Source organism: Sphingomonas populi, assembly GCF_004208535.1.
Lineage (GTDB): Bacteria > Pseudomonadota > Alphaproteobacteria > Sphingomonadales > Sphingomonadaceae > Sphingomonas > Sphingomonas populi.
The window spans coordinates 39,196-147,875 of record NZ_SGIS01000005.1 but is presented as its reverse complement, the minus strand read 5'-3'; the positions used below and the strand labels follow the sequence as shown (position 1 = coordinate 147,875).

The 108,680-nt window shown below is 66.6% G+C and carries 119 protein-coding genes (1 of these 119 running past the window's edge); 49 read left to right on the top strand and 70 right to left on the bottom strand.

The window, feature by feature from the left end:
- From EWE75_RS05090 to EWE75_RS05025, 15 genes are all read right to left on the bottom strand, one after another.
- On the bottom strand, positions 1–315 hold the start of the coding sequence (locus EWE75_RS05090; protein WP_130155603.1) for a hemolysin family protein. 627 nt of this gene lie to the left of the window's left edge; 315 of the gene's 942 nt are visible here — the first part of the coding sequence; it begins with the start codon at positions 313–315; its stop codon lies beyond the left edge, outside the window.
- Between the two features lie 10 nt (positions 316–325).
- Positions 326–835, bottom strand: coding sequence for an rRNA maturation RNase YbeY (ybeY, locus tag EWE75_RS05085; RefSeq protein ID WP_130155602.1), 510 nt, complete (start codon positions 833–835; stop codon positions 326–328).
- Complete coding sequence (locus EWE75_RS05080; protein ID WP_130155601.1) at positions 835–1,233, bottom strand: type II toxin-antitoxin system VapC family toxin; 399 nt, start codon at positions 1,231–1,233, stop codon at positions 835–837. Before EWE75_RS05080 ends, ybeY begins: the two co-directional genes overlap by 1 nt.
- Positions 1,230–1,490, bottom strand: a complete 261-nt coding sequence (locus tag EWE75_RS05075) for a type II toxin-antitoxin system VapB family antitoxin (RefSeq protein WP_130155600.1) — start codon at positions 1,488–1,490, stop codon at positions 1,230–1,232. Before EWE75_RS05075 ends, EWE75_RS05080 begins: the two co-directional genes overlap by 4 nt.
- A 48-nt stretch (positions 1,491–1,538) precedes the next feature.
- On the bottom strand, positions 1,539–2,540 hold the full coding sequence (locus EWE75_RS05070) for a PhoH family protein (protein ID WP_130155599.1): 1,002 nt from the start codon (positions 2,538–2,540) through the stop codon (positions 1,539–1,541).
- A gap of 193 nt (positions 2,541–2,733) precedes the next feature.
- Positions 2,734–2,910, bottom strand: coding sequence for a hypothetical protein (locus tag EWE75_RS24915; RefSeq protein WP_165388268.1), 177 nt, complete (start codon positions 2,908–2,910; stop codon positions 2,734–2,736).
- A complete protein-coding gene (gene miaB / locus EWE75_RS05065; RefSeq protein ID WP_130155598.1) occupies positions 2,870–4,234 on the bottom strand; it encodes a tRNA (N6-isopentenyl adenosine(37)-C2)-methylthiotransferase MiaB in 1,365 nt (454 codons plus the stop codon). The genes EWE75_RS24915 and miaB overlap by 41 nt, the downstream gene beginning before the upstream one ends.
- A gap of 39 nt (positions 4,235–4,273) precedes the next feature.
- Entirely contained in the window at positions 4,274–5,101 is an 828-nt protein-coding gene (locus EWE75_RS05060) for a lysophospholipid acyltransferase family protein (protein WP_427915768.1), read from the bottom strand.
- Positions 5,102–5,151: 50 nt separating this feature from the next.
- A complete protein-coding gene (locus EWE75_RS05055; protein WP_069203560.1) occupies positions 5,152–5,574 on the bottom strand; it encodes a Fur family transcriptional regulator in 423 nt (140 codons plus the stop codon).
- A gap of 110 nt (positions 5,575–5,684) precedes the next feature.
- Positions 5,685–6,107 (bottom strand): Ros/MucR family transcriptional regulator, encoded by a 423-nt coding sequence (locus tag EWE75_RS05050; protein ID WP_130155597.1) that lies wholly within the window; start codon positions 6,105–6,107, stop codon positions 5,685–5,687.
- 103 nt (positions 6,108–6,210) lie between these two features.
- Positions 6,211–6,690, bottom strand: coding sequence for a GNAT family N-acetyltransferase (locus EWE75_RS05045; RefSeq protein WP_130155596.1), 480 nt, complete (start codon positions 6,688–6,690; stop codon positions 6,211–6,213).
- Positions 6,687–7,304 carry a tRNA (adenosine(37)-N6)-threonylcarbamoyltransferase complex dimerization subunit type 1 TsaB gene (gene tsaB / locus EWE75_RS05040; protein WP_130155595.1) on the bottom strand — a complete coding sequence of 206 codons (618 nt, stop codon included), beginning with the start codon at positions 7,302–7,304 and terminating at the stop codon, positions 6,687–6,689. The genes EWE75_RS05045 and tsaB overlap by 4 nt, the downstream gene beginning before the upstream one ends.
- A gap of 7 nt (positions 7,305–7,311) precedes the next feature.
- Positions 7,312–7,911 (bottom strand): malonic semialdehyde reductase, encoded by a 600-nt coding sequence (locus EWE75_RS05035; protein ID WP_130155594.1) that lies wholly within the window; start codon positions 7,909–7,911, stop codon positions 7,312–7,314.
- Between the two features lie 48 nt (positions 7,912–7,959).
- Complete coding sequence (locus tag EWE75_RS05030; protein ID WP_130155648.1) at positions 7,960–8,532, bottom strand: NifU family protein; 573 nt, start codon at positions 8,530–8,532, stop codon at positions 7,960–7,962.
- A gap of 83 nt (positions 8,533–8,615) precedes the next feature.
- Complete coding sequence (locus EWE75_RS05025) at positions 8,616–9,557, bottom strand: aspartyl/asparaginyl beta-hydroxylase domain-containing protein (protein ID WP_231708216.1); 942 nt, start codon at positions 9,555–9,557, stop codon at positions 8,616–8,618.
- A gap of 74 nt (positions 9,558–9,631) precedes the next feature.
- Between EWE75_RS05025 and EWE75_RS05020 the strand changes: the two genes are divergently transcribed.
- From EWE75_RS05020 to EWE75_RS04980, 9 genes are all read left to right on the top strand, one after another.
- Positions 9,632–12,541, top strand: a complete 2,910-nt coding sequence (locus tag EWE75_RS05020) for a M16 family metallopeptidase (protein ID WP_130155593.1) — start codon at positions 9,632–9,634, stop codon at positions 12,539–12,541.
- Between the two features lie 96 nt (positions 12,542–12,637).
- On the top strand, positions 12,638–13,150 hold the full coding sequence (locus tag EWE75_RS05015) for an SUF system Fe-S cluster assembly regulator (protein WP_130155592.1): 513 nt from the start codon (positions 12,638–12,640) through the stop codon (positions 13,148–13,150).
- Positions 13,150–14,622, top strand: a complete 1,473-nt coding sequence (gene sufB, locus EWE75_RS05010) for a Fe-S cluster assembly protein SufB (protein WP_130155591.1) — start codon at positions 13,150–13,152, stop codon at positions 14,620–14,622. Before EWE75_RS05015 ends, sufB begins: the two co-directional genes overlap by 1 nt.
- An 11-nt stretch (positions 14,623–14,633) precedes the next feature.
- Entirely contained in the window at positions 14,634–14,918 is a 285-nt protein-coding gene (locus EWE75_RS05005) for a hypothetical protein (RefSeq protein WP_130155590.1), read from the top strand.
- Positions 14,905–15,648, top strand: a complete 744-nt coding sequence (sufC, locus tag EWE75_RS05000; RefSeq protein ID WP_130155589.1) for a Fe-S cluster assembly ATPase SufC — start codon at positions 14,905–14,907, stop codon at positions 15,646–15,648. Before EWE75_RS05005 ends, sufC begins: the two co-directional genes overlap by 14 nt.
- 145 nt (positions 15,649–15,793) lie before the next feature.
- A complete protein-coding gene (locus tag EWE75_RS04995) occupies positions 15,794–16,540 on the top strand; it encodes a SufD family Fe-S cluster assembly protein (RefSeq protein WP_206364685.1) in 747 nt (248 codons plus the stop codon).
- Between the two features lie 2 nt (positions 16,541–16,542).
- Positions 16,543–17,748, top strand: coding sequence for a cysteine desulfurase (locus EWE75_RS04990; RefSeq protein ID WP_427915771.1), 1,206 nt, complete (start codon positions 16,543–16,545; stop codon positions 17,746–17,748).
- On the top strand, positions 17,745–18,206 hold the full coding sequence (locus tag EWE75_RS04985; protein ID WP_130155587.1) for an SUF system Fe-S cluster assembly protein: 462 nt from the start codon (positions 17,745–17,747) through the stop codon (positions 18,204–18,206). Before EWE75_RS04990 ends, EWE75_RS04985 begins: the two co-directional genes overlap by 4 nt.
- Positions 18,206–18,553, top strand: a complete 348-nt coding sequence (locus tag EWE75_RS04980) for a HesB/IscA family protein (protein ID WP_130155586.1) — start codon at positions 18,206–18,208, stop codon at positions 18,551–18,553. Before EWE75_RS04985 ends, EWE75_RS04980 begins: the two co-directional genes overlap by 1 nt.
- A 97-nt stretch (positions 18,554–18,650) precedes the next feature.
- Here the strand turns inward: EWE75_RS04980 and EWE75_RS04975 are convergent, their stop codons facing one another.
- Positions 18,651–19,508, bottom strand: a complete 858-nt coding sequence (locus tag EWE75_RS04975) for a helix-turn-helix domain-containing protein (protein ID WP_130155585.1) — start codon at positions 19,506–19,508, stop codon at positions 18,651–18,653.
- A gap of 282 nt (positions 19,509–19,790) precedes the next feature.
- Here EWE75_RS04975 and EWE75_RS04970 point away from each other — a divergent pair, with 282 nt between their 5' ends.
- From EWE75_RS04970 to EWE75_RS04955, 4 genes are all read left to right on the top strand, one after another.
- Entirely contained in the window at positions 19,791–20,840 is a 1,050-nt protein-coding gene (locus EWE75_RS04970; protein WP_130155584.1) for a quinone-dependent dihydroorotate dehydrogenase, read from the top strand.
- A 67-nt stretch (positions 20,841–20,907) separates the two neighbouring features.
- Positions 20,908–22,638 (top strand): gamma-glutamyltransferase, encoded by a 1,731-nt coding sequence (gene ggt / locus EWE75_RS04965; protein WP_130155583.1) that lies wholly within the window; start codon positions 20,908–20,910, stop codon positions 22,636–22,638.
- Between the two features lie 75 nt (positions 22,639–22,713).
- A complete protein-coding gene (locus tag EWE75_RS04960; protein WP_130155582.1) occupies positions 22,714–24,498 on the top strand; it encodes an AMP-dependent synthetase/ligase in 1,785 nt (594 codons plus the stop codon).
- Between the two features lie 243 nt (positions 24,499–24,741).
- Positions 24,742–24,930, top strand: coding sequence for a hypothetical protein (locus EWE75_RS04955; RefSeq protein ID WP_130155581.1), 189 nt, complete (start codon positions 24,742–24,744; stop codon positions 24,928–24,930).
- Between the two features lie 164 nt (positions 24,931–25,094).
- Here the strand turns inward: EWE75_RS04955 and EWE75_RS04950 are convergent, their stop codons facing one another.
- Genes EWE75_RS04950 through EWE75_RS04940 form a run of 3 tightly spaced genes read right to left on the bottom strand, consistent with a single transcriptional unit; the run spans position 25,095 to position 27,599 of the window.
- A complete protein-coding gene (locus EWE75_RS04950) occupies positions 25,095–26,066 on the bottom strand; it encodes a quinone oxidoreductase family protein (RefSeq protein ID WP_206364684.1) in 972 nt (323 codons plus the stop codon).
- Positions 26,066–26,692 (bottom strand): nucleotidyltransferase family protein, encoded by a 627-nt coding sequence (locus EWE75_RS04945; protein ID WP_130155579.1) that lies wholly within the window; start codon positions 26,690–26,692, stop codon positions 26,066–26,068. Before EWE75_RS04945 ends, EWE75_RS04950 begins: the two co-directional genes overlap by 1 nt.
- Positions 26,679–27,599 carry an XdhC family protein gene (locus EWE75_RS04940; RefSeq protein WP_130155578.1) on the bottom strand — a complete coding sequence of 307 codons (921 nt, stop codon included), beginning with the start codon at positions 27,597–27,599 and terminating at the stop codon, positions 26,679–26,681. The genes EWE75_RS04945 and EWE75_RS04940 overlap by 14 nt, the downstream gene beginning before the upstream one ends.
- A 110-nt stretch (positions 27,600–27,709) precedes the next feature.
- Between EWE75_RS04940 and EWE75_RS04935 the strand changes: the two genes are divergently transcribed.
- Entirely contained in the window at positions 27,710–28,822 is a 1,113-nt protein-coding gene (locus tag EWE75_RS04935) for a glycerophosphodiester phosphodiesterase (protein WP_231708223.1), read from the top strand.
- A 9-nt stretch (positions 28,823–28,831) separates the two neighbouring features.
- The gene (locus tag EWE75_RS04930; RefSeq protein WP_130155577.1) at positions 28,832–29,080 is read left to right on the top strand and encodes a hypothetical protein; all 249 of its coding nucleotides are present in this window, start codon (positions 28,832–28,834) and stop codon (positions 29,078–29,080) included.
- A 32-nt stretch (positions 29,081–29,112) separates the two neighbouring features.
- Here the strand turns inward: EWE75_RS04930 and EWE75_RS04925 are convergent, their stop codons facing one another.
- Genes EWE75_RS04925 through EWE75_RS04910 form a run of 4 tightly spaced genes read right to left on the bottom strand, consistent with a single transcriptional unit; the run spans position 29,113 to position 31,835 of the window.
- Positions 29,113–29,559 carry a hypothetical protein gene (locus EWE75_RS04925; RefSeq protein ID WP_130155576.1) on the bottom strand — a complete coding sequence of 149 codons (447 nt, stop codon included), beginning with the start codon at positions 29,557–29,559 and terminating at the stop codon, positions 29,113–29,115.
- A complete protein-coding gene (locus tag EWE75_RS04920) occupies positions 29,556–29,933 on the bottom strand; it encodes a PaaI family thioesterase (protein WP_130155575.1) in 378 nt (125 codons plus the stop codon). Before EWE75_RS04920 ends, EWE75_RS04925 begins: the two co-directional genes overlap by 4 nt.
- Entirely contained in the window at positions 29,933–30,364 is a 432-nt protein-coding gene (locus EWE75_RS04915; RefSeq protein ID WP_130155574.1) for a PaaI family thioesterase, read from the bottom strand. Before EWE75_RS04915 ends, EWE75_RS04920 begins: the two co-directional genes overlap by 1 nt.
- 58 nt (positions 30,365–30,422) lie before the next feature.
- Positions 30,423–31,835: a DEAD/DEAH box helicase gene (locus EWE75_RS04910; protein WP_130155573.1), complete on the bottom strand. Its 1,413-nt coding sequence runs from the start codon at positions 31,833–31,835 to the stop codon at positions 30,423–30,425.
- A 267-nt stretch (positions 31,836–32,102) separates the two neighbouring features.
- Between EWE75_RS04910 and EWE75_RS04905 the strand changes: the two genes are divergently transcribed.
- Positions 32,103–32,456 (top strand): response regulator, encoded by a 354-nt coding sequence (locus tag EWE75_RS04905; protein WP_130155572.1) that lies wholly within the window; start codon positions 32,103–32,105, stop codon positions 32,454–32,456.
- A gap of 81 nt (positions 32,457–32,537) precedes the next feature.
- Here the strand turns inward: EWE75_RS04905 and pnp are convergent, their stop codons facing one another.
- The 4 genes from pnp to EWE75_RS04885 all read right to left on the bottom strand — a co-directional run bounded on the left by pnp (position 32,538) and on the right by EWE75_RS04885 (position 36,965).
- Entirely contained in the window at positions 32,538–34,886 is a 2,349-nt protein-coding gene (gene pnp / locus EWE75_RS04900; protein WP_130155571.1) for a polyribonucleotide nucleotidyltransferase, read from the bottom strand.
- Positions 34,887–35,119: 233 nt separating this feature from the next.
- Positions 35,120–35,389, bottom strand: coding sequence for a 30S ribosomal protein S15 (gene rpsO, locus EWE75_RS04895; protein WP_069203587.1), 270 nt, complete (start codon positions 35,387–35,389; stop codon positions 35,120–35,122).
- 20 nt (positions 35,390–35,409) lie between these two features.
- Complete coding sequence (truB, locus tag EWE75_RS04890) at positions 35,410–36,363, bottom strand: tRNA pseudouridine(55) synthase TruB (RefSeq protein ID WP_130155570.1); 954 nt, start codon at positions 36,361–36,363, stop codon at positions 35,410–35,412.
- A gap of 26 nt (positions 36,364–36,389) precedes the next feature.
- Complete coding sequence (locus tag EWE75_RS04885) at positions 36,390–36,965, bottom strand: thymidine kinase (protein ID WP_130155569.1); 576 nt, start codon at positions 36,963–36,965, stop codon at positions 36,390–36,392.
- A gap of 27 nt (positions 36,966–36,992) precedes the next feature.
- On the opposite strand from EWE75_RS04885, the gene EWE75_RS04880 reads away from it, so the two are divergent.
- The gene (locus tag EWE75_RS04880) at positions 36,993–37,283 is read left to right on the top strand and encodes a hypothetical protein (RefSeq protein ID WP_130155568.1); all 291 of its coding nucleotides are present in this window, start codon (positions 36,993–36,995) and stop codon (positions 37,281–37,283) included.
- 6 nt (positions 37,284–37,289) lie between these two features.
- Here the strand turns inward: EWE75_RS04880 and rbfA are convergent, their stop codons facing one another.
- The 6 genes from rbfA to rimP form a co-directional block, all read right to left on the bottom strand.
- Positions 37,290–37,688: a 30S ribosome-binding factor RbfA gene (gene rbfA, locus EWE75_RS04875; RefSeq protein ID WP_130155567.1), complete on the bottom strand. Its 399-nt coding sequence runs from the start codon at positions 37,686–37,688 to the stop codon at positions 37,290–37,292.
- A 202-nt stretch (positions 37,689–37,890) separates the two neighbouring features.
- Positions 37,891–40,671 (bottom strand): translation initiation factor IF-2, encoded by a 2,781-nt coding sequence (infB, locus tag EWE75_RS04870; protein ID WP_130155566.1) that lies wholly within the window; start codon positions 40,669–40,671, stop codon positions 37,891–37,893.
- Entirely contained in the window at positions 40,672–41,535 is an 864-nt protein-coding gene (locus tag EWE75_RS04865; RefSeq protein ID WP_130155565.1) for a DUF448 domain-containing protein, read from the bottom strand.
- A complete protein-coding gene (locus EWE75_RS04860; protein WP_130155564.1) occupies positions 41,516–41,752 on the bottom strand; it encodes a tautomerase family protein in 237 nt (78 codons plus the stop codon). The genes EWE75_RS04865 and EWE75_RS04860 overlap by 20 nt, the downstream gene beginning before the upstream one ends.
- Positions 41,753–41,758: 6 nt before the next feature.
- The gene (gene nusA, locus EWE75_RS04855; protein WP_130155563.1) at positions 41,759–43,384 is read right to left on the bottom strand and encodes a transcription termination factor NusA; all 1,626 of its coding nucleotides are present in this window, start codon (positions 43,382–43,384) and stop codon (positions 41,759–41,761) included.
- A complete protein-coding gene (gene rimP, locus EWE75_RS04850; RefSeq protein WP_130155562.1) occupies positions 43,384–43,980 on the bottom strand; it encodes a ribosome maturation protein RimP in 597 nt (198 codons plus the stop codon). Before rimP ends, nusA begins: the two co-directional genes overlap by 1 nt.
- 165 nt (positions 43,981–44,145) lie before the next feature.
- Here rimP and EWE75_RS04845 point away from each other — a divergent pair, with 165 nt between their 5' ends.
- Positions 44,146–45,351, top strand: a complete 1,206-nt coding sequence (locus EWE75_RS04845) for a PQQ-dependent sugar dehydrogenase (RefSeq protein ID WP_130155644.1) — start codon at positions 44,146–44,148, stop codon at positions 45,349–45,351.
- 71 nt (positions 45,352–45,422) lie between these two features.
- Here the strand turns inward: EWE75_RS04845 and EWE75_RS04840 are convergent, their stop codons facing one another.
- The 5 genes from EWE75_RS04840 to rpiA form a co-directional block, all read right to left on the bottom strand.
- Positions 45,423–46,238, bottom strand: coding sequence for a Cof-type HAD-IIB family hydrolase (locus EWE75_RS04840; protein ID WP_130155561.1), 816 nt, complete (start codon positions 46,236–46,238; stop codon positions 45,423–45,425).
- Positions 46,235–47,218, bottom strand: coding sequence for a phosphogluconate dehydrogenase (NAD(+)-dependent, decarboxylating) (gnd, locus tag EWE75_RS04835; protein WP_130155560.1), 984 nt, complete (start codon positions 47,216–47,218; stop codon positions 46,235–46,237). The genes EWE75_RS04840 and gnd overlap by 4 nt, the downstream gene beginning before the upstream one ends.
- Before the next feature lie 126 nt (positions 47,219–47,344).
- Positions 47,345–48,469 (bottom strand): transaldolase, encoded by a 1,125-nt coding sequence (gene tal / locus EWE75_RS04830; RefSeq protein ID WP_130155559.1) that lies wholly within the window; start codon positions 48,467–48,469, stop codon positions 47,345–47,347.
- Positions 48,469–50,553 carry a transketolase gene (gene tkt, locus EWE75_RS04825; protein ID WP_130155558.1) on the bottom strand — a complete coding sequence of 695 codons (2,085 nt, stop codon included), beginning with the start codon at positions 50,551–50,553 and terminating at the stop codon, positions 48,469–48,471. The genes tal and tkt overlap by 1 nt, the downstream gene beginning before the upstream one ends.
- A 107-nt stretch (positions 50,554–50,660) precedes the next feature.
- Positions 50,661–51,341: a ribose-5-phosphate isomerase RpiA gene (rpiA, locus tag EWE75_RS04820; protein WP_130155557.1), complete on the bottom strand. Its 681-nt coding sequence runs from the start codon at positions 51,339–51,341 to the stop codon at positions 50,661–50,663.
- A 125-nt stretch (positions 51,342–51,466) separates the two neighbouring features.
- On the opposite strand from rpiA, the gene EWE75_RS04815 reads away from it, so the two are divergent.
- Complete coding sequence (locus tag EWE75_RS04815) at positions 51,467–52,096, top strand: DedA family protein (protein ID WP_130155556.1); 630 nt, start codon at positions 51,467–51,469, stop codon at positions 52,094–52,096.
- A 34-nt stretch (positions 52,097–52,130) separates the two neighbouring features.
- Here the strand turns inward: EWE75_RS04815 and EWE75_RS04810 are convergent, their stop codons facing one another.
- From EWE75_RS04810 to EWE75_RS04785, 6 genes are read right to left on the bottom strand one after another with little or no spacing between them, the layout of a single operon-like run.
- Positions 52,131–53,585, bottom strand: coding sequence for a hypothetical protein (locus EWE75_RS04810; protein ID WP_206364682.1), 1,455 nt, complete (start codon positions 53,583–53,585; stop codon positions 52,131–52,133).
- Positions 53,586–53,592: 7 nt separating this feature from the next.
- Positions 53,593–54,102 carry a DUF2306 domain-containing protein gene (locus EWE75_RS04805; protein ID WP_130155555.1) on the bottom strand — a complete coding sequence of 170 codons (510 nt, stop codon included), beginning with the start codon at positions 54,100–54,102 and terminating at the stop codon, positions 53,593–53,595.
- Positions 54,103–54,122: 20 nt separating this feature from the next.
- Entirely contained in the window at positions 54,123–54,536 is a 414-nt protein-coding gene (locus EWE75_RS04800) for a hypothetical protein (RefSeq protein ID WP_130155554.1), read from the bottom strand.
- Positions 54,537–54,565: 29 nt separating this feature from the next.
- Positions 54,566–55,102 carry a demethoxyubiquinone hydroxylase family protein gene (locus EWE75_RS04795; RefSeq protein ID WP_130155553.1) on the bottom strand — a complete coding sequence of 179 codons (537 nt, stop codon included), beginning with the start codon at positions 55,100–55,102 and terminating at the stop codon, positions 54,566–54,568.
- The gene (locus EWE75_RS04790; protein WP_130155552.1) at positions 55,099–55,584 is read right to left on the bottom strand and encodes a disulfide bond formation protein B; all 486 of its coding nucleotides are present in this window, start codon (positions 55,582–55,584) and stop codon (positions 55,099–55,101) included. The genes EWE75_RS04795 and EWE75_RS04790 overlap by 4 nt, the downstream gene beginning before the upstream one ends.
- A gap of 1 nt (position 55,585) precedes the next feature.
- Positions 55,586–56,929: a S41 family peptidase gene (locus EWE75_RS04785; RefSeq protein WP_130155551.1), complete on the bottom strand. Its 1,344-nt coding sequence runs from the start codon at positions 56,927–56,929 to the stop codon at positions 55,586–55,588.
- A 217-nt stretch (positions 56,930–57,146) separates the two neighbouring features.
- Between EWE75_RS04785 and EWE75_RS04780 the strand changes: the two genes are divergently transcribed.
- Both EWE75_RS04780 and EWE75_RS04775 read left to right on the top strand, forming a co-directional pair.
- The gene (locus EWE75_RS04780; protein ID WP_130155550.1) at positions 57,147–58,409 is read left to right on the top strand and encodes a NupC/NupG family nucleoside CNT transporter; all 1,263 of its coding nucleotides are present in this window, start codon (positions 57,147–57,149) and stop codon (positions 58,407–58,409) included.
- On the top strand, positions 58,406–58,897 hold the full coding sequence (locus tag EWE75_RS04775; RefSeq protein WP_130155549.1) for a GNAT family N-acetyltransferase: 492 nt from the start codon (positions 58,406–58,408) through the stop codon (positions 58,895–58,897). Before EWE75_RS04780 ends, EWE75_RS04775 begins: the two co-directional genes overlap by 4 nt.
- Positions 58,898–59,140: 243 nt before the next feature.
- Here the strand turns inward: EWE75_RS04775 and EWE75_RS04770 are convergent, their stop codons facing one another.
- The 4 genes from EWE75_RS04770 to EWE75_RS04755 form a co-directional block, all read right to left on the bottom strand.
- Entirely contained in the window at positions 59,141–60,592 is a 1,452-nt protein-coding gene (locus EWE75_RS04770; RefSeq protein WP_206364681.1) for an ammonium transporter, read from the bottom strand.
- A gap of 38 nt (positions 60,593–60,630) precedes the next feature.
- A complete protein-coding gene (locus tag EWE75_RS04765) occupies positions 60,631–60,969 on the bottom strand; it encodes a P-II family nitrogen regulator (protein WP_069203609.1) in 339 nt (112 codons plus the stop codon).
- Between the two features lie 145 nt (positions 60,970–61,114).
- Complete coding sequence (locus EWE75_RS04760; RefSeq protein WP_130155547.1) at positions 61,115–61,318, bottom strand: putative signal transducing protein; 204 nt, start codon at positions 61,316–61,318, stop codon at positions 61,115–61,117.
- Positions 61,318–62,253 (bottom strand): DUF5996 family protein, encoded by a 936-nt coding sequence (locus tag EWE75_RS04755; protein ID WP_130155546.1) that lies wholly within the window; start codon positions 62,251–62,253, stop codon positions 61,318–61,320. The genes EWE75_RS04760 and EWE75_RS04755 overlap by 1 nt, the downstream gene beginning before the upstream one ends.
- Before the next feature lie 71 nt (positions 62,254–62,324).
- On the opposite strand from EWE75_RS04755, the gene EWE75_RS04750 reads away from it, so the two are divergent.
- Complete coding sequence (locus tag EWE75_RS04750) at positions 62,325–62,546, top strand: type II toxin-antitoxin system CcdA family antitoxin (RefSeq protein ID WP_231708214.1); 222 nt, start codon at positions 62,325–62,327, stop codon at positions 62,544–62,546.
- Positions 62,546–62,842 carry a CcdB family protein gene (locus tag EWE75_RS04745; protein WP_130155544.1) on the top strand — a complete coding sequence of 99 codons (297 nt, stop codon included), beginning with the start codon at positions 62,546–62,548 and terminating at the stop codon, positions 62,840–62,842. The genes EWE75_RS04750 and EWE75_RS04745 overlap by 1 nt, the downstream gene beginning before the upstream one ends.
- 107 nt (positions 62,843–62,949) lie before the next feature.
- Here the strand turns inward: EWE75_RS04745 and tldD are convergent, their stop codons facing one another.
- From tldD to EWE75_RS04735, 3 genes are all read right to left on the bottom strand, one after another.
- Entirely contained in the window at positions 62,950–64,380 is a 1,431-nt protein-coding gene (tldD, locus tag EWE75_RS04740; protein WP_130155543.1) for a metalloprotease TldD, read from the bottom strand.
- A gap of 39 nt (positions 64,381–64,419) precedes the next feature.
- Positions 64,420–64,560: a hypothetical protein gene (locus EWE75_RS24910; protein WP_165388267.1), complete on the bottom strand. Its 141-nt coding sequence runs from the start codon at positions 64,558–64,560 to the stop codon at positions 64,420–64,422.
- A 256-nt stretch (positions 64,561–64,816) separates the two neighbouring features.
- Positions 64,817–65,050, bottom strand: a complete 234-nt coding sequence (locus tag EWE75_RS04735; RefSeq protein WP_130155542.1) for a zinc-finger domain-containing protein — start codon at positions 65,048–65,050, stop codon at positions 64,817–64,819.
- Between the two features lie 88 nt (positions 65,051–65,138).
- Between EWE75_RS04735 and EWE75_RS04730 the strand changes: the two genes are divergently transcribed.
- On the top strand, positions 65,139–66,065 hold the full coding sequence (locus tag EWE75_RS04730) for an ABC transporter ATP-binding protein (RefSeq protein ID WP_130155541.1): 927 nt from the start codon (positions 65,139–65,141) through the stop codon (positions 66,063–66,065).
- A 1-nt stretch (position 66,066) separates the two neighbouring features.
- Here EWE75_RS04730 and EWE75_RS04725 read toward each other — a convergent pair whose 3' ends face one another.
- Complete coding sequence (locus EWE75_RS04725) at positions 66,067–66,963, bottom strand: CE1 family esterase (RefSeq protein WP_231708213.1); 897 nt, start codon at positions 66,961–66,963, stop codon at positions 66,067–66,069.
- Between the two features lie 128 nt (positions 66,964–67,091).
- Between EWE75_RS04725 and nadB the strand changes: the two genes are divergently transcribed.
- Positions 67,092–68,705 (top strand): L-aspartate oxidase, encoded by a 1,614-nt coding sequence (nadB, locus tag EWE75_RS04720; RefSeq protein ID WP_206364680.1) that lies wholly within the window; start codon positions 67,092–67,094, stop codon positions 68,703–68,705.
- Between the two features lie 136 nt (positions 68,706–68,841).
- Complete coding sequence (gene bla / locus EWE75_RS04715) at positions 68,842–69,942, top strand: class A beta-lactamase (protein WP_231708212.1); 1,101 nt, start codon at positions 68,842–68,844, stop codon at positions 69,940–69,942.
- Between the two features lie 91 nt (positions 69,943–70,033).
- Here bla and EWE75_RS04710 read toward each other — a convergent pair whose 3' ends face one another.
- The gene (locus EWE75_RS04710) at positions 70,034–71,077 is read right to left on the bottom strand and encodes a DUF2332 domain-containing protein (protein ID WP_130155540.1); all 1,044 of its coding nucleotides are present in this window, start codon (positions 71,075–71,077) and stop codon (positions 70,034–70,036) included.
- 58 nt (positions 71,078–71,135) lie between these two features.
- Between EWE75_RS04710 and hisG the strand changes: the two genes are divergently transcribed.
- The 3 genes from hisG to nusB all read left to right on the top strand — a co-directional run bounded on the left by hisG (position 71,136) and on the right by nusB (position 73,816).
- On the top strand, positions 71,136–71,798 hold the full coding sequence (gene hisG / locus EWE75_RS04705; protein WP_130155539.1) for an ATP phosphoribosyltransferase: 663 nt from the start codon (positions 71,136–71,138) through the stop codon (positions 71,796–71,798).
- A gap of 117 nt (positions 71,799–71,915) precedes the next feature.
- On the top strand, positions 71,916–73,199 hold the full coding sequence (hisD, locus tag EWE75_RS04700; protein ID WP_130155538.1) for a histidinol dehydrogenase: 1,284 nt from the start codon (positions 71,916–71,918) through the stop codon (positions 73,197–73,199).
- A 152-nt stretch (positions 73,200–73,351) separates the two neighbouring features.
- On the top strand, positions 73,352–73,816 hold the full coding sequence (gene nusB, locus EWE75_RS04695) for a transcription antitermination factor NusB (protein ID WP_130155537.1): 465 nt from the start codon (positions 73,352–73,354) through the stop codon (positions 73,814–73,816).
- Between the two features lie 245 nt (positions 73,817–74,061).
- Here the strand turns inward: nusB and EWE75_RS04690 are convergent, their stop codons facing one another.
- Positions 74,062–75,654, bottom strand: coding sequence for a cisplatin damage response ATP-dependent DNA ligase (locus tag EWE75_RS04690; protein ID WP_130155536.1), 1,593 nt, complete (start codon positions 75,652–75,654; stop codon positions 74,062–74,064).
- 67 nt (positions 75,655–75,721) lie between these two features.
- Here EWE75_RS04690 and EWE75_RS04685 point away from each other — a divergent pair, with 67 nt between their 5' ends.
- A complete protein-coding gene (locus tag EWE75_RS04685; protein ID WP_165388266.1) occupies positions 75,722–76,552 on the top strand; it encodes a metallophosphoesterase in 831 nt (276 codons plus the stop codon).
- 27 nt (positions 76,553–76,579) lie between these two features.
- Here EWE75_RS04685 and EWE75_RS04680 read toward each other — a convergent pair whose 3' ends face one another.
- Positions 76,580–77,071 carry a Dps family protein gene (locus EWE75_RS04680; protein WP_130155534.1) on the bottom strand — a complete coding sequence of 164 codons (492 nt, stop codon included), beginning with the start codon at positions 77,069–77,071 and terminating at the stop codon, positions 76,580–76,582.
- A 97-nt stretch (positions 77,072–77,168) separates the two neighbouring features.
- Positions 77,169–77,723 carry a TMEM165/GDT1 family protein gene (locus EWE75_RS04675; protein ID WP_231708211.1) on the bottom strand — a complete coding sequence of 185 codons (555 nt, stop codon included), beginning with the start codon at positions 77,721–77,723 and terminating at the stop codon, positions 77,169–77,171.
- Positions 77,724–77,930: 207 nt separating this feature from the next.
- Between EWE75_RS04675 and rpmG the strand changes: the two genes are divergently transcribed.
- Positions 77,931–78,098, top strand: coding sequence for a 50S ribosomal protein L33 (gene rpmG, locus EWE75_RS04670; RefSeq protein WP_069203621.1), 168 nt, complete (start codon positions 77,931–77,933; stop codon positions 78,096–78,098).
- Positions 78,099–78,202: 104 nt separating this feature from the next.
- Here the strand turns inward: rpmG and EWE75_RS04665 are convergent, their stop codons facing one another.
- A complete protein-coding gene (locus EWE75_RS04665) occupies positions 78,203–78,571 on the bottom strand; it encodes a response regulator (RefSeq protein WP_130155532.1) in 369 nt (122 codons plus the stop codon).
- Positions 78,572–78,615: 44 nt separating this feature from the next.
- On the opposite strand from EWE75_RS04665, the gene EWE75_RS04660 reads away from it, so the two are divergent.
- Genes EWE75_RS04660 through EWE75_RS04650 form a run of 3 tightly spaced genes read left to right on the top strand, consistent with a single transcriptional unit; the run spans position 78,616 to position 80,002 of the window.
- Positions 78,616–78,900 carry a DUF3572 domain-containing protein gene (locus EWE75_RS04660; protein WP_130155531.1) on the top strand — a complete coding sequence of 95 codons (285 nt, stop codon included), beginning with the start codon at positions 78,616–78,618 and terminating at the stop codon, positions 78,898–78,900.
- The gene (locus EWE75_RS04655) at positions 78,897–79,541 is read left to right on the top strand and encodes an HAD family hydrolase (protein WP_130155530.1); all 645 of its coding nucleotides are present in this window, start codon (positions 78,897–78,899) and stop codon (positions 79,539–79,541) included. The genes EWE75_RS04660 and EWE75_RS04655 overlap by 4 nt, the downstream gene beginning before the upstream one ends.
- On the top strand, positions 79,538–80,002 hold the full coding sequence (locus EWE75_RS04650) for a RidA family protein (protein WP_130155529.1): 465 nt from the start codon (positions 79,538–79,540) through the stop codon (positions 80,000–80,002). Before EWE75_RS04655 ends, EWE75_RS04650 begins: the two co-directional genes overlap by 4 nt.
- A 256-nt stretch (positions 80,003–80,258) precedes the next feature.
- Here the strand turns inward: EWE75_RS04650 and EWE75_RS04645 are convergent, their stop codons facing one another.
- Positions 80,259–80,888 (bottom strand): TlpA family protein disulfide reductase, encoded by a 630-nt coding sequence (locus EWE75_RS04645; RefSeq protein WP_130155528.1) that lies wholly within the window; start codon positions 80,886–80,888, stop codon positions 80,259–80,261.
- A 19-nt stretch (positions 80,889–80,907) separates the two neighbouring features.
- Between EWE75_RS04645 and argH the strand changes: the two genes are divergently transcribed.
- From argH to EWE75_RS04625, 4 genes are read left to right on the top strand one after another with little or no spacing between them, the layout of a single operon-like run.
- Positions 80,908–82,275 carry an argininosuccinate lyase gene (gene argH / locus EWE75_RS04640; RefSeq protein WP_206364687.1) on the top strand — a complete coding sequence of 456 codons (1,368 nt, stop codon included), beginning with the start codon at positions 80,908–80,910 and terminating at the stop codon, positions 82,273–82,275.
- On the top strand, positions 82,272–82,508 hold the full coding sequence (locus EWE75_RS04635; protein WP_130155526.1) for a hypothetical protein: 237 nt from the start codon (positions 82,272–82,274) through the stop codon (positions 82,506–82,508). Before argH ends, EWE75_RS04635 begins: the two co-directional genes overlap by 4 nt.
- 11 nt (positions 82,509–82,519) lie before the next feature.
- The gene (gene lysA / locus EWE75_RS04630) at positions 82,520–83,782 is read left to right on the top strand and encodes a diaminopimelate decarboxylase (protein ID WP_130155525.1); all 1,263 of its coding nucleotides are present in this window, start codon (positions 82,520–82,522) and stop codon (positions 83,780–83,782) included.
- Entirely contained in the window at positions 83,779–84,558 is a 780-nt protein-coding gene (locus EWE75_RS04625) for a precorrin-2 dehydrogenase/sirohydrochlorin ferrochelatase family protein (protein ID WP_130155639.1), read from the top strand. The genes lysA and EWE75_RS04625 overlap by 4 nt, the downstream gene beginning before the upstream one ends.
- On the opposite strand, the gene EWE75_RS04620 is transcribed toward EWE75_RS04625, so the two are convergent.
- From EWE75_RS04620 to EWE75_RS04610, 3 genes are all read right to left on the bottom strand, one after another.
- On the bottom strand, positions 84,527–85,108 hold the full coding sequence (locus EWE75_RS04620; RefSeq protein WP_130155524.1) for a response regulator: 582 nt from the start codon (positions 85,106–85,108) through the stop codon (positions 84,527–84,529). The two genes, EWE75_RS04625 and EWE75_RS04620, sit on opposite strands and share 32 nt — an antisense overlap.
- 92 nt (positions 85,109–85,200) lie before the next feature.
- Entirely contained in the window at positions 85,201–86,313 is a 1,113-nt protein-coding gene (gene dnaN / locus EWE75_RS04615; protein ID WP_130155523.1) for a DNA polymerase III subunit beta, read from the bottom strand.
- Positions 86,314–86,467: 154 nt separating this feature from the next.
- The gene (locus EWE75_RS04610) at positions 86,468–87,142 is read right to left on the bottom strand and encodes an outer membrane protein (RefSeq protein ID WP_130155522.1); all 675 of its coding nucleotides are present in this window, start codon (positions 87,140–87,142) and stop codon (positions 86,468–86,470) included.
- A gap of 150 nt (positions 87,143–87,292) precedes the next feature.
- On the opposite strand from EWE75_RS04610, the gene EWE75_RS04605 reads away from it, so the two are divergent.
- Positions 87,293–87,799, top strand: coding sequence for a hypothetical protein (locus EWE75_RS04605; RefSeq protein ID WP_130155521.1), 507 nt, complete (start codon positions 87,293–87,295; stop codon positions 87,797–87,799).
- Positions 87,800–87,811: 12 nt separating this feature from the next.
- Here EWE75_RS04605 and EWE75_RS04600 read toward each other — a convergent pair whose 3' ends face one another.
- Positions 87,812–89,245, bottom strand: coding sequence for a DUF6880 family protein (locus EWE75_RS04600; protein ID WP_130155520.1), 1,434 nt, complete (start codon positions 89,243–89,245; stop codon positions 87,812–87,814).
- A gap of 112 nt (positions 89,246–89,357) precedes the next feature.
- On the opposite strand from EWE75_RS04600, the gene rlmN reads away from it, so the two are divergent.
- Complete coding sequence (rlmN, locus tag EWE75_RS04595; protein ID WP_130155519.1) at positions 89,358–90,542, top strand: dual-specificity RNA methyltransferase RlmN; 1,185 nt, start codon at positions 89,358–89,360, stop codon at positions 90,540–90,542.
- A 77-nt stretch (positions 90,543–90,619) separates the two neighbouring features.
- Positions 90,620–91,375, top strand: coding sequence for a sulfite exporter TauE/SafE family protein (locus tag EWE75_RS04590; protein WP_206364679.1), 756 nt, complete (start codon positions 90,620–90,622; stop codon positions 91,373–91,375).
- Here EWE75_RS04590 and EWE75_RS04585 read toward each other — a convergent pair.
- A complete protein-coding gene (locus EWE75_RS04585; protein WP_130155518.1) occupies positions 91,366–91,989 on the bottom strand; it encodes a flavin reductase family protein in 624 nt (207 codons plus the stop codon). The genes EWE75_RS04590 and EWE75_RS04585 overlap by 10 nt on opposite strands.
- Before the next feature lie 90 nt (positions 91,990–92,079).
- Between EWE75_RS04585 and EWE75_RS04580 the strand changes: the two genes are divergently transcribed.
- Genes EWE75_RS04580 through EWE75_RS04570 form a run of 3 tightly spaced genes read left to right on the top strand, consistent with a single transcriptional unit; the run spans position 92,080 to position 94,820 of the window.
- A complete protein-coding gene (locus EWE75_RS04580; RefSeq protein WP_130155517.1) occupies positions 92,080–92,823 on the top strand; it encodes a cytochrome b/b6 domain-containing protein in 744 nt (247 codons plus the stop codon).
- Positions 92,820–93,578, top strand: a complete 759-nt coding sequence (locus EWE75_RS04575; protein ID WP_130155516.1) for a molybdopterin-dependent oxidoreductase — start codon at positions 92,820–92,822, stop codon at positions 93,576–93,578. The genes EWE75_RS04580 and EWE75_RS04575 overlap by 4 nt, the downstream gene beginning before the upstream one ends.
- Positions 93,579–93,596: 18 nt before the next feature.
- Positions 93,597–94,820 carry an SAM-dependent methyltransferase gene (locus EWE75_RS04570; protein ID WP_130155515.1) on the top strand — a complete coding sequence of 408 codons (1,224 nt, stop codon included), beginning with the start codon at positions 93,597–93,599 and terminating at the stop codon, positions 94,818–94,820.
- Positions 94,821–94,822: 2 nt separating this feature from the next.
- On the opposite strand, the gene EWE75_RS04565 is transcribed toward EWE75_RS04570, so the two are convergent.
- Positions 94,823–95,773 (bottom strand): aspartyl protease family protein, encoded by a 951-nt coding sequence (locus EWE75_RS04565; RefSeq protein ID WP_130155514.1) that lies wholly within the window; start codon positions 95,771–95,773, stop codon positions 94,823–94,825.
- Positions 95,774–95,918: 145 nt separating this feature from the next.
- Positions 95,919–98,324, bottom strand: a complete 2,406-nt coding sequence (locus tag EWE75_RS04560) for a ligase-associated DNA damage response DEXH box helicase (RefSeq protein WP_130155513.1) — start codon at positions 98,322–98,324, stop codon at positions 95,919–95,921.
- 152 nt (positions 98,325–98,476) lie between these two features.
- On the opposite strand from EWE75_RS04560, the gene EWE75_RS04555 reads away from it, so the two are divergent.
- Positions 98,477–99,475, top strand: a complete 999-nt coding sequence (locus EWE75_RS04555) for a ligase-associated DNA damage response exonuclease (RefSeq protein WP_130155512.1) — start codon at positions 98,477–98,479, stop codon at positions 99,473–99,475.
- A 6-nt stretch (positions 99,476–99,481) separates the two neighbouring features.
- Here the strand turns inward: EWE75_RS04555 and rpoN are convergent, their stop codons facing one another.
- The 5 genes from rpoN to EWE75_RS04530 form a co-directional block, all read right to left on the bottom strand.
- Entirely contained in the window at positions 99,482–100,996 is a 1,515-nt protein-coding gene (gene rpoN / locus EWE75_RS04550; RefSeq protein WP_130155511.1) for an RNA polymerase factor sigma-54, read from the bottom strand.
- A 2-nt stretch (positions 100,997–100,998) separates the two neighbouring features.
- On the bottom strand, positions 100,999–101,775 hold the full coding sequence (gene lptB, locus EWE75_RS04545; RefSeq protein WP_206364678.1) for an LPS export ABC transporter ATP-binding protein: 777 nt from the start codon (positions 101,773–101,775) through the stop codon (positions 100,999–101,001).
- 135 nt (positions 101,776–101,910) lie between these two features.
- The gene (locus EWE75_RS04540) at positions 101,911–102,393 is read right to left on the bottom strand and encodes an LptA/OstA family protein (protein WP_130155510.1); all 483 of its coding nucleotides are present in this window, start codon (positions 102,391–102,393) and stop codon (positions 101,911–101,913) included.
- Between the two features lie 5 nt (positions 102,394–102,398).
- Positions 102,399–103,037 (bottom strand): LPS export ABC transporter periplasmic protein LptC, encoded by a 639-nt coding sequence (gene lptC, locus EWE75_RS04535; RefSeq protein WP_130155509.1) that lies wholly within the window; start codon positions 103,035–103,037, stop codon positions 102,399–102,401.
- A gap of 7 nt (positions 103,038–103,044) precedes the next feature.
- Entirely contained in the window at positions 103,045–103,665 is a 621-nt protein-coding gene (locus EWE75_RS04530; RefSeq protein WP_130155508.1) for a ribonuclease D, read from the bottom strand.
- Between the two features lie 264 nt (positions 103,666–103,929).
- Here EWE75_RS04530 and EWE75_RS26030 point away from each other — a divergent pair, with 264 nt between their 5' ends.
- The 4 genes from EWE75_RS26030 to EWE75_RS04510 all read left to right on the top strand — a co-directional run bounded on the left by EWE75_RS26030 (position 103,930) and on the right by EWE75_RS04510 (position 108,607).
- Positions 103,930–104,733, top strand: a complete 804-nt coding sequence (locus EWE75_RS26030; protein ID WP_130155507.1) for a cold-shock protein — start codon at positions 103,930–103,932, stop codon at positions 104,731–104,733.
- Positions 104,734–104,846: 113 nt separating this feature from the next.
- Complete coding sequence (locus tag EWE75_RS04520; RefSeq protein ID WP_130155506.1) at positions 104,847–105,353, top strand: thioredoxin family protein; 507 nt, start codon at positions 104,847–104,849, stop codon at positions 105,351–105,353.
- 98 nt (positions 105,354–105,451) lie between these two features.
- A complete protein-coding gene (gene thiL / locus EWE75_RS04515) occupies positions 105,452–106,384 on the top strand; it encodes a thiamine-phosphate kinase (protein ID WP_130155505.1) in 933 nt (310 codons plus the stop codon).
- A 105-nt stretch (positions 106,385–106,489) separates the two neighbouring features.
- Positions 106,490–108,607, top strand: coding sequence for a sodium-translocating pyrophosphatase (locus tag EWE75_RS04510; RefSeq protein ID WP_130155504.1), 2,118 nt, complete (start codon positions 106,490–106,492; stop codon positions 108,605–108,607).
- The last annotated feature ends 73 nt before the right edge of the window (positions 108,608–108,680 follow it).

Genomic DNA, 108,680 nt, shown 5'->3' with positions numbered 1-108,680 from the left:
GCGCTCTTCGACCGCGACGATGTCGGCGCGCGGCACCCCGATATCGCCCGCATCGCGCTCGCCGAAATGGAGAAGGTTGCGCACCATCTGCCGTTCCAGCGGGGAAAGATCGCCGGTGGCATCGGGCGCTGGATCGCCCTCGTGCGCGTCGATCACGTCTTCGAGCTGGGTACGGAGCGATTCATCGCCGCTGTCTCCGAAGATCAGCGCCTTGAGATTCTTCCAGATGCCGCCCTCGTGATGGGCGGGGTCGCCGGCCTGCGCGCCGGTGCTGGTGGTACTATGGCTAATACCATTACTGGGGCCGTCGGCCATGGCGGTCGTTTCAGTCCTCGCGAATGAGATATGGGTCGGCAAGTCCGAGCGACTTGAGCGCATCGGTTTCGATCGCCTCCATCGTTTCGGCCTCATCCTCGACCATATGGTCGTATCCTAGCAGATGCAGCGTACCATGCACGATCAAATGCGTGGCGTGATCGACAAGAGTAATGCCGCGCTCCTCGGCTTCGGCCGCGCAGACGCCGTAGGCGAGCACGATGTCGCCGAGCAGCACTTCGCCATCGTCGCTATTCTGCCCGATCGTTTCGAGCAGATCGGGCTGCACCATCGGGAAGGACAGCACGTTGGTCGGCTTGTCCTTGTGGCGATATTGCGCGTTGAGGTGCTGGACCTCGGCGTCATCGGTAAGACGAACCGACACCTCGAACAGCGCCTCGGTGGTGAGGATTTCGCCATTGGGGGTCCGCTCGATCGCGACGGTCGCCGCGCGGTGCGCGAGCGCGTCCCAATCGTGATCGGGCCAGACGCTTTCAGCGGAAACGGCGATTTCGAGCATCAGGCAAGGTCCGTATGTGAGAAGTCATCACCCTTGTAGAGCAAGCGGGCGTTGTTGGCCTTGGCGCAGGCATAGGCGAAGCAATCGCCCATGTTGAGTTTTGCGGGATGACCCGTACCCTTGCCGTAAAGGCGATGGGCTTCAATTGCGAGTCGCTCCTCGATCTCGCCGATCGGTATCATTCGAAAGCCAAGATCCTCAAGCCACCGATGGATCGCTTCGCCAGCCTCAACGATATCGACGACCCGAATACGAGCGATCGCCCGAACTGCTTCCCATGCTCCGGTCGCGCAATAGAGCTTATTGTCGTGCTGATCGAGCGTATCAATCAGCGCATCGCAATCCTCCTCCAGCGCCATCATAGCGACAAGGGCCGATGCATCGACGAGAATGGTCAATCCTCATCCTCGTCGTTGAGACTATCGTAGAACGCCTTGTCCGCCACAAGACCCGTCTTTTGCAACAAGCCGGGGTGGTCACGCCACAACTTGTCCAGCGAGGCCCGGACGGATGAGCCCGAGGTCTTTCGATCCAATTCGGCTTCGCGTGCCACAGCCAGTTCATGCACCAGCGCAGTCTTGGTCACGCCGGATCGCTTGGCAAGCCGCGTCACCAACGCAGCGGTTTCTGCATCCTTGATATAGAGTGACGCCATTTCAGCCTCCACGGGATATCCTAAATATAATCTGGGATATCCCTGAGATCAACCGTCCACACCCTCATACGCCTCGACGATCCGCCCTACGATCGGATGGCGCACCACGTCGCTCGCGCCGAACCGGCAGATCGACAGGCCCTCGACGCCCTCCAGACGCTTGACCGCATCGTTGAGGCCGCTTGACGCCATACCGCCGGGCAAATCGGTCTGCTTGGGATCGCCGCACACCACCATGCGGCTGTTCTCGCCGAAGCGGGTCAGGAACATCTTCATCTGCGCGGGGGTGGTATTCTGCGCTTCGTCGAGGATGATGAACGCATCCGCCAGCGTGCGCCCGCGCATGAAGGCGATCGGCGCGATCTCGATCTCGCCGCTGGCGATGCGCCGCTCGACCTGCTCGGCGGGCAGGCAGTCGTTGAGCGCATCGTACAAGGGGCGCAGATAGGGATCGACCTTCTCCTTCATGTCGCCGGGCAGGAAGCCGAGCTTCTCGCCCGCCTCCACCGCTGGACGCGACAGGATCAGCCGCTGGATGCTGCCGGTGATGAGCTGCGCGACCGCTTGCGCGACGGCGATATAGGTCTTGCCGGTGCCAGCTGGCCCGAGCGCGAAGATGATGTCGTTGCCCAGCAGTTCGCGCATGTAATGCGCCTGCGCGACGGTGCGCGGCACGATCGTCTTCTTGCGCGTGCGGATCATGATCTGCGGCGGGCCACCGCGATCCTCGGCGCGGATGATGCCGGTCAGCATCGGCTCGGCCGACATCGCGATCACCGCCTCGACCAACCCGGCATCGACCACTTCGCCGCGCACGATGCGGTTGTACAGCGCATGCAGAACGTCGCGCGCGGAGGCGACCGCCTCGGCGGTGCCCTCCAGCCCGACCTTGTTGCCGCGCGCGGTGATGTACACCCCGAGCCGGCTTTCGAGCAGCAGCAGGTTCTGGTCGAACTCCCCGAACAATTGCGCCATCAACTGCGGGCGATCGAACACGACTTCGGCGCGGCTACGCTCGCCGGCTTGGGCGGGGACGGGCTTTCGGCTCATGCGGGTCCTTCGGTTACGGGAAGGAGAGCGCGCCGACGCTCGCAGCCGCTGCGCAACGCGCATCGGGGCTGACGACAAGGAGGGCGGTTACGCTGCATCCAGGCCGGAGTTTGGCAGATCACGGCGGCTCGCGACAGGGGGAAAGCGCGTCGCCCGCGCCAATCTTATTGCGCCAAGTGGGAGACGGCCGCCGCTACCTGCGAAACAGCACGAGCGACACCCCGGACAGGATGATGCGCGCCACGCCCAGCCCGGCATAGAGCCACAGCCCGATCCGCGTGCGACGCCACGCCGGCCCGGTTTCCTCGAGGAAAAGCGCTTGGCCGTCCTCAGGCAGCAACGTCGAGCCTTGCGCGTTTGAAGACTTCATCCTCACCCCCGTGTGCCTGATCCAGGATCATACCCGTCACCGAGTTCGGCCCGGCGGCGGTGATTTCGACAGCGACGAGATCGCCGATCGTCGCATCACCGATGACGTGAACCGATTGCAACCACGGGCTTTTGCCGATGAGCTGACCGGGCAGTTTGCCCTTGCGCTCCATCAGCACGGTGCAGCGGCGGCCTACGCTCGCCGCGTTGAACGCGGCCTGATCGCGGTTGAGCGCGGCTTGTAAACGCTGGAGCCGCTCGTCCATCACCTCCGCCGCGACCTGATCGGCCATGCCGGCGGCGGGCGTGCCGGGGCGCGGCGAATATTTGAAGCTGAACGCCTGCGAATGGCCGACCGCATCGACGAGGCTCAGCGTCTCGGCGAAATCGGCCTCGGTCTCGCCGGGGAAGCCGACGATGAAGTCGCCCGACAGCGCGATATCCGGCCGCACCGCGCGCACCCGGTCGAGCAGGCGCAGATACGAATCGCGCGTGTGGCTGCGGTTCATCGCCTTGAGGATGCGGTCGCTGCCCGATTGCACCGGCAGATGCAGGAACGGCATCAGCTTCTCGATATCGCGATGCGCCTCGATCAGCCCCTGCGCCATGTCGTTGGGGTGGCTGGTGGTGTAGCGGATGCGGTGCAGCCCGGCGATGTCGGCGAGCGCGGTGATCAGATCGTGCAGGCCCCATTTCCCTTTGGGACCGTCATCTTCCCACGCATTGACGTTCTGGCCGAGCAAAGTGATTTCCTTCGCGCCGGCATCGACCAGCGCCTTGGCCTCGTCGATCACCTGCATCCAGCCGCGTGAAACTTCGGCGCCGCGCGTGTAGGGAACGACGCAATAGGTGCAGAATTTGTCGCAGCCTTCCTGAACGGTCAGGAAGGCACTTGGCGCGACGCGGCGGCGCGGCGGCAAATGGCCGAACTTGAGATCGACCGGCATGTCGGTGTCGAGCGCCGACTCACCCCGCGCCGCACGCGCGACCAGATCGGGCAAATTGTGATACGCCTGCGGGCCGACCACAACATCGACCTTCGCGCGCCGCACGATCTCGGCGCCCTCTGCCTGCGCGACGCAGCCGGCGACCGCGATCAAAGGGTCGGAGCCGTGTTTGCGCAACCGGCCGATGTCCGAATAGACCTTCTCGGTCGCCCTCTCGCGGATGTGGCAGGTGTTGAGCACGACGAGATCGGCGGCATTGGCGTCGTCGGTCGCGGTGAGGCCCTGGTCCGCCATGATCTCGGCCATGCGATCACCGTCATAGACGTTCATCTGGCAGCCGAACGACTTGACGTGGAAGGTCTTGGGGAAGGGTTTCATGATGGGCGCTTCATAGTCATCGCGGCGCCTATGCACAAATCATGGCAGCACGGCGGCTCGATCGGGGGCTTGATCGGCCATGCGCGCCCAGGCGTCATGCCCCGCGAAGACCGGCACGGGATGGCCGAGCAAATTCGCCAGCGCCGCCTCGATCCGCCGCCGGCTTTCCGCCGCGATCGCCTTGCGGCCGGGGAAGTCGCGCGGGTGGAAGGGTTCGAGGAAATGCACCACGACCGGGAAGCTGCCGCGCCGGGCGAGCACGCGCGCGGCATTGTCCTTGCCGCTTTCATCGCCGAGCCAGCCGATCTCGATGCCGACATCGCCGTAATCGACCAGCACAGGCTGGACCATCACGCCCGGCGGCGGCGGTTCGAGCACCTTGAGCATCGAGGTCTTGAACGGCAGCAGCGAGCGACCGTCCTCGGTGGTGCCTTCGGGGAAAACCGTGACCGACCAATTCTCGGCGAGCGTCTCGCGCAGCGCGTTGATCTGCCCCGCCACGCCGAGCCGATCCTCGCGCTCGACGAAGACGGTGCGGTTGAGCGAGGAGAGCCAGCCGACCACCGGCGCATCGCGAATCTCGGCCTTGGCGACGAACGCGGTGCCGCTCGCACCCGCGATCGCCGGGATGTCGATCCAACTGACGTGATTCGCGATGTAGAAGACATCGCGCTTGAGTGGCACGCCGGCGACGCGAACCCGCGCGCCGCTCACCCGCCCCGCCCCCGCCAGGAACATGCGCGGCCACGGCGAGGACAAACGCACCAGCCGCCAGAGATAGTGCAGCGGCACCGTCACCAGCGCGAGACCGAAGAGCATGGCGACGCGACGCCACAGCCGCAGTTTGCCGGTGACGCTCAACGGCACTGGCCGCCCGGCGGCGGCGGCGAGGCGCTCCGGGCTCAGCAGGCGCGGCCTCAGACCTTGCGGTCGATCGCGACGCCGTACAATTCCATGCGATGATCGACGAGCCGGAAGCCGAGCCGCTCGGCGATCGTCTTCTGCAATTGTTCGAGTTCGGGATCGACGAATTCCAGAACCTTGCCGGTCTCGACATCGATCAGGTGATCGTGATGCGCCTCGGGCGCCGGCTCATAGCGCGAGCGGCCGTCGCCGAAATCGTGACGGTCGAGAATGCCGGCCTCCTCGAACAGCCGGACCGTGCGGTAGACGGTGGCGATCGAGATGCCGGGGTCGATTGCGGACGCGCGTTCGTAGACGCGCTCCACATCGGGATGGTCATCCGCTTCGGAGAGGACGCGGGCGATGACGCGCCGCTGTTCGGTGATGCGAAGGCCCTTTTCATTACAAAGAGCTTCGATGTCGATTTTGCGGGGCATGAGGGCGTTCTAAGCGCTTCGCGGCCTCGGATAAAGAGGGCGCGTCCAATTCTTCGCGAACGCGAAAAAGGGCGGCGTCGGCACATGCCGCCACCGCCCCTTGGATCGGATCAGCGCGTCGCGACCTTGCGGCGCTTGGTGCCGAGGCCGATCTTCTTGGCGAGCGTGCGACGCTGTTCGGCGTAGCTCGGCGCGACCATCGGATAGTCGGCGGGAAGATTCCACTTGGCGCGATATTGCTCCGGGGTCATCTGGTAGTGCGTCATCAGATGCCGCTTGAGCATCTTGAGCTTCTTACCATCCTCAAGGCAGACGATATAGTCGGGCTTGATCGACGAGCGCACCGAAACGGCTGGCTCCTGCTTGATTTCGGGCGTCGGCGCAGGGCCGCCAAGACCGGCCAACGCACCATGCACGTTGGCGATGAGAACGGGAATATCCGAGACCGCGACGCTATTGTTGCTGACATGTGCAGCGACAATATCGGCGGTGAGCGTGACCAGCGTTTCCTGAAGTTCCAATTGCGTATCCATATCTTACCTTTGACCCATCTGAGCTACTGTTATCGAAGCTCTCAGCGTGCCTATTCTCGCTTGCCGGCAGAAGCGCAAGCGACAATTTTGTCATGAATCGGTATTATATGGCTAATTCGCGACGAAACGTAAAAGCATCAAAGGCATGGCCGTCAGAACCGCGATAGTAACGGCGACGTTCACCGACCTTGGCGAAGCCGGATTCGCTGTAGAGACGGATCGCCGCATTGCCCTCACGCACTTCAAGATGCAGGCTTTTCGCGCCACGGCTTACGCTGTCGGCGACGACCGAGCGCAACAACGCTGATCCGACGCCACGACGCCGAAAGCCGGGCATTGTCGCCAGCAGCAGCAGTTCGACCTCATCGACGACGATCCGGGACAGAGCGAAGCCAGCGGGTTCGTTGTCGATCGACGCGATCGTCAGCCATACGCCGGGCATCGACAGGATGCCGAGGCACTGGTTGCGGGTCCAGGCCTCGCCGTAGCGCGGATCGAACGCCGCCTGCATGATCGAATCAACCGTGCCGAGATCGACGGCGGTGCCGCTGCGCAGATCGACGCGGGTCAGCATCGTGCTCACGCCGCGATCGGCTTCGCATCGGGCGCGCGGCCGTAGAGCGGGACGGCGGCGAGCGTGGTGAAAGCCGCCGGCAGCAGCAGCGCATCGGCGGCGCGGGGCAGCGCGTCGGCATCGCTGTGCGAAGGATCGATTCCGGCGAGCAGACGGACGCCGCTGCCGACCGCGAACCGCCCTTCCAGCGCGGCGAGCGCCGCTTCGGGACGAAGCGAAACGAGGTTGCTACGCGCCTGAAGCGGCGCATCGAAAATCTGCATGAACACCTCGCCATGCCCACCCTCGATGATGGTCGCGAGCGTGGGCGTGCCGGGATCGCGCGCGAACGCAGCGGCGGCGAGCAGCGGCAGCGACGAGAAGCCGCCGAGGCTCGCTCCCCAGCCGAGCGCGAGCGCGCGCGCCGCCGCGATGCCGACGCGCACGCCGGTGAAGCTGCCGGGGCCGCAATCGACGAGAATATGCTGCGCGCGCCCTCCATCGGGCAAGGCGGCGATCATCGGCAGCAGCCGCTCGGCATGGCCGCGCCCGACCACCTCATGCCCGGCGGCTATGACCGCGCTGTCTTGCAGCAGGGCGACCGAGCAAGCGGCAGTCGCGGTTTCGATGACGAGCGTGCGCAAACCCGGTTCAGACGATCCGGTTGAACGTTTCGAACGGCGGGCGCGGCGAGCGGTCGAAGATCGTCGCGGGATCGCCAACGCCGAGCGTGGCGATGAAGTTCGAGGTGATGTTGGGCGTGTCGGCGAAGAACGCCGCATCGACCGCGGCATTGTCGAAGCCCGACATCGGCCCCGTACCGAAGCCGAGCGCGCGCGCCGCCAAGATCAGATACGCGCCCTGCAACGACGAATTGCGCAGCGCGGCTTCCTTGCGGGCCGCCACCTTGTCATCACCGGCGAACCACGCGCGGGCGTCGGCATGCGGGAACAATGTCGGCAGATGCTCGTGAAAATCCGAATCCATGCCGATGATGACCGTCACCGGCGCCTTGCGGATCTTTTCGCCGTTGGTGCCGCTCGACAGCGCAGCGAGCTTTTCCTTCGATTCCGGCGTCGTACACCAGACCAGCCGCGCCGGCAGCATGTTGGCCGAAGTCGGCCCGAACTTCATCAGATCCCAGATCGCATGCAGATCAGCCTCGGTGACGGGCGCATCGGTATACCCGTTATAGCTGCGCGCCGACCGGAAGATCGTGTCCAGCGCGTCGTCGGACAGCTTGGCGGCCATAGAGATTCCTCGTGATGCTTGGCGTGAAGAAGGTGCGCGCGCCGGTCGTCAGACCGCGCGCACTTCGGTGACTTCGGGGACATAGTAGCGAAGCAGTTGCTCGATGCCGTTCTTCAGCGTCGCCGAGGACGACGGACATCCCGAACAGGCGCCCTGCATCTGGAGGAACACCTTACCCTTGTCGAAGCCGCGATAGATGATGTCGCCGCCATCGTTGGCGACGGCCGGGCGCACGCGCGTCTCGATCAGATCCTTGATCTGCGCGACGATGTCGGCATCCTCGGGATTGTCGGCGAAATCACCTTCGGCCGGAACCGAAATCTCGGCGGCGCTGCCGGCACGAAACAATGGCATCCCCGCACTGAAATGATCGAGCAGCAAGGCGAGCACATCGGGTTTCAACAGCGACCAGTCGCTGCCGGGGCCGGCAGTGACGGAAATGAAATCGCGACCGAAAAAGACGCCGGTGACATCGCCAAGACCGAACAGCGCGTCCGCCAGCGGAGACGCTTCGGCTTCTTCGGGCGTCGCGAAATCGCGCGTGCCGCTGTCCATCACGATGCGGCCCGGAAGAAACTTCAGGGTCGCGGGATTGGGTGTCGCTTCGGTTTCGATCAACATGCGCTGCATGTGGCGTGGCGTTACGGCCGGATCAAGGCTGATGTGGGAAAGCTTCTCTTTCCGGCGCGCGCCCCAAAGCCACATCACGCACCCGTTTTCTTGATCGTTTCGTTCCAGATCAAAATGTTGTCGCGCGCTTCCTGAACGAAGGCCGAACGGCGGATCAGCCGCAACACCAGATCCGCCACGATTCTGCCAGGGCGGCGCAGCGGCCGGGCGAACTGGATCAGCAGCACGACTCGCGTTCCGCTGGTGTCGTTCCAGACTTCGTGACTGTAGGTATCGTCGAACACCAAAGTCTCGCCCTCGGCCCAGCGCACGATCCGGTCGCCGATCCGCATCCGCACGTCGCCGTCACGCGGCACGATCAGCCCGAGGTGGCAGGTCAGCAGCCCCTTGGTGACGCCGCGATGATCGGGGATGTGCGTACCCGGCGCAAGGATCGAGAAGACCGCAGTGTTTAGGCCCGGTATCCGCGCCACCGCCGCCGCCGTGGCCGGGCAGCGCGCGATATTCTCGTCGATCGCGCAGCCATAGCCGGACAGGAAGAACGACTTCCACTGGCCGACGCGGGCGATCGCACGGTGATCGGGCGAGATCGTCGCGAGGCTCGGCGCGGCATCGCCCTGCAAGGCGATGGCGAGCGCCTCGTCGCGGATCGCGCGCCAGTTTTCGCGCAAGGGCGCGGTCCAGGCGAAATCGCGCACGTCGAGTACCGGATCGTTCGTCACCAGCGACGAGGTGGCGATCAGCCGGTCGAACACGCCACGCAGCCGCTTGCCGATTCGGATCGCGAGCGGCCGGTTGCGCTCGGCACAGAGCGGCAATTCCAAGGTCGAACGTGCCGGCGCGCGTGCCGCCACCACGTCATGCTGGGGCGTACTGCTGGAAATCGGCCCGATCGGGCGAATGGATGATTTGATATCGGTACGCACGACGCTGCCAGAACCCCCTGGAACTTCCGGCGCGCGAACGCCGTCGGAGGAATGGCTAATCGCGATCTGGGTCTGAAACATGGCGGACATATCGGTTTCGCAGGCGCTTTGTGGTGGAAACGGGGCCGCTGGCGGTGTCCGGCCAAGGTCGCTAGGGTCTCATCATGTTGTTGCTATCGCGCGTGACGCGCCCCCTTATCGCCTATGGCCTGATTGCCACCCTCATCACCGGCATGTCGCCGACGCTGGCGGGACAGACCGCACCGGCACCAGCCGCCGCCGACAGTCCCGAAAGCGCAATCGCGAGTCGGGATGCGTGGCTCTACAAGGGCAGCGACATCGCGCCCGATCCCGCCTGGCATTTCGGCACGCTCAAGAACGGCCTGCGCTATGCGGTGCGCAAGAACGGCGTGCCGCCCGGGCAGATCTCGGTGCGCGTCCGCATCGACGCGGGTTCACTCTACGAGCAGGACAGCGAGCGCGGCTTCGCGCATCTGATCGAGCATCTGTCGTTCCGCGGCTCGAAATACGTGCCGGACGGCGAGGCCAAGCGCATCTGGCAGCGGATGGGCACGACCTTCGGTTCGGACACCAACGCGCAGACCACGACGACGCAGACGGTTTTCAAGCTCGATCTGCCCTCGGCGACGCCGGCCGGGATCGACGAGAGCATCAAGATCATGTCGGGCATGGTCTCCGCCCCCAATATCACGCCGGAAGCGCTCAACGCCGAACGCCCCGCCGTGCTCGCCGAACAGCGCGAACAGCCGGGCGCGCAGGTGCGCTTCCTCAACGCGCTCAACGCGACGCTGTTCGCAGGGCAACCGCTCGCCGACCGCTCGCCGATCGGCAACATCAAGACGCTTGAGGCGGCGACCGCCGACAGCGTGCGCGCCTTCCATGATCGCTGGTATCGCCCCTCGCGCGTGCTGGTGTCGATCGCCGGCGATGCCGATCCGGCGACGATCGAGCCGATCATCGCCAAATATTTCGGCGGCTGGCAGGGCATCGGCCCCGCGCCCGCAGACCCCGATTTCGGCACGCCCGACGCCAAGCAGCCGACCGCCGCGACGATCGTCGAGCCGAGCCTGCCGACGCGAATCACGCTCGCGGTGGTGCGGCCGTGGCATTTCAACAACGATACGATCCTGTTCAACCAGGCCCGGCTGGTCGATCAGATCGCGCTCGCGATCATCAACCGGCGGCTCGAGGCGCGCGCACGCGCCGGCGGCAGCTATATCGCCGCGCAGGCTGCGCTCGACGATCCCTCGCGCTCGGCCAACGTGACGATCGTGTCGATCCTGCCGGTCGGCAACGCCTGGGAAGCCGCGCTTCGCGATGTCCGCTCGGTGATCGCCGCCGCGCAGGCGCATGCGCCGACCCAGGCCGAGATCGACCGCGAGCTTGCCGACCTCGAAGTCAGCTTCCGCACCAGCGTCGAGACCGCGCGCGCCGAAGCGGGATCGAAGGAAGCCGACGACATGGTGCAGGCGCTCGACATCCGCGAGACGACCACCGCGCCGGATACGATCCTCAAGGTCTATCACGATGCCGTCGCCAAGAAGATGTTCAACCCCGCCGCCGAACTCGCCTCAACCAAGCGCGTGTTCCAGGGCACCGCGACGCGCGCGCTGCTGAGCCTGCAAACGCCCGACGATGGCGCCACGGCCAAACTCACCACCGCGCTGACCGCCAAGGTCTCGGCGGTCGGCCGGAGCCGTGCGCAGGGCGCAGTGTCATTCGCGAAGCTGCCCGCGCCGGGCGGCAAGCCCGCGACGATCGTCTCGCGCGAGAAGGTGACGCGGTTCGGCCCGGACATGGATCTGACCAGCGTCGCCTATTCGAACGGTTCGAAGCTGATGGTCTATTCGACCAACGCCGAGGACAATCGTATCTACGTGCGCGTGCGCTTCGGCGGCGGCTACAACGCCCTGCCCGCCGACAAGGCGACGCCGGCCTGGGCAGCCGAGATGGCGCTGGTCGAGGGTGGCATCGGCAAGCTGCGCCAGGGCGATCTCGACCAGATGACCGCCGGTCGGGTGCTCGGGCTCGATTTCGATATCGACGACGACGCCTTCTCGCTGGCGGGCCAGACGTCGCCCGCCGACTTTGCCGACCAGATGCGACTGATGGCTGCCGAGCTGGCCGCACCGGGCTGGGACCCCAATCCGGTGCTGCGCGCGAAGAGCGTCGCGCTGGCGGGCTATGCCGGCCTCGGCGCGTCGCCGGGCGGCGTGCTGTCGCGTGACCTCGAACGGTTGCTGCGCGGTGGCGACCAGCGCTGGGGCTCACCGAGCCGCGCGCAGATCGAGGCGCTGACGCCGCAGTCGTTCCGCGCCTTGTGGGAACCGCTGATGAAATCCGGCCCGATCGAGGTGCAGGTGTTCGGCGACGTCCCCGCCGATCTCGCGATCGCGACCGTCGGCAAGACGATCGGCGCGCTGCCGCCGCGCGGCGCGGCCACCACGCCGCCGCCGCCGGTGCGCTTCCCCGCGCACAACACCACGCCGGTCGTGCTGACGCATGACGGCCCCGAGAACCAGGCGGCGGCGGTGATCGCCTGGCCGACCGGCAGCGGCGTCGAGGGGCTGACCGATTCGCGGCGGCTCGACGTGCTGGCGTCGATCTTCAGCGACCGGCTGTTCGACCAGCTCCGCTCGCAGGCGGGCGCGAGCTACAGCCCGAACGTATCGAGCACCTGGCCGGTCGGTCTGCCCGGCGGCGGGCGGATGGTCGCGGTCGGGCAGGTCACGCCCGAGAACGTGCCGCTGTTCTTCCGCCTGTCACGCAGCATCGCCGCCGATCTCGTCGCCAATCCGATCAGCGACGACGAGCTGAAGCGCACGATCGGGCCGATGATGCAGTCGATCATGCGCCAATCGACCGGCAACCAGTTCTGGATGCTCCAGTTGACCGGCGCATCCTATGATCCGCGCCGGATCGACGCGCTGGCGCGGCTGTACCACGACGTCTCGACGATGACGGCGGCGGATCTACAGGCGACAGCGCGCAAATATCTGCGGCCCGAGGCGGACTGGACGATGGACGTGGTGCCCAAGGCGGCGGCGAAATAGCGGGGGGTTTCCTGCCGCTGAGGTGTTGACGCGCGCCGACTTCGGGGCCACATGCCCAATCGGAACGATCTTGTCCGATTTGAGAACCGCTCGCAAATGCGCCTGTCCAGCCTGACCGATTATGCCGTCGTGATGCTGGCGGCCGCCGCCCGCCACTGCGGCGGGGCGGCGCGGCTCAACGCAACGTTGCTCGCCGAGGAAACCGGGCTGCCGCTGCCGACCGTGCAGAAATTGGTCAGCAAGCTCTCCGCCGCCGGACTGATCGAGAGCGCGCGCGGCACCGGCGGCGGCTTCCGCCTGTCGCGCCCGCCAGCGGCAATCACGCTCGCCGAGATCGTCGAGGCGATCGAGGGGCCGATCGCGCTGACCGCGTGCGTCGAACCAAGCGCGCATGAGTGTGCGATCGAGGGCGATTGCCGAGTCAAGCCGCACTGGAACGTGGTCAACGGCGCGGTGCGCGGCGCGCTGGCGAACGTGTCGCTCGCCAGCCTGTCTTCTCCCATCCCGCTTGCGAGAGGGGCTGTTCCAATCGCAGTCGAAACCCTTGGGGACACGCCCTCCCCTAACCCCTCCCGCGAGCGGGAGGGGAATTTGGTGAGGAACGCATAATGGCCACCCGCAACGCAGACGCCTTCGCGGCGGCGAACAAGACCTACGAATGGGGTTTCAGCTCGGACATCGAGCAGGACTTCGCTCCCAAGGGGCTGAGCGAGGACACCGTCCGCTTCATCTCGGCCAAGAAGAACGAGCCGGCGTGGATGCTGGACTGGCGACTCAAGGCGTATCGCCACTGGCTGACCATGCCGGCGCCCGACTGGGCCAAGCTCGACATCCCGCCGATCGATTATCAGGACGCCTATTATTACGCCGAGCCGAAGGCCAAGCCCAAGCTCGGCTCGCTCGACGAGGTCGATCCCGAGATCCTGCGCGTCTACGAAAAGCTCGGCATCCCGATCGAGGAGCAGAAGCTGCTCGCGGGTGTGGAGGGCGGCACGCCGCCGCGCCGCATCGCGGTCGATGCGGTGTTCGATTCGGTTTCGGTCGCCACCACCTTCCGCAAGGAGCTTGAGGCGGCAGGCGTGATCTTCCGCTCGATCAGCGAGGCGATCCGCGAATATCCCGATCTGGTGAAGAAGTGGCTCGGCAAGATCGTGCCGATGCACGACAATTACTTCGCCGCGCTCAACTGCGCGGTCTTCTCCGACGGGACGTTCGTGTACATTCCCGAGGGCGTGCGCTGCCCGATGGAGCTATCGACCTATTTCCGTATCAATGCCGAGAATACCGGCCAGTTCGAACGCACGCTGATCGTCGCCGACAAGGGCGCATACGTATCGTACCTCGAAGGCTGCACCGCGCCGATGCGCGACGAGAACCAGTTGCATGCAGCGGTGGTCGAACTGGTCGCATTGGACGATGCCGAGATCAAATATTCGACCGTGCAGAACTGGTATCCCGGCGACGCCGACGGCAAGGGCGGCATCTACAATTTCGTCACCAAGCGGGCTTTGTGCCAGGGCGCGCGCAGCAAGGTGAGCTGGACTCAGGTCGAGACCGGCAGCGCGATCACCTGGAAATATCCGTCGTGCGTGCTGAACGGCGAGAATTCGGTCGGCGAATTCTATTCGGTGGCGGTGACGAACAACCGCCAGCAAGCCGACACCGGCACCAAGATGATCCACAACGGCAAGGGATCGCGTTCGACGATCGTGTCGAAGGGGATTTCGGCGGGCCGTTCGGACAACACCTATCGCGGGCTGGTGCGCGTCGCGGCGGGGGCCGAGGGCGTGCGCAACTTCACGCAATGCGATTCGCTGCTGCTGGGGAGCGAGTGCGGCGCGCATACCGTGCCGTATATCGAGGTGCGCAACCCGTCGGCGCAGATCGAGCATGAGGCCACCACCTCGAAGATCAGCGACGATCAGTTGTTCTACACGATGCAGCGCGGGCTGGATCAGGAGGCTGCGGTGGCGCTGATCGTCAACGGCTTCGCCAAAGAGGTGTTGCAGCAACTGCCGATGGAATTCGCGGTCGAGGCGCAGAAGTTGCTTGGGATTTCGCTTGAGGGGTCGGTCGGGTGATTTTCCTGCCGATGCTCCTCGCGGCTCAGACGCCCGATATCGTCGTGACCGGCGAGCGGCTGCGTCGCCTCCGCGTCAACGCCAACATCGATCGTCGTGGTCGTGTGCGCCGGTGCGAGGTCTCGGTATCGAGCGGCGACGCGGCGATCGACCGCCAAGCCTGTCTGAGTACGCGCGATTGTGCGGCAAGCGGCTTCCGTGCCGGCGAGCCGCTCGCGAATTGCGTCGATACCGCGCTGATCGCTTTCGTCCGCGCCGAGCGCGGCGAGCTAGGGAATGAGAATGCTCAAAATTGAAAACCTCCACGCCGAAATCGACGGCAAGGAAATCCTCAAGGGTCTGTCGCTGACGGTCAACGCCGGTGAGGTCCACGCCATCATGGGGCCGAACGGCGCGGGTAAGTCGACGCTCGGCTATGTGCTCGGCGGGCGGCCCGGTTATGAGGTGACGGCGGGGTCCGTTACCTTCAACGGCATCGATCTGCTCGAGCTCGCGCCGCATGAGCGCGCCGCCGCCGGGCTGTTCCTCGGCTTCCAATATCCGGTCGAGATCCCCGGCGTGTCGAACGTGCAGTTCCTGCGGGAAGCCCTGAACGCGCAACGCAAGGGGCGCGGCGAAGGCCCGCTTTCCGGCGCGGAGTTCCTCAAGGTCGCGCGTGCGCAAGCGGCGGCGATCGGGATGGATGCCGAGATGCTCAAGCGGCCGGTCAACGTCGGCTTCTCGGGCGGTGAGAAGAAGCGCAACGAGATGGTGCAGATGGGCATCCTCAACCCCAAGTTCGCGATCCTCGACGAGACCGATTCGGGGCTCGACATCGACGCGCTGCGCGCGGTCGGCGACGGCATCAACCGGATCATGCGCGCGCCCGACAAGGCGGTGCTGCTCATCACCCATTACCAGCGGCTGCTCGATTACGTGAAGCCCGATGTCGTGCATGTTCTCGCCGGCGGCCGGATCGTGAAGACCGGCGGGCCGGAACTGGCGCTGGAGCTTGAGGCGGCGGGTTACGCCGAGGTGACGGCGTGAGTGTCCTTCTTTCCTTCTCCCCTTGTGGGAGAAGGTGGCCGAGCGCAGCGAGGTCGGATGAGGGGGCGTGTGTCACGCTCCCCCTCACCCTCCCACTCGACTGCGTCGAGCGGGCCCCTCCCTCTCCCACAAGGGGAGAGGGGATTTGAGCGCCCTCCCCACGCGGCGCGACGAGGCCTGGCGGTACAGCGATCTGGAGGCTGTCGCCTCGGTATGGCCGCTGCCTGCGCCTGAAGTGATCGAGGTTGCCGCCGGTGACAGCATCACCCGCGTCATCGTGCAGGATGCCGCCGCCGACGCCACCGCGATCCGAGACATCCAAGTCATCCTCCACGCCGGCGCGACTGCGACCTTCCATGTCCTCAACACCGGCGGCAAGCTCGGCCGGGTCGCGATCGACGTGACATGCCACGAGGGTTCGCATTTCGAACTCGGCGCGGCGATGCTCGGCGCTGGCGAGCAGACGCTCGAGATCGTCACCACGCTCAACCATATCGAACCCAACGCGACCTCGAACCAGATGGTGCGCTCGGTGCTGGGTGGTCATGCGACCGGCAGCTATCTCGGCAAGGTCGCGGTCGCGCGCGATGCGCAGAAGACCGATGCGAGCCAGTCGGTCAAGGCGATGCTGCTCACCCGCACCGCGACCGCCAACGCCAAGCCCGAACTCGAAATCTTCGCCGACGACGTGAAGTGCGCGCACGGCGCGACGGTGGGCGAACTCGACAAGACCGGGTTGTTCTATCTCGAAAGTCGCGGCCTGCCGCCGGCCGAGGCCAAGGCACTGCTGTTGCGCGCGTTCATCGGATCGGTGTTCGACGGGATCGCCGACGATGCCGAACGCGAGTCGGTCGAAGCGGCGGCGCAGGCAGCATTGGAGCGGATGCTGTGACTGTGCTCACCTCCTCTCGCCCGCTCGACGTCGTCGCGGACTTCCCCGCGATTCCTGACGGCTGGGCCTATCTCGACACTGCAGCGACCGCGCAGAAGCCGCAGCTCGTGATCGATGCCATCGCGCGCGGTTATGACACCACCTACGCCACCGTGCATCGCGGCGTGTATCAGCGCAGCGCCGACATGACGCTCGCATACGAGGCGGCTCGGCGGCGCGTGGCGGGATTCATCGGGGCCGCAGAGAACGAGATCGTCTTCGTGCGCGGCGCGACCGAGGGGATCAACCTCGTCGCGACGTGCTGGGCGCGCGAGCAGCTCAAGCCGGGCGACCGCATCCTGCTGTCGATGCTCGAACATCACAGCAATATCGTGCCGTGGCAAATGGCCGCCGAGACGGTCGGCGCCGCGATCGACGTGGTGCCGCTGACGCACGATCACCGTATCGATCTCGATGCGATGGCGGCGATGATCCGGCCCGAGCACAAGCTCGTCGCGCTCGCGCATGTCTCGAACGTGCTCGGCTCGGTGCTCGATGCCAAGCGCGCGACCGAGATCGCGCATTCGGTCGGGGCGAAGATTCTGATCGACGGCTGTCAGGCGGTGCCGCGCCTGCCCGTCGATGTCGCCGAGATTGGCTGCGATTTCTACGTCTTCTCAGGTCACAAGCTTTATGGGCCGACCGGGATCGGCGTGTTGTGGGGCCGCGCGGAGTTGCTGGAGGCGATGCCGCCCTATCAGGGCGGCGGCTCGATGATCGACCGGGTGACGTTCGAACGCACCACCTATGCGCCGCCGCCGACCCGGTTCGAGGCCGGCACCCCGCATATCGTCGGTGCGCTCGGGCTGCATGCCGCGATCGACTATGTCGAGGCGATCGGGCTGGAGGCGATCCACGCGCATGAGACCGCTTTGGTGCGGCAGACGCGCGACGCGCTCCACGGCATCAACTCGGTGACGCTTTACGGCCCGGAAGATGCGGCGGGAATCGTCTCGTTCAGCATCGAGGGGGTGCATCCGCACGACATCGGCACCATCTTGGACGAGAGCCGGGTCGCGATCCGCGCCGGGCATCATTGCGCGCAGCCGCTGATGGAAATGCTCGGCGTGCCGGCGACGGCGCGGGCGAGCTTCGGGGTGTATAACGGCCCGCAGGATATCGACGCGCTGGTAAAGGGCATCGAGAGAGTTACGAGGATCTTCGGATGAACGAACAGGGCAGAATCGCGGTGGAACAGGTCGATGCGGTCGAAACGCCGCCCCGCGCGCGCGTGGACGATGTCCCGGCCGAACCGCGCCAGCGCGACTATCTCGAAGGCTTCCTGTCGCAGAAACCCGCAGGCGATGCGCCCGGTGAGCCGGGCGGCGCGCTGTACGAAGGCGTGATCGAGGCGCTCAAGGAAATCTACGATCCCGAGATCCCGGTCAACATCTACGATCTGGGCCTCATCTACGGCGTCGAGGTGACGACCGAAGGCCACGCCGTCGTGACGATGACGCTGACGACGCCGCACTGCCCGGTCGCCGAATCGATGCCGGGCGAGGTCGAAATGCGCGTCGGCGCGGTGCCGGGGATCGGATCGGCCGAGGTCAATCTGGTGTGGGACCCGGCGTGGGACCCGCAGAAGATGAGCGACGACGCCAAGCTCGAACTGGGAATGTTGTGATGGCTACGCGCGTGCGCCCGGCGGCGCTCAACCTGACCGAGTCGGCGGAGGCGCGGATCGCCGATCTGATGGCCAAGGCGCCCGAGGGGGCGATCGGCGTCAAGCTGTCGACGCCGCGACGTGGCTGTTCGGGGCTGGCCTATTCGGTCGATTACGTCACCGAAGCCAAGCCGTTCGACGAGCGGATCGACACGCCCGGCGGCACCCTGTTCGTCGATGGCGGATCGATCCTGTATCTGATCGGCAGCCGGATGGACTGGGTCGAGGACGATTTCGCGGCGGGCTTCGTGTTCGCGAACCCCAATGCCAAGGGCGCGTGCGGCTGCGGCGAGAGTTTCACGGTGTAAGGTCGTCGCCCCGGCGCAGGCCGGGGCCGCTGTGCGGCTGGCGGGCCGGGTGCCCGAACACGCAACGGCCCCGGCCTGCGCCGGGGCGACGGCGGCATTACGTATCGCTGATGAGCGGACTGACTTGACCGCCGAGCGCCGAGCGCTGGGTGATCGTCATGCGCGAGAGCGTCGTGGCCTCGTCCTTGATCTGGCCCGGCGTAAGGCCGGTGAACTGCTTGATCTCGCGGATCATGTGCGACTGATCGTAAAAGCCGCGTTCGAGTACGTCGTCGAGCGGTTCCCCGGTGGCGAGCATCGCGCTCGCGGCGCGCAAGGCGCGGTATTTGCGCGCGAGCAGCTTGGGCGGAACGCCGTACAGCGCCTTGCATTTGCGCTCGACCTGACGGCGCGACAGCGCGGCGAGATCGACCAGGACATCCATCTCGGGTGACGGACTCGCCGACAGCCAGCCGTCGACTTGCCGCACGAAGCGCCGCGCGCCGGCGTCGCCGGTCTTGACGAGATCGCGCACCAGCGCCTCGCCGATCGTGACGCGCGCGGCCGGGTCAGCGGTCGCGCGTAGCGCCGCCGTCGCGTCGCGCAGGCGCGCCGCGCCGAACAGCGTCGTCGCGTCGATAACGCGGTTCATCATCGTCGAAGCGTCGTCGCCGATCATCGCCGCCCAGCCCGCCGGGGTCAGCCCCATGCCGAACACCTCAACCGGACCCTCGGCGCGCACCTTCCACGCGCCGCTGGTCGGGCCGATGACGTGGACGTCGGCGGCGTCCTGCACGCTGCCGTCGGGCATGCGATATTCGGCGTGGCGCGCGCTGAGGCGGAAGCGGATCTGCGCATGGTCGGCGCGTTCGGTATCCTCGAACACGGCGAGATCGGCGTGGAAATGATAGAACAACGTCACGAATTCGGCGACGTCTTCCACCGGGACCGAATAGTCCAGCCTGATCTCTGTCATTGATGCGCCCCCGCTTCGTTGTGCGAAGCGCTAGCGTTAACGGCCCAGAATGAAAAGTGGCCCGGCTGGTAAACCAGCCGGGCCATGAAGGTGTAGGGTTCCCGGTCCGAGAACCCCTTGGGTCGCAAGCCCCTTTGAGCAGAGCGGCACGGCGGCGTCTTGGACGAATGCGACAAGCCTATTGGGTCGAGAAATTTTATATCCGATACGGATCAATAAAATCACCGCTTCGGTGGTATCTTTGGCTTTTGACGGCTGCGCAGCGCGGTGCCATCAGGCGATATGATCTTTTCCGCAGCTCGCCCCTTGCTCTTCGCGCTCGATGGCGAGCGCGCGCATGGGCTGACGATCGACGCGCTCGCCGCATGGGGCTCGGTCGGCGCGCCGTTCGGCGGGGTGGTGCGCGATCCGCGACTGGCCACGCGCGTCGCAGGGCTGGACTTCGCGACGCCGCTCGGGCTGGCGGCAGGGGTCGACAAGGACGGCCACGCGATCGACGGCTTTTTCGGGCTGGGTTTCGGCAGCGTCGAAATCGGCACGCTGACGCCGCTTCCGCAGGCCGGCAACCCGCGCCCGCGGCTGTTCCGGCTGGTCGAGGACAAAGCGGTGGTCAACCGCATGGGGTTCAACAACGGCGGCATCGACGCCGCGCTGCCACGCGCCGCACGGGCGAAGCGCGCAGGCGTGCTCGGCATCAACGTCGGCGCCAACAAGGACGCGACCGATCGCGTCGCGGACTACGTCCACGGCGTCTCGCGCGCGGCGGCGGTGGCGGATTATATCACGATCAACATCAGCTCGCCCAACACGCCGGGCTTGCGCGATCTCCAGCATGGCAGCGCGCTCGCCGAACTGCTCGCCGCCGCCGACGAAGCGCGGCGCGGACCGGGCAAGCAGCCGCCGCTGTTTCTCAAGGTCGCACCCGATCTCGACCTGCCGGCGATCGACGCAATCGCGCGCGCTGCGATTGAACACCGGATCGACGCGCTGATCGTCAACAACACCACGATCGAGCGTCCCTTCGGGCTGACCTCCGCGTTGAAGAGCGAAGCCGGCGGGCTGTCGGGCGCGCCGCTCGCCCCGCTCGCGCGCACCCGGCTCGCCGATTTCCGCAAGGCCACCGGCGGCGCGTTGCCGCTGATCTCGGCAGGCGGGATCGGCACCGGGGCGGAGGCGTATCGCCGCATCCTCGCCGGGGCCAGCCTCGTGCAGCTCTATTCGGCGCTGGTGTTCGAGGGGCCGGGCCTGCCGCGCCGACTGTGCCGCGAGTTGTCGGCGCTGCTCGCGCGCGATGGCCACGCCAGTGTCGCGGACGCGGTCGGCGCCGCCTAACACGCGTTCGCAATCGCAGCAGAAAGCGGCTTGCCCCTAAGGCAAAGCACGTTACGTTTCGAACCCGATGAAAAAAGTCCTGGTCGCGCTCGCCCTTGTCCTCACCCCCATGCCGATCGCCGCGAAAGCGCCTGCGACCGGCATCGTCTCCGCCGCCGATCCGCGTGCCGCAGCCGCCGGGGCCGAAATCCTCAAACAAGGCGGCACCGCCACCGATGCGGCGATCGCGACGATGCTCGTGCTCAACGTGGTCGAACCGCAGAATTCGGGAATCGGCGGCGGCAGTTTCATGGTCTATCACGACGCCAGGAGCGGCAAGACCATCACGCTCGACGGACGCGAGACGGCGCCGCATGCCGCCGATGCGAAATGGTTTTACGGTGACGATGGCAAGCCGCTGAGCCTCCGTGATGCGTATCCGGGCGGGCGTAGCGCCGGCGTGCCGGGCAATCTGCGGATGATGGCACTGGCGCACCGGCGCTACGGCAAACTGCCCTGGGCGACGCTGTTCGCGCCCGCGATTCGGTATGCGCGCGATGGGTTCGTGGTTTCGCCGCGCATGCACAACGGCCTCGAACTCTATGGCCGGCACGTCGAGGCGTGGGGCCGCGCGCATCTGTTCACGCCCGATGGCCATGCCGTCGCGGTCGGTTCGGTGTTCAAGAACGCCGAACAGGCGACGCTGTTCGAGAGCATCGCGCAGCACGGCGCCGACAGTCTCTATACCGGGCCGATGGCGCAGAAGATCGTCGCGGCGGTGAACGGCGCCGAGCGCAACCGTTCGAAGATGACGCTCGGCGATCTCGCCACGTATGACGTCAAGGATCGCACGTCGATCTGCGGAACCTATCGCCGCTACAAGATCTGCGGGATGGGTCCGCCCTCCTCAGGCGGGATCTCGGTGCTGATGATCCTCAAGCAGCTCGAACGCTTCGACATGGCGAAGCTCGGGCGCGCGTCGCCGGTGGCGTGGCACCTGTTCGCCGAAAGCTCGCGGCTCGCCTATGCCGATCGCGACATGTACGTCGGCGATCCCGATTATGTGCAGGTGCCGATCGCGGGCTTGCTCGATGCCAAATATATCGCCGCGCGCTCGGCGCTGATCTCGCCCGAGCATAGCCTCGCCACGATCGAACCTGGCCTGCCGGCAGGCGCGCCCAAGCGCATCCGCGCGCCGTTGAGCGAAGTGCCCGGCACCAGCGACCTCGCCGCCGCCGACGCCAACGGCAATGTGATTCAGGTGACGACGACGATCGACGGCTATTTCGGCTCAGGGATTTCGGTCGACGGCGTGTGGCTCAACAACGAACTGACCGACTTCGACATCGTACCCGAGAAGGACGGATATCTCGTCGCCAACCGGGTCGAGGGCGGCAAGCGGCCGCGCAGCTCGATGTCGCCGACGATCGTCTACGGCCCGGACGGCAAGGTCCGGCTCGCGATCGGCGCGGCGGGCGGATCGACGATCATCGCGCAGGTGGCGAAGGCAATCGTCGGCGTGGTCGATTGGAAGCTCTCCGCGCAGGATGCGATCGCGATGGGGCTGATCTACGCGCCGGGAAAAAGCGCAGTGGTCGAGGCGGGCACCGAACTGGCGGCGATGGTGCCGGCGTTGCAGGCGCTCGGCGAGGACGCCAAGGTCGGGCCGCTCGGCCTCAAGGCCAATGCGGTCGAGCGCGTCGGAACCGCCTGGGTCGGCGCGGCCGATCCGCGCAGCGAGGGCGTCGCGGTATCGACGGACGGCAGCGTGACCAAGATCGCGCGGCGCACCAACGAACTCAACGGTGCCCACGAATAATGCTTTGAGATGGAACCCACGGCGGCGGTATAGGTAGGACAAGACGGCCCATTCAGGAGCCAGCGGGAGCAGGGGATGCGCAGGCTCGAACATTTTCCCAATCTGGTCGCGATGTTTCTCGCACGCGCGGCGGACAAGGGCGACGCGCCGTTCCTCTGGCACAAAGAGGCCGGCAACTGGGTGCCGATCTCATGGCGCGTGGTGGCCGAGCATGTCGCGAGCCTGACCGCAGGACTGAAAGCGATCGGGCTCAAGCCGGGTGACCGGGTGATGCTCGTGTCCGAGAATCGCCCGGAATGGTGCATCAGCGACCTCGCGATCATGGCCGCAGGCTGCATCACCGTGCCCGCCTACACCACCAATACCGAGCGCGATCACCTCCATATCATCGAGAATTCGGGCGCGAGCGCGGTGATCGTGTCGAGCGCGAAGCTGGCGCGCACATTGCTGCCAGCAGCGATCCGGTCGAGCACGGTTCGCGCGGTGATCGGCATCGAGGACATCCGCCCCGGCCAGCCCGGCGCACTCGATTTCCATCGCTGGGCGGATGTGATCGCCGCGCACGCCTGCGGCCCCGAGACGATCGCCGCGACCGCGAAGCGCGAGGATACCGCGTGCATCATCTACACCAGCGGCACCGGCGGCGCGCCGCGCGGAGTGATGCAGCATCACGGCGCGATCCTGCACAATGTCGCCGCCACGTCGGCGATCATTTCCGAGGATTTCGGTTGGGACGATGAGGTGTTCCTGTCGTTCCTCCCGCTCAGCCATGCGTATGAGCATACCGCCGGCCAGCATCTGCCGATCGGGCTGGGCGGGCAGATCTATTATGCCGAGGGCATCGAAAAGCTCGCCGCCAACATCTCCGAGGCGCGCCCGACGATCATGGTGGTCGTGCCCCGGCTGTTCGAAGTGCTGCGCGCGCGCATCACCAAGGAAATCGAGAAGCAAGGCGGCGTTGCGCCCTGGCTGCTCGACCGCGCCGTGGCGATCGGCACCAAACGCTATCGCGGCGAATCGAGCGTACTCGACAAGCCGGTCGATCTGCTGATCGGCGCGACGTTACGCCCGAAGATCGCCAAGCGGTTCGGTGGACGGCTCAAGGCGATGGTTTCGGGCGGGGCGCCGCTGACCCCGGAAGTGGGGGTGTTCTTCGATTCGCTCGGCCTCACCCTGATGCAAGGCTATGGCCAGACCGAATCGGCGCCGGTGGTATCGTGCAACCGGCCATCGGTCGGCCTCCAGATGGACACGGTCGGCCCTCCCCTCGCCAATACCGAAGTGCGGATCGCCGAAGACGGCGAGATTCTCGTGCGCGGCGAGCTCGTCATGCACGGCTATTGGCGCAACCCCGAGGAGAGCGCGCGCGTCCTCCAGAATGGCTGGCTGCACACCGGCGACATCGGGCTGATCGATGCAAAGGGACGCATCAAGATCACCGATCGCAAGAAGGACATCATCGTCAACGACAAGGGCGACAATGTCGCGCCGCAGCGGGTCGAGGGGATGCTGACGCTCCAGCCCGAGATCGCGCAGGCGATGATCTATGGTGATCGCCGGCCCTATATGGTGGCGCTGCTCGTGCCCGATCCCGAATGGACCCAGCAATGGTGCGCGGCCAACGGCGACCCGTGCAATTTCGTGCGGCTGGCGGAAAACAGTGAATATCGCACGATCATCGGTCACGCGGTCGAGCGGGTGAATCGCGATCTGTCGGTGATCGAGCGCGTCCGCCGGTACGTGCTGGCGGAAGAGCCGTTCAGCATCGAGAACGGGCAGCTCACGCCGTCGCTCAAGGTCCGCCGTCACGTCCTGCGCGAGGTGTATGGCGAGCGGCTCGACGCGCTGTATCGCGGCTGAACCTGCGCTACGCAGTTCGGGCAAACGCGCCGAGTCGCGGCTTGTGTCAGCCAGATTGACCCAAAATCGCCACTTTTGCGACGAACTGCCGCCAGATCATTACGGAATCGACGCGACTCGCGCGCGATTTCCCTACCAATCGTATCGGCTTTCTTTCATAAGGCACTCGGACATTCAGGGCCGGGGAGGGGTAACACTAGGGTTGCCCAGGCAAAGGCCTGACCAACTATGGGAGAAACGTCCATGAAGAAGTTCGTCACGATGTCGCTGATCGCCGCTGCCGCTCTGGGTGCCGCTGCTTGCACCCCGAAGACCGAAGTTTCGAACGACACGATCGTCAGCAATGACACGGTCGTCGAAGAGTCGAACATGACCACCGTTGACGACGCGAACGTTGTGGACGCAAATGCGATGACCGCGAACGCGATGTAATCTGCATCGCGGGCGTCCCGGCTTTTCCGCCGGCCGCGCGCGATACCGACGCTTTTACCTATACCCGTTACGACGGGGGTCGAGTCGTTCCGGGTGCTCCCTGGACAAAACCTTAGGGCCTGGCATCGCGCCAGGCCCTTTTTTATGGCCGCGTCGATACCGGCTCAGGGCAGCAAGATCGTCGCGCCCTTGGTCGCCCCCGCTTCGAGCGCGCGATGGGCGTCGGCGACATCCTCCAGCGCAAACGTCTGGCCGATATTGGCGGCGATCGCGCCGCGCTCCAGCATCTCGAACATACGTGCGACTCCGGCGCCGCGTTCTTCGGGCGTGACATAATAATCGAACAGCGTCGGCCGGCTGACGAACAGCGAACCGCTGCGCGCCAGCACGCCGAGATTGACGCCATCGACCGCGCCGCTGGCATTGCCGAAGCTGACCACCAGCCCGCGTCGCGCGGTCGCGGCGAGCGAGGCTTCCCAGGTTGCCTTGCCGACGCCATCGAAGGTCACGGCGACGCCCTCGGCGACGATCTCGCGCACCGCCTTGGCGGTATCGACCTGCTTGTAGAGGATGACGTGGGCGGCGCCGGCGGCCTTGGCGGTCTCGATCTTGTCCTCGGTGCCGACGGTCGCGATCACCGTCGCGCCGATCGCCTTCAACCAGCCGCACAGCAACTGGCCGACGCCGCCTGCGCCGGCATGAACCAGCACGGGCTGGCCGGCACGCACCTTGGCGCAGCGCTCGACCAGAAACTCGGTGGTGCAGCCCTTGAGCATCAGCGCGGCGGCGGTGCGATCGTCGACGGCGTCGGGCAGTTTGAAGAGGTCTCGCGCCGGCAGGTTGCGCTCGGTGGCATAGGCACCGCGCGTCGGGCCGAACGTGGCGACGCGGTCCCCCGGCGCGAAACCGCTGACGTCCGCGCCGACCGCCTCGACCACGCCGGCCGCTTCGCTGCCAAGCCCGGCGGGCAGATCGACCGGGTACAGCCCGCTGCGATGATAGGTGTCGATGAAGTTGAGGCCGACGGCGGTGTTGCGCATCCGCACCTCCCCCGCCGCGGGCTCGGGCAGCGTCACGTCATGCCAGCCGATCACCTCAGGGCCGCCGGTGCGGTCGATCATCGCGATGCGTGCCATCATGCGTCCTTTGCGAAAGCGTGTGCGCGGCCTTGGCCGAACTTGGTCTGGAGGTAGGCGAGTTCCTCCTCGGTATCGACATCGACGAGTTCGTCGGCGTTGGTGACGACGTGTTTTCCCGCGAGAATCAGATCGCGCGCGCCGTAATCGCCCTGGAGTGTTTCGAGCGCGTCGAAATGCGCGGCCCCAAACAGGGCGGGCGGGCGTGGCTGTTTGCCATCGCTGGAGGCGACCACCGTTTCGGCCCCCGCGCTGGCATCGAACAGGCGGTAGATGTGCGCGGCCGTGACTCGCGGCATATCCGCGAGCGCCAGCAACACCGCGTCGCAGCCGGCCGCGCGCGCCGCCTGCATGCCGAGCCGTACCGAATAGGACACGCCCTGCCCGGCGCGGTCGTTGAAGACGACTTGGTAGCCGCGCGCGGCATAATCGAGGTCGCCACCGTCGCACACCGCGATTCGCGCGTGGAATGGCACCGCCCCCAGCGCGGTGACGACATGATAGCCGAGCGGCTTGCCGAGGAACGGCGCGCCGAGCTTGTCGGACACGCCGAAACGTTCGGACTTGCCGGCGGCGAGCAGCACCAGCGCGGTACGCTCGGGCACGAGTCGGTCACGCAGGATCATGGAAGGCCTTCACCATTGCCGCTGCGATCGATAGCGCGATCTCCGCCGGGCCGATCGCGCCGATGTCGATACCGACCGGCGCGTCGATCCGATCGATGTCGTTGGCCGCCACACCCGCCGCCGCGAGCCGCTCGCGCCGGGCGGCGTGGCTACGCCGCGAGCCGAGCGCGCCGACGTAGCGTGTAGGCGCGGCAAGCGCGGCGATCAGCGCGGGATCGTCGATCTTGGTATCGTGGCTGAGCGTGACCACCGCCGTCCCCGGCCCCGGTGCGAGCGCGGCGATCGCCTCGTCGGGCCAGCGATCGTCGAGCGTGACGCCGGGAAAGCGTTCGGCGGTGAGGAAACGCGCGCGCGGATCGATCAGCGTTGTGGCGATGCCGAGTTCGCGCGCGAGTCCGCACAGAGCCTGCGCGATCTGCACCGCACCGACGATCAACAAGCGGCGTGGCGGATCATAGCGGTTGACGAACGCGGCGCCTTCCGCCGGGCGCAGGCTCGACTGGCCGGTGTCGAGATCGGTCGTGACGGTGAGCGCCCTGCCCGCGTCGCGCGCTTTGGCGATCCGGTTGAACAGTTCGGGATCGAACCCCTCCGCGCCGACCGGCTGCACCAGCACCGCGATCTGCCCGCCGCATGGCAGACCGACCTCCCACGCCGCGGCATCGGCGACGCCATAATCCTTGAGCTGGAACGGCGCGCCGGCGATCACCTCGGCGGCGGTGGCGAGGATGTCGCTTTCGACGCAGCCGCCCGAGACCGAGCCTTCGAACCGGCCATCGGCATGAACGAGCATGTGGCTGCCGCGCGGGCGCGGTGCCGATCCCCAGGTCGAGACGACGGTGGCGAGTGCCATCGGTGCGCCCCGCCACTGCGCGGCGGCGGCGAGGACCGAATCGTTATCCGCCATGCGGGCACGCTTGGTTTGGCGTCGCGAACGAGTCTATCGTCAAGGTGTCATGATCCTGTTGCATCAGCGCGGGCGTGTGACGCTTCGAACTTGGGACAACGCCTGTGATGATGATGGTTTCCGCTGCTGATACGGCAAAGCAGCGCTTTTCGCGAGCCGCGATCACCCGGCTCGTCGCGGCCACGCTACTGCTCGCGCCCGCCGCCGCCATCGCGCAGGATGCTTCCGTGCCCCGGCTCGATCCCAAGGCGCCGATCGTCCTGATCGGGCATCGCGGCGCGAGCGGCTATCGCCCCGAACATACGCTCGCCTCCTATGAGCTCGCGATCGAACAGGGTGCCGATTTCATCGAACCCGATCTGGTGCTGACCAAGGACAAGGTCTTCGTCGCACGGCATGAGAACGACATCACCGGCACCAGCGATGTCGCCACCCATCCCGAGTTCGCCACGCGCAAGACCACCAAGGTGATCGACGGCGAGACGCACACCGGCTGGTTTACCGAGGATTTCACGCTCGCCGAGTTGAAGACGCTGCGCGCCAAGGAGCGGCTGCCGTCGCTGCGGCCCGATAACGCCAAATTTGATGGCCAATTCACTATCCCGACGCTCGACGAGGTGATCGCGCTCGCCAAGCGCCGGACCAAGGAACTGCACCGCACGATCGGCATCTATCCCGAGACCAAGCACCCGAGCTATTTCGCGTCGATCGGCCTGCCGATGGACGACCAACTGGTCGCGCAGTTGAAGACGGCGGGCTGGAGCAAGCCGACCGACCCGGTGTTCATCCAGTCGTTCGAGGTCAACAACCTCAAGCATATCCACACGCTGACCGGCATCCGCCTGATCCAGTTGATGGGATCGGCCGGCGCGCCCGCCGACAATGCCGCGCCGAGCTATGCCGCGATGACCACCCCTGACGGCCTCAAGGCGATCGCGCGCTACGCATATGGCATCGGGCCGGGGCTGGACATGATCCAGAACGGGGACGCCCCACCCTCGACGCTGGTGCGCGACGCGCATGCCGCCGGGCTGCGGCTGCACCCCTGGACGTTCCGCGCGGAGAACGTCTTTTTGATCCCGAGCTTCAAGACCGGCACGACGCCGGCAACACATGGCCGTCTTTCTGACGAAATTCAGCTCTATCTGCGGCTTGGCATCGACGGCTTCTTCACCGACTTCCCCGATATCGGGGCGGCGGCACGGAACGCCGCCCAAAAGTGAGAGTGTTTCATGCGTAAGCTGTTGATACTGGCCGCCCTCCCCCTGCTCGCGGGCGGCTGTGTCAGCACCGTTGCGCATGTCGTCACCGCGCCGGTGCGCGTCACCTCGAAGGCGGTTGACTGGACGACGACCAGCCAGTCCGAGTCCGACCGCAATTACGGCCGCAAGATGCGCAAGCAGGAAGCCCGGGAAGGCCGCGAGCGGCGCAAGGCGGCGGCGGAATGCCGCCGCGAGCATGGCGAGAATTGCGGGCGTTAAACCATTGGTGATGTGAGCGCGCGGGTGCGGAATTACTCCCCGCCCAGCGCCTCGATCCGCGCGGTCGCCTCGGCGACGCCGGGATTGGCGGCGCTGCCGGTCATTGCTTCGAACAGATCGGTCAACGCCGCGTAACGCGTGCGCGCCTCGCGCCACAGGATGATCGCGCCCGTCACATCGCCCACCGCTTCGGCCTGAGTCGCGGCGCAGCGTACCGCGTTGGCGATGTCGAGCGGCGGCGCACCGGGCACTTGCGCGTAGAACCACAAGGCCTGTGCGCAATCCTGCTCGGCATCGCCGGCGCGGTCACTCTCGATCAGCATATCGGCACGGTGGCGCAGCGCCTGGGCGAGCGCGAGCGGATTGCTGCCGCCGCGCAGCATCTCGACCGCGACGGTCTGATGGTCGATCGCGGCGGCGAGATCGCCCGCCTGCCGCGCCGCCTGCGCCGTCCCGAGCAGGGCCTCGATCGGGTTCATGCGCGCACGATCAGATAGTTCATCCGCGCCGCCGCGATCGGCCGGGCGGGATCGTCCTGCCACGCGGTCGCGTTGACGTTGGCGACGCGCGTACCGAGCCGCGTGACGATGCCACGCCCGAACGTCGGCTTGTCGCGGCCGCCGCGCATGAAATCGACCGTCAGGTTGATCGGCTTGACCCGCGCGTCGCTCTCGATGCCGAGCGCGTGGCGCAGCGCCACGAGCGCGGCGACTTCAAGAAAGCCGCCGATCGCGCCGCCGTGGAGAAAGCCGGGGCGGCCCAGCACGATGTCCGCAAACGGCAGGGTCAGCAGCGTCGGATCGCCTTCGACCGCCGCAACGCCGAGGAAGCGTGCATAGGGGATGTCGTCCATCACAGATCGGTGAACATGAAGGTGCCCGCGACATTGGCGAGCGGATCGTCGGGGTCGCCGTCATGCGCGGTGCCTCGCACGAACGCGATCGCGCGCGTGATGCAATAGCATTCGCCGCGACCGATCACGGTCTTTCCCGGAGAGGCCGGGCGCACGTAATCGATGCGCAGGTCGAGCGTCGCTTGCGGGCGACTCGTGCCGAGCTTCAACTGGACGGCGAGCGCGCTCGCGGTGTCCATCAAGGCAAGGATCGGACCGGAGGCGAGCACGCCGCGCTCGGGCTCGCCGATCAGATCGGCGCGGTACGGCAGCGCCAGTTCGGCCCAGTCGGCGCCATGCGCCCGATATTCGAAGCCGAGGAAGCTGCTGTGCCCCGACCGCGACGCGGCCATGAACGCAGCGGAATCGAACGCGGTGAGGTCAGGCGTCATGTCGCCGTCCTACCGGATCGTCGGAGCCGCGCAAGCTGGCGCGGCTCCCGAGTGTCGATCAGCCCGCTGCAGGCGAGCGCCGGCCACCGCCGCCCGACGACTGCCGACGCGGACCACCGGGGCCGCCGGGACGGCCACCGCCGCCACCGGGACGACCCTGGCCACCGGGACGACCAGCACCGCCGGCCGGGCGACCCGCGCCACCCGCCGGCCGTTCGCCGGTCGGGCGTGCCGAATGCGTGGCGCGCGGACCCTGACGGTGACGGCCCGAATCATCGACGCGCCGCTCGGGCGTGTCCGAACCAGCCGGACGCGCCGCCTTGATGCGGGCCTGCTCGGCGGTGAAATCGGCCGGCAGCGGCAGCGGGGTCAGCTTGATCTTGGTCAGCCGCTCGATGTCGCGCAGGAACGGCTTCTCGTCATCCGCGCAGAAGCTGATCGCCACGCCCGATGCGCCGGCGCGCGCGGTGCGGCCGATGCGGTGGACGTACTGCTCGGGCACGTTGGGCAGTTCGAAGTTGAAGACGTGGCTGACGCCCGACACGTCGATGCCGCGTGCGGCGATGTCGGTTGCGATCAGCACCTTGACCTTGCCCGCCTTGAATTCGCCGAGCGCACGCTCGCGCTGCGGCTGGCTCTTGTTGCCGTGGATCGCGTTGGAGGCGATGCCGTTGGCGGCAAGCAGCTTCACGACGCGGTCGGCGCCGTGCTTGGTGCGCGTGAAGACGAGGCAACGCTCGATCTCGGGGTTGCGCAGGTGGATCGTGAGAAGCGCCTGCTTCTCCGACTGGTTCACCAACGTGATGAACTGATCGACGCGCTCGGCGGTCGAGGCGACCGGCGCGACCTTGACGGTGGCGGGATCGGTCAGGAATTGATCGGCGAGATCGCGGATCGCGGCCGGCATCGTCGCCGAGAAGAACAGGGTCTGGCGCTGCTTGGGCAGCATCCGCACGATCTTCTTGAGCGCGTGGATAAAGCCGAGGTCGAGCATTTGGTCGGCTTCGTCGAGGACGAGGATTTCCAGCGTGGCGAGGCTGACGAAGCGCTGCTCGATCAGGTCGAGCAGACGGCCCGGCGTGGCGACGAGGATGTCGACGCCGCGGCTCATGTCCTGGCGGTTCTTGTTGATGCTGACGCCGCCGAACACGGTGGCGACGCTCATCTTGGAGAATTTGCCGTAATCGCGCGCGCTGTCGGCGATCTGGCTGGCGAGCTCACGCGTCGGCGCGAGCACGAGCATGCGGCAATGCGTCGGCAGGATGCGCTTGTCGTTGGCGATCAGGTTCTGGATCGACGGCAGCACGAAAGCGGCGGTCTTGCCGGTGCCGGTCTGCGCGATGCCGAGCAGATCGCGGCCTTCGAGCAGCATCGGGATCGACTGCTGCTGGATCGGCGTTGGGGTCGAATAGCCCTTTGCTTCGAGCGCGCGGACGAGCGGTTCGGCAAGGCCGAGTTTGGCGAAAGTCATGAAGGTAGAGTCCACATATCATGCCTGCCCCGGCGCGAGGACGCGCAAGGGTGGCGGGGGAAAATGACGCCCCGCGTGAAAAGGGAAGCCTAGCGATAATACCGAAGCGGAGCCCGAACCTTGCGGTTTCGATCACGCTGCAAGACGCATCGGTGCGGCAGATATGTACGCTGCGGTGCGGAAAGTCAATCCGACTCGCGAAATCGCCACGGCTGTGCGTCCGTTTCAACTTTACCTGCGTTATGGATCGGCAAAGGAGACGCAATAATGTGTCATGTACTGATCATTGAGGACGAGCCGTTGCTGGCGTTCGACCTGCAGGACATGCTCGCGGCGGCCGGCGCCACCAGCTTCGCTTTCGCCGAAACCGAGCACGAAGCCGTGTCCGAAGCGCGCGCCAGGCGGCCTGATGTCATCACGTCCGACGTGATGTTGCGTGAGGGCACAGGGCCGCAGGCGGTGGCGGTGATCGTCGAGGAAATCGGGCCGGTGCCGGTGATCTACATCACCGGCTCGCCCGAGCAGTGCGCGCCGTGCGATCCGCCCGCGCGCGTCCTCGCCAAGCCCGTCGCCAACGAGATGGTTCGCGCGGCGTTCCTTGAGGTGGCGCCAGTCACCTGATTCGCTTGCCGCTTCGCAGCCGCACAAAAAAAGGCCCGGGGTTTCCCCCGGGCCTTTTTCGGTATCGCAAGCTGCGAAGGATCAGTCGCGGTCGCCGGTCAGGAACGCGGGTGCGAACTCGGGCGCCGGGCCGTCCTCGGTGCCGCCTTCACGCTTGGGCGCACGGCCTTCGCGGCGCGGACCACGATCGCCGCCGCGACCTTCGCCGCCACGTCCGCCCTCACGGCCACCGTCGCCACGCGGGGCGCCACGACCGCCGTCGCCGTCACGGCGCGGGCCGCGCGGACCACGGTCGCCGCCTTCACGCGGCTCGCGTGCGGGGCGCGAGTCTTCCAGCTCGGCGCCGGTTTCCTGATCGACGACGCGCATCGACAGGCGAACCTTGCCGCGCGGATCGATCTCGAGAACCTTGACCTTGACCTCCTGGCCCTCCTTGAGGACGTCCGAGACCTTCTCGACGCGCTCGTTCTTGATCTCCGAGACGTGGACGAGACCGTCCTTGCCGCCCATGAAGTTCACGAACGCCCCGAAATCGACCAGGTTGACGACCTTGCCGTCATAGACCTTGCCGACTTCGGCTTCCTCGACGAGGCCCTTGATCCACTTGATCGCGGCTTCGATCTGCGCCGGATCGGACGACGACACCTTGATGACGCCCTCGTCATCGATGTCGACCTTCGCGCCGGTGGTGGCGACGATCTCACGGATCACCTTGCCGCCGGTGCCGATCACTTCACGGATCTTCGACTTGTCGATCGAGAAGCTCTCGATGCGCGGTGCGTGCGCCGACAGTTCGGTGCGGGTCGAGGACAAAGCCTTGCTCATCTCGGCGAGGATATGCGCGCGGCCTTCCTTCGCCTGATCGAGCGCGGCCTTCATGATCTCGTCGGTGATGCCGGCGATCTTGATGTCCATCTGCATCGTGGTGATGCCGGCCTCGGTGCCAGCGACCTTGAAGTCCATGTCGCCGAGGTGATCCTCGTCGCCGAGGATGTCGGAGAGAACCGCATAGTTCTTGCCTTCAAGGATCAGGCCCATCGCGATGCCCGAGACGGGGCGCTTGAGCGGCACACCGGCGTCCATCATCGACAGCGAACCGCCGCAGACCGTCGCCATCGACGACGAGCCGTTCGACTCGGTGATGTCCGACAGGACGCGGATCGTGTACGGGAACTCGTCCTTCGACGGCAGCACCGGATGCAGCGCGCGCCAGGCGAGCTTGCCGTGGCCGACTTCACGACGGCCCGGCGCACCGAAGCGACCGACTTCACCGACCGAATAGGGCGGGAAGTTGTAGTGGAGCATGAAGTTTTCGTACGAAAGGCCGGTCAGCCCATCGATCATCTGCTCCGCATCCTTGGTGCCGAGCGTGGTGGTGCAGATCGCCTGCGTCTCGCCACGCGTGAACAGCGCCGAGCCGTGCGCGCGCGGCAGGAAGTGGACCATCGCCTCGATCGGACGGATCTGCTTGGTGTTGCGGCCGTCGATGCGGGTGCCGTCCTTGAGGATGGCGCCGCGAACGATTTCCGCTTCCAGCTTCTTCATCAGCTTGCCGGCAGCCATCTGGTCCTGCGGGGCGGCATCGGCGAAGGCAGCCTTGCCCTTGGCGCGCGCCTCGTTGAGCAGACCCGAACGCTTGGACTTGTCGGTCACCTTATAGGCGGCGGCAATGTCCTTGCCGATCAGCTTCTTCAGCTTGTCCTTGGCGGCCGACAGATCGGCCTGCGGGGCCATTTCCCACGGGTCCTTGGCAGCCTGCTCGGCCAGATCGATGATCGCGTTGACCGCCTCGCGGCAGGCCTTGTGCGCGAACTGCACCGCGCCGAGCATGACCTCTTCCGAAAGCTCCTTGGCTTCGGATTCGACCATCATCACGGCATCGCCGGTGGCGGCGACGACGAGTTCGAGATCGCCGGCCTTGATCTGCTCGTTGGTCGGGTTGAGGATATATTCGCCATCGACATAGCCGACGCGTGCGGCGCCGATCGGGCCCATGAACGGCACGCCCGAGATCGTCAGCGCAGCGGAGGCGGCGACCATCGCGAGAATGTCCGGCTCGTTCTCGCCATCATAGCTGAGAACCTGGCAGATCACGTTGATCTCGTTGTAGAACCCTTCCGGGAACAGCGGACGGATCGGGCGATCGATGAGACGCGAGACCAAAGTCTCCTTCTCGGTCGCGCCGCGCTCGCGCTTGAAGAAGCCGCCGGGGATACGGCCGGCCGCGCTGTACTTTTCCTGATAGTGGACGGTGAGCGGGAAGAAGTCCTGCCCTTCCTTCACCGAGCGCGCCGCCGTGACGGCGCAGAGAACGACGGTTTCGCCGAGCGTCGCGAGGATCGCGCCGTCAGCCTGGCGGGCAACGCGGCCCGTTTCCAGCGTGAGGGTCTTGCCGCCCCACTGGATGCTGGTGGTCTTGGTATCGAACATGAGATTTCCTTCACTCCGGGGCGCCCTATGCGCGCCGGGGCCTGTCTGCGGACTTGACCGGTCCGCGCGGTTCGGAGCCTATCTTGGCTCCCCGATTGGGACACGTCGGCCGAATTGCCGGTTTCCCGTCTCGTCCCCGGCGACACGCCGGGGCTTGCTGAACCGCATACACCATTTCGGCGCGCGGGGCTTGAGGCTTTTGAAAAAGGGCGCCCCGAAGGACGCCCTTTCGTTTACTTGCGAAGACCGAGCTTCGCGATGAGATCGGTGTAGCGCTGACCATCCTTGTGACGGAGATAGTCGAGCAGCGAGCGGCGCTTGTTGACCATCATGAGCAGACCGCGACGCGAATGGTTGTCCTTGGCGTGGCCCTTGAAATGCTCGGTCAGGTTGCGGATACGCTCGGTGAGGATCGCGACCTGGACTTCGGTGCTGCCGGTATCGCCTTCGGCGCGACCGTGTTCCTTGATGAGTTCCTGGCGGCGTTCTGCGGTGATCGTCATAGTGTTTCCTTCGACATCTTCTACAGGTTGAAGCCGCGTTCGACCCGGACGTTTCCGTACCCGACCTCGACCAGCGCGACGGGTGTGTCACCCAGCAGCGCGAAATGGAGGCCATCTTCAGCGGCGATCCCGGCCAGCACACGCCCCTGTCGGAGCGCCCCTGCCTGGTCGGGGGTGAGGGATAGAGCCGGGATGTCGTCCAGCCCCGCCCTCAACGGCAGGAGTATCTGTTCAAGGGTGCGCGCCTTAGCGTGTTCGTAGAGATTGTCCAGCGATATCGCTTGGGAGAGATCGAACGGACCTGCCTTGGTGCGGCGGAGCATCGTCACGTAACCGACGGTGCCGAGCGCGAGCGCGATGTCGCGCGCGAGGCTGCGGATGTAGGTGCCTTTGGAAACGTGCGCGGTGAGGGTGGCCGATTCCATCGTCGCCCCGGCGCAGGCCGGGGCCGCTGCGTGTGGGGCAGCCGGATCGCCAAGCGACGCAGCGGCCCCGGCCTTCGCCGGGGCGACGGTGAGGCTATGAATCGTCACCGCCCGCGTCGCCAGCACAACCTCCTCCCCCGCACGCGCTAGGTCATAAGCGCGCTCGCCGTCCACCTTGAGCGCCGAATAGGCTGGCGGCACCTGCTCGATCGGCCCGGTGAAGCGCGGCAGTACCGCCGCCAGCGCTGCGCCGGTCGGCCGCACATCACTGGTGGCGATTACCTTGCCCTCGGCGTCGAGCGTGTCGGTCTGCTCGCCGAAGCGGATCGTGAAATCATAGACCTTGTCGCTGTCGAGCATCCGCCCGGCGAGCTTGGTCGCCTCGCCCACCGCGATCGGCAGCACGCCGGTCGCGAGCGGATCGAGCGTGCCGCCGTGGCCGACCTTGGCCTTGCCGTAGCCGCCCTGCCGCAGCGCGCGCTTGACCGCCGAAACGCCCTGCGTCGAACCCAGTCCCAGCGGTTTGTCGAGTATGATCCAGCCATGCATCGCTGCGCGCCTAGCCGCTTTCGCGCTCAGGCAGAAGCGGCGCGTTCGGTGAAATGGCGGCGACACAAGGCGATGTAGCGATCATTGCCGCCGATCTCGGTCTGCGTCCCGTGGGTGACAGCGCGCCCGGCAGCATCGACGCGCAGGTTCATCGTCGCCTTGCGCCCGCATTCGCAGACCGATTTGATCTCGACGAGCGAATCGGCGAGCGCGAGCAGCCGCGCCGAACCATCGAACAATTCGCCCCGAAAATCGGTGCGCAGGCCGTAAGCGAGCACCGGAATGCCATGCCGATCGGCCAGCCGCGCGAGCTGATCGACTTGGACGGCGGTGAGGAACTGCGCCTCATCGACCAGCACACACGCCGGCGGCTGATCTTGCGCCAGCGTGATGGCGGCGAGATCGGTCGTCGTATCGAAGGCGAGCGCCGGGGCCGCGAGCCCGATCCGCGAGGTGATCGTCCCCGCCGCGAACCGATCATCGATCGCGGCGGTGAACAGCAAGGTCCGCATGCCGCGCTCGCGATAGTTGAAATCGGCCTGCAGCAGATTGGTCGATTTGCCCGCATTCATCGATGCGTAGTAGAAGTAGAGTTTGGCCATAGAGCCAATGATGCGGAAGACAGGATTATGTCCAGATCGATTCCACCAGCGCTATATCCGGTGGTCATCACGCAAGATCGCTACACGGGTTGCTACTGCAATGGTGAGTGGATCGCCGTCGCTCGTGCGTCGGATCGCGAAAGCGACCTCTCGCGGATCGACTGGGTTCTCGAATATGGGCCTTCGGCGGGTGATATCGAAGCTGCGTGTTTCTGGGGAGACCCACCGTCCTGGATCGCCTCAGGACCAACGCCGGAAGGGGCGATCGAAGCGTTGATAGTCAAAGCCGCCGGCGAAATTACCGCCGAACAGCCATGATCGCCATTAATCGTCGTCGCTGGTCAGGTCTTGCGCGACATGCGGCGCGCGTAGCAGCGAATCGATGTGGCTGCCTTCGTCGAAGCTCTCGTCTGCGACGAACTTGAGCTTGGCGGCGTAGCGCGTCTGTACGCGCCCGGCGACCTCGCGCTGGAGATAGGCGGTGTTGGTGCGCAGCGCCTTGAGCACCGCTTCCTCGTCCTTGCCGAGCAGCGGTTTCACGAAGCAGGTCGCGTGGCGCAGATCGGGTGACATGCGGACTTCGGTGATCGTCACCGCATGTTTGGCGAGCGTGTCGTCATGCACGTCGCCGCGCATCAGGATGTCGCTGAGCGCATGGCGCACCTGCTCGCCGACACGGAGCAGGCGGACGGAACGGTTTTCGGGGGTTTCGGCTGGTTTCATCTACTTCTTCTCCCTCTCCCCTCTGGGGAGTTTTGTGGGAGCGAGGGGTAAACGCTGCCCCCGGCAGCGTTTAGATCGTGCCGGGGGCACGATCGCCCCCTCGCGCCCTCAAAACTGGTCGGGGAGAGGGGCAGTATCAAACGATACCGCCTGTGACTGCCCCTCTCCCAACCCTCTCCCCGGAGGGGAGAGGGCTTTGTTTTTACAGCGTCCGTTCGCGCAGTTCGACCTCGAAGGTTTCGAGGAAGTCGCCCGGCTTGATGTCGACGAAGTTCTGCGTGAAGGTCACGCCGCACTCCAGACCCGCCCGAACTTCAGCAACATCGTCCTTGAAGCGCCGCAGTGAAGCGATTTCGCCCCGGTAGATGATGACATCCGCCCGCGTGATACGCGCCTTGAGCGCCTTGCGGATATTGCCTTCGGTGACGAGCAGACCCGCCGCCTTGCCGTGCTTGCCTGCCGAGAACACATCGCGGATTTCCGCGCGGCCGACCACGGTTTCGAACGCTTCCGGCCCGAGTTCGCCCGCCATGCCGGCGCGGATCTCGTCGATCAAATCGTAGATCACGTCGTAGTATTTGAACGCGACCTTCTGGCGCTCGGCGATCTCGCGTGCCTTGGCGTTCGGACGGACGTTGAAGCCGATGATCGGAGCGCCCGAAGCACCTGCCAGCGTCACGTCGCTCTCGGTGATGCCGCCGACGCCCGAATGCAGCACGCGCGCCTTGATGTCCGCGGTCGAGATCTTATTGATCGACGACACGATCGCCTCGACCGAGCCTTGCGTATCGGCCTTGACGACGAGCGGATATTCGATCGCCTGCTTGTCCTTGAGCGCGGAGAACATGCTCTCCAGGCTGGCCGGAACCGAGGTGGTGCGCTTGTTGGTGATGACGCTCTGACGATATTCGGCGACCTCGCGAGCGCGCGCCTCGTTCTCGACCACCGAGAGCAGATCGCCCGCGCGCGGTACGCCCGAGAGACCGAGCACCTCGACCGGCATTGAAGGACCGGCTTCCTTGATCTGCTGGCCCTTGTCGTTGGTCATCGCGCGGACCTTGCCGCTCTCGGCGCCGACGACGAACACGTCGCCGACCTTGAGCGTGCCACGGTTGACGAGGACCGTCGCGACCGGGCCACGGCCCTTGTCGAGCTTGGCCTCGATCACCGCGCCCTCGGCCATACGGTCGGGGTTGGCGGTCAGTTCGAGCAATTCGGCCTGAAGCTGGATCTTCTCGATCAGATTGTCGAGCCCGGTCTTCTTGAGCGCCGAAACCTCGACGTCCTGCACGTCGCCCGACATCTCTTCGACGACGACGTCGTACTGGAGCAGCGCCTCACGCACCTTCTGCGGGTTGGCGTCGTGCTTATCGACCTTGTTGATCGCCACGATCATCGGCACGCCGGCCGCCTTGGTGTGGTTGATCGCCTCCACCGTCTGGGGCTTGATGCTGTCATCCGCCGCGACCACGAGCACGACGATGTCGGTCACGTTGGCGCCGCGCGCGCGCATCTCGGTAAAGGCCTCGTGGCCCGGCGTGTCGAGGAAGGTGATCTTCGACTTGTCCTTGAGCGTCACCTGATAGGCGCCGATATGCTGGGTGATGCCACCCGCCTCGCCGCGCACCACGTCAGTGCCGCGCAACGCGTCGAGCAGGCTGGTCTTGCCGTGATCGACATGGCCCATGATCGTGACGACCGGCGGACGCGGCTTCAGTGCCGCTTCGTCGTCGCTGTCGGTCTCGATCGCGAGATCAATGTCCGAATCGCTGACGCGCACGATGTTGTGGCCGAATTCGGTGACGAGCAGTTCGGCGGTATCCTGGTCGATCGTCTGCGTCATCGTGACGGGGCTACCCATCTTGAACAGAGTCTTGACGAGGTCCGCACCCTTCTCGGCCATACGATTGGCGAGTTCCTGCACGGTGATCGTCTCGGGAACCTGCACGTCGCGGACCTGCTTGGCCTGCACCTCGCGCGGGCCGCCCATGCGGCGATGCTCTTTTTCCCGCGCGCGCTTGAGCGCGGCGAGGCTGCGCGCACGCGCACCATCGCTGTCGCCGAGCGCACGGTTGACCGTGAGCTTGCCGGCGGTGCGGCGGTCATCGCCCTTGCGATCCCGCTGGACCGGACGCGGCGGCTCGGCACCGGGGCGCTTCGGCGCGCCGACGCCCGAGGGCGCAGCGGATGCGGTCGTGCTGGCCGGCGTGTTCGCCGCCGGAGCGGGTGCTGGCGGGGGTGGCGGCGCCGGACGTGGCCGTTCGGGACGCGCGACGGGGGTGAACAGGCGCGGTGCGGGCAGGCTCGAGTCGAGCGTGATCGTCAGCGGCGCAGGTGGCGCCGGGGGTGCTGGCGGCGCGACGGGCGCGCGAACCGGCGCAGCCGGGGCTGCGGCCTGAACCGGCGCGGGGGCTGGCGCAGCGACGACCGGCGCCGGGGCTGGCGCAGCAGGCGCTTCGACAACCGGCGCGGGCGCGGGCGCCGGCGCTTCCACGACGGGCTCGGGCTTCGCAGGCTCGGGCTCGGGCGCAGGAGCCGGGGCCGGCGCTTCGGCGGCGCGGGCGCGCTCCTCGGCGCGGCGGCGTTCCTCGTCGATCGCGTCGAGGCGCGCACGCTCTTCGCGGCGGCGATTTTCCTCGAGCGCGTTCATCCGCGACTCTTCGGCTTCGCGCAGCAGCTTGGCCTGGAGTTCCTGGCGCGACAGCAGCGAGTTGGCGGGCGACACGGGTGCCGGACGCGGCTCAGGCGCACGCGCCTGCGGGGCCCGCGCCTGCGGCGCGGCTACGGGTGCGGCCGGCGCGGCGGGTGCGGGCTCAGCCTCGCCCGGGCGGCGCAGCGTGCGGCTGCGCTTGACCTCGACCACGACGTTGTTCGAACGCCCGTGGCTGAAACTCTGTTTGACCACGCCGGTCTCGACGGTGCGCTTCAGCCCGAGTGGCTGGCGCATGCCAAGTTTCGGCTTCTCGTTATCGGTATCGCTCACTCAAATTCCTCGTAACGTCGTATCGGCATCGGGCTCCGGCCCTGAAATCTCTGCCCCGGCGTCGTGTGGCGACGCCGATGCGCCCTGCGAGGCCGTTTCGCAAGGCGAGAGGATGGGGTCGGGTCCGAGAAAATGCAGCCAGCGGTGGAGCGCTTCTTCCACGCGCGCGGCGGCATCACGCTCCGTCAGGCCGATATGTACCACATTCTGCCGTCCAAGCGCCACGGCCAATGTGGTGCGCGGCACCGGCAAAACCAAGCCCCTGAGAACACTTCCTTCTTCATCGCGCCCGACTCGCCAGGCCTGGTCGAGCTTGCGGTTGCCGTCGGTGCCGGCATCGCAAGCGTGAAGCAGCAGGTGAAGCTGGCCCGAGCGCGCGGCGGCCTCGATCTTTTCGGAGCCGGTCAGCAATGTGCCGGAACGCGACTCGAGCCCGAGCCGGTCGAGCGCGGCGCGTTCGAGCGCGGCGACGAGTCGTTCGGGCAAATCGGCCGGTATCGCGATCGGCCCGGTCTTGAAGGCGCGCGCGAGCGCACCCTTCAGCTTGCCCTTGGCGATTGCGGTTGTGAGGTCTGCGCGCGTCACGCCGATCCACGCGCCCCGCCCCGGCGCCTTGGCGCGCACGTCGGGCAGCACCGCGCCGTCGGGCGACAGCGCGAGCCGCACCAGCGCCTCGCGCGGCGCGCGGTCGCCGGTGAGGATGCAGCGGCGGATAGGATCTTCTTTCCCCTCCCGCTTGCGGGAGGGGTCAGGGGAGGGCCTGTCCTGGGGAGTCGCGCCTTCGACAGGCCCTCCCCCACCCCCCCCCGCGTGCGGGAGGGGGGATTTCGGAGCGCCTAGCGCCTCATCGTGGGGATTCCGCATGTGCGTCCTCCTGCACGATGGGTTTCGGGGCGTCGCGGTCGGCGAGCAATTGGCCGGCCGCGCCGTAGTTTTCGGGTGAGACTTCCTCGATCACCACCTGCACAGCCGCCGCCGGCTTGCCCAGCCGCGCGACGAGGCTGGCGGTGACGTCGGCGACGACGCCCGCTTTCTGCTCGCGCGTGGCGGTGCCCGCCAATCGGATGCTGACAAACGGCATTCCGGCTTACGCCTCCTCGCTCGGAGTTTCGGCAGGCGCGGCAGCCGGTTCGTCATCGAACCAGTGCGCGCGCGCGGCCATGATGATCTCGTTGCCCTGCTCGTCCGACAGGCCGTACTCGCCGAGCACGCCGGCACGATCCTCGGCGCGGGTTTCGAAGCGCTTTGCCGCCTCTTCGTTTCGGCGGCGCTGTTCCTGGCGCTTCTTCTGGACGAGTTCGTCGGTGGCGAGATCGGCGAGATCGTCGAGCGTCTTGATACCGGCCTTGCCGAGCGTGACGAGCATCGCCTCGGTCAGATACGGCATCGTCGCGAGGTCGTCCTCGACGCCGAGTTCGCGGCGCAGCGTGCGGTTGGCTTCCTCGCGGCGTTCGAGCGCCTCGGTCGCACGGTTCTGCAGCTCGGCGGCAAGATCCTCGTCAAAGCCTTCGATGCCCGAGATTTCGTCGACCTCGACATAGGCGACTTCTTCAAGGTTGGTGAAGCCTTCAGCGACCAGCAACTGCGCGAGCGTCTCGTCGACGTCGAGTTCGTTCTGGAACATCTCGGTGCGCTCGACGAATTCTTTCTGGCGCTTCTCGCTCGCATCCTGCTCGGTGAGGATGTCGATCGCCTTGCCGGTAAGCTGCGAGGCGAGGCGAACGTTCTGGCCGCGACGGCCGATCGCGAGGCTGAGCTGATCGTCGGGAACGACCACCTCGATCCGATCCTCTTCCTCGTCGATCACGACGCGCGACACCGAAGCCGGCTGGAGCGCGTTGACGACGAAGGTCGCGGTGTCGGGCGACCACGGAATGATGTCGATCTTCTCGCCCTGCATTTCCTGCACGACCGCCTGAACGCGGCTGCCCTTCATGCCGACGCATGCGCCGACCGGATCGATCGACGAATCATGGCTGATGACGCCGATCTTGGCGCGACTGCCGGGATCACGCGCGGCGGCCTTGATCTCGATGATGCCGTCGTAAATCTCCGGCACTTCCTGCGCGAACAGTTTCTTCATGAAATCGGGGTGCGCGCGGCTGAGGAAGATCTGCGGGCCACGGTTCTCGCGGCGCACGTTGAGGATCAGCGAGCGGATGCGATCGTTGACGCGCACCACTTCACGCGGGATCTGCTGGTCGCGGCGGATCACGCCTTCGGCGCGGCCGAGATCGACGACAACATGGCCGAATTCGACGCGCTTGACGACGCCGGTGATGATCTCGCCCTGGCGATCCTTGAACTCTTCGAACTGGCGGTCACGCTCGGCGTCACGGACCTTCTGGAAGATCACCTGCTTGGCGGCCTGCGCGGCGATACGGCCGAACTCGATCGGGGGCAGCGGATCGACGATATAATCGCCGATCTCGGCATCCTTCTGGAGCTTCTGCGCTTCCTTGAGGTTCACCTGCTTGAAGAAATCGTCGACCGCCTCGACCACTTCGACGACGCGCCACAGCCGCAGATCGCCGCTGTTGGGATCGAGCTTGGCGCGGATGTCGTTCTCGGCACCGTAGCGGGCGCGGGCGGCGCGCTGGATCGCGTCTTCCATCGCCTCGATGACGATGCCCTTGTCGATCATCTTCTCGCTGGCGACCGCGTTCGCGATCGCGATCAGCTCGGCCTTGTTGGCGGAAACGGCGGTGGCCATCAGTTCAGTCCCTCATCTTCAGCGCTCTCCAGCGCGTCATTATCTTCGTCGACGATCTCTTCCTCGTCGGCGCCCTCGATCGAGAGCGGCCGGGTCGCGGCGATCAGCCGGTCGGTCAGCAGCAGCTTGGCGTCGCCGACATCGGCGAAACCGATCGTCATGTCGCCATGCTTGCGCACGTCGATAGTGATCTGGTCGCCATCGACGCTCTTGAGGATGCCAGTGAGCTGCTTGCGCCCCTCGACCGGCTGCGCCAGCACGATCCGCGCCTCATGCCCCGCCCAATCGGCGAAATCGGCGAGCCGTGTCAGCGGGCGGTCGATGCCGGGCGATGAGACTTCGAGGCGATATTCCTCTTCGATCACATCCTTGCCCTGCTCTTCGAGTTCGTCGAGCCGATCCGAGATGCGGCGCGACAGCTCCGCGCAATCGTCGATCGTGAGCTGGCGCGTGTCGGGGCGCTCGGCCATCACCTGCAAGGTGAGGTCGCCCGCGGCGCCGAACAGCTTGACGCGCACGAGATCGAAGCCGAGCGCCTTCGCCTCGGGGTCGATCAACGCGTTCAGCTTGGCCCGGATCAGATCGGGGTCCGCCATCGATGCTCCAAACAAGCAGGATTGTCGCCGGAACCGGGTGGCTCCGACCTCTTCACCATAACGATGTAGAGAATATGCCGGTGATATAGGCCAAGCGCGATGGGCTGGCAAGCGCCTCCGCGTTTCCACTTGGGAACACGGCGCGAGGCCGCTAGTTTGGATCACATGATCCTTCGCCCGCTCGCGCTGCTGCTGCTCGCCACCTCGGCCTGCTCCCCCTCCGCCAACGCCGGCGGCAACGCCTCCGCCACCGCGGCGAAGTCGGGGCCGCCGTTCGTCAGCACCAAGCAGGCGCAGTTCGATACGCCGTTCGCGATGGCGTTCCTGCCCGATGGCGGCCTGCTCGTCACCGAAAAGGCGGGCAAGCTCAAGCTGCGCGACGCGAGCGGCCATATCCGCGACGTGGCAGGCGTCCCCAAGGTGCAGGAGATCACGCAGGGCGGCCTGCTCGACGTGGCGGTCGCGCCCGATTTCGCATCGAGCCACGCGATCTACCTCACCTATTCGGAACCACGCCCACACGGTGCCGCGCTCGCGCTGGCGCGCGCGACGTTGGTGGGTACGCAATTGCAGGGCACGCAGGTGCTGTGGCGGCAGGGGTCTGATGGCAAGGGCGGGCAGTTCGGCGCCAACATCGCCTTCGCGCCCGACGGCAAATCGCTGTTCCTGTCCTCGGGCGAGCGCCAGCGCTTCACGCCTGCGCAGGACATCAACCAGAAGCTCGGCAAGATTCTGCACCTCTCGCTCGACGGCAAGCCCGCGACCGGCAACCCGTTTGCTCAGCGGACCGGCACGCCCACCGTCACCGTGTTCGATCCGCCCGACAACACCGGCGCGGCCTTCAAGGAAAAGGGCGCGCAACAGCCGGTCGAGGGTGGCGTGAACACCGCGCCCGCCGAGATCTGGAGCATGGGCCACCGTAATCCCTATGGCCTCGCGTTCGATTCGGCCGGGCGGCTGTGGGAGATCGAGATGGGGCCGAAGGGCGGCGACGAGGTCAACCTGATCCTGCGCGGCAAGAATTACGGCTGGCCCAAGGCGTCGAACGGCAACAATTACGACGGCACCGACATTCCCGACCACAAACCGGGCGACGGCTTCGAAGCGCCCAAGGTGTTCTGGAACCCATCGATTTCACCCGGCGGCATGATGATCTATTCGGGCGCGCTTTTCCCGCAGTGGAAGGGATCGATGTTCATCGCGGCATTGTCGGGCGAGGCCCTGATCCGCGTGAAGCTCGACGGCGACAAAGCCACCAAGGCCGATCAATGGCCGATGGACACCCGCATCCGCGACGTGGCGCAGGGGCCGGACGGCGCGATCTGGCTGCTGCAGGACGACGGCGCGCTGGTGAAGCTTACGCCGCGCTGAGGTTGGCTGGTGCGGGTAGCAGCACGCGCAACCGCCTCCCCTCCCTGGAAGGGAGGGGAGCAGCTTGCGCTTCAGGCTAGAATGATCTGGTCGATCGCCTGCGCGACGCCATCGGCGTCGTTCGCGCCGGTGATGTGCTGCGCGAGCGCCTTCACACCGTCCGGCGCCTGCCCCATCGCGATCGACAGGCCGGCGCGGGCGAACATCGGCAGATCGTTGAACTGATCGCCGATCACCGCGGTCTGCGACAGCGGCACACCGAAGCTTTCCGCCAGCGCCGCCACGCCATCGCCCTTGTTGGCGGCGGTCGCGGTCACGTCGAGATAATAGGTCTGCGACTGCGCGATCGTCGCCGAATCGCCATAAGCCGCGCGCGCGCGGTCGAGCAGGCCGGCGAGCAGCGCGGGTTCATCGCTGACGAAGGTGATCTTGTCGGCGCGATCGTAATACGGCGAAAAATCCGTGACCACGATCGGCGACTGGTTCGCCGACACGCGCTCGCTGTCGAAATGCGGCCCCTGTTCGGCAAGCGCATACCAACGGTCGTCGGCGAACAGCCACGGCGCGACATCGAGCCCCTGCGCCAGTTCGAACATACCCGCCGCGACGTGCGGCGCGATGCGGTGTTCGGAGAGCATCGTACCGTCGCGCTTGAACAGGATGCCGCCGTTGAACGCGCCGATCGGCACGTCGAGGCCGAGCGCATCGACGATCGGTTGCACCCCCGAACGTGGCCGCGCGCTGATGACGCTGAAGCCGATCCCCGCCGCTTTGAGCCGGGCGACTGCGGCGACCGTCCCCGCCGTCAGTTGCTTTTTCCGATCGACCAACGTGCCGTCGAGATCGGAGATGAACAGTCGAATGCCGTCCTTGGTGGCCCCGCTCATTGCGGCATTTCAACATGGCCGCCGAAGCCGAAGCGCATCGCCGACAGCAATTTGTCGCCGAACGTATGCTCGACCCGGCTGCGATAGCGTGCGTACAGCGCCGCGCTGAGCACGTTGGCCGGCACCTTCTCTTCCATCGCCGCGTCGATCGTCCACTGCCCCTCGCCCGAATCGGCGACGCTGCCGGTGAAATGTTCGAGCATCTGATCCTTGGCGAGACCGATCGCGGTGAGATCGAGCAGCCACGACGAAATCACGCTGCCCCGCCGCCACACTTCGGCGATGTCGGTGAGGTTGAGGTCGAAGCGCTCGTCCTCGGGCAGATGTTCGGAGGACTTGCCCTTGAGGATGTCGAAACCCTCGGCATAGGCCTGCATCAGCCCGTATTCGATGCCGTTGTGGACCATCTTGACGAAATGCCCGGCGCCCGCCGGCCCGGCATGGATGTACCCCATTTCGGCGCGCGGATCTTCCAGATCATTGTCGCGGCCCGGCGTGCGCGGGATGCTGCCGACGCCCGGTGCGAGCGCTTCGAGGATCGGATCGAGCGTCTTGATCGTCTCGGGATCGCCGCCGACCATCATGCAATAGCCGCGTTCGAGCCCCCAGACGCCGCCCGAGGTGCCGACATCGACATAATGGACCTGCTTCTCGGCCAGCGCCTTGGCGCGGCGGATATCGTCCTTGTAGAAGCTGTTGCCGCCATCGATGATGATGCCGCCGGGGCCGCATTGGTCGGCGATCGTCGCCACGGTCTGCTCGGTCGGATCGCCTGCCGGGAGCATCACCCAGTAGATCGCCGGATCGGCAAGCTTGCCCTGCATGTCGGCGAGCGAGGCGGCGCCGACCGACCCATCGGCGACCAGAGCGGCGACCGCTTTCTCGTCCCGATCGAAGACCACGGTCTCGTGGCCGGCGCGCATCAGCCGCCGCGCGATGTTGCCGCCCATCCGGCCAAGGCCGATGATACCGATCTTCATGAGGGTACTCCTACAGGTTTCGAAATGCCGTTCCCCCGCGCAGGCGGGGGTCCAGGGCAACAAACGTGGCGCTGCGTGACTCTGGCCCCCCGCTTTCGCGGGGGAACAGGTCAATGCGGCAGTCGATTAGGCGACCGCCGGCTGCTTCTTCGCGATCGCGCCGAGCAGATCGTCGAACGCCTTGGAGAAGGACGCGACGCCCTCCTCGACCAACGCATCGGTGACGCCGTCGAGATCGAGGCCGAGCCGTTCCGCCTCGGACAGCACATGCCGCGCGCCGGCGATGTCGGAGCCGAGCGTGTTGCCGGGGGTGCCATGGTCGCGGAACGCATCCAGCGTCTTGGGCGGCACGGTGTTGACCGTGTCCGGCCCGATCAGCTCGTCGAGATACAGCGTGTCGGGGAAGGTCGGGTCTTTGGTCCCGGTCGAAGCCCACAGCAGCCGCTGGACTTGCGCGCCCTTGGCGGCGAGCGCCTGCCAGCGCGAGCTTTTGCTGAACTCGAGGAACCAGTCATACGCCAGCTTGGCGTTGGCGATGGCGACCTTGCCACGGATCGCCTTGAGCGCCTCGCTCTCGGGATCACCATCCTTGACGCGCGCGGCGATCTTGTCGTCGATCTTGCTGTCGATGCGGCTGACGAAGAAGCTGGCGACACTGGCGATCCGGTCGATCGGCAGGCCTTCCGCCACGCGCTGTTCGAGGCCCTCGACATAGGCAAGCGCCACAGCCTGATAGGCCGAGTTCGAGAACAGCAAAGTCACGTTGACGTTGATACCAGCCGCGATCGTCGCGGCGATGGCGGGCACGCCGGCGGCGGTGCCGGGGATCTTGATCATCAGGTTGGGCCGATCGACCGCAGCCCACAATTTCTGCGCCTCGGCGATCGTCGCATCGGTATCATTGGCGAGATACGGCGACACTTCGAGGCTGACATAGCCGTCCTTGGCCTGTTTCGCCTCATAGACCGGCGCCAGCGTCTCGGCAGCGGCCTTGATGTCCTCAATCGCGAGCGCTTCGTAGCGATCCATCGTCGCCGCGCCGGGATGCGCCTTGTCATATTCGGCGAGCGTGGCGTCGTAAGCGTCGCCGTAGCCCATCGCCTTTTCGAAGATCGAGGGGTTGGAGGTGACGCCGGTCAGGCCGTCTTCCTCGACCAGTTTCTTGAGGCCGCCCGCCTCAAGGAACTTGCGATCGACGAAATCGAGCCAGACGGCCTGGCCGTGGCTGGCGAGATCCTTGAGGAGACTCATTATGCGTCCTTTCCGAGCAATGCGCGCGAGACCTTGAGAACGTTCTCGACGGTGAAGCCGTATTTGTCCTGCAACTTGGCGAGCGGCGCCGATGCGCCGAAGGTCGACATGGTGATCGTCGCGCCGTCGAGACCGACATAGCGATCCCAGCCGATCTCGCCGCCCTGTTCGATCGCGATCCGCGCGCGCACCGACTTGGGCAGGACGCTCTCCTTGTAGGCGGCCTCCTGCGCTTCATAGCGATGCCAGCTCGGCAGCGAGACGACGCGCGCGGCGATGCCCTGCTCGACCAGCTTTTCGTACGCGGCGATGGCGAGCGACACTTCGCTGCCGGTCGCGATCAGGATCAGTTCCGGGTTCTCGCTGTCGGCGAGGACATAGCCGCCCTTCATCAGACCTTCGGCCGATGCATATTTCTCACGATCGATCGTCGGCAGCGCCTGGCGTGAGAGGACGAGCGCGGTCGGCTGATCGCCTTCCTCCATTGCCGCCTTCCATGCGTAAGCCACTTCGTTGGCGTCGCCCGGGCGGATCGTGTCGAGCCCCGGTGTCGCGCGCAGCATCGCGAGATGCTCGATCGGCTGGTGGGTCGGGCCATCCTCGCCGACGCCGATCGAATCATGGGTGAACACCCACACGACGCCCAGCTCCATGATCGCCGAGAGGCGGACCGGCGCGCGCATGTAATCGGTGAACACGAAGAAGGTCGAGCCGTAGGCGCGCAGATATGACAGCGCCATGCCGTTGACCACGCCGCCCATCGCATGTTCGCGCACGCCGAAGTGGAAGTTGCTGCCGCCGTAATTGTCCGCCTCGAACGAGGGCGCACCCTTGATGTCGGTCTTGGTCGAAGGCGCGAGATCGGCCGCGCCGCCGACCAGCCACGGCACCTGCTTGACCAGCGCGTTGAGCACCTTGCCGCCCGAATCGCGGCTGGCGATGCCCTTGGCGTCGGTATCGAACGTCGGCAGCGCGGCTTCCCAGCCCTTGGGCAGCTTGCTCGCGAACAGATCGTCGAGTTCGGCGGCGAGTTCAGGATGCTCGTCGTGATATTTGGCGAAGTTGGCCTGCCACGCCTCGCGCAGCGGCACGCCGCGATCGGTCATCGCGCCCTTGAAAGCTTCGGCGACGCCGTCCGGCACGAGGAACTTGGCGTCCTCGGGCCAGCCATAGGCCTGTTTGGTGAGGCGGATATTCTCTTCGCCGAGCGGCTCGCCATGCGCCTTCTCGCTGCCGGCGCGGGGGCTGCCCCAGCCGATGATCGAGTGGACGACGATGAAGGTCGGCTTGTCGGTGGTCGCGCGGAACGTGTCGAACGCCGCCGTCAGCGCCGCGATGTCGTTTGCGTCGTTCACATGGATGACGTTCCAGCCATAGGCCTCGAAACGCTTACCGACGTCCTCGTCGAACGCGAGCGCGGTGTCGCCCTCGATCGAGATGTGGTTGCTGTCATAGACCCAGCACAGGTTGGAAAGCTTGAGATGGCCGGCGAGCGACGCCGCCTCGGCCGAGACGCCCTCCATCATGCAGCCGTCGCCGGCAACGGTGTAGACGTCGTGGTCGAAAAGCGTGAAGCCGGGCTTGTTGTAGCGCGCGGCGAGCCAGCGCTCGGCGATCGCCATGCCGACCGAGTTGCTGCACCCAGCCCCGAGCGGGCCAGTGGTGGTCTCGACGCCGGTGGTGTGGCGATATTCGGGGTGGCCCGGCGTCTTCGAGTTGAGCTGGCGGAAGCCCTTCAGATCGTCGAGGCTGAGCGCGAGCTTGCCGCTCTTCTTGCCGTCTTTGTCGATCTCTTCGATGCCGGCGAGGTGGATCAGCGAATAGAGCAGCATCGAGGCATGGCCGACCGACAGCACGAAGCGGTCGCGGTTGGGCCAGTCGGGCGTGGCCGGATCGTAGCGCAGGAACTTGGTCCAGATCGTGTGACCGACCGGGGCGAGCGCCATCGGCGTGCCGGGATGCCCCGAATTGGCGGCCTGCACCGCATCCATCGACAGCGTGCGAATCGTATCGATCGCCAGACGCTCGGGCGATCCGTCTTCGTGCAGATCCGGCGTGGTGCTCACCGTCGGGGCATCGGACATTCAAAGGGCCTTTCTCTTCGTCAACGGCTAACGCCATCGCGCTGATGTGGTTGCGTGGCGGCCGTCCGAATTTTGCGCTCGAACGACTGCCTGCGTTATGATCTTCCCTACACGGGCCGGTCGATACGTGTCACCTGCCCTTGTTTGCAGATGATAGCGCTATCAATTTCACGAAGGAAGAGGCCGTGAGCGAGCACGCCGGGGATCGCCGCCAAGGCCGCGTCGAGCGCGAGCGGATCGTCCAGCGCGGCGAAATGGCAGTCGAGCACGAGATTGTCCTGATCGGTGCGGAACGGCGTGGCGTCTCCCCCGCGCAGCGCCACGGTCGCGCCGAGATCGGTCAGCCGACCCGCCACGAAGCTGCGCGCGAACGGCAGCACCTCGACCGGCAGCTTGGCCGCGCCGATCGCGGCGACGCGCTTCGATCCGTCGGCGATGACGATCATGCGCGCGGCGGATTCGGCGACGATCTTCTCGCGCAGCATCGCCCCGCCCGCGCCCTTGATCGCGTAGAGCCGAGCGTCGATCTCATCGGTGCCGTCGATGGCGAGATCGGTCGCGGCGACATCGGCGAAGTTGAGCATTTCGATCCCGAGGGCGCGCGCCTGCTCGGCGCTGCGTAGCGAGGTGGCGACCGCGCGCACCCGCAAGCCCGCCCGCACGCGCTCGCCGAGCCGGTCAATCGCGAAGGCGGCGGTCGATCCGGTGCCGAGGCCCACGAGCATGCCGTCGGCGATCTCATCGACCGCAGCGTTGGCCGCTCCGCGTTTATCTTCGTCCGTTGTCATCCCGGCCTTTTCGCACTCTCTTATGACAGAGCTAAGGTGCGTGGCGGCGAATTTCCATCCGCGCCTACGGCCAGCACCATTTTTACACTGGCGAGATGCGCCATGTTCGGGGCAGAGCGAGCGACATGATCGAAAAGATACTCGGCTTCCTCGCCACCATCATCATCGCCATCATTTCCAGCGGCGGCTATCTCGGCATTGCGCTGCTGATGGCGATCGAATCGGCGTGCATCCCGCTCCCCTCCGAAATCATCATGCCGTTCGCCGGCTATCTGGTCTGGAAGGGCGAGTTGAACCTGCTGCTCGTCGCCACCGCCGGCGCGATCGGCTGCAATCTCGGCTCGATCGTCGCTTATGAGATCGGCAAGCGCGGCGGGCGCCCGCTCGCGGAGCGCTGGGGGCGGTATGTGCTGGTCGGGCCGGGCGAACTCGACACCGCCGACCGCTTCTTCGCGCGCTTCGGCGGACCGGCGGTGCTGATCGCGCGACTGCTGCCGCTGATCCGCTCATTCATCGCCTTTCCGGCCGGCGTCGCGCGGATGCCGCTGGTGCCATTTCACCTCTACACCTTCATCGGATCGTGGCCGTGGTGTTTCGCGCTGGCGTGGCTCGGCGCGACGCTCGGCGAGAAATGGGACAGCGACCCGCGCGTGAAGGCGGCGTTCCACAGCGCCGACGTGGTGATCGCGGGTGTGTTGTTAGCGGCGGTCGCGTTCTTCGTGTGGCACCGCGTGCGGGGGATGAAGCGGCGCTAAGCGTCTCCCTTCGCTCGCCACGAACGGTTGGTTGTTATCGCGCCCGCCGTTCCGCCCCGCGCGTCCACAGAACCAGCAACACCAGCAACGGCACCGCGATGTCGAGGTACAGGAAGAAGCCGCGCCACGCGCTCCAGCCGAAGAAATCGCCCGGGATGGTGTTGATATTGCCGGGCAGGAACATCGCCAGGATCGTGCGATCCCAGAGGGGATTGGCATAGGCTTCCGAGCCGAAGACGTCGGTCGAAGCGATCATCAGGTTGATCGCCACCGATAGCCCAAGCACCGCGACCAGCGCCGCGCGCTGCCACGCCCGGCGCGAGCCCGCCCACAAGGCCGCCAGTCCGATCGCAAGGAAAGGGATCGCCGGCACCGAATGGCGCGGGCCGATCGACGCGCCGCCGTCCCAATAGACATAGGACGCGTTGACCATCAGCACGATCGCGACCACCGCCGCCGCCAGCACGCCGAGGTCACGCGTTTCGCGCGCGCGGATCATGGAGACCAGCCCCAGCGCGCCCAGCACGATAACCGGCGACACCCACAGCAACCCGCGCCGCACCCCGAACAGGATGCCGAACAGCGCGCCCGGCTTGGGATAGGTCAGCCCGAACAGCCCCTGCTGCATGCCGTTGAACCCGACCACGCCCTGATAGCCGAGCCGGAACAGCGTGCCGAACGCGAACAGATTGTAGGCGAACAACGGCAGTACCGCGACGATCCCCGCGCCGACCGCCATCGCCAGCACGCGGCCGCGCACCGGCCAAGCGACGTCCCGCGTCCGCCACAACGCCCAGCCGGCGATCGCGACACCACCGAGCGCTGCCTGAAATTCGATCACCACCGCCCAGCCGAGCGCCAGCCCCGCCATCAGCGGGTAGCGCCAGCGCGTCAGCTCCCCGTCCCCGCTCGTGCCGCGCCAGATCGCCCAGGTCGCGATCAACAGCAGCGCCGCGACCGGCGCGTGGCCGAGCATCGTCGTCGACCAACCCCACACGATCGACCCCAAGGCATAGCCAAGCGCAGCATACAGCCCAGCCGCCGGGCTGCCGGTGATGCCGGTGGCGAGATCGAGCAACAGCACTGCCGCGAAGGCGGTGAGCAGCGCCGCGCCCAGCGCCACCGCCACGCACAACCGGAGCGCCATGAAGCGCATCAGTCGGGGGTTGGTCACATCGATCACCAGTTCCTGCGTCTCGCCGCCGGTGATCTTGCCCACGCCCCAGACGAATGGCACCGCCATCAGCGTCATGCCCGGCGCCTTATCCATGTAATAATGGTCGCCGAACTGCGCCTTGTCGATCGTCAGCGACTGATAGCGATCGATCGTCGCCTCGCCACGCTCGGCGATCGAGAAGGCGGCGAACAGCCGGGTCGCATTGTTGGGGTTGAGCGGCCACGAGCCGAACCACGCGCAGGAAAACCACACCAGCGCGAACAGCACCAGCGCGACGCCGTGCGGCCCGCGCACCATCGGCTTCGTTTGCATCACGCGCTCAGCCGAACAACCAGGTGCCGAGCATGCGGCCGAACGGCAAGGTGAAGAAACCGGCGATCAGCAGCGCCCCCGTCACCATGCCGCGCACATAGCGACGGTGCGATTCGATGCGGTGCGTCGCCGCCGTCCACCACACCATCGGCGCGGCGACCACCACATATAGCGATATGATGTGGATGACGCTGAAATGGCCGGGGTTCGACTGGCGCACCCAGAAGGTAATCACGGCGGTGAGGAACATCGCCGCCACCCAGAGCTTGCCGAGCGCGCGATGCGGCGCGTCGCCACGCCGCCGCAGCAGCATCACCGGCGTCAGCCCCAGCGCGACGGCGATGGTGGCGAGATGCGCCCAGACGATCGCCGGCACCTCGCCCCAATGCGACCGGCCACGCACGAGCGCGACCAGCACCACGCCGGACAGCAGGATCGCGCCCGCCGCCAGCGCCTTTTCATAACCGTCCGCCACCAGCGGCCTGTGCGGCCGCGCACCGGCTGTTACGCTTGTCATACGTGCCCCCCGGCGTGACGTTATTGGTCGATCGTCGACTCGAGCACACGCTGGTCACGCGCGCGCTCCTTGTTGGTGGCGCGGTTGATCTGCGAATTCTGCAGGAAGCAGCCCGTCGCGCCGCCTGGCCCGACGTTGCTGCAACTGCCAACCCCAGTGTCGCCGACATGATCGTTGGCGACGACTTTCGACGCCCAGCTCTCGTTCTCGGGCGTCACCTTGAAGTCGCGCAATTCCTTGGGAATGCGGAACTGCTCGCTCGCCGGGCGACGGACGCAGACGACGACTTCGGCGCCGTCATTGTCGGTCGGGCATTTCTGGTCGCCGTAGATCACGAGCGACGGAATCGGCTTGCCCTGCGCCGCCACTTGCGCGGGCGCGGCGGCGAGTGCCGCGGCCATCCCGGCCATCACGATCGAAACCATCTTCTTCATCGCGTCACTCCCGTAACGGGCACCGCCCGTCAAATGCGTTTCGCCGCGGCGATGACGACGCGACACCCGAGCCGGATCGCCCCGCTCAGCAACAGATAGGCCGGCGCGCTCTCGGCACCCGAGGCGAGCGCGGTTTCGCGGTGCTCGACCTCCTCGGCCTGGAACTCCAGCACCGCCGCCGACAATTCCGGGTCCGACGTGCCCAGCGCTTCGAGCTGATCGGCATAATGTTTGTCGATCTCGGTCTCGACCGCAGCGGTGCAGGCCATCGCCGCTTCGGGGCCGAGCGCCGCCGTCACCGCGCCCAACGTGAAACCCGCCACATCCCAGAACGGTTGCAGCACCGTCGGGCGTACACCGCGCGCAACGATCATCGTGTCGAAAAACGCGCGGTGGCGCTGCTCCTGATTGGCCATACCGGCGATCGCGCGCGCGGCGGGAGTACGATCCCCCATCACCGCGAGTTGCCCCGCGTAAATCCGCGTCGCGCCATATTCGCCGGCCTGATCGACACGCACCATCGATCGCGTGTCGCGCCGGGCGTCGCCGGGCTTCCAGCCGCTCATCTTCTGCCCTTCGGCAGCAGCGCGACGATGACCAGCGCGGCAGGGATCGAGACGAGCGCGTTGAACCCCGCGAGCGAGATGCCGAACGCGGTCCATTGTGGCACGTCGCAGCGCACCACCGGCGCCTTCATGATCCGCGCCAGCATGTCATCGACCGAGCCGCCATGCCCGGCCATCGTCGAGGTGCATTCGGTGAAGCCCTGCCACCAATGATATTCGACGCCGGCATGGAACACGCCGATCGCCCCGCTGACGAAGATCGCGAGCGCGGCGCAGAGGATCAGCAACCGGCCAGCCCGCGCGGGCACGACGAAGGCGGCCAGCGCGAACAGGAGCGCAGCGAAATGCGGATAGCGCTGCCACCAGCACATCTCGCACGGGTAGAGATGGCCGATATATTGAAAGCCATATGCCCCGGCGATCAGCGCGGCGGGGACGATGAGCGCGATCCAGCGCGCGCGGGCGATGCGGTCGGTGCCCATCTCAGCGCCTCGCCGCGACCTGCGGCGCCGACCCGAGCCGGGCGAGCGTGCGGATCGCATAATCGAGCTGGAAATCGTCGATGCCCTTGGCCTTCAGCTCGGCCGGGGTCGCGGCGAAGCGCGGATCGGGCTTGCTGTCCTGTTCGAGCACCGAATCGTCGTTCTTGATTTCGTTGATGAGGTGGCGGCGCAAATCGTCCTCGCGGAATATCGGGCGTTTCTTGTAATCGGCGTCGGAAATCTGCGGCACCTGCACGTCGGGTTCGATCCCGCCTTCCTGCACCGATCGATCCGACGGCGTGTAATAGCGCGAGGTGGTGAGCCGCAAAGCGGTATTGTCGCCCATGTCGATCACCGTCTGCACCGATCCCTTGCCGAACGAGCGCTCGCCCATCACCAGCGCACGGTGATGATCCTGCAACGCGCCGGCGACGATCTCGGACGCGGAAGCCGTGCCCGCATTGGTCAGCACGATCACCGGCAGCCCGTGTGACGGATCGCCCTTGAAATAGCTCTCGGCATAGAAGGTCTCGACATCGCTGCGGTCGCGCCCGCGCTGCGACACGATCACGCCCGACGACAGGAAATTGTCGGCGACCGCGACCGCTTCGTCGCGAAGCCCGCCGCCATTGTCGCGCAGATCGACGACATAGCCGGTCGGCCGGTGGCCGAGCTGCTTGTCGATGCCGAGGATCGCGGCGTGGACCGCATCGCCGGTATGTTCGGAGAAGGTGTTGATGTTGATGATGCCGATATTGCCCTTCACCGACCATTTGACCGGCTTCTGCACGATCTGTTCGCGCACCATCGTCGCGATGATCGGATCGGACGTGCCGGGGCGTTGCAGCGTCAGCGTGATCTTGGTGCCGGGCTTGCCGCGCATCTTGGCGATCGCCTCGTCGAGCGTATCGCCGAAGATCAACTTGCCGTCGATGTGGGTGATATAGTCGCCCGATTTGACGCCAGCGCGCCAGCCAGGCGTATCCTCCTGCGGCGCGATAACCTTGACCGCGCCGTCCTCCATCGTGACGGTGAGGCCGAGCCCGCCGTAGCTGCCGGTGGTCTGGATGCGCAGATTGTCGTAATCGAGCCCGGTCTCGAAGCTGCTGTGCGGATCGAGCGCGGCGAGCATGCCGTCGATCGCGCCCTTCACCAGCGTCTTGTCATCGACCTTGTCGACATATTCCGCCTTCACGCGGTTGAACACGTCCATGAACACCGAAATCTCGCGATAGGTGCTGGTGTCGACCGCCGCCATCGCGCCGGTGCCGATCGGGACAATCGCGAGAACGGCGGTGATCGCAATGGCTTGCAGCAGGGCACGGGAACCGGGAACGCGAGACATCGGGCGGATATTTCCATCCATCAAAGAACGATATGTCGCACCGTAGCGGCATTCCGCCGCGGATCAAAGCGCGCTCGCGGCTGAACCGCGGCTGAGCGGATCGCACGCCGCCATCGCCACGGTTAGGCTCTGGCGCGCGCGCCTTCGCCCTGTATGGTGCGCGCAGAAACGCCGGCGCCCGGGGGACGGCCGCCGCACGATGGGCGCGAAGACACGCATGACCAAATTCCTGATCGGCCTGGCCGGTATCGCCGTCATCCTCCTGATCGCGTTCGCGCTGTCCACCAACCGCCGGGCGATCCGGCCGCGCGTGGTGGGCGCGGCGTTCGCGCTTCAGATCGCGATCGCGGTGCTGGTGCTGTACGTTCCCGCCGGCAAGGCCGCGATCTACGGCATGTCCGCCGCCGTCTCCGCTTTGCTCGGCTATGCCGGCGAGGGCACGCGGGTGATCTTCGGCGATCTCGCCACTGATCCCAAGTTCGGCCACGCCTTCGCGATTTCGTCGCTGCCGGTCATCATCTTCTTCGCCGCGCTGGTCGCGGTGCTGTACCATGTCGGCATCATGCAGTTCGTAGTGCGCTGGCTCGGCGGCGCGATCGAGAAGGTGACGGGCGTCTCCAAGGTCGAATCCTTGTGCGCGGCGGCGAACATCTTCGTCGGACAGAGCGAGGCGCCGCTGGTGATCCGGCCCTATCTCGCCACGCTCACCCCGTCGCAGCTTTTCGCGGTGATGTCGGTCGGCATGGCGGGCGTGGCGGGGACGATCCTCGCCGCGTATGCCACGCTGCTTGGGCCGGGATCGCTCCCGTTCCTGCTCGCCGCGTCTTTCATGGCGGCGCCGGGCGGGTTGCTGATGGCGAAGATCATCATGCCCGACACGCCGTATGATGACGGCGAACTGCCGCTCGGCGACGACCGCGAGGAGCAGATCGTGCGCGTCGCCGAAGTCGCCGCCGAGGAAGAGCGCGCCGCCAACATCATCATGGCCGCGGCGATGGGCGCGCAGACCGGCGTGCGGATCGCGGTCGCGGTCGGCGCGATGGTGCTGGCGTTCGTCGCGCTGGTGGCGCTCGCCAACGGGTTGCTGGCGGAGGTGGGAAGCTGGTTCGGGCTGAAGGGCCTCAGCTTCCAGTCGCTGCTCGGCACCGTGCTGGCGCCGGTGATGTATCTGCTCGGCGTGCCGTGGAACGAGACGGCGGCGGCGGGCGGGTTGCTCGGCACCAAGGTCGTGCTCAACGAATTCGTCGCCTTCGCCGACATGGGGCAGATGAAGGGCCTCAGCCCGCGCACGGTCGCGATCGTGACGTTTGCTTTGTGCGGCTTCGCCAATTTCAGCTCGATCGCGATCCAGATGGCCTCGACCGGCAGCCTCGCCCCCAACCAGCGGCCGATGATCGCCAAGCTGGGCTTACGCGCACTAGCGGCGGGGAGCCTCGCCAATCTGATGTCGGCGGCATTGGCGGGTCTGCTGATCGCGTGACCGCACTCGTGATCCGGCCGGCGGCGGAGGCCGACCGCGTCGCGATCTGGGCGATCCTCGAACCGGTGATCCGCGCGGGCGAGACGTATGCGCTCGACCGGACGATGGGCGAAGATGCGGCGCTGGCCTATTGGTTCGCGCCGGGCAACCGCGTGTTCGTGGCGGAAGCGGACGGCGCGATCCTCGGCACCTATCTGTTGCGCGCCAATCAGGCCGGCGGCGGCGCGCATGTCGCCAATTGCGGCTATACGACCGCGCAAGGCGCGACCGGGCGCGGCGTGGCGCGCGCGATGTGCCTGCACTCGCTCGATCAGGCGCGCGGCGCTGGCTTCCGCGCGATGCAGTTCAACTTCGTGGTGGCGAGCAACACGCGGGCCGTGGCGCTGTGGCAGGCGTGCGGGTTCGCGGTCGTGGGCACGCTGCCGGGCGCGTTCGCGCATCCGTCGCTTGGCGATGTCGATGCGCTGGTGATGTTCCGCACACTCTGAGCGGCGTAGCCTTCCAAAAACTTGACGTGTGTCGGCGCGCTCCCTCTCTGCGCCTCCGCGCCTCCGCGTGCAAAAATCTCGTTCACGCGGAGGCGCGGAGGCGCGGAGGCGCGAAGAGAAAAAAGGCGGGCCTGCGGCGCCTCAGCGCGCGACGTAAAAAAGGGCCGGTGCGTTGCCGCACCGGCCAGAGGTCGTCCGCAGGAGGAACGCATTGGGGGGCGGGCAGTGCCCGCCCCGATCTGGTCAATAATGGTAGGCGCGCTCGCCGTGCTCGGCGATGTCGAGGCCTTCTTGTTCGGTCTCCTGGGTGACACGCATGCCCCAGGTCTTGTCGATGATGATGAACAGGATCGCCGAGCCGATGCCCGAGAGCAGCAGCGTGGTGCCGACGCCCCAGAGCTGGTGGCCGACCTGGGCCGCCATGTCGTAGGTGCCCGCGACGAGCGTACCCGGCTTGGTCGAATAGTCGGCGATGCCCTGGCCGCCCAGATACGGCGCGTCGAGCACGCCGGTCAGGATCGCGCCGGTGATGCCGCCGATGCAGTGGACACCGAACACGTCGAGCGAGTCGTCATAGCCGAACTTCGACTTCACCACGCTGACGAAGAAGAAGCAGATCGGCGAGACGAGCAGGCCGAGCACGACCGAACCCATCGGGCCGGCGAAACCGGCCGCCGGGGTGACGGCGACGAGGCCGGCGACGACACCCGAGGCGGCACCGAGCAGCGACGGCTTGCCGCGCACGATCTGTTCGGTGAGCAGCCAGGAAAGGCCGGCGGCGGCGGTGGCGACGAAGGTGTTGATGAAGGCGACGGCGGTGACACCGTTCGATTCGAGGTTGGAGCCGGCGTTGAAGCCGAACCAGCCGACCCACAGCAGGCTGGCGCCGATCATGGTCATGGTCAGCGAGTGCGGCGGCATCGGCTCCTTGGGATAGCCAACGCGCTTGCCGAGCAGGATGCACATCACCAGACCAGCGATACCGGCGTTGATGTGAACGACCGTGCCGCCTGCGAAATCGAGCGCGCCGACGCCGAACAGATAGCCGGCATGGCTGTTGACTTCGTCAAGCGCCTTGGCACCCGCGAGCGCGCCAGCGGCGACGCCGTCCGGGCCGTCCCAATACCAGACCATGTGGGCCATCGGGAAATAGATCAGCGTCACCCAGAGCGCGGTGAACAGCATCAGCGGCGAGAATTTCACCCGCTCCGCCACGCTGCCGATGAACAGCGCCGGCGTGATGCAGGCGAAGGTCATCTGGAAGCAGACGAAGGCATATTCAGGGATGTAGACGCCGTTCGAGAAGGTCGCCGCCATCGAGTTCGCATCGATGCCGCGCAGGAACGCCTTGGAGAAGCCGCCGACGAAGGCGTTGCCCTGCGTGAAGGCCTCCGAATAGCCGTAGGTCACCCAGATCACAGCAACCATGCAGACGATCATCAGCGTCTGCGTCAGCACGCTCAGCATGTTCTTGGTGCGGACGAGGCCGCCGTAGAACAAGGCGAGGCCGGGAACGGCCATCATCAGCACGAGCAGCGTCGAAACCAGCATCCAGGCGGTGTCGCCCTTGTCGATCGTGGCTTTCGGGATCGGCGACGCGGCGGCGGCTGCCGCCTCCTGCGCCCAGGCCGGCAGGGATGCGAACAGCGCCGCCCCCAGGCCGGCAATGCCGACATATTTCAACGTCTTGTTCATCATTGCCCCCTTCATGAGCCCCGGGTCTGTTGTGCCGTTCACAGTGCGGTCTCGTCGGTTTCGCCGGTGCGGATTCGCACCGCCTGGCCGACATCGAGAACGAAGATCTTACCGTCGCCGATCGCGCCGGTGTTGGCCGAAGCCTGGATCGATTCGACCACCTTGGCGGCGAGGTCTTCGGCGCAGACGATCTCGATCTTGATCTTCGGCACCATGTTGGTGCTGTATTCGGCGCCGCGGTAGATTTCGGTCTGGCCCTTCTGACGGCCGAACCCCTTCACCTCGGTGACGGTCATGCCCGCAACCCCGATTTCGGTGAGCGCTTCGCGCACCTCGTCGAGCTTGAACGGTTTGATGATGGCAATAACGAGCTTCACTCGACGCCCCCTCTTAGCTTTTGTCCCGAGAGGTGTTCAGCAATCGCCGTGCCAAGTCGAAACGACGCATTTGTGCGACGTTCGGTGGGAACCAAACCGTTACTTGCGGGTAAATTTTGTGCAGTGGCGAGAAAGTGCCTGAATTTCAGGCAGCATCCGCAACAATGCGGCGTGCGGTCTCGGCATCATCCTCATCGACCATCACGCGCACCGGGATGAACAGATAGCTGCCATCGGCGATGCTGGCGTTGCCATCGAGCGCAAGCGCGGGAATGCCCTCCGCTTCGAGCCGCCCGATCACAATATGCGCTTCGTTGCGATTGAAGCGGCCGACTTCGACAATGGCCATCAGGCGACCACACGCGGCACGCGCGGCCGGCCGAGCGGGCATTCGAGCGCATCGCGATCCCACTTTGCGAGATCCGCCGCCGCATCATAGGTGGCGTGGCAGAAGGCGAGGATCGCCGCCTGCGGATCGGGCGCCGCGCGCACCGCATCATACGGCAGGATGAACTCGCCGAGCGTGGTGTCCCACGCCGCCGCATCGGGCGCGACCTTGGCGGCGGCATAGCCGGCGGGCGACGGATAGGCATAAGCGTAGAACGCTGCCGTCGGATAGGCGTCGCTACCGGGCCAGAATCCGATGCTCGCTTCCTCATGGCTGTACGCTTCGCACGTCACATCGTCGGGCAAGCCCGGCACGCCGCCGGGGTGGCGCGGCGCGGTCCGCCCAGAAAAGCGCGTCGCGGCGAGATCGAAGCTGCCCCAGAAGAAATGCACTGGGCTGGCCTTGCCGAGAAAGCCGGTACGGAATTCGCCGAACGCGCGCGATATGCGGATCAGCGCCTGCCAGAACGCGCGCGCCGCCTCCGCATCATAGGGGCGTTGCGCATGGTCCTCGGCGAAGGGAATCGCATCGGGCATCTCGCTGGGCGTGCCATCGAACGCGCTCGGCACGTCGAGGTCGGTGAGGCAGGCGACCACCGCCTTATGGAAATCGGCGATGCTGCCGGCCTGGAGACCGATACCCCGGCTGCGCCCGTCGCTGGTCATGAAGATCAGCCGGTCGTGGCGGAAATCGAAATCCACTTCGAGGATGCGGTCGCCCACCGGGATCGCCGAGGTGGTGAGCCCGCGCGCGGAAACATACAGCGGGACATGCCAGCTATGGTTGAGCCACGGCGTCAGCGCGAGCCGCACCTTGCCGATGATCTGCGTGCGAAGCTGAAGCGCGATCGCGGTCTCCCGCCACGCGGGCCAGTCGAGGGAGGGCCAGTCGCTCATCGGTATCTCCAATTGACCCGCCTGGTCACCACGCATACCTTATGCGCATGGCTACCAAAGCGCTATCGCCGGTGAAACGCCGCCCGGTCAATCTGTCGCTCGACGAAGCGGTGGTGGCGGAAGCCCGAAGCTATGGCATCAGCCTGTCGCGCACCAGCGAGGAGGCGATCGCCGCCGCAGTAAAGACGGAACGCGAGCGCCGCTGGAAGGAAGAGAATCGCGCGGCGATCGAAGGCTGGAATGTGTGGCTTGAGGAAAACGGGCTTCCTTACGCAGACCTGCGCCTGTTTTGATGGCGCAGTTCGACGTTCACGAAGTGAAAACCGGACGCTATCTGGTCGATTGCCAAGCCGACCTGCTTTCGCACCTGGAGTCGCGCATCACCATCCCGTTGGAACCAGCAAGCGAACGTCCGCCTGCGGCAACGCGCCTTCATCCGCACTTCGCCGTCCAGGGCCGGACAATGGTGCTTGCAACCCATCTGGCAGGCGCGATCCCGACACGCTCGCTCGGGCGCAAGGTCTCATCGCTGATCGAGTACGAATATGAGATCAAGGCCGCGCTCGACGTGTTGATTTCGGGAATCTGAGGTTGGTAGCGGCGTGGCGAAGCCACGCCGTCGGTCCTCGCTGGAGCGAGGCCGGCCGAGCTTCTCGCCGAGACGCGGATTAGCTTCCGCTAATCCGCTGCGAGAAGCTAGACCGCCGTCCCTCCGACCGTCAGCCCCTCGACCAGCAACGTTGGCTGGCCGACGCCCGCCGGCACCGACTGCCCGCCCTTGCCGCACATGCCGACGCCCTCGTCGAGCGCGAAGTCGTTGCCGATCCCTTTCACCTTGGTGAGACAGGTCGGGCCATCACCGATCAGCGTCGCGCCTTTGATCGGCGCGCCGAGCTTGCCGTTCTCGATCCGGTACGCCTCGGTGCAGGAGAAGACGAACTTGCCCGAAACGATATCGACCTGCCCACCGCCGAACGACTTGGCAAAGATGCCCGTCTTGACGCGCGAGAGAAGCTCGGCGGGATCGTCGTTGCCGCCGCGCATGAAGGTGTTGGTCATGCGCGGCATCGGCGCGTGCGCGAACGATTCGCGGCGACCGTTGCCGGTCGGCGCGACGCCCATCAGCCGCGCGTTGAGCCGGTCCTGAATATAGCCCTTGAGGATGCCGTCCTCGATCAGCACGTTCTCCTGAGTCGGCGTACCCTCGTCGTCGATCGAGAGCGAGCCGCGCCGGTCCATGATCGAACCGTCGTCGACCACCGTCACGCCGGGCGCGGCGACACGCTCGCCGATCCGGCCCGAAAAGGCCGACGTGCCCTTACGGTTGAAATCGCCCTCAAGCCCGTGGCCGATCGCCTCGTGGAGCAGGATGCCGGGCCAGCCCGGCCCGAGCAGCACGGTCATTTCGCCGGCGGGCGCGGCGACCGTATCGAGGTTCACCACCGCCTGCGCCAGCGCCATGTCGATCGCGCGGTTCCACGTCTCGGGTTCGAACAGGTCGGCGTAGAGATAGCGTCCGCCGAGGCCATGCGTGCCGGTCTCGCGGCGGCCGTTCTGCTCGACGACGATCGAGACGTTCAGGCGCACCAGCGGGCGCACGTCGGTGGCGATGAAGCCGTCGGGGCGGACGATCTCGACGACCTGCCAGCTTCCCATCAGCGAGACCGACACCTGCGCCACACGGGGATCGCGCGCGCGCGCGGCCGCGTCGATCGTCTGACACAAATTCACCTTGTCGGCGAACGGCACCAGATCGAGCGGATCGGCAGCGGTATAGAGGTGCCGGTTGGTGGCGCGCGGCGGCGCGGCCTTGGGGCCGGTGGCGGGATCGATCAGCGCCATCGTCTCGGTCGCGCGGCGGATCGCGTCGGCGCTAAGCTCGTTGGCGTGCGCGAACGCGGTGGTCTCGCCGGAGACGGCGCGCAGGCCGAAGCCCGAATGCGTGTCGTAGCTCGCGGTCTTCAGCCGCCCGTCATCGAAGCCGAACGCCTCGGACTTGCGATATTGCAGATAGAGTTCGCCATCCTCGGCGCGCGACAGCGCGGCGGCGGTGAGCACCTGCGCCTCATCGGGCGAGAGCTGGCCGTCATGATAGAGAAAGGCGCGCGGATCGGTTGGGCTGGTCATCGCACCAACATAGGCAGGCAGCGCGCCCGCCGTAAGATGCTAAAGTTGCGGGTCGTGATCGACACCGCGCCGAAAGCGCACTTCGGCGCGCAGCCTGGCGATTTCGGCACGTTGTAGCTGTACGCCTGTCGCTGTCATGAAGATGCCGACGCCGAGAAGAATCAAGAATGCCGTTACCATGCCCTACTCCTTCATGCAGCGTTCGAAGCGGACCGCCGCATCACGAACGAGGCGCTGTCGGATCGTATGAGTCATATAGGGAGTGGGCGTCTCATCCTGCAAGAAATTTGCAGCCAGATCGCAGCGGCGATCCGCACTGCCTGCGCCTTCTCGCGCATATTCCACCGCGAACCCACCCAACGCTGCGACGGTCGCCGCCAGACAGACGTGACAAGAAGGCTTATCCAGCCAAGCCGCGATCGGCGCGGACGCGTGCTCAGATACTGGCGCCAGCCGGATGATCGGGCAGCGTCGACTGGTCCACGCCGTCGGCGGGACCGCCGATCAGGACGAAGCGGCGGTCGCAATAGCCGCAATCGACATAGCCGGCTTCGTCGATTTCGAGGAACACGCGCGGATGGCCGAGCGCGGCGCCGCCGGGAATCTCGCTGGCGCCGTCACAGGCGACGCGGGGCTGATGGACACGGGCGATTTCGGGCGGTGCGATCATGGCGGCGAGCGATAGCAGCGTGGGCGCGCGGCTTCAATTGCTCTCTGCGGGGTTGGCGCGCCCGCGCCCCGCGCCTAAAGGTCCGCGCATGACCGAAGCCGCCATCGCGATCACCGATCTGTGCAAAACCTATCAGGGCGGCAAGCGCGCGCTCGACGGCGTGAGCTTCGACGTGCCGCGCGGGCAAATCTTCGGGCTGCTCGGGCCGAACGGCGCCGGCAAGTCGACGCTCATCAACATCCTGGCGGGGCTCGTCAACAAGACCAGCGGATCGGCGACGATCTGGGGCTTCGACATCGATCAGCATCCGCGCAACGCCAAGGTGTCGATCGGCATCGTTAATCAGGAAATCCTGTTCGATCCGTTCTTCTCACCGTTCGAGACGCTGGAGATCGCGGCCGGCCTGTACGGCGTGCCCAAAAGCCAGCGCCGCTCGATGGAATTGCTGCGCGCGGTGCATCTCGAGGACAAGGCCAACGCTTATGCCCGCACGCTGTCCGGCGGCATGAAGCGGCGGCTGATGGTGGCGAAGGCGATGGTGCATTCGCCGCCGGTGCTGGTGCTCGACGAGCCGACCGCCGGGGTCGATATCGAGCTTCGCCAGCAGCTCTGGGCCTATGTGAAGACCCTCAACGATCAGGGTGTGACGGTGGTGCTGACCACGCACTATCTCGAAGAGGCCGAGCAACTCTGCGACCGCATCGCCATCATCAACCACGGTCGGCTGATCGCCAACCAGCCGACCCGCGAACTGGTCGGCATGGCGCAGGAGAAGATCGTCGCGGTGACGGTCGATCGCGATGTCGGCACCGCGCCGGTCCATGACAGCTTCGAGAAGATCACGCTCAAGGGCGACCGCGTGCTCGAAGTGACCTATCGCAAGGATCGGGTGAACGCGGGGCAGGTGCTCGCCGCGATCCAGTCCGACGGGTTCGGCATCGTCGATGTCAGCACGCGCGAGGCCGATCTCGAAGACGTGTTCCTCAACCTCACGCGCGCGGCGAACGCGGCGTAACCTAGCGCCGGTATCGGGCGAAGAACGCCCACATCGCCTCGTTGTCGGCCACCCAGACATGGCCGGCGCCGATCGTGACTCGGCCGACCACCTCGGTCCGCGCGCGGCACCCGCCATACACCTCCTCATAGACCGTCGCCGACAGGCTGCGGGTCGCGAGCGGCGTGCGGCACCCATCGATCGCCGCCCAGCGCGCTTCGGCGGTCCGCATCGGATATTGCCAGTAGCTCGATCCGCCGCCCGCGATCGGGTTGGTCGTGTCGGCGCTGCCGGCGAACGCCATCACCGGCATTGGCCGCGAGGGATGACAGGTGGCCGGATCGGGCCGCTGCGGATCGCTCGCCAAGGGGTTGCCCGCGCGCAAGCCCACGACCGGGGCGATCGCCGCGAACCGCTCGGCGCGGATGCAGCCGAGCAGCGACGTCATCCGCCCGCCGCCCGAATAGCCGGTCGCATAGACCCGCGCGGGATCGACGCACCGCTGCGCCGCCAGCCAGCCGATCGCCGCATCGACGAATGCGACATCATCCGCATCGTCCGCGTTCGGCAAGCGCCCAGAGACGGTGGGGACGCCGGGGATGTTCCACACATAGCCCGGTTTCGCGACGATACCGCCGTCGGGCGCAGCAACGATGAAGCCGTGGCGATCGGCGGTTTCCGACAGGCCCGACTTGGCGAGGATGGTCGCCCCGTCGCCGAGGCTGCCGTGGAACAGCAGGACCAGCGGTGCCGGGCGCGCCGGATCGAACCCGGCGGGCATATGGATCAGCATCGTCCGCCCGGTGGCGCCGATCGTGATCCGCTGCGTGGCGCCCGCTGCGGTGAGCGTGCAGGCGCGCGCCGGAAGCCCGCCCAGCATCAACAACATCGCGCCAAACACCACACTCAGCATCGCCATGCGTCGCGCCATCCGTAATCCTTTCCGCTTCCCGACGAACCCGAATGCACGAATCCTTGGTTCGCGAGTTGAAATGCGGCGAGGTTCGGGCGTAGTCGAGCACATTCCGCGGTTCGGGATCGGTCTCGATGTCGCAAGAGACACTGGAGATCGGCTTGAACGATCCGCATACAAGCGACGTCCTCATCATCGGCTCGGGCGCAGCGGGGCTGACCGCGGCGCTCAATCTCGCCGACCATTTCAAGGTGACGGTGCTCGCCAAGGGCAAGCTCGACGAAGGCTCGACCGCGTGGGCGCAGGGCGGAATCGCGGCGGTGCTGGAACCGGGCGACACGTTCGAGAGCCATATCGAGGATACGATGATCGCGGGCGCCGGCCTAAACGATCTCGCGACCGTCGAATTCGTGGTCGAGAACGCGCCCAAGGCGATTGCGCGGCTGACCGAGCTTGGCGTGCCCTTCAACATGGACGGGAACGCACCGCATCTGACGCGCGAGGGCGGGCATTCGCACCGCCGCATCGTCCATGTCGATGATGCGACCGGCCATGCCGTGCAGGTCGCGTTGCAGACCGCCGCCGAAGCGCATCCCAATATCCGGCTGCTGCCCGACATGGTGTGCGTCGATCTCGCCACCAGCAAGCATGAGGAACGCTATTCGGGCGCGGGGCATGTCTGGGGCGTGTATGCCGTCAACCGCGAGACCGGCCGCGTCGAGCTGTTCACCGCGCGCGCGACGATCCTCGCGACCGGCGGCGCGGGCCGCACCTACCTGTTCTCGACCGCGCCGCGCGGCGCGACCGGCGACGGTATCGCGATGGCATGGCGGGCCGGCGCGCGCGTCTCCAACATGGAGATGATGCAGTTCCACCCGACCTGCCTCTACAATCTCGACGTCAAGAACTTCCTCATCACCGAGGCGGTGCGCGGCGAAGGCGGGCATTTGCTGCTGCCGGATTCGGGCTACCGCTTCATGCCCGATTTCGATCCGCGCGCAGAACTCGCGCCGCGCGATATCGTCGCGCGCGCGATCGACCATGAGATCAAGCGGCTCGGGCTCGACTATGTCCACCTCGACATCAGCCATCGCGGCGCCGATTTCATCAACGAGCATTTCCCCAACATCAAGGAGAAGCTGCTCGGGCTTGGCATCGACATGACGACCGAGCCGATCCCGGTCGTGCCCGCGCAGCACTACACCTGCGGCGGCATCATCATCGATCTCGACGGGCGTACCGATCTGCCCGGCCTGTACGCGGCGGGCGAATGTTCGGAGAGCGGGCTGCACGGCGCCAACCGGCTGGCCTCGAACTCGCTGCTCGAATGTTTCGTGTTCGGCGAGGCGTGCGCGCGCCACATCACCGAACATTGGGAAGATCTGCCGCCGCCGCCGCGCATCCGGCCGTGGGACGAGAGCCGCGTCGCCGATTCGGACGAGGAGGTCGTCATCAAGCAGAACTGGACCGAGATCCGGCGCTTCATGTGGAATTACGTCGGCATCGTCCGCACCACCAAGCGGCTCGAACGCGCGCAGCACCGCATCCGCATGCTCACCGACGAGGTGAACGATTATTATGGCCATTTCCGTGTCACGCCCGATCTCATCGAGCTGCGCAACCTGCTCCAGACGGCGGACCTGATCGTGCGATCGGCCTTGCACCGCAAGGAATCCCGCGGCCTGCACTACACGCTCGACTATCCCGAGATGCTCCCCGAGGCGATCGATACGGTGCTGGTTCCCTGAAGCGGGAGCGTTTGCCGCTGATTTGCGTCGCTTCGTCGCGATGCGACTCGGCGCGAATGATACGATATTGCCAACGCACGAAAGAGTAAGCACTTTCAGCGCTTCCTGCAGCGGGGGTTGGCAGGGCAACCATGAAGTGACCGACACCTTGGCTTTCGAATCGTCCCGGCCGCTTTCCGGCATCCTGCTCGCCGTGGCGCTGTGCGCCTGCGTCCAAGACACGCGGCTGGCGACCCGCGCGCCGGGTGCCCTGCCCTCGCGCTACCCCGCGCAAGTGGTGATGGAAGTGCCGCCGTCCACACCGCGCCCGGTGGTCGCGCCGGAAGCGCTGGCGCGGTCGATCAACGCCGTCGCACGCAGCTTCGACGGTCGCGTCGGCGTCGCGGTGCGCAGCATCGACAAGGGCTGGACGATCGAGAGCAACGGCGACGTTCGCCTACCGCAGCAAAGCGTGAGCAAGCTGTGGGTGGCGATGACGGTGCTCGATTTCCGCGATTCAGGCCGCCTCACGCTCGACGATCCGATTACCCTTACCCGAGCCGACCTGACATTGTTCCACCAGCCGGTCGCGTCGCTGCTCAAGAACGGCGAATACCAGACCACCGTCGGCGAATTGCTGCGCCGCGCGCTGACGATGAGCGACAACACCTGCAACGACCGGCTGCTGCGCTATGTCGGCGGGCCGAGCGCGGTGCGCGATTTCATCGCGCGCAAGGGCCTCGGCAACATCCGCTTCGGCCCCGGCGAGCGGCTGCTCCAGAGCGCGACCGCCGGGCTGACGTGGCGGCCCGAATATGCGTTCGGCAACGCCTTCTCGCTCGCGCGTGCGCGCCTGCCGCAATCGGCGCGGATCGCCGCGTTCGAACGCTATGTCGCCGATCCGCCCGATGGCGCCGCCCCGCGCGCGATCGCCGATGCGCTGGCACGGCTCAAGAAGGGCGAACTGCTCTCGCCCATGTCGACCGCCTTCCTCATCAGCACGATGGAATCGTCGAAGACCGGCAAGCAGCGCATGCGCGGCGCGGTGCCGCCCGGCTGGAGCTTCGGCCACAAGACCGGCACCGGCCAGGATCTCGCCGGGCGGACTGCCGGCTATAACGATGTCGGCCTGCTGATGGCACCCGACGGCCGCGCCTATGCGATCGCGGTAATGATCGGCGACACGCCGCGCACCATCCCGCAGCGGCAGGAATTGATGCAATCGGTGGTGCAGGCGGTGGTCGCGAACCAGCAGTAAACCCGTCGCCCCGGCGCAGGCCGGGGCCGCTGGGTTCGTGGCACTCACATCGCCAAATTACGCAACGGCCCCGGCCTGCGCCGGGGCGACGTCAGGTGGGTTCGATCCACGCACCATGCGCCTGCACGCGAGCAAGCTTGACCGGCGCGCCGTGGCCCGGCCAGCTCCGTACCCACAAGTGCTGTTCAGAAATCGCGCGATCCGGCTCCATGCGGACCCACGCCAGCGGGCGTTCCGGCGTCGCGTTCGCGGCGGCCCCCGCCATCGCCGCCGTGATCCGCGCCTGCCGCTCGGCGCCGAGATATTGCCACACCACCGAATGCATCAATACGCGCACGACGCCTGCCGGCTGTGGCTCGGCGAGGCGCGCCGCGACCCAATCGGCGGCGTCGCCCTGTTCCAGCGCGACGGGCGTGGCGCGGATCATGTCGATCGCGCGCGTCAGCCGTTCCATCCGGTCGGGATTGTCGGCCCACACATAGGCGCGCAGCCGCTCGGCCGCAGCGGGATCGCGCACATCGACCGGCGCGATCTCGACCCCGCGCACCGAGCGAATCGCGACCGCCACCGTCGGCGGCGGCGCACCGCGCCAGTCCGGGCGAATCACGACGGGCGAGTCCGCCGGCCCGACGACGACACCGCCGAGATCGAAGCGGAAGCGATCGATCAGCAGGTTGAGACCCGCGCTCGATCCGATCTCCAGCAAATCCAGCGGCAGGCCATGCCGCCGCGTGACCTCGATCAGCCCGGTCATCAGCACCGCCGAGCGCCCCGCCTCGTTGGTCTGCGGCGGCCCGTCGAGCCAGGGCAGGAGCGCGTCGTCATGCTCGGCGAACGTCGTGCGCAACACCGCCTGCACCGCCTCGGGCGCCACCACCTCCCCCGCGAACACGCGGCTCAACTCAGGCGCGACCCCGGCGAGGTCAAGCGCATGCAACCCGCCGACCGTGCGCAGCGGCAGCGCATCGGCAGTCGGATCGCCCGGCCAGTCGAGGATGCGCGCGCCCGTCCGCGTCGCGCGGTCAAGGCTCACCGCCAGCGCGGCGCAGATCCGCGCGGTGATCGGCGCGCCCATCGCCTCGCAGAAATGCTGCTGGATCACGAACGCCTGCCGGTTCGCCACTTCATCCGCCATGATTCGCCTCCTGCGCTCTGTTGCGCCTGTGCCGCCGCCCAAGTAAAGCCGCGCCTCCATGACCGATCCGATCATCATCGCCGTCCCCAAGGGCCGCATCCTCGAAGAAGCGGTGCCGCTGCTGATGCGCGCCGGCATCATCCCCGAGGCCGCGTTCAGCGACGAGAGCAGCCGCGCCTTGCGTTTCCATACGCAGACCCCCGGCATCGACCTCATCCGCGTGCGCGCGTTCGATGTCGCCACCTTCGTCGCGCACGGCGCGGCGCAGCTCGGCATCGTCGGCTCGGACGTGCTCGCCGAGTTCGACTATTCGGAACTGTACGCGCCGGTCGATCTTGGCATCGGCCATTGCCGGCTGTCGGTCGCCGAACCCGCGCAAATGGCGGCGGGTGACGATCCGCGCGGCTGGAGCCACATCCGCATCGCCACCAAATATCCGCACGTCACCGCGCAGCATTTCGAAGCGCGCGGCGTGCAGGCCGAGTGCGTCAAGCTGAACGGCGCGATGGAGCTGGCCCCGCTGCTCGGCCTCGCGCCGCGGATCGTCGATCTGGTCTCCTCTGGCCGGACGCTCAAGGAGAATGGGCTGGTCGAGGTCGAGGTGATCGCCGAGGTATCCTCGCGGCTGATCGTCAACCGCGCCGCCTTCAAGACGCGCGCGGAGATCGTGCCGCTGGTCGAGCGGTTCCGGCGGGCGGTGGAGATGCGCGATGCTGCATAGCGCGATACTTCTCCCCTCCCGTTTACGGGAGGGGTCGGGGGAGGGCCTGCCCTTCTCACACGCCGCCCGTTTGGGGACACGCCCTCCCCTAACCCCTCCCGCCAGCGGGAGGGGAATATGATCCGCCTCTCCACTTCCGACCCAGCGTTCGACCGCGACTTCACAGCGCTCGTCAACGCACGCCGCGAAGTCGATGCCGATGTCGCGCGCGATGTCCGCACGATCGTCGCCAGCGTGCGGGACGAGGGCGATGCCGCGCTCGCCGCGTTCACGCAGAAGTTCGATGGCCACGATCTCCACGCGACCGGCTGGCGGATCGAAAATTCCGAGTGGATCGCCGCCTACGAAGCGCTCGCGCCCGATCTGCGCGCCGCGCTCGATCTCGCCGCAGCGCGTATCGCCGCCTATCACGAGAAGCAGAAGCCTGCCGACAGCGACACCACCGACTCGGCGGGCGTCCGGCTGGGCGCGCGCTGGAACGCCATCGAAGCGGCCGGCATCTACATCCCCGGCGGTCGCGCCGCTTACCCGTCATCGGTGCTGATGAACGCGATCCCCGCGCGCGTCGCCGGGGTCGAGCGGCTGGTGATGGTCACGCCGACGCCCAAGGGCGAGATCAACCCGCTGGTGCTCGCCGCCGCGCATATCGCCGGGGTGGACGAAGTATGGCGCGTCGGCGGCGCGCAGGCGGTCGCCGCGCTCGCCTATGGCACGCAGCGGATCGGCGCGGTCGACGTCATCACCGGGCCGGGCAACGCCTGGGTCGCCGAGGCCAAGCGCCAGCTTTACGGGCTGGTCGGCATCGACATGGTGGCGGGGCCGAGCGAGATCGTCGTCGTCGCGGACGGCAAGAACGATCCGGCATGGATCGCCGCCGACCTGCTCAGCCAGTCCGAGCATGATCCGACCAGCCAGTCGATCCTGTTCACCGACGATGCCGCGTTCGCCGACGCCGTCGCCGAGGCGGTCGATCTCCAGATCGGCCTGCTCTCCACCGCCAAGACCGCGCGCGAAAGCTGGGACACGAACGGCGCGATCATCGTCACCGCGACTCTCGAAGAGGCGATCCCGCTGGTCGACCGGCTCGCACCCGAACATCTCGAACTGGCGTGCGACGATCCGCAGACGCTGTTCGACCGCGTGCGCCACGCCGGATCGGTGTTCCTCGGCCGGCACACGCCCGAGGCGATCGGCGATTATGTCGCCGGCCCGAACCACGTCCTGCCGACCGGCCGCCGCGCGCGCTTCGCGAGCGGGCTGTCGGTGTTGGATTTCATGAAGCGGACGAGTTTCCTCCAGCTCGATCCAGCCAGCCTCGCCGCGATCGGCCCGGCGGCGGTGGCGCTCGCCGAAACCGAAGGACTGCCCGCGCACGCCAAGTCGGTGGCGTTGCGGCTGTAAGCCTCCCCTCCCTAGAAGGGAGGGGCCGGGGGTGGGTTGGCCCGTGGCGGTCGAAGCATTCCCCGAGAGCAACCCACCCCTAACCCCTCCCTTGTCAGGGAGGGGATCAAACGAAATTGCGATTTTCGCACATTTTCCGCTAAAGGCCCCGAATGTCATCCCGTACCGCCGCCCGATCCAAGGCCCGCGCCGCCGCGCGCCTCGCTGCCACCCAGGCCCTCTACCAGCATGAGATGGAGGGCACGCCGGTGCCGCGCCTGCTCCACGAATTCCACCAGCACCGCCTCGGCGCGACCATCGAGGACGCCGAATATGCCGAGGCCGATGTCGCGTTCTTCGACGATATCGTGACCGGCGCGACCGCGCGCAGCGCCGAGATCGATGCCGCGATCCGCCAGAAGCTGGCGAGCGGCTGGACGCTGGAGCGGCTCGACAAATCGATGCGCGCGATCCTCCGCGCCGGCACCTACGAATTGCTCGCGCGAGTCGATGTACCGGTCGCCACCGTCATCAGCGAATATGTCGATGTCGCGCACGCCTTCTTCGAGAAGCGCGAGACGGGTTTCGTCAACGGCCTGCTCGACGGCATCGCCAAGGACGTGCGGCCCGCGAGCTGAACCCCGCTTAAAGTATGATGACGTTTAAGTAGCTCCGTTCGTCCTGAGTAACCGCCGAGTAGCCCGCAGGGCGTAGCGCGGTGTATCGAAGGACAGGCCACTTGCGGTTACCTGTGCTTCGATACGATGAGCAGGTCGGATCATCCCCCGGATGATCCTGAACATGCCGGGGGCATGTTCACCTGCTCATCTCGATACGGCGCAAGCGCCTACTCGATCCCTACTCAGCACGAACGGGTGGAGTCTCAGGTCACCAGCCGCCGCAGCCCCGCCACCGTATCCGCCTCGCTGGCCGGCTTGTCGGTGCGGATGCGGGCGATGCGGGGGAAGCGCATCGCGACGCCGGATTTGTGGCGCTTCGACTCGTGGATCGAATCGAACGCGATCTCCAGCACCAGCGTCTTCTCAACCTCGCGCACCGGCCCGAACCGCGCCGTCGTATGCGCGCGCACGAAGCGATCGAGCATCTTCATCTCTTCGTCGGTGATGCCCGAATAGGCCTTGCCGACCGGGAGCAACTCACCGTCTTCGGTCCAGCAGCCGAACGTGTAATCCGAGTAAAAGGACGAGCGCCGGCCATTGCCGCGCTGCGCGTACATCATCACGCAATCGGCGGTGAGCGGATCACGCTTCCATTTGTACCACAACCCGACTCGCCGGCCCGCCACATAGGCCGAATCGCGGCGCTTGAGCATCACGCCCTCGATCGCCGCATCGCGCGCACCGGCGCGAATGCCTTCGAGCGCGGTGAAATCGGGCGCGACGATCAGCGCGCTGACGTCGAAGCGGTCTGCCGGTAGCCGGCTCGCGAAATCTTCGAGCCGCGCGCGCCGTTCGGTCCACGATCGGTCGCGCAGATCCTCGGTGCCGTCGAACAGGATGTCGTAGAGCCGCACGAACGCCGGCGCCTCGGCGAGCATCTTCGCCGACACGATCTTGCGCCCGAGCCGCTGCTGGAGCGCGTTGAAGCTCGCCGCGCCACCCTCTTCGGTGCTGTGCCCCTGCGCATCGCCCTTCACCATCAACTCGCCGTCGAGCACGCCCGGCACGGTGAACGCGCGTGCGACCTCGGGGAAGCTGCGCGTGATGTCGTCCCCCGCGCGGCTGTAGAGCCGCGTCTCCCCCGCGACGTGGACGAGCTGGACGCGGATGCCGTCCCATTTCCATTCGGCGGCATATTCGGCGAGATCGACGCGGCCGTCTTCGAGCGGATGCGCGAGCATGAACGGGCGGAACACCGGCGTATCCGCCGCCGTCGGCATCGCCCCCTCGCCCTGCGCCCAGGCGAACAGCGCCGCATAGGGCGGGTCGATGCCGTGCCACAGTTCCTCGACCGCCTCGATCTCCAGCCCGAACGCCTGCGCCAGCGCGGTCTTGGCGAGCCGAGCCGACACGCCGATCCGCAAGGCGCCCATCGCCATCTTGAGCAACGCGAAACGCTCATTGGCGGTGAGCCGATCGAGCATCGCCGCCAGCGCACCGGGCGCATCGGCGCGCGACAGGCTGCCGAGCCGGTCGATCACGTCGGACAGCGACAGCGGCCCGGTCTCGCGCGGCGGCACGACGGGATCGGGCCACAGCAGGCTCACCGTCTCGGCGGTATCGCCGACATAATCGCGGCTCATCGCGAACAGCACCGGGTCGACGCGCTCCTCAATCAGCGCGCGGATCAGCGCGGGCTTGATGCCGGGCAGATCGAGATCGCCGGTCAACACCGCCATCGCCCAGCCGCGATCGGGATCGGGCGTCGCGTGCAGATAATCGACGATCAGCTTGAGCTTCGCGTTGCGCGAGCGCGTGTAGATGAGCGAATCGAGGAGCTGCGCGAAGGCTTGCATCAGGGGTTCAACATGGGGCGACGCCAGCGGTTCCGCCAGCCCGTGGCTTCTGTTAGCAGGTGCAGCAATGCGCCGCTTCCTCTCCGCTCTTGGCCTCATGCTCCTGATCGGCGCGGCCATCGCGCTCTATGCCTTCGCCGAGGCGCGGCGCGACCCGGCGGTGCGCCGCGCGGACATCGCGTTGCCGCGCTGGCCGGCAGGACAGCCGCCGGTTCGCGTCGTGCTGATCAGCGACGTGCATATCGGATCACTGGTGAGCGATGCCACCCGGCTGACGCGCATCGTCCGTCAGATCAATGCGTTGCACCCCGATCTCGTGCTGATCGCGGGCGATTTCATCTTCGGCCAACGCAAGGACGGCGCGGTGCTGCATGGGCCGGCGATGATCGCGCCGTTGAAGGGGCTTCACGCGCGGCTCGGTGTGATCGGGGTGCCCGGCAACCACGATCACGCGACCGGCATGCCGGCGGTAGCGCGCGACCTCGCGGCGGCGGGCGTTACGCTGCTCGAGGACAAGGCGATCCAGATCGGCCCGCTCGTCCTCGGCGGGGTCGATGATGCCGCGAGTGGCCATGCCCATCCGATCTACACGATGGCGCAGATGCGAATCCTGCCGGGCGCGCCCGTGCTGCTGACCCATTCGCCCGAAATCGCGTCCGAACTGGCGCCGGACATGCCGCTGCTGCTGGCCGGGCATACCCATTGCGGTCAGGTGGTGTTGCCGCTGATCGGGCCGATCGTCGAAGTCTCGCCGGCGCGCTATCGCTGCGGGCTGGTGCGCGACGGGTCACATACCGTCATCGTCACCGCCGGGCTTGGCGCTACGGGCGTGCCGTTCCGGCTCGGCGCGCCGCCCGATCTGTGGTTGCTGACGTTGGGACCGAAGCCCGGCGCCTGAACGGCGGCCGGGCCTCAGCGGCGCGGATCAGGCGCCCCGGCTGGCTTCGAACAGGAACCAGGCGCGCTCTTCGGCGAGGTCGGTCCATTCGTCGAGAATGCCGCTGGTGGCATTGTCCTTGGCCTCGTCGACGATATCCTTGGCCTCGCGCAGCTTCTCGACCAGCTTGAGGTTATCCTCACGCAATTCGATCAGCATCTGCGCGGCGGGGACGAACTCGGCGTCATTGTCCGAAATCGACTGGTGGCGGGCGATGTCGCCGATCGAGCGCAGCGTCGTGTTGCCGGTCTTGCGCACGCGCTCGGCGATCGCATCGGTGGTGCCGAGGATCTGGGTCGCCTGATCGTCGAGCATCAGGTGATAGTCGCGGAAATGCGGACCCGAGACGTGCCAGTGGAAGTTCTTGGTCTTGATGTAGAGCGCAAACGAATCGGCGAGAATTGCGTTCAGCGCCTCGGCGACCGTCTTGGCGGCGTTGCTCTTGATGTCGGTCGGGGTCTTCAGTGCGTCGTCGGTCACGGACAGCTCCTGTGGATGAGGTCGTTGCGTGAACGATTCGATAGCGCAATGGCTCCCGCCTGTCCGCCAAGGTTTTGCGATGGGACTGATCGAGTGGCTAGATCAATCGCAGCGCCGACAGCCCCGAGATCGCACCGATCGCGCACAGCAGCACGCCGGTGCCGATGCGAATCGCGCGAATCGGTAGCTGCCGGCGCATTTGCTCGCCGGCCAGCACCCCCGCCGCGTTGACGATCCCAGCCCCCAGTGTCGCGCCGATCGCCGCCAGCACCGGCGCATCGCTGCGTGCCGCGAACGCCATCGTCGCGAACTGGGTACGATCACCGAACGCAAGGATGGCGATACCGAGGAAGCTCGTTGCAAACGCGCCGATCCGCCATTTCGCCAAGCGTTCGGGCGCTTTCAGCCGCCCGAACGCCCCCAACCCGGCCGACAGCAAGGCGAGCGACAGCAGCAACGCGCGCGCATTGGGCGTCAAATGCGCGGCCACGATTCCCCCGCCAACCCCGGCGATACCGTTGCCGAGCGCCAGCGCGAGCAAGGTCGCGACGATCACGACCCCACGCTTTTCGAATCGGTCGCCGAGCATCGCCGCTAGCCACGGCGTCCGATCGCCCATTTCGATCACCATCGCGGCGACGAACGCCGCCATCAGCGCATCCATCGTGCGATCAGCCCGTCCGGCCGGGGATTGGAAGCGACATTGCCATGCGCCAGCGCTAGACGAGAGAGCGTATCGGTCGCGTTAACGCACGCCCGAGGCTTGACAATTCGGGCGGCGTGCGCCAACGCGCTTCGCCTACGGGGCGGCCCATCGCGGCCGCCTTTGCTTTTTTACGATTTGCAGGAAACAGGGCTCATGGCCAAGCCAACCACCGTCAAGATCAAGCTCATCAGCTCGGCTGACACTGGCTTCTTCTACGTAACCAAGAAGAACCCGCGCACCAAGACCGAGAAGCTGAGCTTCAAGAAGTATGATCCGGTCGTGCGCAAGCATGTCGAGTTCAAGGAAGCCAAGATCAAGTGATCCAAAGGGCGGCATAGCCGCCTTTGGATCATCCCCGCGCACGCGGGGATCCAGAGCCGCAGGGGTAACCCTAGCGGCTTTTTTGGTATGTCAGATTCGCTCTGTCAGGGGGCCATCAGCCCGTTGACCGCCTCGACGAATCGCATCAGCGAGATCGGCTTGGAGACATAGGCGTCGGCACCCGCCGCGCGAATCCGCTCCTCGTCCTCGCGCCCGGCATAGGCCGTCACCGCCATGATCGGGATGTCGCGCAGCGCGGGATCGCCCTTCAACTGCGTGATGAGTTCGAAGCCGGTGACATGCGGAAGCTGGATGTCGGTGACGATCAGATCGGGTGCAAACTCACGCGCCCGCGCCACAGCTTCACGCCCATCGCGCAGCCCCTCGGTCACGAAGGCATGGGCGCGCAGCAGATCGCAGAAAAGTTTGAGGTTGAGTTCGTTGTCCTCGACAACGAGCACCCTTTTTGCCACGTCCACCCCAATCCGAAACCCGATTTGAAAGCGCTGGTTACGCAATGCGCGCCCCCGATACAAATGCTGACGCGACCGAGCTGGCGCTGCGCGCGCTGGTGTGGACGCTCGCCGAACCCGATCGTGCGCAGCGGCTGCTCGACACGACCGGGCTGACGCCAGACGATCTGCGCACCCGCGCCGGCGAACCCGCCGTGCTGGCCGCAGTGCTCGCGTTCCTCGAAAACTACGAACCCGACCTCATCGCCTGCGCCGAGGAGCTGGAGGTCCGCCCCGAGGCGATCGTCGCCGCGCATGTCGCGCTCGATGGCGGCAGGTTCGACGCATGAGCCGGCCTTTGCTCATCACCGATTGCGACGAAGTGCTGCTGCATATGGTGCGGCATTTCGGCGTGTGGCTGCGCGAATCGCACGATATCGACTTCGACATCGCCGGCCCCGAGATGTTCACCAGCATGCGCCGCGCCAATGGCGAGCGGCCTAGCACCGAGGAGATGTGGGGCTATCTCGGCGGCTTCTTCCCCGCCGAGATGGAGCGGCAGACGTTGGTGCCGCATGCCCGCGAGGCGCTGGTGGCGTTGAGCGCGGTGGCCGATATCGTCGTGCTCACCAATTTGCAGGACCATGTTCGCGATGCACGCATTGAACAGCTCGCGCGCTTCGACATCCGCCACCGCGTCGAGACCAATCAGGGCGGCAAGGGCGATCCGGTCGCGCGGCTCGTCGCCGAATATGGCGCGAGCGTCGCGGTGTTCGTCGATGATCTCGCGGTGCATCACGAATCGGTCGCGAAGCACGCCCCGCACGTCCACCGGCTGCACATGATCTCCGAACCCGATCTTGCGCCCAACGTGCCGGCGGCTCCCTACGCGCATGCGCGAATCGACGACTGGCAAGACGCGCAGGCGTGGATCGCCGACCGCTTCGCCGCCGGCCTGCCCGCTTCCATCCCTGAGAGAGACGAATCATGACCGACCGTATCGACCGCAAGCTCGCCGAACTCGGCCTCACCCTCCCCGTCGCCGCCGCGCCGGTCGCGTCCTATGTCGCGGCGGTCGAAGCGTCGGGCCTGCTCCATATCTCCGGCCAGTTGCCGTTCGACGATGGCGCGCTGATGACCGGGCGGCTCGGCGAGGACCGTGACGTCGCCTATGGCACGCACGCCGCGCAACGCTGTGCGCTGATGCTGGTCGCGCAGATGAAGGCGGCGCTCGGCGATCTGTCCCGAGTCGAGCGGATCGTGAAGCTCGGCGTGTTCATCAACTCGGCAGCCGATTTCACCGACCAGCCCAAGGTCGCCAATGGCGCGTCGGACCTGATGGTCGAACTGTTCGGCGACGCCGGCAAGCACGCCCGCAGCGCCGTCGGCGTGCCGGTTCTGCCGCTCGGCGCGGTGGTCGAAATCGACGCGATCGTGAAAATCACCGACTGATACGCCCGTCGCCCCGGCGAAGGCCGGGGCCGTTGCATTGTTTGCGAACCGGCTGCCCCAAACGCCGCGGCCCCGGCCTTCGCCGGGGCGACTATTATTTTTGCCGCGCAGCGGCTTTCAATCTTCTCTGCATTCTCTGCGCCTATGCGCGAATATTGGTTCACGCGGAGGCGCGGAGGCGCAGAGAGAAAGAAGAGATAGCGCGCTACGCGCAGCTTCTTCTCCGCGTCTCCGCGCCTCCGCGTGCAAAATCCTCTTACTTCGCCTCGGCGAGCAGCGCCTGCGCGGTCGGCGTCGTCCAATCCATCCCGCCGACGATCCGCCACACTTCATGCCCGGTCGAATCGTACAAAATGCTGGTCGGCAGGCTGGCGTTGAAGGCAATGCTCAAGCCGACCTTCGAATCGAGATACGGCTGAAGCCGCGTGAAGCCCTTCTTCGCGAAATAAGCAGCCACGGTGCCGCGATCCTTGTCCTGGCTGATCGCCGCGACATGGAAGGTCGCGGCGGCTTTTTCGAGCGTCGGCATCTCGGCGACGCACGGCCCACACCAGGTCGCCCACAGATTGACCAGCACCGGCTTGCCCTTGAACGCGGCGATCGTGGTCGGCTTGTCCTGCGCATCGTCGAAGCTGACGGCGGGGGCGATTTCGCCCTTGTGGCTGCGGTCGATCGTGCCGATCGTATCGACCGGCACTTTCTCACCCTCCTTGGGGGCGTCGGCGGTCGCCGTCGCGACAGGCGCAGGCGAAGCGCTGGCCGATGCAGGCGGCGTGGCGCGCGGCACCGCTTGCTCCTTGGTGGAGTCTTGCCTATCGCCGCAGCCAGTCATCAGGGTGAGCAGCACCAAGGCAGGGAGCGGCACGATCGTCGAGCGTAAGGACATGAAAGACGCATCCAATGCGATGTGGGGCGGCCGTTTCGCGGAAGGCCCGGCGGCGGTCATGCGCGAGATAAATGCCTCGATCCCGTTCGACAAGCGCTTGTGGCGGCAGGATCTCGCCGGATCGAAGGCGCATGTCGCGATGCTGGGCATGACCGGCATCGTCGCGGCGGACGACGCCGCGACGATCTCCGCTGGACTCGACACCGTCGCCGCGCACTATGAAGCGAACGGCGTCGCCGAGGACATGGTGCTCGAAGACATCCACATGCAGAGCGAGGCGCGGCTCGCCGAGGCGATCGGCCCGGTCGCCGGTCGGCTGCACACCGCACGCTCGCGCAACGATCAGGTCGCGACCGATTTCCGTTTGTGGGTGCGCGACGCGATCGATCAGGTCGATGCCGCGCTCAAGGGCTTCCAATTGGCGCTGCTCACGCGCGCCGAGGAACATGCCGACAGCGTGATGCCCGGCTTCACGCATCTGCAAAGCGCGCAGCCGGTCACGCTCGGCCATCACCTGATGGCCTATTTCGAAATGACTGCGCGCGACCGCAGCCGCTTCGCCGATGCGCGCGCGCGCGGCAACCGCAGCCCGCTCGGTTCGGCGGCGCTGGCCGGCACCGGCTTCCCGATCGACCGCGAGATGACCGCCGCCGCATTGGGCTTCGATGGGCCGACGCGCAATTCGCTCGATGCCGTGTCCGACCGCGACTTCGCGATCGAATATCTCACCGCCGCCGCGCAGGTCTCGCTGCATTTGTCGCGGCTGGCCGAGGAGTTCATCCTGTGGGCGTCGCAGCCGTTCGGCTTCGTGTCGCTGTCGGATCAATGGTCGACCGGCTCGTCGATCATGCCGCAGAAGCGCAACCCCGATGCCGCCGAACTGGTGCGCGGGCATAGCGGGCGGATCATCGGCTGCCTCACCGCTTTGATGGTGACGATGAAGGGCCTGCCGCTTGCGTACTCAAAGGACATGCAGGACGACAAGCCGCCGGTGTTCGAGGCGCACGACCTGCTCGGCCTGTCGATCGCGGCGATGACCGGCATGGTCGAGAGCGCGACGTTCCGCACGCCCCGCATGCGCGCCGCCGCCGAAGCCGGCTTCTCGACCGCGACCGATCTCGCCGACTGGCTGGTGCGCGAGGGCGGCATCCCGTTCCGCGAGGCGCACCACATCACCGGCCGCGCGGTGAAGCTGGCCGAGGAACGCGGCATCGCGCTCGACGCCATCCCGCTCGACGATCTGAAAGCGATCGACGCTCGGATCGACGATCGCGTATACGGCGTCCTGTCGGTCGACGCCTCGGTGGCGAGCCGCACCAGTTTCGGCGGCACCGCGCCATCGCGCGTCCGCGCCGCCATCGCCACCGCCCGGGAGCAACTGGCATGAAGCGACTGATCCTGGCGGGCGTGCTCGCGCTCGGCGGCTGCGGTTCGGCGTCCGAACTCAAACCCGCCAGCAATCAGCACCTCCCGGTCGCGCCGTACAGCGCCCGCGCGACCCCGACCGCGACGCAGTTGCTCACCCCGAACAGCCAGGCCCGGCCCGAGCGCAGCGACGAATTGCTCAAGAAATCGGACACGCGCCGCGGCGACGAGTTCGATCTTCCACCCCATAACTGAACGGCACTTCGATGGATCATTTCGCGCTGGTCGACGGCGTCATGCACTGCGAGGGCGTGTCGCTTGAGCGCATCGCCGCAGACGTCGGCTCCCCCGTCTACGTCTATTCGGCGGCGACCTTCACGCGCCACGCCGAGGTGTTCCGCGACGGCCTTGCCGGCGTGAAGCGCAAGCACATCGCCTATGCGATCAAGGCCAACCCCAATCTCGCGGTGCTGCGGTTGCTCGCCAATGCCGGCTACGGTGCCGATGTCGTCTCGGGCGGCGAATTGGCGCGCGCGATCGCGGCGGGGATACCGGCGTCGGACATCGTGTTCTCGGGCGTCGGCAAGACGGTCGGTGAGCTGACCAAGGCGCTCGACGTGGGACTCGGCCAGTTCAATCTGGAGCTTGAGGAAGAAGGCGTCGTGCTGGCGGCGCTCGCGGCGGCGGGCGGCAAAGTCGCCGATGCCGTGCTGCGCGTGAACCCCGATGTCGATGCCGGCACCCACGCCAAGATCTCGACCGGCAAGGCCGAGAACAAGTTCGGCGTGCCGATCAGCGAAGCGCGCGCGATCTTCGACCGGCTCGCGGGTCTGCCGGGGCTGAACCTGCGCGGCGTCGCCATCCATATCGGCAGCCAGCTTGCCGATCTCGCCCCGCTCGAGGCAGCGTATCGGCGTATCGGCCAGCTCGTGCAGGAACTGCGCGGCGCCGGCCACGCGATCAGCCATGTCGATCTCGGCGGCGGCCTCGGCGTGCCGTACAAGGCAGGCGACGTCTTCCCCAGCCCCGCCGCTTACGGCGCGATGGTCGCGCGCGTCACCGATGGCTGGGACGCGACCTTGATGTTCGAGCCCGGCCGCGTGATCGCTGGCAATGCCGGCGTGCTGCTGACCAAAGTGATCTGGGTCAAGCCGGGCGTCACCACCCCCTATGTCATCGTCGATGCCGCGATGAACGATCTCGCGCGGCCCGCGATGTATGATGCGTGGCACGATTTCGCCGCCGTCCGCCCGACCGGCGACCGCATGACCGCCAACATCGCCGGCCCAGTCTGCGAAAGCGGCGACACCTTCGCGATGGGCCGCGACATCGACGCGGTCAAATCGGGCGATCTCGCGATCTTCCGCACCGCCGGCGCGTACGGCGCGACGATGGCGAGCACCTACAACAGCCGCGCGCTGGTGCCCGAAGTGCTGGTGAGCGGTGATCGCTACGCCGTCGTCGCCGATCGCATCCAGCCCGAGACGATCCTCGCCGCCGAGCGGCTGCCGGAGTGGCTGACCGCGTGACGCTCGCCAGCCTGCCGATCTTCGTCGCGGCGCGAGGCCGGACGGTGATTCTGGTCGGCGACGGCGATGCGGCAGCGGCGAAGCGGCGGCTGCTCGATCGCGCCGGCGCATGGGTGGTCGGCGAGGATGGTGCGGCGGCGCTCGCGATCGTCGCGATCGAGGACGAAGCCGAGGCGCAGGCCGTAGTGGCGCGGCTGAAGGCGCGCGGCGTCCTCGTCAACGCGGTCGACCGCCCGGCGTTGTGCGATTTCACCCTGCCCGCGATCGTCGATCGTTCGCCGGTGATCCTCGCGATCGGCACCGGCGGCGTCTCGGCGGGGCTGGCGGCAGCACTACGCCAGCGGCTCGAAGCGCTGCTGCCGCCGACACTCGGGCGACTCGCCGAGGCACTGTTCGCGGCACGCGCCGCGATCCGCGCGCGCTTCGCCGATCCGGGTGCGCGGCGGATGGCGCTGGGCGCAGCGTTCGCGGAAGGTGGTGCGCTCGACGTGCTAGGCGCGCCGCCGGAAGCGGTGCAGCGCTGGCTCGAGTCCGCCGGGGATACGCCCGACGCGGTCGTCCACATCGCGTTGCGCTCGGACGATCCCGACGACCTCACGCTGCGCGAGGCACGCTGGCTGGCGCAGGCCGAGCGAATCTACGCAGGCGACGACATACCCGCCGCGATCCTCGCCCGCGCGCGCGCCGATGCGGTGCGAATCGCGTCTCTGCCCGACCAGCCCCAACCCGGGCTGACGGTGGCAATCAGCACCCCGCCAGTTCGACCCGGTAATTGAGCGCCTGAAGCGAGGCGACGAGGCGCTGGCGGTCGGCGCGAGTCGCGGCGAGTTCGGTCTGTGCTTCGCCAAGTTCGATCGCGCGCTCGGCGATCCGCGCGTCGAGCGCGGCGTTGAACGCCCTCAGCTCGGCAAGCCGGCGGGCGTGGCCGATCACGCGCTCGATCCGCGCCGCCAGCACGTCGAAGTCGAATGGCTTGGCGACATGATCGTCCGCACCCGCCGCGAGCGCATCGACGGCGGCGGCGGGGTCGGATCGGCTGGTCAGCAGGATCACCGGCAGCTCGCGCGTGTCCGCGCTGGCCCGCAACGCGCGCAGAAGTTGCATCCCCGACATGCCGGGCATCACCATATCCGCCAGCACCAGATCGAAGCGTCGCGTCGCCACCTGGTCGAGCGCGTCGGTCGCCTTGTCGCACAGCACCGCGAGATAGCCGAGCCGCCCCAGCCGCCGGCCAATCACCGCGAGCGCGGTGGGATTGTCATCGACGACCAGGATGCTTCGGGTCGGGCCGGAATATAGCGATGCGGAAACCGGGTCGTGCTGCATGGACGTGGCACTCTGTCAGTGGATCATCCACCGGGGTAGCGCGCACATGTCAGTTTTCGGTTAACGCCGCCGCAACCATGTCCGGTCGCGCCTCAGACTCGCATCGGCATCAGCACGTACAGCGCCGAAGCCTTGTCATTCTCGCGGATCAGCGTCGGCGCGGCGGCGTCGGCCAGATGCACCTCGATCGTATCGCCATCGAGCTGCCCGAGGATGTCGAGCAGATAGCGGCTGTTGAAGCCGATCTCGAACGGCAGCGATGTATATTCGCCGGGCACTTCCTCGGCGGCGGTGCCATTGTCGGGGCTCGTCACCGACAGCACGATCTTGTCGCGATCGAGCGCCATCTTCACCGCCCGCGTCTTCTCGGTCGCGATCGTCGAGACACGATCGACGCCTTCCTCGAAGCTGCGCGGATCGATCTTGAGGATCTTGTCGTTGCCGGTCGGGATGACGCGGCTGTAATCGGGGAAGGTGCCGTCGATCAGCTTCGAGGTCAGCAGCGCATGGCCGAGATCGAAGCGAATCTTGGTCGAGGACAGCGACACCCCGACCGAGGCATCGACCTCGTCGAGCAATTTGCGCAGCTCGGCGATGCATTTGCGCGGCACGATCACGTCGGGCATCGCCTCGGCGCCTTCGGGGCGCGGCATCGTCACGCGGGCGAGGCGGTGGCCGTCGGTCGCGGCGGCCTTCAACACCGGCTGCGGATCGGCCGAGACGTGCAGGAAGATGCCGTTGAGATAATAGCGCGTCTCTTCGGTGGAGATCGCGAAGCGCGTCTTGTCGATGATCTGCTTGAGCGTCTCGGCGGGCAGCTCGAAGCTGACCGGCAGTTCGCCTTCCGCGATCACCGGGAAATCGTCGCGCGGCAGCGTGCCGAGCTGGAAGCGCGCGCGCCCGGCCATGATCGTCAGCTTGCCATCGGCTGCGGCGAGACTCACCTGCGAACCCTCGGGCAGCTTGCGCGCTATGTCGAACAGCGTGTGCGCCGACACGGTAGTTGCACCGGGTTGATCGACCGCCGCCGCGATCGTCTCGTTGATCTGGAGATCAAGGTCGGTCGCCATCAGCTTGAGGCCGCCCTCGGCGGTCGCCTCGATCAGCACGTTCGACAGAATCGGGATGGTATTGCGCCGTTCCACCACCGACTGGACATGGCTGAGGCCCTTCAAAAGGGTCGCGCGTTCGATCGTCGCCTTCATCTCAATCCCCCGGGCCGCCGCCCTACTCTATCCCGCCAGGCGTCAGAAGCCGGGGGCAATTCGCCGTCTCTTTCCTTACCGCAAAAAGGGGCCGGAGCAAGCGCCCCGACCCCCTTGCTGTACCGAAATCAGGCGTTTGGCTTGGAAACGCCGATCAGAATCGGTAGCCGATGCCCACCGCGATCTGGTGCCGATCGGTATCGACATCGAAATTGTTGGTGTTGTTGCCATTGGGATATTCGAGCCGGGCGCTGCCATAGTTCGAATAGCGATATTCGATCTTGGCGTAGGTGTTACGGCCGATCGCTTCCTCGACACCCGCACCGACGCGGTAGCCATCGAGGTTGAAATGCGCGCCGGTCTGGGTGACGCCATCACTCGCCGTCAGATCGAGCCGGCCGTTGGTATAGCCGCCCTTGGCGTAAACGAGCGTGGTCGGCGATGCCTTGAAGCCGACCCGCACGCCCGCATAGAGATCACGGCCCTGCTTGACGCGGCCATAGCCGAGCGCGGCGGCGCTGGTCGGCGCGTTCGTCACCTTGCCGGTCGAGCCGGTCACTTCGCCTTCGACGCCGATCACGACCTGGCCGAGATCCTTGTCGTAGCCGATGTCGCCGCCATACAGCAGGCCGTCCGCCTTGCGGTTGCTGTCGATATCCGAGTTCGGGCCGCGACCGGGCTGAAGCTTGTCATACCCGAGCAGCACGCCAACCCGCGGACCATCGAAGGCGCCGGCCGGTGCGGGCGGCGGGCCGTCCTGCGCGAACGCGGGGGCAGCGAAACCAAGGCCGAGCGCGGCGGTGGCGGCGGTGACAAGAAACTTCTGCATGATACTCACTCCATTACACATTCCCGCGACTGCCGGGCAGCATCCGGGGCGGGGATGCTCCAGATAGGCGCGTCGATCGGGCTTTGCATGAACCTCACATAAACACGGAAATCCGTTGCTTTTGCGCCACAGGGGATTGAAAGCGCGGCCATGACTTCCAAGGCAGGACGACACGGGATCTTCGCTGGCGTGAGCCTCGCGCTGTTCGTCGCGAGCCCGGCCTGGAGCCGCGAGACGATCGGCATATTCGCAAGCTGGGGCGCCTTCTCCGATCCCGCACCGCTGCGTTGCTATGCCATCGCGCAGCCGGTGCAGAGCGGCGGCAGCTCGCGCTGGCGCCCGTTCGCGAGCGTGGCGGACTGGCCGGGGCAAGGCGCGCGCAACCAGCTCCACCTCCGCCTCAGCCGCGCGCGAGACCCGCGTGCGCGCGTCACGCTTTCGATCGGCGAGCGGCGCTTCGAACTGGTCGCAGGCGACGCCGACGCCTGGGCACCCGACGCCCGCGCCGACGCCGCGATCGTCGCCGCGATCCGCTCGGGCCGCAGCATGAGCGTCGAGACGCTCGCCAAAAGCGGCGGCCCGTTCGCGGATGTGTATGCGCTGGGCGGCGCCGCCACCGCGATCGACGCGGCGGCGCTGGCGTGCGTCAGGCGGTGAGTGCGTAAATCTTCAGGCTGACCAGAACCCGGTCTTGCGGCCATGCTGGGCGCGCAGCTCCGCGACATACGTCTGGTGATCGCCCCAACCGCCGAAATCCTCGATCCGTCGCGCAAGACTCGCGCAGCTTTCGAGATGGCGCGCGGCATGCGGGTAGCGCTTGGCTCGCGCGCGGGTGAGCGCGAAGTCGATCATCGCGCGCAGCAGCAAGGTCGCCGCCAGCGGGTAACGTGTCTCCAGCGCCTCGGCGGCGGGGGTGAGCAACTCGTAAAAATTGCCGTCGATCTCGCCGCTTCGGGCAAGCACCAACGCTGCGGCGCGTGGGAGATCGGGCCAGCCGATCAGGAAATCCAACGCGACATGCACGTTGGCGATGCCAGCCGCATGCGCCATCGCGCGCTGCTCGGCTTCGTAATCGTCGAAATCGGGCAGGCGTTTGAGATAGAGGCGCAATTGCTCCGCGTTCAACGATTCGGCGAAGAGCGACCAGCGCATCGCCTGCACGTCGTCGATCCGGCCAAGCGCCTCCAGCGCGGCGATCCGCATCATGTCCCACGTTTCCCAATACCCGCGCCTGCTGCGATTGGCGGCAGCGAGATCCAGTGCCGCCAGCGCCTCGTCCGCTCGACCGGCCCGCAACAGCCGCTCGGCGATCTCCGCCGCCACCGCTGGGTTGGTACGCGTTTCGGCGGGCTGGCGCGCGATGAAGGCGTCGGCGTCGCCCAACGCATCGGCGATGGCGTTCAACGCCGCGCTTGCGGTTCGCGCGTGTCGGCGAACGTTGAGGTCTTCGGCGTAGAATGGCCCGTCCCGACCATAGCCGATCAGTCTGCGCTCCTTCTCAGGAAGCGGTGGCGGCGGTGATGCCGCGAACGCTTCGAAGCGGCCTTGCAGGTGGGTCAGTCCCGGTCGGCCCATCGCCTCCGCCAACAGGGCGATCAGTCCATCATAGTGGCTGTGGATATCCTCGGAAACCAGATCGAAGACACGGTCGGCCAGTGTCTCAGGTGTCAGGCGCGACGCGATCGCCAGCGGCGGAAGCGCCTCCAGCGCAGCCGCGATCTCGTCGAAGATATCGGCCGGATCATTGTCGCAACGATCGGAGATAGGCGTCGCCAGTGCGATCAGCCGCCACAACAAATCGAACGCTTCGGTCGGATCGCTCGGCGCGACATGGTCCAGGATCGCGCGGCGCTGCATCGCCAGATCGTCGGCGACCGCGCGCGTCTTGTTCCACTCGATTACCGATCGCGCCTTGGCGATCGTGGCGAGCCGTTTGCGGACCTGAGCCGCGACTTCGCCGCCGCCCCCCGCACTCGCCAGTTCGAGCCGGAGCCGGCGCTTCACCTGCGCGTCGCCCACCGCCAGATCGAGCAACACTGCCGCCAGACGCGGCGCGCCAAGCGTTTCAAGATTGGCGGCGTTGAGGGTCTTCGTCGAAGCCATACTGCGATATCGCGGCGCGCTGTCGCGGTCGTCAAGCCGATCGGTCGCGCCTGTAGAAAAATGCGATAAACTGCGCTATATGCCCGGGATGCAGACAGCTTCAGCCGCACTCATGCCCATCCCCGGGCACATCGATCCCGTGCCCGTCCCGCGTGCCGCGGTGCCGCGCCCCGATGGCCGCATCGACTTGCTCGGGCTGTCCAAGGCCGATCTGCGCATGGCGCTGGAGACCGCGCAGCTTGAACCCAAGCAAGCCAAGCTGCGCGCGAAGCAGCTTTGGCACTGGATCTACAATCGCGGCGTCACCGATTTCGCGCTGATGACCGACATTTCCAAGACGATGCAGCCGTGGCTCGCCAATCGTTTCGCGATCAGCCGGCCCGAGGTCGTGGAGGCGCAGGTCTCCACCGACGGCACGCGCAAATGGCTGCTGCGCGCGCCCGATGGCGAGGATTACGAGGCGGTGTTCATCCCCGATGCCGACCGGGGGACGTTGTGCGTGTCGAGCCAGGTCGGCTGCACGCTCAACTGCCGGTTCTGCCATACCGGCACGATGCGGCTGGTCCGCAACCTCACCGCTGCCGAGATCGTCGGGCAGGTGATGCTCGCGCGCGACGCGCTCGGCGAATGGCCGAGCACGCCCGAGGGGCGGATGCTCACCAACGTCGTGATGATGGGGATGGGCGAGCCGCTCTACAATTTCGACGCGGTGCGCGATGCACTCGGCATCGTGATGGACGGTGACGGCCTCGCGCTGTCGAAGCGACGAATCACGCTGTCCACCTCGGGCGTGGTGCCGATGATGGCGCGTGCCGGCACCGAGATCGGGGTCAACCTCGCGGTTTCACTGCACGGCGTCACCAAGGAAATCCGCGACGAGATCGTGCCCTTGAACCGCAAATACGGCATCGAGCAACTGCTCCAGGCCTGCGCCGATTATCCCGGCGCGAACAACGCGCGCCGCATCACCTTCGAATATGTGATGCTCAAGGACAAGAACGATACCGACGCCGACGCGCACGAACTGGTGCGGCTGCTCAAACACTATAACCTGCCCGCCAAGGTCAATCTGATCCCGTTCAACCCGTGGCCGGGCGCCGATTACGAGACATCGACACCGGAACGGGTGCGGCGCTTCTCGCAGATCGTGTTCGAAGCAGGCATCTCCGCGCCGGTCCGCACCCCGCGCGGCCGCGACATCGACGCCGCCTGCGGCCAGCTCAAGACGGCGAGCGAGAAGAAGAGCCGGGCGGAACTCGACCGGCTCGCCGAAGAGAAGCAGGCCGCGCTGGGCTGAACTTCACTATGCACGGCCAGGCATCTCCCCTGCGATATGGGCGAGAATGCTGAAGTTCGGTACGCGTTGGAGGTGATGTGACCGTCCAGACCATCACCCTCGCCGCCGCCGCCGGCATCTTCGGCGGCGCGATGAACGCGCTGGCCGGCGGCGGCACATTCGCGACGCTGCCGGCGCTGATCGCGCTCGGGCTGCCCGCCAACGCCGCCAACGCGACCTCGAACGTGTCGCTGCTGCCCGGCGCCGCGACTAGCGCCTGGGCGTTTCGCGACGAGCTGCGCCCGCTCGGCGGAGTCGATGTTCGGCTACTGGCGGCGATCACCTTCGTCGGCAGCCTGGCGGGAAGCCTGCTGCTCGTCTCCACCCCGACGCACGTCTTCGACCTGATGATCCCGTGGCTGCTGCTCACTGCCGCCCTCGTCATCGCGTTCGGGCCGCGCGCGGCGGCGGGGCTGCACCGCATCGTCACGATCGGCCCACGTTCGCTGATCTTCGGGCAGGCGCTACTCGGCATCTACGGTGGCTATTTCGGCGGCGGGGTCGGCATGATGCTGACCGCGACCTATGGCCTGCTCGCGCATATCACGCCACGCGCGCTGTTCGCGCCGCGCACGTTGATGCTCGCGGTCGCCAATGCGGCGGCGTCGATCGTGTTCGTCACAACCGGGCTGGTACGCTGGGACGCGGGCGTGCCGATGCTGGTCGGCGCGGTGCTCGGCGGATGGCTCGGCGCGAAGCTCGGCAAACGGCTGACGCCGGGCATGGTGCGCGGCTGGACGCTGGCGGTGACGAGCGTGACGACGATCGTGTTCTTCGTGCGAGCTTACGGCTGATCGGGGCGGAACATCTTGAACAGATTTTCCTCGCCGACCTCGAAATAATCCGCCGGCCCGCCCCCGCGCATGATCGGGCGGGCACGCCCGGTCTGGTAGACACCGTCTTCCAGCAGCGCATGATCGATATGCACGCCGATCACCTCGCCGAACATCACCCAGGTATCGAGCGCACGCTTTTCCTTTGATTCGAGCCGCAGCGTCTGGGTCGCGCGGCATTCGAACTGCACCGGGCTGGCGGCGACCCGATCGGGCTTGACCAGCCGCGACGGCAGCGACGCGATCCCCGCCAGATCGAACTCGTCGACCTCCGGGCCGACCATCGCCGAGCTGGTGTTCATCACCTCGGCAAGCGGCCGGGTCGCGAGGTTCCAGACGAACTCGCCGGTCGCGGCGATGTTGGCTGCATTGTCTTTCCAGCCGATCGAGGAGAAGCCGATGATCGGTGGGCGATAGTTGAACAACGTGAAGAAGCTGTACGGCGCGAGGTTGCGCACGCCGCTCGCGCTGATCGTGCTGACCCAGCCGATCGGGCGCGGCGCGACGATCGCGTTGAGGGGATCATGCGCGAGGCCGTGGCCGTTCGCGGGTTCGTAGAAATGCTGGTCGGCCATCGTGCTGTTTCCCTGTGACGACGGCGGCTCTACAAGATCGCGCAATGCGTGTAACCGTTTCCGTCTGACGGGCGAATGAGGGGTATGACGATGACCACAGCCACGCCTCCCTCCGTTCCGGTCGATGCGGCACCCGCGACGCGCACCATCTATCGCCACCGCATCGCGACGCGGCTGTGGCACTGGATCAACGCGATCACGATCTTCATCATGATCGGCAGCGGGCTGACCATCCTCAATGCGCATCCGCACCTGTATTGGGGTGCGTATGGCGCCAATTTCGATCACCCGTGGCTCAACACGATCCACTGGCCGAGCTATGTGACCATCCCCGCGCACTATAATCTCGCGATCGCCCGGCGGTGGCATCTGCTGTTCGCGCTGGTGCTGGCGTTCGGCCTGCTCGGCTACATGATCGCGAGCCTCGCCAACCGGCATTTCCTGCGCGATCTGCGCGTGCGGCTGCGCGAGCTTTCGGCGGCGAACCTGTGGCATGACTTTCGCGAGCATCTCGCCTTCCGCTTCCACGATCCCGCCGATCCGACCGCCTACAACATCTTCCAGAAACTATCCTACGTGCTGGTCATCTTCGGGCTGATCCCGACGATGATCCTCACCGGCCTCGCCATGTCGCCGGGGATGGATGCGGCGTGGCCGTGGCTGCTCGATCTGTTCGGCGGGCGGCAATCGGCGCGATCGGTGCATTTCATCGCCGCCGCCGGGCTGACCGGATTCATCGTCATCCATCTCGTGCTGGTGATCCTCGCCGGGCCGATCAATGAAGTACGATCGATGCTGACCGGACGCTGGCGTGTACCGGAGGATGCGGCATGAGCCTCATCACCCGCCGCGCGCTCGTCACCGGCGCCGCCGCGAGCGCTGGGCTGCTGCTGTCGGGCTGCGACCAGGTCGCTCAGGTGCCGGCGCTGCGGAAGATCCTGTTCTCCGGCGAGATCATGAACCGGGGCCTGCAACGCGCGCTCTCGAACCGAGACGCGCTCGCGCCGGAATTCAGCGCCGCTGACATGTCGCCGCGCTTTCGCGTCAACGGTACGCACAATCCCAACACGCCCGACTATACCGCGATGGTCGCCGAGAATTTCGCGCATTGGCGGTTACAGGTCGGCGGGCTGGTGGCGCGGCCGCTCAGCCTCTCGATCGCGCAGCTTCGCGGCCTGCCGGCGCGCACCCAGATCACCCGCCATGATTGCGTCGAGGGGTGGAGCGCGATCGGCAAATGGCACGGGCCGCGGCTCGGCATGTTGCTGAAGGCGGCGGGCATTCGCGATGCTGCGCGCTATGTCGTGTTCACCTGTGCCGATCTCTACGGCGGCGCGCCCTATTACGAGTCGATCGATCTGGTCGATGCCTTCCACCCGCAGACGATCATGGCGTGGGCGCTCAACGATCATGTGCTCGACGTCGGTCACGGCGCGCCGGTGCGGCTCAGGGTCGAGCGCCAGCTTGGCTACAAGCACGCCAAATATGTGATGCGGATCGACGCGGTCGACAGCCTCGCGAAAGTCGGGCTGGGCAAGGGCGGATATTGGGAAGATCACGTCGATTACGATTGGTATGCTGGGATTTAATTGATTACGGGATCGCGTATGGCCCTGATCGATCTCTTCCTCGCCGCGCGGGTCCAGCGCGGCCAACTCATCGTCCACCACGCCGACGGCAAGACCAAGACCTTCGGCACGCCGACGCCCGGCTTCCCCGAGGTGACGATCCGCTTCGCCGACAAGGGCGCTGCCGCCGCGATCCTGCGCGATCCCGGGCTCGGCGCGGGCGAGGCCTATATGCAGGGACGGCTTGTCGTCGAACGCGGCGATGTGCGCGATCTCGTCAACCTGCTGACCTCGAACGATCCGTGGGAGGCGGGCGCCAACAAGCTTGCCGCATCGGCATCGCGCCGCGCGGTCGAGGCGGTGACGCACCGCGTCGGCCGGATCAACATGGCCAAGCGCGCCAAGCGCAACGTCGCGCACCATTACGATCTGTCCGACCGGCTCTACGATCTGTTCCTCGATGCCGACCGCCAATATAGCTGCGCTTATTATACCGACCCCGCCAACACGCTGGAGCAGGCGCAGGCCGACAAGAAGGCGCATATCGCCGCCAAACTCGCGCTTCAACCGGGCATGAAGGTGCTCGATATCGGCTGTGGCTGGGGCGGCATGGCGCTGTACCTGCACGCCAAGACCGGCGCCGAAGTGCTCGGCGTGACCTTGTCCGAAGAGCAGCTCAAGGTCGCGCGCCGCCGCGCCGAGGAGGCCGGCGTCGCCGACAAGGTACGCTTCGAGCTGATCGACTATCGCCACGTAACCGGCACGTTCGACCGGATCGTTTCGGTCGGCATGTTCGAGCATGTCGGCCCGGCGCATTACCGCACCTTCTTCCGCAAGTGCCGCGACCTGCTGACCGAGGACGGCGTGATGCTGCTCCACACGATCGGCCGCGCCGGCGGGCCCGGCGTCACCGACAAATGGACGACCAAATACATCTTCCCCGGCGGCTACAACCCGGCACTTTCGGAGATCGTCGCCGCCAATGAAGGGCTGCGCTTCATGGTGACGGATGTCGAGGTGCTGCGGCTGCATTACGGCTATACGCTCGACGCGTGGTACGATCGCACCGTCGCCGCGCGTGACGCGATCGTCGCTTTGTATGACGCGCCATTCTACCGAATGTGGCAATTCTATCTGGCCGGGGCGAGCGCCGCGTTCCAGCATGGCGGCCTCGTCAACTACCAACTCCAGTTCGCACGTAACCGCCACGCGCTGCCGATCACGCGCGATTACATGATCGAGGGCGAACGCGCGCTGCGCTGATATCAGGCGCGGCCCAGCCCGACGATCGGGGTGCGCTTAACGTCGCGCGGCAGCAGCAGGCGGAGTTCGCGGTTGGGGAAGTCGATCGTCACGCGGCGGAACAGCCGCAGCGCGTCCATGCCGAGCATCAGCGCGGGTTTGTCGGCCAGCCCGAAACGCGCGAACGGCGGCGCGTCGGCGAAGGCGACCGGCAGGTTCTCGATCGTCGTGCTACCGATCCGCACCGCGCCGATCTGACCGTAATCGGCGAGCAGCGACACGCCCGTCACCGCGCGCGCCGAAATCTGCCGGAGCAACGTCTTGCGCGCGATCAGCCGGCGTAGCGCCGGATTGCCCATCGTCACGTCCGATCCGGTATCGATCACCACGCGAACGCGGCGCTCGCCGAAATAGGCGTCGGTAACCACCAACTGCCCGAACATGTCGCGCGCACGCACCACCACCTCGCCGGGTGCGGGGGCAGGCGTGCTTCGGCGCTTGGTCGACGGCGTCACCGTCATCACATTCTGATCGAAGTCGATCGTGACGGCATGGCCCTGCAACGTATCGATACCGAGCATCCCCGCGCCGCCGATGTTGCTCGCGGCGAACGCCGGCGCCTCGATCCGGCTACCGGCCAAGGTGCTGTGGGGCGGGCCGACGCGGATACGCGGGATCAGCACCGTCGCCACCTGTTCGACGTTCGCCATCGCCGTCACCCGAACCCCCCGCCCGGCGGCGAGGCCGAGCGTCGCCGCCAGTTCGCGCGAGATGACGGTGCGTTCGGCGCCGGTATCGACGACGAAGTGGAACGGCCCGGCATCGGCGATCTGCACCGGCACGGTCATGCGCTGATCGGCATCGGCGATGGCGATGCTGTCGGCTGGCGGCGGGTTCGAGTCAGCGGTAAGCGGCGCGGCGGTCTGGGCGGAGAGCGCGAGGAGCGGAACGGCACAGAACAGGGCCGGTTTCATCGCCGGATACTGCGCCCGAACCGGACCTTTGGCAAGCGAGTCGGCGGGAGATCCGGCCTGACCCTACTCCGTTCGTGCCGAGCGAAGTCGAGGGACAAGCCCGAAGTCCAAGTGCCTCGACTTCGCTCGGCACGAACGGTTAGCTCTAGTCCAGCCGCATCGCCTCGACCGCCAGCGCTTCCGCCTCGATCAGTAGCGCGTCGTCGGCGTGACCCTGCGCCACGCGCTCGCGGCCGATCAGCGTCAGTACCGGCACCGCCAGCGGCGAGACGCGGTCCAGATCGACATGCACCATCGTCGCCGCCGCGCGATCGAGCAGGTGCCCGAGGCGCCCGACATCGGTCATCCGCGCGCGTGCATCGTCCCAGGCGGCGCGCAGCAGCAGGTGGCCGGGTTCGTATTTGCGCAGCACGTCGTAGATCAGGTCCGTCGAGAACGTCACCTGCTTGCCAGTCTTGCGCTTGCCGGGGTGCTGGCGCTCGACGAGACCGCCGATCACCGCCACCTCGCGAAACGCCCGCTTGAGCAGCGACGATCCTTCGACCCACGCAACGAACTCATCCTCCAGGATGTCCGCCGAGAACAAAGCGCGCGGATCGGTGACGGGTTCGAGCGAATGGCACGCGAACGCGTAATCGCTAGCGACGAAGCCCATCGGTTTCAGCCCGAGCGTCTCCATCCGCCGCGTGATGAGCATGCCGAGCGACTGGTGCGCGTTCCAGCCCTCGAAACTGTAGGCGACCATGTAGTTGCGCCCCTCGCGCGGGAAGGTCTCGACCAGCAACTGCCCCGGGCTCGGCAGGATCGAGCGCTTCTCCTGCATCTCGAGCCATTCGCGCACGTCATCGGGGAAGCGGTGCCACGCCGACGAATCGGCGAGGAAGCCGCGCACCCGGTCGGCGAGGTTGGTCGAGATCGGCATGCGCGCGCCGCCATAGGTGGGGATGCGGGCCGGCCTGGCAGTGGCGCGCGCCAGCAGATCCTCGGTGCTGGTGGCGATCACCTCGAGGCTCAATCCGGCGAAGAAGAAGGTGTCGCCCGGCGACAGCGTCGCCGCGAACGCCTCCTCGACCTTGCCGAGCGAGCGGCCGTTCTTGAAGCGCACCGTCAGCATCGTCGCCTCGACGATGATGCCGGCGTTGAGGCGGTGCTGCGTCACGAACTGTGGATGGCTGACGCGCCACAGCCCGTCCGGTCCTTGCGTCAGCCGCTTGAACTTGTCGTAGGCTTTCAGCGCATAGCCGCCGTCGCGGATGAAGCCGAGCACCTGATCGAACGTGTCGTCGGTGAGCGCCGAATACGGCAAAGCCGAGCGCACCTCGTCGAGCATCGTCTGTTGCCGGAAGGGCGCCGCGCACGCGCACGCCATGACATGCTGCGCGAGCACGTCGAGCGCGCCGGGGCGGAAGATGTCGGGATCAAGTTCGCCCGCCTCGACCGCGTCGAGCGCGGCGCGGCCTTCGAGATATTCGAAGCGGTTACCGGGGACGATCAGCGCTTCCGAAGGCTCATCGAGACGGTGGTTGGAGCGGCCGATGCGCTGAAGCAGCCGCGACGACCCCTTGGGCGCGCCCATCTGGATCACGCAATCGACATCGCCCCAATCGACGCCGAGATCGAGGCTCGAGGTAGCGACCAAGGCGCGCAATTTGCCGTCCGCCATCGCGCCTTCGACCTTGCGCCGGGCTTCTAGGCTGAGCGAACCATGATGGACGCCAATCGGCAGGCTGTCGGCGTTGACCTTCCACAAATCCTGAAAGATCAGCTCGGCGAGGCTGCGCGTGTTGCAGAACACGATCGTGGTGCGGTGCGCGGCGATTTCCGCCATCACCTGCGGCGCGGCATAGCGCCCCGAATGGCCGGCCCACGGCACCTTCCCTTCCGGCAGCACGATCGCGATGTTGGGCGGCGCGCCGGGTTCGCCCCGCACCAGTGCGACCTGATCGATATCGCCGTCCGGCGCGAGCCAGGCGCGATAGCCGTCGGCATCCGCCACCGTCGCGGAGAGCGCGACCCGCCGCAGGCCGGGCGCAATCGCCTGCAACCGCGCCATGCACAGGCTGAGCAAATCGCCGCGCTTGCCGGTCGCGAAGGCATGCATCTCATCGACGACGATCGTGCGCAACCCTTCGAACATCGTGAAGCTGTCGGGATAGGACAGCAACAGGCTCAGCGATTCGGGGGTGGTAAGCAAAATCTGCGGCGGCCGGACGCGCTGGCGCGCCTTGCGATCCGAAGGCGTATCCCCGGTGCGAGTCTCGACGCGGATGTCGAGAGCCATTTCCGCGATGGGCGTGAGCAGGTTGCGCTGCACGTCGGTCGCCAGCGCTTTCAGCGGCGAGACGTACAGCGTGTGCAGACCTTCGCCGGGGTGTTCGATCAGGTCGGCGAGCGTCGGCAGGAACCCGGCGAGCGTCTTCCCCGCGCCGGTGGTGGCAACAAGCAGGCCGTGCCGCCCGGCACGGGCGACGTCGAGCATGTCGCGCTGGTGACGGCGCGGTGCCCAGCCGCGTGCGGCGAACCAGTCGGTTAAAGGGGTAGGGAGATTCATCGGCTCGACCCTCACCCTTCCGTCGCTTCGCTCCTCCTTCCCTCTCCCATCGGGAGAGGGAAGGGGCACGCGTGCCGAAGGCGCGTGGGAAGGGTGAGGGCAGCATATGTCGGAAACTGGGAACCAAGCCGCATCCCACCCATATAGGAACGATGGCAAAGCTCGGCGACTGGATCGATCCGCAACCCCACGGCATCTTCGTCAAACCCGCCGGCGTGTGGGTTGATCCGTCGCAGCCGGTCGATCGCGCGCTCGTCACGCATGGCCATGCCGATCATGCACGCGGCGGCCACGGCGCGGTGTGGGCGACGCCCGAGACGCTCGCGATCATGGACGCGCGCTACGGCGAGCAGATGGCGCACCCGGTCGCTTACGGCGCGCCGATCGCGTTCGGCGACGTCGCGGTGCGGTTCGTGCCCGCAGGGCATGTGCTCGGCTCGGCGCAGATCGTGCTCGCATATCGCGGGGAGACGATCATCGTCTCGGGCGACTATAAGCGCCGTGCCGACCCGACCTGCGCGCCGTTCGAGCCGGTCAAATGCGACGTGTTCATCACCGAGGCGACCTTCGGCCTGCCGGTGTTCCGTCACCCCGAGACCGGCGACGAGATCGACAAGCTCACCGCCGCGCTTTGCGCCAACCCGACGCGCTGTGTGCTGGTCGGCGCCTATGCGCTCGGCAAGGCGCAACGCGTGATCGCCGAACTGCGCGCGCGCGGCTTCGACGATCCGATCTACCTCCACGGCGCACTCCAGAAGCTGTGCGACCTCTACATCGCACACGGCGTCCAGCTCGGCGAACTGCGCCCCGCGACCGAGGCGAGCAAGGCCGAGTTGATGGGCCGGATCGTGCTCGCGCCGCCCTCCGCGCTCGGTGATCGCTGGTCGCGGCGGCTGCCCGATCCGATCACGGCGATGGCGTCTGGCTGGATGCGCGTGCGCCAGCGCGCGGTACAGCGCGGCGTCGAACTTCCGCTGATCCTGTCCGACCATGCCGATTGGGACGAACTGACATCGACCCTGCTGGAGATCGCGCCGCAGGAAGTTTGGGTGACTCACGGCCGCGAGGAAGCTTTGGTCCATTGGTGCGCAACGCACCAGATCCGCGCCAAGGCACTCGCGCTACACGGCTATGAGGATGAGGACGACTGAGCCGCCTCAGTCAGCCCCGGCGAGCGCGCGCGCGCGGCGGCGTTGTACCGAAGAGCCGATGCCGAGCGCCTCGCGATATTTGGCGACGGTGCGCCGCGCAATATCGAAGCCCTTGGCGTTGAGTAGCTCGACCAACGTATCGTCGGAGAGGATCTTGTCGCCCTCGCCAGCGATCAGCGCCTTGATCGCGGATTTCACCGCCTGCGCCGACACCGCCTCGCCGCCATCGGCCGACTGGATCGCCGAGGTGAAGAAATATTTGAGTTCGTAGAGCCCGCGCGCGCAGCTCAGATATTTGTTGCTCGTCACCCGGCTAACCGTCGATTCGTGCATTTCGATCGCGTCGGCGATCTGGCGGAGCGTCATCGGTTTGAGATGCGCGACGCCTTTGAGGAAGAACGCTTCCTGCTGCTTCACGATCTCGCTCGCCACTTTGATGATCGTGCGCTGGCGCTGGTCGAGCGCCTTGACCAGCCAGTTGGCGCTGGTGAGCATGTCGGACAGCCACGCCTTCGACGCACGATCGCCGCCCGCCGCGCTCAGCTCGACATAATAGCTGCGGTTGACCAGCACGCGCGGCAGGGTCGCCGCGTTGATCTCGATCGCCCAGCCCTGCTTGCGCCGCGCGACGTACAGGTCGGGCACCACCGCCTGACTTGGCTCACCGCCATAGCGGCAACCGGGTTTGGGATCATACCCGCGCAGTTCGCGGATCATGTCGGCGAGATCCTCATCATCGACATGGCAGAGCCGCTTGAGCCGTGCCATGTCACCGCGCGCAACCAGATCGAGATGGTCGATCAGCCGCGCCATGCACGGATCGTAGCGGTCGGCCTCCTTGGCCTGGAGAGCGAGGCATTCCGCGAGATCGCGCGCGCCGACGCCGGTCGGCTCGAACGTGTGGATGATGCCCAGCACGCCTTCGACGCGCGCGAGCGGCACACCGAGCCGGTTGGCGATCTCCAGCAACGAGGCGGTGAGGTAGCCGCACTCGTCGATCTGGTCGATCAGATGCGCGGCGATGAACAGATCGGCGCCGGAAACAGCCGTGCCGGCCTGCGCGAGCAGATGGTCGGCGAGGCTGATGTCCGCGCTGGCGAAGCCGTCGAGATCGGGCAGGTCTTCGCCGCCCGCGCCGCCGCTGGCGCCGTTGAGGCCGAGCGCCCCGTCCATGCCCGCGCCCGCCGAGTCGGCGGCGCTGTCGTGGTGGAAGCTCTCCGCCGCGAAATCGACGTCGAGCGACTCGGCCGCGCCGCCGCCGGCGAGCAGCAGTTCGTCGGCGCTGGCCGGCTCGTCGCGCTGCGGCGCCTCGGGTTCACGTTCCAGCGTCGGACCGTCGTCTTCGGGCGCGCTCGCGTCTAGCAACGGGTTCTTCTCGATCTCCTCCGCGATGAACCCCTCGACTTCGAGGTTGGACAGCGCGAGCAGGCGAATCGCCTGCTGAAGCTGCGGCGTCATCACCAGCGACTGCGACTGGCGCAGGTCGAGACGGGGGGCGACGAGGAAGGAGGCACATGGCATGGTTACAGCGAGAAGCCCTCGCCGAGATACAGCCGGCGCACGTTGGCGTCGGCGACCAGTTCGGCGGGCGATCCGGTGAACAGCACGCGGCCGTCATAAATGATATAGGCGCGATCGACGATTTCGAGCGTCTCGCGAACGTTGTGATCGGTGATGAGCACGCCGATGCCGCGCTGTTTCAATTCGCGGATCAGGTCGCGAATATCGGCGATCGACAGCGGATCGATGCCCGCGAACGGCTCGTCGAGCAGCATGATCGACGGGTCCGCCGCCAGCGCGCGCGCGATCTCGGCGCGGCGGCGCTCGCCGCCCGACAGCGCCATCGCCGGCGAATCGCGCAGCCGCGTCAGCCCGAATTCCTCAAGCAGCGTGTCGAGCCGCTGCCGGCGCAGCGCCGGATCGGGCACGCTCAGTTCGAGCACGGTCATGATGTTCTTCTCGACCGACAGCCCGCGGAAGATCGAGGTTTCCTGCGGCAGATAGCCGAGGCCGAGGATCGCGCGGCGGTACATCGGCAGGCCGGTGATATCCTCACCGTCGAGCATGATACGGCCCGAATCGGGTTTCACCAGCCCCATCACCGAATAGAAGCAGGTCGTCTTGCCCGCGCCGTTCGGCCCAAGCAGCCCGATCGCCTCGCCGCGCCCGACCGTAACCGACACGTCGGTCAGCACCGGGCGCTTGTCATAGGATTTGGCGATCGACACCACCGACAGCCCGCGCATAACCGGCTGTTCCACAATCGGCCGGGCCGCTTCCAGGGTCGTCGCGTCGCTCATCTCGAATCCAGTGCTCGCATCATGGCATAGCCGCATCGGAACGGTGCGGCACTTGGCAGGCTTCGTGCATGTTCATGCCGCATTCGCGCCTGCGAAGAAAGCGGCAGCCGCCGGAACGGGCGAAAAACCGGCCCCTTAGTTGCGCTTGGGCACTGAGAAAGTGCCGGTCACGCGCCCGCCGCTGAGCGTCGCGTGCGGCTGCGCTTCGGCGAGGTTGAGCGTGAGCCGCTGGCTGTGGGTGACGTTGCCGCCCTGCGTCAGCGTCACATCACCCATCATCAGGATGGTGCGCTGATTGAGATCGTAGATCGCATATTGGCTGCGCGCGGTCTGGTCGGGCCGGGTGACGACGACGCTGCCGGCCGCATCGAGTCGCGACACCTGCGGCGAGCCGTCGACCACCTGGCCCGTATAAGCGACCGTCATGCGCGCGGAGGTGAGCGTCATCTCGGCCTGCTTGACCGAGACGTTGCCGGTCAGGATCGCGCGATTGGCCTTGTCCTGCAATTCGATATGGTCCGCGCCGAAATCGATCGGCGCGTCCGAATTGTGCCGTTGCTGCGCCAGCGCGGGCGTGGCGAGCGAAAGGGCAACGAGCGAAGACAGGAACAGGCGCATGCGCGCTACTTCGTCTTTCGCGGAACGATCCGCAAGCGGGCATTGCCGTCGAGGCGCACGATATGGTTCTCCAGATCGGCGCTGAGCTGCTTCGCACTGAAATTGCCCTGCGGTACGGTGCCGGTGACGGCACCGCCGCTCTGCATCTGGCGAGTCTTGAGGTCGATCGTCGAATTGGTCGTGTCGAGCCGGTAGCCGTCGGCGGCGACGACGTTGACCGGGCCGACCAGGGTGACGCGCTGCTTGTCCATGTCATAACGGCCCTGGGGCGCGACGATTCGCGCCGGTCCGTCGCTGAGTTGCAGCCGCGCGGCGAGTTTCTCGATCCGCACGATCGGCTCGGCCGAACTCTTCTGCACGGCGGAGCCGGCGGTCAGCGTGAACGGCTGGCCCTTGCCGTCGGTGCCGCGATACAGCGCGCTTTGCAGCCGCAGCCGCTCCTTGGCGACTTCGACCTTATTCTTGTCGAGCAGGAAGCTGACTTCGCCGCCGGTCGCCAGCGGCATCATCACCAGGAACGCCGCGAGCACACCGACCGCGATCGGCAGCACGAAGCGCAGGACCGTGATGAGACGATCATGGCTGCTGCCCGGCGCGGCCCAGGTCTGACGCGCGGTTCGCGGCGGGAGAGCGAAATCGGCCATCAACGCCTCAGATATGCGCGAAGATATCGATCTCGGGCCAGCCGGCGAGATCGAGTTCGGCGCGCGACGGCAGGAAATCGAAACACGCCTGCGCCAGTGCGGTGCGGCCCTCGCGGGCGAGGCGGCGATCGAGTTCCTCGCGAAGAGCGTGAAGGTAGCGCACGTCGGACGCGGCGTAATCCTTCTGCGCCTCACTCAGCACCGGGCCGCCCCAGTCGGAGGATTGCTGTGCCTTGGAGATGTCCTGGCTCAGCAATTCGCGGACTAACTCCTTGAGTCCGTGGCGATCTGTATAGGTGCGGACCAACCGCGAGGCGATCTTGGTGCAATAGACCGGCGCCGCCGTCACGCCGAGATAGTGGCGGATCGCGGCAAGATCGAAGCGGCCGAAATGATAGAGCTTCACGCGGGCCGGATCGGCGAGCAGCGCGCGCAGGTTCGGCGCGGCATAGTCGCTGCCGGGGGAGAAGCGGACGAGATGCTCGTCGGGTCCGCCGTCGGAAAGCTGGACGACGCACAAACGGTCGCGCGGGGTGATGAGGCCCATCGTCTCGGTATCGACGGCGATGTCGGCGCCGGGGGCGAACACGCCTGCGGGCAAGTCTTCTTCATGGAGATGAACGGTCATCGTGTGGCCCTAGCGGGGATATGCTCCGGCCTCAATGGCCGCCGCACCGATCCGCCGTGCCCCTCGCTGTGCCGTCCGCGCCACAGTGTTATACCCATAACGACCGCATCATGCCGCAATTTCGACGAATTTGTTCGCAGCGCCGTTTTTTTTAGGGTAGGTAGAGTCGGTGGCGCACTTGGTTGGTGCCCGAAGACCTGCGTTTTCGTCCGACGCACGGTTTTTCAGATATGATTTCGGACGAGCCGGGAAGACGAACAGGGCATGAGTTTCGATAAAGGACGCCGCGGAGATCGTGGCGGGCGCGGACGCGATAAGCGCGATGGTTTCGGCGGCGATGATTTCGGCGGCGGCAGCAGCTTTGGCGGCGGCGACCGCTTCGGCGGTGGTGGCGATCGTTTCGGCGGCGGCGGTGATCGCTTCGGCGGTGGCGGCGGCGGTGGCGGCTTCCGCAGCGGCGGTGGCGGCTTCGGCGGCGGCGGTGGTGGCGGCGGCTTCGGTGGTGGCGGCGGCGGTGGCCGCGGTATGCCCCCGCAGGTCGTTGGCGAAGGCACTGGCGTCGTTAAGTTCTTCAACGGCCAGAAGGGCTTCGGCTTCGTCGTTCGCGATGACGGCGGCGAGGATGTGTTCGTTCACATCTCGGCAGTCGAGCAGGCCGGCCTGACCGGTCTGGCCGAAGGCCAGCCGCTCGGCTTCACCCTCGTCGATCGTGGCGGCCGCATCTCGGCGACCGACCTCAAGATCGAAGGCGAACCGCTCCCCGTCACCGACCGCGGCCCGCCGCGCGAGCGTGATGCAGCGGCTCCGGGTGGCGCACGCGGCGGCGCCGGTGGCCCGCAGCGGCAGTTGACCGGCGAGAAGTCGACCGGAACGGTCAAGTTCTTCAACGCGATGAAGGGCTTCGGCTTCATTCAGCGCGATGACGGTCAGCCCGACGCCTTCGTCCACATCTCGGCCGTCGAGCGTGGCGGCATGTCGACGCTCAACGAAGGTGACCGGCTCGAGTTCGAACTCGAAGTCGATCGTCGCGGCAAATATGCAGCGGTGAACCTCACCTCGATCGCCTGACCTTTACGGTTTCGCGATGACAAAAACCCGGCGTGCCCTGCGGCGCGCCGGGTTTTTTGTGGCTTGGCGCGGATACCAATGCCTATGGTCAGTAGGATTTCACGGAGTTGCTCATGATCCGCCACGCGCTTATCGCCTCAGCCCTTCTGTCCGCCACGCCGGCGATCGCCGCGCCAGCGCCGCATATGCCGATCACGAGCTTCGAACAGCTCGCCAAGCCGCTGCCGCTCCCCTATGACGAGCAGGCCGATGCCAAGGCCGTCGTCGCCGCCGCGAAAGCGCGCGCGAAGGCGAATCACAAGCTGCTGCTGATCGATCTCGGCGGCAATTGGTGCCTAGATTGCCGCATTCTCGCCGGCACGATGGATGTGCCGGCGCTCAAGACCTGGCTCGCCCGCAAATATGAAATCGTCGAAGTCGATGTCGGCCGGTTCGACAAGAATCTCGACATTCCCGCGCATTACGGGATCACCGAACGCCTCAAGGGCGTGCCGAGCGTGCTGATCGTCAATCCGAAGACCGATCGCCTGCTCAACGCGGGCCGCACCGCCGCGCTCGCCGATGCGCGCTCGATGAACCCGCAAGGGCTGGCGGCCTGGCTGGCAGGGTGGACGCGGTAATCGATGCGCGACGACCGTTCGCTTTTCCCGTTGCGGGTGGAGCGGAAGCGCTTCCACAGACGCTATAGACGCGTAACGCAGGAATCGGGCCGGGCGACATGACGAGCGACGCAGCGGGTGAACGCGGCTTTATCGAGGCGTTGCGGGCGCTCGCGCACGATCCGGCCGCGCGGCGACTCACCGACGACGCCGCCGTGCTGCCGATGCCCGCCGCCGAATCGCTGGTGCTGACCCACGACATGCTGGTCGCGGGCGTCCACTTCCTGCCGACCGATCCGCCCGGCGATGTCGCGTGGAAGCTGCTCGCGGTGAACCTTTCGGACCTGGCCGCCAAGGGTGCCCGCCCGGTCGGCGTGCTGATGGGGTATGGACTGACCGGGGACGCCGCATGGGATTCGGCCTTCGTCGCGGGTCTCGGCGCGGCCTTAGCGGCGTTTGCCGTGCCGCTGCTCGGCGGCGACACGGTCGCGCAGCCGGCCGGCGACTCGCGCGTGCTTGGGCTGACCGCACTTGGCGCGAACGGCGCGGTGGTGCCGAGTCGTGGCGGCGCACGCGCTGGCGACTCGCTCTACGTGACCGGCACGATCGGCGATGCCGGCGCGGGCCTCGCCATCGCGCGTGGGGAGCATGGCGCAGCGGACCTGCTCGCCGCCTATCGTCGCCCGCAGCCGCGCCTTGCCGAAGGTGGCGCGCTGGCGCCGCTCGTCCACGCGATGATGGACGTGTCCGACGGCCTGTTGATCGACGCCGAACGGATGGCGGCGGCAAGCGGGCTGGCGGTGGAGATCGACCTTGCCACAATCCCGTTGTCAGACGCTTTGCGCGCGCGCGGCGCGGATCGCCCGGCGCGACTCGCCGCCGCGACTGCCGGCGACGATTACGAACTGCTGTTCGCGCTCCCCCCCGGCATGTTGCCGCCCGTGGCCGCGACCCGCGTCGGGCGGTTCGCCACGGGCGCGGGGCTGACGCTGGTGGATGGCGATGCAGCCGTGCCTTTGCCTGCACGGCTGGGGTATCTCCACGCCGGATAGTCCCCGGTTGCCAACGCCCCGCACACGCTTATACCTTGGCAGCTTAGAGGACGGAGGCGGCCACGCAGCCGACCATCCGCCCCTGACATTAGGGGAAGGATACGCATGACGATCGTCTATGCTGCCATCATCTGTGGCCTGATCGCCGTCGCTTACGGCGTCTTCACCAGCGCGCAGGTGTTGCGCGCTCCACCCGGCAACGAAAAGATGCAGGATATCGCCGCCGCCATCCAGGAGGGGGCGAAAGCCTATCTCGGCCGGCAATATCGCACCATCGCCGTCGTCGGGCTGGTCGTCGCGATCATCCTCGCGGTTACGCTCGGGATCGTCTCGACGATCGGCTTCCTGATCGGCGCGGTGCTGTCCGGCGTCGCAGGCTATGTCGGCATGAACATCTCGGTGCGCGCGAACGTCCGCACGGCGGAGGCCGCGCGCACCTCGTTGCAAGGCGGCCTCACCCTCGCCTTCCGGTCGGGCGCGGTCACCGGCATGCTGGTGGCGGGGCTTGGGCTGCTGTCGATCTCAGGCTTCTTCTGGTATCTGGTCACGGTCGCGCATCATGCGCCTGCCGACCGCATCATCGTCGAGGCGCTGACCGCGCTCGCGTTCGGCGCATCGCTGATCTCGATTTTCGCGCGTCTGGGCGGCGGCATCTTCACCAAGGCAGCCGATGTCGGTGCCGATCTGGTCGGCAAGGTCGAGGCAGGCATTCCCGAGGACGATCCACGCAACCCGGCGGTGATCGCCGATAACGTCGGCGACAATGTCGGCGATTGCGCGGGCATGGCTGCCGATCTGTTCGAGACGTATGTGGTGACGCTCGGCGTGACGATGATCTCGATCGCGCTCGCCTTCCGCAGCGCCGACCGGCTGCTTGACCTGATGACGTTGCCGCTGATCGTTGGCGGCGTGTGCATCATCACCTCGATCATCGGCACGTTCGCGGTGCGGCTCGGCAAGGGCACGATCATGGGCGCGCTCTACAAAGGGTTCTGGACCTCGGCGTTGCTGTCGGTGCCGGCGATCTATCTGGCGACGCGCTGGACGCTGGGCGATCTCAACGCGCCGATCGGTGCCAACGGCTTCCTCGACCCTGAAGCCGCCGGTGGCGTAACCGGCATGAGCCTGTTTTGGTCGATGATGATCGGCCTTGCCGTCACCGGCCTGCTGGTGTGGATCACCGAATATTACACCGGCACGCAATATCGCCCGGTGCGCAGCATCGCCAAGGCATCCGAGACCGGCCACGGCACCAACGTCATTCAGGGCCTTGCCGTCAGCCTCGAATCGACTGCGATGCCGACGATCGTGATCGTCGTCGCGGTGATCGCCGCGTTCCAGCTCGCCGGCGTGATCGGCATCGCCTTCGCGGCGACGGCGATGCTGTCACAAGCCGGCATGGTGGTGGCGCTCGACGCCTACGGTCCAGTCACCGACAATGCCGGCGGCATCGCCGAAATGGCCGGCCTGCCCGACGATGTGCGCCACCGCACCGACGCGCTCGACGCGGTGGGCAACACCACCAAGGCGGTGACCAAGGGCTATGCGATCGGCTCGGCCGCGCTCGCCGCGCTCGTGCTGTTCGGAGCGTATACCAGTGATCTGAAGGAGTATTTCTCCGGCCTGACGGTCGATTTCACGCTCTCCAACCCGTATGTCATCGTCGGGCTGCTGCTCGGCGCGCTGCTGCCGTACCTGTTCGGCGCGATGGGGATGACGGCGGTCGGTCGCGCGGCGGGTGCGGTGGTCGAGGAAGTGCGCGAGCAGTTCCGCACCAACCCCGGCATCATGCTCGGCACCAGCCGCCCCGACTACGCACGCACCGTCGATCTCGTCACCAAGGCGGCGATCCGCGAGATGATCGTGCCGTCACTGTTGCCCGTGCTCAGCCCGATCGCGGTGTATTTCCTGGTGACGTTGGTCGCCGGGCAAGCCTCGGGCTTTGCCGCGCTGGGGGCGATGCTGCTCGGGGTGATCGTCTCGGGGCTGTTCGTCGCGATCTCGATGACGAGCGGCGGTGGCGCGTGGGACAATGCCAAGAAGTTCATCGAGGATGGCAACCACGGCGGCAAGGGCAGCGAGGCGCACAAGGCGGCGGTGACGGGCGACACGGTCGGCGATCCGTACAAGGACACCGCCGGGCCGGCGGTGAACCCGATGATCAAGATCACCAACATCGTTGCGCTGCTGTTGCTCGCCGCGCTGGCGGGTGGGGTGGCGTAAGTCGCCAAACCGTTCGTGGGGGGCGGGGGGGGGGGGCGCGGGGGGGGGGGGGGGCGGGGGGGGGGGGGGGGCG

Bases quoted from the DNA above. Each gene is read 5' to 3' on its own strand.
- ybeY (WP_130155602.1), bottom strand. From the start codon at position 835: ATGCTCGAAATCGCCGTTTCCGCTGAAAGCGTCTGGCCCGATCACGAT.
- EWE75_RS05075 (WP_130155600.1), bottom strand. From the start codon at position 1,490: ATGGCGTCACTCTATATCAAGGATGCAGAAACCGCTGCGTTGGTGACG.
- EWE75_RS05070 (WP_130155599.1), bottom strand. From the start codon at position 2,540: ATGAGCCGAAAGCCCGTCCCCGCCCAAGCCGGCGAGCGTAGCCGCGCC.
- EWE75_RS24915 (WP_165388268.1), bottom strand. From the start codon at position 2,910: ATGAAGTCTTCAAACGCGCAAGGCTCGACGTTGCTGCCTGAGGACGGC.
- miaB (WP_130155598.1), bottom strand. From the start codon at position 4,234: ATGAAACCCTTCCCCAAGACCTTCCACGTCAAGTCGTTCGGCTGCCAG.
- EWE75_RS05055 (WP_069203560.1), bottom strand. From the start codon at position 5,574: ATGCCCCGCAAAATCGACATCGAAGCTCTTTGTAATGAAAAGGGCCTT.
- EWE75_RS05050 (WP_130155597.1), bottom strand. From the start codon at position 6,107: ATGGATACGCAATTGGAACTTCAGGAAACGCTGGTCACGCTCACCGCC.
- EWE75_RS05035 (WP_130155594.1), bottom strand. From the start codon at position 7,911: ATGGCCGCCAAGCTGTCCGACGACGCGCTGGACACGATCTTCCGGTCG.
- EWE75_RS05030 (WP_130155648.1), bottom strand. From the start codon at position 8,532: ATGTTGATCGAAACCGAAGCGACACCCAATCCCGCGACCCTGAAGTTT.
- EWE75_RS05025 (WP_231708216.1), bottom strand. From the start codon at position 9,557: ATGTCCGCCATGTTTCAGACCCAGATCGCGATTAGCCATTCCTCCGAC.
- EWE75_RS05020 (WP_130155593.1), top strand. From the start codon at position 9,632: ATGTTGTTGCTATCGCGCGTGACGCGCCCCCTTATCGCCTATGGCCTG.
- EWE75_RS05015 (WP_130155592.1), top strand. From the start codon at position 12,638: ATGCGCCTGTCCAGCCTGACCGATTATGCCGTCGTGATGCTGGCGGCC.
- sufB (WP_130155591.1), top strand. From the start codon at position 13,150: ATGGCCACCCGCAACGCAGACGCCTTCGCGGCGGCGAACAAGACCTAC.
- EWE75_RS05005 (WP_130155590.1), top strand. From the start codon at position 14,634: ATGCTCCTCGCGGCTCAGACGCCCGATATCGTCGTGACCGGCGAGCGG.
- sufC (WP_130155589.1), top strand. From the start codon at position 14,905: ATGCTCAAAATTGAAAACCTCCACGCCGAAATCGACGGCAAGGAAATC.
- EWE75_RS04985 (WP_130155587.1), top strand. From the start codon at position 17,745: ATGAACGAACAGGGCAGAATCGCGGTGGAACAGGTCGATGCGGTCGAA.
- EWE75_RS04980 (WP_130155586.1), top strand. From the start codon at position 18,206: ATGGCTACGCGCGTGCGCCCGGCGGCGCTCAACCTGACCGAGTCGGCG.
- EWE75_RS04975 (WP_130155585.1), bottom strand. From the start codon at position 19,508: ATGACAGAGATCAGGCTGGACTATTCGGTCCCGGTGGAAGACGTCGCC.
- EWE75_RS04970 (WP_130155584.1), top strand. From the start codon at position 19,791: ATGATCTTTTCCGCAGCTCGCCCCTTGCTCTTCGCGCTCGATGGCGAG.
- ggt (WP_130155583.1), top strand. From the start codon at position 20,908: ATGAAAAAAGTCCTGGTCGCGCTCGCCCTTGTCCTCACCCCCATGCCG.
- EWE75_RS04960 (WP_130155582.1), top strand. From the start codon at position 22,714: ATGCGCAGGCTCGAACATTTTCCCAATCTGGTCGCGATGTTTCTCGCA.
- EWE75_RS04955 (WP_130155581.1), top strand. From the start codon at position 24,742: ATGAAGAAGTTCGTCACGATGTCGCTGATCGCCGCTGCCGCTCTGGGT.
- EWE75_RS04950 (WP_206364684.1), bottom strand. From the start codon at position 26,066: ATGGCACGCATCGCGATGATCGACCGCACCGGCGGCCCTGAGGTGATC.
- EWE75_RS04945 (WP_130155579.1), bottom strand. From the start codon at position 26,692: ATGATCCTGCGTGACCGACTCGTGCCCGAGCGTACCGCGCTGGTGCTG.
- EWE75_RS04940 (WP_130155578.1), bottom strand. From the start codon at position 27,599: ATGGCGGATAACGATTCGGTCCTCGCCGCCGCCGCGCAGTGGCGGGGC.
- EWE75_RS04935 (WP_231708223.1), top strand. From the start codon at position 27,710: ATGATGGTTTCCGCTGCTGATACGGCAAAGCAGCGCTTTTCGCGAGCC.
- EWE75_RS04930 (WP_130155577.1), top strand. From the start codon at position 28,832: ATGCGTAAGCTGTTGATACTGGCCGCCCTCCCCCTGCTCGCGGGCGGC.
- EWE75_RS04925 (WP_130155576.1), bottom strand. From the start codon at position 29,559: ATGAACCCGATCGAGGCCCTGCTCGGGACGGCGCAGGCGGCGCGGCAG.
- EWE75_RS04920 (WP_130155575.1), bottom strand. From the start codon at position 29,933: ATGGACGACATCCCCTATGCACGCTTCCTCGGCGTTGCGGCGGTCGAA.
- EWE75_RS04915 (WP_130155574.1), bottom strand. From the start codon at position 30,364: ATGACGCCTGACCTCACCGCGTTCGATTCCGCTGCGTTCATGGCCGCG.
- EWE75_RS04910 (WP_130155573.1), bottom strand. From the start codon at position 31,835: ATGACTTTCGCCAAACTCGGCCTTGCCGAACCGCTCGTCCGCGCGCTC.
- EWE75_RS04905 (WP_130155572.1), top strand. From the start codon at position 32,103: ATGTGTCATGTACTGATCATTGAGGACGAGCCGTTGCTGGCGTTCGAC.
- pnp (WP_130155571.1), bottom strand. From the start codon at position 34,886: ATGTTCGATACCAAGACCACCAGCATCCAGTGGGGCGGCAAGACCCTC.
- rpsO (WP_069203587.1), bottom strand. From the start codon at position 35,389: ATGACGATCACCGCAGAACGCCGCCAGGAACTCATCAAGGAACACGGT.
- truB (WP_130155570.1), bottom strand. From the start codon at position 36,363: ATGCATGGCTGGATCATACTCGACAAACCGCTGGGACTGGGTTCGACG.
- EWE75_RS04885 (WP_130155569.1), bottom strand. From the start codon at position 36,965: ATGGCCAAACTCTACTTCTACTACGCATCGATGAATGCGGGCAAATCG.
- EWE75_RS04880 (WP_130155568.1), top strand. From the start codon at position 36,993: ATGTCCAGATCGATTCCACCAGCGCTATATCCGGTGGTCATCACGCAA.
- rbfA (WP_130155567.1), bottom strand. From the start codon at position 37,688: ATGAAACCAGCCGAAACCCCCGAAAACCGTTCCGTCCGCCTGCTCCGT.
- EWE75_RS04865 (WP_130155565.1), bottom strand. From the start codon at position 41,535: ATGCGGAATCCCCACGATGAGGCGCTAGGCGCTCCGAAATCCCCCCTC.
- EWE75_RS04860 (WP_130155564.1), bottom strand. From the start codon at position 41,752: ATGCCGTTTGTCAGCATCCGATTGGCGGGCACCGCCACGCGCGAGCAG.
- nusA (WP_130155563.1), bottom strand. From the start codon at position 43,384: ATGGCCACCGCCGTTTCCGCCAACAAGGCCGAGCTGATCGCGATCGCG.
- rimP (WP_130155562.1), bottom strand. From the start codon at position 43,980: ATGGCGGACCCCGATCTGATCCGGGCCAAGCTGAACGCGTTGATCGAC.
- EWE75_RS04845 (WP_130155644.1), top strand. From the start codon at position 44,146: ATGATCCTTCGCCCGCTCGCGCTGCTGCTGCTCGCCACCTCGGCCTGC.
- EWE75_RS04840 (WP_130155561.1), bottom strand. From the start codon at position 46,238: ATGAGCGGGGCCACCAAGGACGGCATTCGACTGTTCATCTCCGATCTC.
- gnd (WP_130155560.1), bottom strand. From the start codon at position 47,218: ATGAAGATCGGTATCATCGGCCTTGGCCGGATGGGCGGCAACATCGCG.
- tal (WP_130155559.1), bottom strand. From the start codon at position 48,469: ATGAGTCTCCTCAAGGATCTCGCCAGCCACGGCCAGGCCGTCTGGCTC.
- tkt (WP_130155558.1), bottom strand. From the start codon at position 50,553: ATGTCCGATGCCCCGACGGTGAGCACCACGCCGGATCTGCACGAAGAC.
- rpiA (WP_130155557.1), bottom strand. From the start codon at position 51,341: ATGACAACGGACGAAGATAAACGCGGAGCGGCCAACGCTGCGGTCGAT.
- EWE75_RS04815 (WP_130155556.1), top strand. From the start codon at position 51,467: ATGATCGAAAAGATACTCGGCTTCCTCGCCACCATCATCATCGCCATC.
- EWE75_RS04810 (WP_206364682.1), bottom strand. From the start codon at position 53,585: ATGCAAACGAAGCCGATGGTGCGCGGGCCGCACGGCGTCGCGCTGGTG.
- EWE75_RS04805 (WP_130155555.1), bottom strand. From the start codon at position 54,102: ATGACAAGCGTAACAGCCGGTGCGCGGCCGCACAGGCCGCTGGTGGCG.
- EWE75_RS04800 (WP_130155554.1), bottom strand. From the start codon at position 54,536: ATGAAGAAGATGGTTTCGATCGTGATGGCCGGGATGGCCGCGGCACTC.
- EWE75_RS04795 (WP_130155553.1), bottom strand. From the start codon at position 55,102: ATGAGCGGCTGGAAGCCCGGCGACGCCCGGCGCGACACGCGATCGATG.
- EWE75_RS04790 (WP_130155552.1), bottom strand. From the start codon at position 55,584: ATGGGCACCGACCGCATCGCCCGCGCGCGCTGGATCGCGCTCATCGTC.
- EWE75_RS04785 (WP_130155551.1), bottom strand. From the start codon at position 56,929: ATGTCTCGCGTTCCCGGTTCCCGTGCCCTGCTGCAAGCCATTGCGATC.
- EWE75_RS04780 (WP_130155550.1), top strand. From the start codon at position 57,147: ATGACCAAATTCCTGATCGGCCTGGCCGGTATCGCCGTCATCCTCCTG.
- EWE75_RS04770 (WP_206364681.1), bottom strand. From the start codon at position 60,592: ATGAACAAGACGTTGAAATATGTCGGCATTGCCGGCCTGGGGGCGGCG.
- EWE75_RS04760 (WP_130155547.1), bottom strand. From the start codon at position 61,318: ATGGCCATTGTCGAAGTCGGCCGCTTCAATCGCAACGAAGCGCATATT.
- EWE75_RS04755 (WP_130155546.1), bottom strand. From the start codon at position 62,253: ATGAGCGACTGGCCCTCCCTCGACTGGCCCGCGTGGCGGGAGACCGCG.
- EWE75_RS04745 (WP_130155544.1), top strand. From the start codon at position 62,546: ATGGCGCAGTTCGACGTTCACGAAGTGAAAACCGGACGCTATCTGGTC.
- tldD (WP_130155543.1), bottom strand. From the start codon at position 64,380: ATGACCAGCCCAACCGATCCGCGCGCCTTTCTCTATCATGACGGCCAG.
- EWE75_RS24910 (WP_165388267.1), bottom strand. From the start codon at position 64,560: ATGGTAACGGCATTCTTGATTCTTCTCGGCGTCGGCATCTTCATGACA.
- EWE75_RS04735 (WP_130155542.1), bottom strand. From the start codon at position 65,050: ATGATCGCACCGCCCGAAATCGCCCGTGTCCATCAGCCCCGCGTCGCC.
- EWE75_RS04730 (WP_130155541.1), top strand. From the start codon at position 65,139: ATGACCGAAGCCGCCATCGCGATCACCGATCTGTGCAAAACCTATCAG.
- EWE75_RS04725 (WP_231708213.1), bottom strand. From the start codon at position 66,963: ATGGCGATGCTGAGTGTGGTGTTTGGCGCGATGTTGTTGATGCTGGGC.
- nadB (WP_206364680.1), top strand. From the start codon at position 67,092: ATGTCGCAAGAGACACTGGAGATCGGCTTGAACGATCCGCATACAAGC.
- EWE75_RS04710 (WP_130155540.1), bottom strand. From the start codon at position 71,077: ATGGCGGATGAAGTGGCGAACCGGCAGGCGTTCGTGATCCAGCAGCAT.
- hisG (WP_130155539.1), top strand. From the start codon at position 71,136: ATGACCGATCCGATCATCATCGCCGTCCCCAAGGGCCGCATCCTCGAA.
- hisD (WP_130155538.1), top strand. From the start codon at position 71,916: ATGATCCGCCTCTCCACTTCCGACCCAGCGTTCGACCGCGACTTCACA.
- nusB (WP_130155537.1), top strand. From the start codon at position 73,352: ATGTCATCCCGTACCGCCGCCCGATCCAAGGCCCGCGCCGCCGCGCGC.
- EWE75_RS04690 (WP_130155536.1), bottom strand. From the start codon at position 75,654: ATGCAAGCCTTCGCGCAGCTCCTCGATTCGCTCATCTACACGCGCTCG.
- EWE75_RS04685 (WP_165388266.1), top strand. From the start codon at position 75,722: ATGCGCCGCTTCCTCTCCGCTCTTGGCCTCATGCTCCTGATCGGCGCG.
- EWE75_RS04675 (WP_231708211.1), bottom strand. From the start codon at position 77,723: ATGGCGGCGTTCGTCGCCGCGATGGTGATCGAAATGGGCGATCGGACG.
- rpmG (WP_069203621.1), top strand. From the start codon at position 77,931: ATGGCCAAGCCAACCACCGTCAAGATCAAGCTCATCAGCTCGGCTGAC.
- EWE75_RS04660 (WP_130155531.1), top strand. From the start codon at position 78,616: ATGCGCGCCCCCGATACAAATGCTGACGCGACCGAGCTGGCGCTGCGC.
- EWE75_RS04655 (WP_130155530.1), top strand. From the start codon at position 78,897: ATGAGCCGGCCTTTGCTCATCACCGATTGCGACGAAGTGCTGCTGCAT.
- EWE75_RS04650 (WP_130155529.1), top strand. From the start codon at position 79,538: ATGACCGACCGTATCGACCGCAAGCTCGCCGAACTCGGCCTCACCCTC.
- EWE75_RS04645 (WP_130155528.1), bottom strand. From the start codon at position 80,888: ATGTCCTTACGCTCGACGATCGTGCCGCTCCCTGCCTTGGTGCTGCTC.
- argH (WP_206364687.1), top strand. From the start codon at position 80,908: ATGTGGGGCGGCCGTTTCGCGGAAGGCCCGGCGGCGGTCATGCGCGAG.
- EWE75_RS04635 (WP_130155526.1), top strand. From the start codon at position 82,272: ATGAAGCGACTGATCCTGGCGGGCGTGCTCGCGCTCGGCGGCTGCGGT.
- lysA (WP_130155525.1), top strand. From the start codon at position 82,520: ATGGATCATTTCGCGCTGGTCGACGGCGTCATGCACTGCGAGGGCGTG.
- EWE75_RS04620 (WP_130155524.1), bottom strand. From the start codon at position 85,108: ATGCAGCACGACCCGGTTTCCGCATCGCTATATTCCGGCCCGACCCGA.
- dnaN (WP_130155523.1), bottom strand. From the start codon at position 86,313: ATGAAGGCGACGATCGAACGCGCGACCCTTTTGAAGGGCCTCAGCCAT.
- EWE75_RS04610 (WP_130155522.1), bottom strand. From the start codon at position 87,142: ATGCAGAAGTTTCTTGTCACCGCCGCCACCGCCGCGCTCGGCCTTGGT.
- EWE75_RS04605 (WP_130155521.1), top strand. From the start codon at position 87,293: ATGACTTCCAAGGCAGGACGACACGGGATCTTCGCTGGCGTGAGCCTC.
- EWE75_RS04600 (WP_130155520.1), bottom strand. From the start codon at position 89,245: ATGGCTTCGACGAAGACCCTCAACGCCGCCAATCTTGAAACGCTTGGC.
- rlmN (WP_130155519.1), top strand. From the start codon at position 89,358: ATGCCCATCCCCGGGCACATCGATCCCGTGCCCGTCCCGCGTGCCGCG.
- EWE75_RS04585 (WP_130155518.1), bottom strand. From the start codon at position 91,989: ATGGCCGACCAGCATTTCTACGAACCCGCGAACGGCCACGGCCTCGCG.
- EWE75_RS04580 (WP_130155517.1), top strand. From the start codon at position 92,080: ATGACCACAGCCACGCCTCCCTCCGTTCCGGTCGATGCGGCACCCGCG.
- EWE75_RS04575 (WP_130155516.1), top strand. From the start codon at position 92,820: ATGAGCCTCATCACCCGCCGCGCGCTCGTCACCGGCGCCGCCGCGAGC.
- EWE75_RS04570 (WP_130155515.1), top strand. From the start codon at position 93,597: ATGGCCCTGATCGATCTCTTCCTCGCCGCGCGGGTCCAGCGCGGCCAA.
- EWE75_RS04565 (WP_130155514.1), bottom strand. From the start codon at position 95,773: ATGAAACCGGCCCTGTTCTGTGCCGTTCCGCTCCTCGCGCTCTCCGCC.
- EWE75_RS04560 (WP_130155513.1), bottom strand. From the start codon at position 98,324: ATGAATCTCCCTACCCCTTTAACCGACTGGTTCGCCGCACGCGGCTGG.
- EWE75_RS04555 (WP_130155512.1), top strand. From the start codon at position 98,477: ATGGCAAAGCTCGGCGACTGGATCGATCCGCAACCCCACGGCATCTTC.
- rpoN (WP_130155511.1), bottom strand. From the start codon at position 100,996: ATGCCATGTGCCTCCTTCCTCGTCGCCCCCCGTCTCGACCTGCGCCAG.
- lptB (WP_206364678.1), bottom strand. From the start codon at position 101,775: ATGAGCGACGCGACGACCCTGGAAGCGGCCCGGCCGATTGTGGAACAG.
- EWE75_RS04540 (WP_130155510.1), bottom strand. From the start codon at position 102,393: ATGCGCCTGTTCCTGTCTTCGCTCGTTGCCCTTTCGCTCGCCACGCCC.
- lptC (WP_130155509.1), bottom strand. From the start codon at position 103,037: ATGGCCGATTTCGCTCTCCCGCCGCGAACCGCGCGTCAGACCTGGGCC.
- EWE75_RS04530 (WP_130155508.1), bottom strand. From the start codon at position 103,665: ATGACCGTTCATCTCCATGAAGAAGACTTGCCCGCAGGCGTGTTCGCC.
- EWE75_RS26030 (WP_130155507.1), top strand. From the start codon at position 103,930: ATGAGTTTCGATAAAGGACGCCGCGGAGATCGTGGCGGGCGCGGACGC.
- EWE75_RS04520 (WP_130155506.1), top strand. From the start codon at position 104,847: ATGATCCGCCACGCGCTTATCGCCTCAGCCCTTCTGTCCGCCACGCCG.
- thiL (WP_130155505.1), top strand. From the start codon at position 105,452: ATGACGAGCGACGCAGCGGGTGAACGCGGCTTTATCGAGGCGTTGCGG.
- EWE75_RS04510 (WP_130155504.1), top strand. From the start codon at position 106,490: ATGACGATCGTCTATGCTGCCATCATCTGTGGCCTGATCGCCGTCGCT.